Origin of the sequence: Micromonospora sp. NPDC005203 (genome assembly GCF_042872705.1) — a bacterium.
In the GTDB taxonomy this organism is placed as follows: domain Bacteria; phylum Actinomycetota; class Actinomycetes; order Mycobacteriales; family Micromonosporaceae; genus Micromonospora.
In genome coordinates this window covers 122,678-238,020 of record NZ_JBIAKV010000006.1, presented here as the reverse complement: position 1 = coordinate 238,020, position 115,343 = coordinate 122,678, and the positions used below count along the sequence as shown (strand labels likewise).

General features: G+C 73.0%; 98 protein-coding genes and 1 riboswitch (1 of these 99 cut by a window edge). Of the genes, 49 read left to right on the top strand and 49 right to left on the bottom strand.

Translation table 11 applies throughout. The features are described from left to right. Nucleotides 1-1,899: the 3' portion of an FtsX-like permease family protein gene (locus ACFYPM_RS16565; RefSeq protein WP_387197000.1), read on the top strand. 255 nt of this gene lie to the left of the window's left edge; 1,899 of the gene's 2,154 nt are visible here — the last part of the coding sequence; its start codon lies beyond the left edge, outside the window; the stop codon is at nt 1,897-1,899. A gap of 3 nt (nt 1,900-1,902) precedes the next feature. Here ACFYPM_RS16565 and cobA read toward each other — a convergent pair whose 3' ends face one another. The 13 genes from cobA to ACFYPM_RS16500 form a co-directional block, all read right to left on the bottom strand. Further along, entirely contained in the window at nt 1,903-3,612 is a 1,710-nt protein-coding gene (gene cobA, locus ACFYPM_RS16560) for a uroporphyrinogen-III C-methyltransferase (RefSeq protein WP_387196997.1), read from the bottom strand. Continuing rightward, entirely contained in the window at nt 3,609-4,205 is a 597-nt protein-coding gene (locus ACFYPM_RS16555; RefSeq protein ID WP_387196994.1) for a precorrin-8X methylmutase, read from the bottom strand. The genes cobA and ACFYPM_RS16555 overlap by 4 nt, the downstream gene beginning before the upstream one ends. After that, complete coding sequence (locus tag ACFYPM_RS16550) at nt 4,202-4,423, bottom strand: DUF362 domain-containing protein (protein ID WP_387196991.1); 222 nt, start codon at nt 4,421-4,423, stop codon at nt 4,202-4,204. The genes ACFYPM_RS16555 and ACFYPM_RS16550 overlap by 4 nt, the downstream gene beginning before the upstream one ends. Next, nucleotides 4,411-6,174: a precorrin-3B C(17)-methyltransferase gene (gene cobJ, locus ACFYPM_RS16545; RefSeq protein WP_387196988.1), complete on the bottom strand. Its 1,764-nt coding sequence runs from the start codon at nt 6,172-6,174 to the stop codon at nt 4,411-4,413. Before cobJ ends, ACFYPM_RS16550 begins: the two co-directional genes overlap by 13 nt. Continuing rightward, nucleotides 6,171-7,511: a precorrin-6y C5,15-methyltransferase (decarboxylating) subunit CbiE gene (gene cbiE, locus ACFYPM_RS16540; protein ID WP_387196986.1), complete on the bottom strand. Its 1,341-nt coding sequence runs from the start codon at nt 7,509-7,511 to the stop codon at nt 6,171-6,173. The genes cobJ and cbiE overlap by 4 nt, the downstream gene beginning before the upstream one ends. Continuing rightward, a complete protein-coding gene (locus ACFYPM_RS16535) occupies nt 7,508-8,659 on the bottom strand; it encodes a cobalt-precorrin-5B (C(1))-methyltransferase (protein WP_387196983.1) in 1,152 nt (383 codons plus the stop codon). Before ACFYPM_RS16535 ends, cbiE begins: the two co-directional genes overlap by 4 nt. After that, complete coding sequence (cobM, locus tag ACFYPM_RS16530; protein WP_365068170.1) at nt 8,656-9,489, bottom strand: precorrin-4 C(11)-methyltransferase; 834 nt, start codon at nt 9,487-9,489, stop codon at nt 8,656-8,658. Before cobM ends, ACFYPM_RS16535 begins: the two co-directional genes overlap by 4 nt. After that, nucleotides 9,486-10,298 (bottom strand): precorrin-2 C(20)-methyltransferase, encoded by an 813-nt coding sequence (cobI, locus tag ACFYPM_RS16525; protein WP_387196978.1) that lies wholly within the window; start codon nt 10,296-10,298, stop codon nt 9,486-9,488. Before cobI ends, cobM begins: the two co-directional genes overlap by 4 nt. Continuing rightward, a complete protein-coding gene (locus tag ACFYPM_RS16520) occupies nt 10,295-11,656 on the bottom strand; it encodes a cobyrinate a,c-diamide synthase (RefSeq protein ID WP_387196975.1) in 1,362 nt (453 codons plus the stop codon). The genes cobI and ACFYPM_RS16520 overlap by 4 nt, the downstream gene beginning before the upstream one ends. Continuing rightward, nucleotides 11,653-12,264 carry a cob(I)yrinic acid a,c-diamide adenosyltransferase gene (gene cobO / locus ACFYPM_RS16515; RefSeq protein ID WP_387196973.1) on the bottom strand — a complete coding sequence of 204 codons (612 nt, stop codon included), beginning with the start codon at nt 12,262-12,264 and terminating at the stop codon, nt 11,653-11,655. The genes ACFYPM_RS16520 and cobO overlap by 4 nt, the downstream gene beginning before the upstream one ends. Before the next feature lie 72 nt (nt 12,265-12,336). Continuing rightward, nucleotides 12,337-14,649 carry a VWA domain-containing protein gene (locus tag ACFYPM_RS16510; protein ID WP_387196970.1) on the bottom strand — a complete coding sequence of 771 codons (2,313 nt, stop codon included), beginning with the start codon at nt 14,647-14,649 and terminating at the stop codon, nt 12,337-12,339. After that, nucleotides 14,646-18,314: a cobaltochelatase subunit CobN gene (cobN, locus tag ACFYPM_RS16505; RefSeq protein ID WP_387196967.1), complete on the bottom strand. Its 3,669-nt coding sequence runs from the start codon at nt 18,312-18,314 to the stop codon at nt 14,646-14,648. Before cobN ends, ACFYPM_RS16510 begins: the two co-directional genes overlap by 4 nt. 262 nt (nt 18,315-18,576) lie before the next feature. Continuing rightward, nucleotides 18,577-18,706, bottom strand: a riboswitch (cobalamin riboswitch). Nucleotides 18,707-19,334: 628 nt separating this feature from the next. Continuing rightward, nucleotides 19,335-19,670 (bottom strand): hypothetical protein, encoded by a 336-nt coding sequence (locus ACFYPM_RS16500; protein WP_387196964.1) that lies wholly within the window; start codon nt 19,668-19,670, stop codon nt 19,335-19,337. 120 nt (nt 19,671-19,790) lie between these two features. Here ACFYPM_RS16500 and ACFYPM_RS16495 point away from each other — a divergent pair, with 120 nt between their 5' ends. From ACFYPM_RS16495 to ileS, 6 genes are all read left to right on the top strand, one after another. Then, entirely contained in the window at nt 19,791-20,372 is a 582-nt protein-coding gene (locus ACFYPM_RS16495) for an RNA polymerase sigma factor (protein WP_387196961.1), read from the top strand. Continuing rightward, nucleotides 20,365-21,078 (top strand): hypothetical protein, encoded by a 714-nt coding sequence (locus ACFYPM_RS16490; RefSeq protein ID WP_387196958.1) that lies wholly within the window; start codon nt 20,365-20,367, stop codon nt 21,076-21,078. Before ACFYPM_RS16495 ends, ACFYPM_RS16490 begins: the two co-directional genes overlap by 8 nt. Before the next feature lie 226 nt (nt 21,079-21,304). Beyond that, nucleotides 21,305-21,670, top strand: coding sequence for a hypothetical protein (locus ACFYPM_RS16485; RefSeq protein WP_387196955.1), 366 nt, complete (start codon nt 21,305-21,307; stop codon nt 21,668-21,670). A 19-nt stretch (nt 21,671-21,689) separates the two neighbouring features. Next, a complete protein-coding gene (locus tag ACFYPM_RS16480; protein WP_387196952.1) occupies nt 21,690-22,502 on the top strand; it encodes a metallophosphoesterase in 813 nt (270 codons plus the stop codon). A 20-nt stretch (nt 22,503-22,522) separates the two neighbouring features. Then, nucleotides 22,523-23,185, top strand: coding sequence for a hypothetical protein (locus ACFYPM_RS16475; RefSeq protein ID WP_387196950.1), 663 nt, complete (start codon nt 22,523-22,525; stop codon nt 23,183-23,185). 142 nt (nt 23,186-23,327) lie between these two features. Then, nucleotides 23,328-26,474 carry an isoleucine--tRNA ligase gene (gene ileS, locus ACFYPM_RS16470; RefSeq protein WP_387196947.1) on the top strand — a complete coding sequence of 1,049 codons (3,147 nt, stop codon included), beginning with the start codon at nt 23,328-23,330 and terminating at the stop codon, nt 26,472-26,474. A 19-nt stretch (nt 26,475-26,493) separates the two neighbouring features. Here the strand turns inward: ileS and ACFYPM_RS16465 are convergent, their stop codons facing one another. Further along, on the bottom strand, nt 26,494-27,390 hold the full coding sequence (locus ACFYPM_RS16465) for an aldo/keto reductase (protein WP_387196944.1): 897 nt from the start codon (nt 27,388-27,390) through the stop codon (nt 26,494-26,496). A gap of 73 nt (nt 27,391-27,463) precedes the next feature. Next, nucleotides 27,464-28,783 (bottom strand): MFS transporter, encoded by a 1,320-nt coding sequence (locus tag ACFYPM_RS16460; RefSeq protein WP_387196941.1) that lies wholly within the window; start codon nt 28,781-28,783, stop codon nt 27,464-27,466. Between the two features lie 161 nt (nt 28,784-28,944). On the opposite strand from ACFYPM_RS16460, the gene ACFYPM_RS16455 reads away from it, so the two are divergent. Continuing rightward, nucleotides 28,945-29,934: a LacI family DNA-binding transcriptional regulator gene (locus ACFYPM_RS16455; protein WP_387196938.1), complete on the top strand. Its 990-nt coding sequence runs from the start codon at nt 28,945-28,947 to the stop codon at nt 29,932-29,934. 71 nt (nt 29,935-30,005) lie between these two features. Here ACFYPM_RS16455 and ACFYPM_RS16450 read toward each other — a convergent pair whose 3' ends face one another. Then, nucleotides 30,006-31,130: an aromatic acid exporter family protein gene (locus ACFYPM_RS16450; protein WP_387196936.1), complete on the bottom strand. Its 1,125-nt coding sequence runs from the start codon at nt 31,128-31,130 to the stop codon at nt 30,006-30,008. A gap of 201 nt (nt 31,131-31,331) precedes the next feature. Continuing rightward, entirely contained in the window at nt 31,332-31,958 is a 627-nt protein-coding gene (locus ACFYPM_RS16445) for a TetR/AcrR family transcriptional regulator (protein ID WP_387196933.1), read from the bottom strand. Nucleotides 31,959-32,024: 66 nt separating this feature from the next. Here ACFYPM_RS16445 and ACFYPM_RS16440 point away from each other — a divergent pair, with 66 nt between their 5' ends. Further along, entirely contained in the window at nt 32,025-33,188 is a 1,164-nt protein-coding gene (locus ACFYPM_RS16440) for an FAD-dependent oxidoreductase (protein ID WP_387196930.1), read from the top strand. On the opposite strand, the gene ACFYPM_RS16435 is transcribed toward ACFYPM_RS16440, so the two are convergent. Further along, nucleotides 33,185-33,613, bottom strand: coding sequence for an NUDIX domain-containing protein (locus tag ACFYPM_RS16435; RefSeq protein ID WP_387196927.1), 429 nt, complete (start codon nt 33,611-33,613; stop codon nt 33,185-33,187). The two genes, ACFYPM_RS16440 and ACFYPM_RS16435, sit on opposite strands and share 4 nt — an antisense overlap. Nucleotides 33,614-33,622: 9 nt before the next feature. Further along, the gene (locus ACFYPM_RS16430) at nt 33,623-34,603 is read right to left on the bottom strand and encodes an adenosine deaminase family protein (protein WP_387196924.1); all 981 of its coding nucleotides are present in this window, start codon (nt 34,601-34,603) and stop codon (nt 33,623-33,625) included. 205 nt (nt 34,604-34,808) lie between these two features. Here ACFYPM_RS16430 and ACFYPM_RS16425 point away from each other — a divergent pair, with 205 nt between their 5' ends. The 16 genes from ACFYPM_RS16425 to ACFYPM_RS16350 all read left to right on the top strand — a co-directional run bounded on the left by ACFYPM_RS16425 (nt 34,809) and on the right by ACFYPM_RS16350 (nt 49,366). After that, entirely contained in the window at nt 34,809-35,627 is an 819-nt protein-coding gene (locus tag ACFYPM_RS16425) for an LppM family (lipo)protein (RefSeq protein WP_387196921.1), read from the top strand. Between the two features lie 145 nt (nt 35,628-35,772). After that, complete coding sequence (locus ACFYPM_RS16420) at nt 35,773-36,108, top strand: hypothetical protein (RefSeq protein ID WP_357372108.1); 336 nt, start codon at nt 35,773-35,775, stop codon at nt 36,106-36,108. A gap of 13 nt (nt 36,109-36,121) precedes the next feature. Next, a complete protein-coding gene (locus ACFYPM_RS16415; RefSeq protein ID WP_387196918.1) occupies nt 36,122-36,730 on the top strand; it encodes a glycine zipper family protein in 609 nt (202 codons plus the stop codon). Then, nucleotides 36,727-37,425: a carboxypeptidase-like regulatory domain-containing protein gene (locus tag ACFYPM_RS16410; RefSeq protein WP_387196915.1), complete on the top strand. Its 699-nt coding sequence runs from the start codon at nt 36,727-36,729 to the stop codon at nt 37,423-37,425. The genes ACFYPM_RS16415 and ACFYPM_RS16410 overlap by 4 nt, the downstream gene beginning before the upstream one ends. Nucleotides 37,426-37,452: 27 nt before the next feature. Further along, nucleotides 37,453-38,733 carry a phage tail sheath family protein gene (locus tag ACFYPM_RS16405; protein WP_387196912.1) on the top strand — a complete coding sequence of 427 codons (1,281 nt, stop codon included), beginning with the start codon at nt 37,453-37,455 and terminating at the stop codon, nt 38,731-38,733. 1 nt (nt 38,734) lies between these two features. Continuing rightward, complete coding sequence (locus tag ACFYPM_RS16400) at nt 38,735-39,217, top strand: phage tail protein (protein WP_387196909.1); 483 nt, start codon at nt 38,735-38,737, stop codon at nt 39,215-39,217. Further along, on the top strand, nt 39,192-40,703 hold the full coding sequence (locus ACFYPM_RS16395) for a hypothetical protein (protein WP_387196906.1): 1,512 nt from the start codon (nt 39,192-39,194) through the stop codon (nt 40,701-40,703). Before ACFYPM_RS16400 ends, ACFYPM_RS16395 begins: the two co-directional genes overlap by 26 nt. Continuing rightward, nucleotides 40,703-41,569, top strand: coding sequence for a hypothetical protein (locus ACFYPM_RS16390; RefSeq protein ID WP_387196903.1), 867 nt, complete (start codon nt 40,703-40,705; stop codon nt 41,567-41,569). Before ACFYPM_RS16395 ends, ACFYPM_RS16390 begins: the two co-directional genes overlap by 1 nt. Continuing rightward, a complete protein-coding gene (locus ACFYPM_RS16385; RefSeq protein ID WP_387196901.1) occupies nt 41,566-43,158 on the top strand; it encodes a contractile injection system protein, VgrG/Pvc8 family in 1,593 nt (530 codons plus the stop codon). Before ACFYPM_RS16390 ends, ACFYPM_RS16385 begins: the two co-directional genes overlap by 4 nt. Next, complete coding sequence (locus ACFYPM_RS16380) at nt 43,158-43,496, top strand: hypothetical protein (RefSeq protein WP_387196898.1); 339 nt, start codon at nt 43,158-43,160, stop codon at nt 43,494-43,496. The genes ACFYPM_RS16385 and ACFYPM_RS16380 overlap by 1 nt, the downstream gene beginning before the upstream one ends. Further along, the gene (locus tag ACFYPM_RS16375; RefSeq protein ID WP_387196895.1) at nt 43,493-43,927 is read left to right on the top strand and encodes a GPW/gp25 family protein; all 435 of its coding nucleotides are present in this window, start codon (nt 43,493-43,495) and stop codon (nt 43,925-43,927) included. Before ACFYPM_RS16380 ends, ACFYPM_RS16375 begins: the two co-directional genes overlap by 4 nt. Then, the gene (locus tag ACFYPM_RS16370) at nt 43,924-46,572 is read left to right on the top strand and encodes a putative baseplate assembly protein (RefSeq protein WP_387196892.1); all 2,649 of its coding nucleotides are present in this window, start codon (nt 43,924-43,926) and stop codon (nt 46,570-46,572) included. Before ACFYPM_RS16375 ends, ACFYPM_RS16370 begins: the two co-directional genes overlap by 4 nt. Continuing rightward, nucleotides 46,553-47,068: a phage tail protein gene (locus tag ACFYPM_RS16365; protein WP_387196889.1), complete on the top strand. Its 516-nt coding sequence runs from the start codon at nt 46,553-46,555 to the stop codon at nt 47,066-47,068. The genes ACFYPM_RS16370 and ACFYPM_RS16365 overlap by 20 nt, the downstream gene beginning before the upstream one ends. After that, a complete protein-coding gene (locus tag ACFYPM_RS16360) occupies nt 47,065-47,994 on the top strand; it encodes a hypothetical protein (protein ID WP_387196886.1) in 930 nt (309 codons plus the stop codon). Before ACFYPM_RS16365 ends, ACFYPM_RS16360 begins: the two co-directional genes overlap by 4 nt. Beyond that, nucleotides 47,991-48,452, top strand: a complete 462-nt coding sequence (locus ACFYPM_RS16355; protein ID WP_387196883.1) for a hypothetical protein — start codon at nt 47,991-47,993, stop codon at nt 48,450-48,452. The genes ACFYPM_RS16360 and ACFYPM_RS16355 overlap by 4 nt, the downstream gene beginning before the upstream one ends. Nucleotides 48,453-48,598: 146 nt before the next feature. After that, nucleotides 48,599-49,366, top strand: a complete 768-nt coding sequence (locus tag ACFYPM_RS16350) for a hypothetical protein (protein WP_387196880.1) — start codon at nt 48,599-48,601, stop codon at nt 49,364-49,366. A gap of 95 nt (nt 49,367-49,461) precedes the next feature. On the opposite strand, the gene ACFYPM_RS16345 is transcribed toward ACFYPM_RS16350, so the two are convergent. Next, on the bottom strand, nt 49,462-49,836 hold the full coding sequence (locus ACFYPM_RS16345; RefSeq protein ID WP_387196877.1) for a cupin domain-containing protein: 375 nt from the start codon (nt 49,834-49,836) through the stop codon (nt 49,462-49,464). A gap of 226 nt (nt 49,837-50,062) precedes the next feature. Continuing rightward, nucleotides 50,063-51,169, bottom strand: a complete 1,107-nt coding sequence (locus tag ACFYPM_RS16340; RefSeq protein ID WP_387196875.1) for a LacI family DNA-binding transcriptional regulator — start codon at nt 51,167-51,169, stop codon at nt 50,063-50,065. Nucleotides 51,170-51,503: 334 nt separating this feature from the next. Between ACFYPM_RS16340 and uxaC the strand changes: the two genes are divergently transcribed. From uxaC to ACFYPM_RS16315, 5 genes are all read left to right on the top strand, one after another. Continuing rightward, the gene (gene uxaC / locus ACFYPM_RS16335) at nt 51,504-52,940 is read left to right on the top strand and encodes a glucuronate isomerase (RefSeq protein WP_387196872.1); all 1,437 of its coding nucleotides are present in this window, start codon (nt 51,504-51,506) and stop codon (nt 52,938-52,940) included. A 55-nt stretch (nt 52,941-52,995) separates the two neighbouring features. Next, complete coding sequence (locus ACFYPM_RS16330; protein WP_387196868.1) at nt 52,996-54,300, top strand: enolase C-terminal domain-like protein; 1,305 nt, start codon at nt 52,996-52,998, stop codon at nt 54,298-54,300. Next, the gene (locus tag ACFYPM_RS16325; RefSeq protein WP_387196865.1) at nt 54,291-55,781 is read left to right on the top strand and encodes a mannitol dehydrogenase family protein; all 1,491 of its coding nucleotides are present in this window, start codon (nt 54,291-54,293) and stop codon (nt 55,779-55,781) included. The genes ACFYPM_RS16330 and ACFYPM_RS16325 overlap by 10 nt, the downstream gene beginning before the upstream one ends. A 144-nt stretch (nt 55,782-55,925) precedes the next feature. After that, nucleotides 55,926-56,654: an HD domain-containing protein gene (locus ACFYPM_RS16320; protein ID WP_387196862.1), complete on the top strand. Its 729-nt coding sequence runs from the start codon at nt 55,926-55,928 to the stop codon at nt 56,652-56,654. A gap of 149 nt (nt 56,655-56,803) precedes the next feature. Continuing rightward, the gene (locus ACFYPM_RS16315) at nt 56,804-58,294 is read left to right on the top strand and encodes an FAD-binding oxidoreductase (protein WP_387196859.1); all 1,491 of its coding nucleotides are present in this window, start codon (nt 56,804-56,806) and stop codon (nt 58,292-58,294) included. Between the two features lie 220 nt (nt 58,295-58,514). Here the strand turns inward: ACFYPM_RS16315 and ACFYPM_RS16310 are convergent, their stop codons facing one another. The 15 genes from ACFYPM_RS16310 to ACFYPM_RS16240 all read right to left on the bottom strand — a co-directional run bounded on the left by ACFYPM_RS16310 (nt 58,515) and on the right by ACFYPM_RS16240 (nt 76,159). Further along, nucleotides 58,515-59,285 (bottom strand): BTAD domain-containing putative transcriptional regulator, encoded by a 771-nt coding sequence (locus ACFYPM_RS16310; protein WP_387196856.1) that lies wholly within the window; start codon nt 59,283-59,285, stop codon nt 58,515-58,517. Nucleotides 59,286-59,421: 136 nt separating this feature from the next. Beyond that, nucleotides 59,422-60,549 (bottom strand): hypothetical protein, encoded by a 1,128-nt coding sequence (locus ACFYPM_RS16305; protein WP_387196854.1) that lies wholly within the window; start codon nt 60,547-60,549, stop codon nt 59,422-59,424. Between the two features lie 13 nt (nt 60,550-60,562). Continuing rightward, the gene (locus ACFYPM_RS16300) at nt 60,563-62,908 is read right to left on the bottom strand and encodes a hypothetical protein (protein ID WP_387196851.1); all 2,346 of its coding nucleotides are present in this window, start codon (nt 62,906-62,908) and stop codon (nt 60,563-60,565) included. Nucleotides 62,909-62,919: 11 nt separating this feature from the next. Beyond that, on the bottom strand, nt 62,920-64,356 hold the full coding sequence (locus tag ACFYPM_RS16295; RefSeq protein ID WP_387196848.1) for a baseplate J/gp47 family protein: 1,437 nt from the start codon (nt 64,354-64,356) through the stop codon (nt 62,920-62,922). Further along, entirely contained in the window at nt 64,349-64,852 is a 504-nt protein-coding gene (locus ACFYPM_RS16290) for a hypothetical protein (protein ID WP_387196845.1), read from the bottom strand. Before ACFYPM_RS16290 ends, ACFYPM_RS16295 begins: the two co-directional genes overlap by 8 nt. Nucleotide 64,853: 1 nt before the next feature. Further along, complete coding sequence (locus tag ACFYPM_RS16285; protein WP_387196842.1) at nt 64,854-65,177, bottom strand: hypothetical protein; 324 nt, start codon at nt 65,175-65,177, stop codon at nt 64,854-64,856. Nucleotides 65,178-65,187: 10 nt separating this feature from the next. After that, nucleotides 65,188-67,215 carry a hypothetical protein gene (locus ACFYPM_RS16280; protein WP_387196839.1) on the bottom strand — a complete coding sequence of 676 codons (2,028 nt, stop codon included), beginning with the start codon at nt 67,213-67,215 and terminating at the stop codon, nt 65,188-65,190. Then, nucleotides 67,212-67,859 carry a hypothetical protein gene (locus ACFYPM_RS16275; RefSeq protein WP_387196836.1) on the bottom strand — a complete coding sequence of 216 codons (648 nt, stop codon included), beginning with the start codon at nt 67,857-67,859 and terminating at the stop codon, nt 67,212-67,214. The genes ACFYPM_RS16280 and ACFYPM_RS16275 overlap by 4 nt, the downstream gene beginning before the upstream one ends. After that, complete coding sequence (locus ACFYPM_RS16270; RefSeq protein ID WP_357063288.1) at nt 67,859-68,356, bottom strand: hypothetical protein; 498 nt, start codon at nt 68,354-68,356, stop codon at nt 67,859-67,861. The genes ACFYPM_RS16275 and ACFYPM_RS16270 overlap by 1 nt, the downstream gene beginning before the upstream one ends. A gap of 2 nt (nt 68,357-68,358) precedes the next feature. Next, nucleotides 68,359-69,834, bottom strand: a complete 1,476-nt coding sequence (locus ACFYPM_RS16265; protein WP_387196832.1) for a hypothetical protein — start codon at nt 69,832-69,834, stop codon at nt 68,359-68,361. Beyond that, nucleotides 69,831-73,091 (bottom strand): hypothetical protein, encoded by a 3,261-nt coding sequence (locus tag ACFYPM_RS16260; RefSeq protein WP_387196828.1) that lies wholly within the window; start codon nt 73,089-73,091, stop codon nt 69,831-69,833. The genes ACFYPM_RS16265 and ACFYPM_RS16260 overlap by 4 nt, the downstream gene beginning before the upstream one ends. 2 nt (nt 73,092-73,093) lie before the next feature. Beyond that, nucleotides 73,094-73,348 carry a hypothetical protein gene (locus ACFYPM_RS16255; protein ID WP_387196825.1) on the bottom strand — a complete coding sequence of 85 codons (255 nt, stop codon included), beginning with the start codon at nt 73,346-73,348 and terminating at the stop codon, nt 73,094-73,096. A 44-nt stretch (nt 73,349-73,392) separates the two neighbouring features. Continuing rightward, entirely contained in the window at nt 73,393-73,821 is a 429-nt protein-coding gene (locus tag ACFYPM_RS16250; RefSeq protein WP_387196822.1) for a hypothetical protein, read from the bottom strand. Nucleotides 73,822-73,838: 17 nt separating this feature from the next. Beyond that, nucleotides 73,839-75,008: a hypothetical protein gene (locus ACFYPM_RS16245; protein WP_387196819.1), complete on the bottom strand. Its 1,170-nt coding sequence runs from the start codon at nt 75,006-75,008 to the stop codon at nt 73,839-73,841. A gap of 209 nt (nt 75,009-75,217) precedes the next feature. Then, nucleotides 75,218-76,159 carry a hypothetical protein gene (locus ACFYPM_RS16240; RefSeq protein WP_387196816.1) on the bottom strand — a complete coding sequence of 314 codons (942 nt, stop codon included), beginning with the start codon at nt 76,157-76,159 and terminating at the stop codon, nt 75,218-75,220. Nucleotides 76,160-76,529: 370 nt separating this feature from the next. Between ACFYPM_RS16240 and ACFYPM_RS16235 the strand changes: the two genes are divergently transcribed. Beyond that, nucleotides 76,530-77,348 (top strand): hypothetical protein, encoded by an 819-nt coding sequence (locus ACFYPM_RS16235; RefSeq protein WP_387196814.1) that lies wholly within the window; start codon nt 76,530-76,532, stop codon nt 77,346-77,348. Nucleotides 77,349-77,424: 76 nt separating this feature from the next. Here the strand turns inward: ACFYPM_RS16235 and ACFYPM_RS16230 are convergent, their stop codons facing one another. The 4 genes from ACFYPM_RS16230 to ACFYPM_RS16215 form a co-directional block, all read right to left on the bottom strand. Continuing rightward, nucleotides 77,425-78,375, bottom strand: coding sequence for a DUF559 domain-containing protein (locus ACFYPM_RS16230; protein ID WP_387196811.1), 951 nt, complete (start codon nt 78,373-78,375; stop codon nt 77,425-77,427). An 819-nt stretch (nt 78,376-79,194) separates the two neighbouring features. Further along, on the bottom strand, nt 79,195-79,764 hold the full coding sequence (locus ACFYPM_RS16225) for a peroxidase (protein WP_387196808.1): 570 nt from the start codon (nt 79,762-79,764) through the stop codon (nt 79,195-79,197). A 126-nt stretch (nt 79,765-79,890) separates the two neighbouring features. Further along, nucleotides 79,891-80,532 (bottom strand): TMEM175 family protein, encoded by a 642-nt coding sequence (locus ACFYPM_RS16220; RefSeq protein WP_387196805.1) that lies wholly within the window; start codon nt 80,530-80,532, stop codon nt 79,891-79,893. A gap of 46 nt (nt 80,533-80,578) precedes the next feature. Then, entirely contained in the window at nt 80,579-82,357 is a 1,779-nt protein-coding gene (locus ACFYPM_RS16215; protein ID WP_387197382.1) for an ABC transporter ATP-binding protein, read from the bottom strand. Nucleotides 82,358-82,451: 94 nt separating this feature from the next. Between ACFYPM_RS16215 and ACFYPM_RS16210 the strand changes: the two genes are divergently transcribed. Together ACFYPM_RS16210 and ACFYPM_RS16205 are read left to right on the top strand one after the other, a co-directional pair. Further along, nucleotides 82,452-82,883, top strand: a complete 432-nt coding sequence (locus ACFYPM_RS16210) for a MarR family winged helix-turn-helix transcriptional regulator (protein WP_387196803.1) — start codon at nt 82,452-82,454, stop codon at nt 82,881-82,883. 90 nt (nt 82,884-82,973) lie between these two features. Continuing rightward, nucleotides 82,974-84,758 carry an N-acetylglutaminylglutamine amidotransferase gene (locus ACFYPM_RS16205; protein ID WP_387196800.1) on the top strand — a complete coding sequence of 595 codons (1,785 nt, stop codon included), beginning with the start codon at nt 82,974-82,976 and terminating at the stop codon, nt 84,756-84,758. Nucleotides 84,759-84,768: 10 nt separating this feature from the next. On the opposite strand, the gene ACFYPM_RS16200 is transcribed toward ACFYPM_RS16205, so the two are convergent. Together ACFYPM_RS16200 and ACFYPM_RS16195 are read right to left on the bottom strand one after the other, a co-directional pair. Then, nucleotides 84,769-85,902 carry a glutamate--cysteine ligase gene (locus ACFYPM_RS16200; protein WP_387196797.1) on the bottom strand — a complete coding sequence of 378 codons (1,134 nt, stop codon included), beginning with the start codon at nt 85,900-85,902 and terminating at the stop codon, nt 84,769-84,771. Nucleotides 85,903-86,106: 204 nt separating this feature from the next. Continuing rightward, a complete protein-coding gene (locus ACFYPM_RS16195) occupies nt 86,107-86,331 on the bottom strand; it encodes a GntR family transcriptional regulator (protein WP_387196793.1) in 225 nt (74 codons plus the stop codon). Between the two features lie 351 nt (nt 86,332-86,682). Between ACFYPM_RS16195 and ACFYPM_RS16190 the strand changes: the two genes are divergently transcribed. Beyond that, on the top strand, nt 86,683-88,005 hold the full coding sequence (locus tag ACFYPM_RS16190; RefSeq protein WP_387196790.1) for a flavin monoamine oxidase family protein: 1,323 nt from the start codon (nt 86,683-86,685) through the stop codon (nt 88,003-88,005). Between the two features lie 107 nt (nt 88,006-88,112). Here ACFYPM_RS16190 and ACFYPM_RS16185 read toward each other — a convergent pair whose 3' ends face one another. Both ACFYPM_RS16185 and ACFYPM_RS16180 read right to left on the bottom strand, forming a co-directional pair. Continuing rightward, nucleotides 88,113-90,749: a discoidin domain-containing protein gene (locus ACFYPM_RS16185; protein WP_387196787.1), complete on the bottom strand. Its 2,637-nt coding sequence runs from the start codon at nt 90,747-90,749 to the stop codon at nt 88,113-88,115. Nucleotides 90,750-90,976: 227 nt separating this feature from the next. Beyond that, the gene (locus tag ACFYPM_RS16180; RefSeq protein ID WP_357255628.1) at nt 90,977-92,176 is read right to left on the bottom strand and encodes an ROK family transcriptional regulator; all 1,200 of its coding nucleotides are present in this window, start codon (nt 92,174-92,176) and stop codon (nt 90,977-90,979) included. Nucleotides 92,177-92,413: 237 nt separating this feature from the next. On the opposite strand from ACFYPM_RS16180, the gene ACFYPM_RS16175 reads away from it, so the two are divergent. The 4 genes from ACFYPM_RS16175 (at nt 92,414) to ACFYPM_RS16160 (ending at nt 97,013) form a co-directional block, all read left to right on the top strand. Beyond that, the gene (locus ACFYPM_RS16175) at nt 92,414-93,712 is read left to right on the top strand and encodes an ABC transporter substrate-binding protein (protein WP_387196784.1); all 1,299 of its coding nucleotides are present in this window, start codon (nt 92,414-92,416) and stop codon (nt 93,710-93,712) included. A gap of 70 nt (nt 93,713-93,782) precedes the next feature. Beyond that, complete coding sequence (locus ACFYPM_RS16170) at nt 93,783-94,775, top strand: carbohydrate ABC transporter permease (RefSeq protein WP_387196781.1); 993 nt, start codon at nt 93,783-93,785, stop codon at nt 94,773-94,775. Beyond that, the gene (locus ACFYPM_RS16165; protein WP_357555432.1) at nt 94,768-95,607 is read left to right on the top strand and encodes a carbohydrate ABC transporter permease; all 840 of its coding nucleotides are present in this window, start codon (nt 94,768-94,770) and stop codon (nt 95,605-95,607) included. The genes ACFYPM_RS16170 and ACFYPM_RS16165 overlap by 8 nt, the downstream gene beginning before the upstream one ends. Before the next feature lie 29 nt (nt 95,608-95,636). Continuing rightward, entirely contained in the window at nt 95,637-97,013 is a 1,377-nt protein-coding gene (locus ACFYPM_RS16160) for a GH1 family beta-glucosidase (protein WP_387196778.1), read from the top strand. 82 nt (nt 97,014-97,095) lie between these two features. On the opposite strand, the gene ACFYPM_RS16155 is transcribed toward ACFYPM_RS16160, so the two are convergent. Continuing rightward, nucleotides 97,096-97,692, bottom strand: a complete 597-nt coding sequence (locus ACFYPM_RS16155; RefSeq protein WP_387196776.1) for an NTP transferase domain-containing protein — start codon at nt 97,690-97,692, stop codon at nt 97,096-97,098. Between the two features lie 111 nt (nt 97,693-97,803). Here ACFYPM_RS16155 and ACFYPM_RS16150 point away from each other — a divergent pair, with 111 nt between their 5' ends. The 9 genes from ACFYPM_RS16150 to ACFYPM_RS16110 all read left to right on the top strand — a co-directional run bounded on the left by ACFYPM_RS16150 (nt 97,804) and on the right by ACFYPM_RS16110 (nt 105,989). Further along, entirely contained in the window at nt 97,804-98,301 is a 498-nt protein-coding gene (locus ACFYPM_RS16150) for a 2Fe-2S iron-sulfur cluster-binding protein (RefSeq protein ID WP_387197378.1), read from the top strand. Continuing rightward, nucleotides 98,298-99,281: an FAD binding domain-containing protein gene (locus ACFYPM_RS16145; RefSeq protein ID WP_387196774.1), complete on the top strand. Its 984-nt coding sequence runs from the start codon at nt 98,298-98,300 to the stop codon at nt 99,279-99,281. The genes ACFYPM_RS16150 and ACFYPM_RS16145 overlap by 4 nt, the downstream gene beginning before the upstream one ends. Beyond that, entirely contained in the window at nt 99,278-101,368 is a 2,091-nt protein-coding gene (locus ACFYPM_RS16140; RefSeq protein ID WP_387196771.1) for a xanthine dehydrogenase family protein molybdopterin-binding subunit, read from the top strand. Before ACFYPM_RS16145 ends, ACFYPM_RS16140 begins: the two co-directional genes overlap by 4 nt. A 27-nt stretch (nt 101,369-101,395) precedes the next feature. Then, entirely contained in the window at nt 101,396-101,761 is a 366-nt protein-coding gene (locus ACFYPM_RS16135) for an ArsR/SmtB family transcription factor (RefSeq protein ID WP_387196769.1), read from the top strand. Next, complete coding sequence (locus tag ACFYPM_RS16130; protein ID WP_387196766.1) at nt 101,761-102,402, top strand: SRPBCC family protein; 642 nt, start codon at nt 101,761-101,763, stop codon at nt 102,400-102,402. The genes ACFYPM_RS16135 and ACFYPM_RS16130 overlap by 1 nt, the downstream gene beginning before the upstream one ends. 59 nt (nt 102,403-102,461) lie before the next feature. Continuing rightward, nucleotides 102,462-102,971, top strand: coding sequence for an NUDIX domain-containing protein (locus ACFYPM_RS16125; RefSeq protein WP_387196763.1), 510 nt, complete (start codon nt 102,462-102,464; stop codon nt 102,969-102,971). Nucleotides 102,972-103,037: 66 nt separating this feature from the next. Next, nucleotides 103,038-103,475 carry a hypothetical protein gene (locus ACFYPM_RS16120; protein ID WP_387196760.1) on the top strand — a complete coding sequence of 146 codons (438 nt, stop codon included), beginning with the start codon at nt 103,038-103,040 and terminating at the stop codon, nt 103,473-103,475. 110 nt (nt 103,476-103,585) lie between these two features. Beyond that, nucleotides 103,586-104,395, top strand: a complete 810-nt coding sequence (locus ACFYPM_RS16115; RefSeq protein WP_387196757.1) for an SAM-dependent methyltransferase — start codon at nt 103,586-103,588, stop codon at nt 104,393-104,395. A 22-nt stretch (nt 104,396-104,417) separates the two neighbouring features. Then, nucleotides 104,418-105,989 carry a nucleotidyl transferase AbiEii/AbiGii toxin family protein gene (locus ACFYPM_RS16110; protein WP_387196754.1) on the top strand — a complete coding sequence of 524 codons (1,572 nt, stop codon included), beginning with the start codon at nt 104,418-104,420 and terminating at the stop codon, nt 105,987-105,989. Nucleotides 105,990-106,011: 22 nt separating this feature from the next. Here the strand turns inward: ACFYPM_RS16110 and ACFYPM_RS16105 are convergent, their stop codons facing one another. From ACFYPM_RS16105 to ACFYPM_RS16090, 4 genes are all read right to left on the bottom strand, one after another. Continuing rightward, nucleotides 106,012-106,191, bottom strand: a complete 180-nt coding sequence (locus ACFYPM_RS16105) for a hypothetical protein (RefSeq protein ID WP_387196751.1) — start codon at nt 106,189-106,191, stop codon at nt 106,012-106,014. Between the two features lie 279 nt (nt 106,192-106,470). After that, nucleotides 106,471-108,417, bottom strand: a complete 1,947-nt coding sequence (locus ACFYPM_RS16100) for an ABC transporter ATP-binding protein (protein WP_387197375.1) — start codon at nt 108,415-108,417, stop codon at nt 106,471-106,473. A gap of 77 nt (nt 108,418-108,494) precedes the next feature. Continuing rightward, on the bottom strand, nt 108,495-109,952 hold the full coding sequence (locus ACFYPM_RS16095) for an ATP-binding protein (RefSeq protein WP_387196748.1): 1,458 nt from the start codon (nt 109,950-109,952) through the stop codon (nt 108,495-108,497). 160 nt (nt 109,953-110,112) lie between these two features. Next, nucleotides 110,113-111,771, bottom strand: a complete 1,659-nt coding sequence (locus tag ACFYPM_RS16090) for an FAD-dependent oxidoreductase (protein WP_387196744.1) — start codon at nt 111,769-111,771, stop codon at nt 110,113-110,115. Nucleotides 111,772-111,923: 152 nt separating this feature from the next. Between ACFYPM_RS16090 and ACFYPM_RS16085 the strand changes: the two genes are divergently transcribed. Further along, on the top strand, nt 111,924-114,161 hold the full coding sequence (locus ACFYPM_RS16085; protein ID WP_387196741.1) for a hypothetical protein: 2,238 nt from the start codon (nt 111,924-111,926) through the stop codon (nt 114,159-114,161). A 25-nt stretch (nt 114,162-114,186) separates the two neighbouring features. Continuing rightward, nucleotides 114,187-114,678: an SsrA-binding protein SmpB gene (smpB, locus tag ACFYPM_RS16080; RefSeq protein ID WP_387196738.1), complete on the top strand. Its 492-nt coding sequence runs from the start codon at nt 114,187-114,189 to the stop codon at nt 114,676-114,678. Nucleotides 114,679-115,343 lie beyond the last annotated feature (665 nt).

The window sequence follows — 115,343 nt, the reverse complement described above, 5'->3', positions numbered from 1 at the left end:
GCCGCCACCGGCGCGACCGCGCCCACCCCGGTCGGTGTCCCGACCACCCCTGGTGCCGGCGAGTACTACGCCTCGCCCGCGTTGCGCGACCTGCTGGCCGCCCACCCGGCCGACCAACTGGGCGACCGCTACCCCGGGCGGGACCTGGGCACCGTCGGACCCGCCGCGCTGACCTCGCCGGACACCCTGCTCGTCATCGCCGGCGGCACGCCCGACCAGGTCGCCAAGCTGCCCGCCGCGAAGCAGGTCACAAGCGTCGGCGACACCCCCGCCCTCCCCGAGACCACAGTGAACCTCATCCTGGGCGTGATCGCCGGCGGGCTGCTGTTCCCGGTGCTGATCTTCATCGGCACCGCCACCCGGCTCAGCGCCGCCCGCCGGGAGCAGCGCTTCGCCGCGATGCGGCTGGTCGGCGCGACACCCCGCCAGATCGCGATCGTCGCCGCGGTGGAGGCGACCGCCGCGGCCGTCGCCGGAACCGCCGTCGGCTTCGGCCTGTTCTACGCGTTCCGCGGTCCGCTCGCGGGCATCCCGTTCACCGGCATGCCATTCTTGCCCAGCGACATGTCGCTGGGCGTGCTGGACGCCCTGCTGGTGGCGCTCGGCGTCCCGGCCGGCGCCGCGGTGGCGGCCCAGGTCTCGCTGCGCCGCGTACGGATCTCGCCGCTGGGCGTGACCCGCCGGGTCACCCCCCGCGTCCCGCGAGCGTACCGGCTGATCCCGGCCCTGCTCGGTGTCGCCGTGCTGTTCTTCGCCATCGGCTTCAAGCCGGAAACGTCCGACGGCCAGGCCGCGATCTTCCTGCCCGGCCTGCTGCTCATCATGGCCGGCCTGGTCCTCGCCGGCCCGTGGCTCACGATGGTTGGCGCCCGGGTCCTGGCCCGGTACGCCAACCGTCCGGCCACCCTCATCGCCGCGCGACGCCTCGCCGACAACCCGAAGGCCGGCTTCCGGGCGATCAGCGGCATCATGCTCGCGCTCTTCGTGACGAGCGTGGCCGTCGGCGTGATCACCACGATCATCGCCAACCGCGGCCCGGCGCCGGTCGGCTCGACCGAGGCGGGACAGGTGTCGCTCTACCTTCCTGAGGATGCACCGGCGACGCCTGACTCGCTCTTCACCGACCTACGCTCGATCACCGACGTGCGGTCCGTGTTCGCGGTGCGCCAGAACCCGGACTGGATGGGCGCGAGCGAGCCCGGCCTGATCGCGTGCGCCGAGATCCCGAGCGCGTACGGCCGGTGCGCCGAGGGCGCCACCGTCGCCGAGGTGGCGACGGGTCTCATCCCCTTCCGGCAGTCGGCGTCGTCCACCCGGGTCTGGCCCGCCGCGTCGGTCCCGCTCAGCGATCTCCAACGACTGCCGGTGATGTCGATCCTCGTCGACACGGACGGATCGGCAGCCGCCGTCGAACGTTCACGCACCGTCCTCGAGGCCGCCTTCCCGGCCTTCTGGGTGGCGCCGAACGTGCCCGGCGACTTCGAGTCGGACTTCGCCAACACGCTGCGTGGCTGGGAACAGCTGGCCAACGTCGTCATCGTCGCCAGCCTCGCGCTCGGCGGGTGCAGCCTCGCGGTCAGCGTCATCGGCGGTCTCACCGAACGCCGACGCCCGTTCAGCCTGCTGCGCCTCAGCGGCGCTCCGGTGCGCGTCCTGCGACGGGTGGTGGCGCTGGAGAGCGCCGTACCGATGCTCGCCGTCGCCGCCGTCGCCATCGGGATGGGCCTGCTCTCCGCGCACCTGTTCCTGCGGGCACAGATGCACTACTCGCTCGTCGCGCCGGAGCCCCGCTTCTACGTGATCGTGGTGATCGGGTTGGCCGCCTGCCTCGGTGTCATCGCCTCCACCCTGCCGCTGCTGGAACGCCTCACCGGCCCGGAGACCGCCCGCAGCGAGTAGCCGTCAGTCCGTCGGCCCGGTGGTCGTGAGAGCGACCACCGGGCCGAGGACGAAGACGGCCGGCGGACCGATGTCCTCCCGGGCGGCGAGCGCGCCGATCTCGTCCAGCCGGGCCGGCACGGACCGCTGGCCGGGATGCCCGGCGTCCTGCACGGCGAGCACCGGAGTCTCCGGGGGGCGGCCGTGCTCGATCAGCACTGCGGCGATCTTGGCGATGGTGTCGACGGCCATCAGGAGCACGACGGTCCCCCGGGCCCGGGCCAGCGCCGCCCAGTCGACGAGCGAGTCGGGGTGCCCGGGGGGCAGGTGCCCGGAGACCACCGTGACGTCGTGCGCCACTCCCCGGTGGGTGACCGGCACGCCGGCGAGGGCCGGTGCGGCGAGGGCGCTGCTCACCCCGGGGACCACTGTCACCGGCACACCGGCCGCCACGCAGGCCTGCACCTCCTCGTGGCCGCGTCCGAAGACGTACGGGTCGCCGCCCTTGAGCCGGACCACCCGGCGGCCGGCGCGCGCGTGCGTCACCAGGGCCTCGTTGATCGCCTCCTGGGCCATCGACGGGCCACGGGGCACCTTCGCGGCGTCCACCACCAGCACGTCGGGGCGCAGGCCGGCGAGCAACCCCTGCGGGGCGAGCCGGTCGACCACCACCACGTCGGCGGCGTCGAGCAGGGCCTTTCCTCGTACGGTGATCAGGTCGTCGGGTCCCGGCCCTCCGCCGACCACCGCCACCGACCCGTGACCGTGGTGCTGGTCGTGGTCGTGGTGCTGGTCGTGGTGCTGGCCGTGGTCGTGCCCGTGGTGATGGTGGTGACCGACCGGGTCGTCGGGGTGGTCGTGCGGGCGTTGCGGGCGGCCCACCTTGTCGGCGAAGCCGGGCATCAGCACCCGGTACGCGCAGGTGTCGCAGTTCATCCGGATGTCGCCGCCCAGCGCCTCGGCGTAACGCTCCCGCACCAGGTCGGCGAGGGCGTCGCAGTCGCCGATCACCTCGGCGACCCGCACGTCCAGGTCGGGGTGGGCGGCGGCGAACTCCGCCGACTGGGCGACGATCCGGTCGGGCAGCACCCCGGCGAACAGGAAGTACGGCGCCACGACGATCCGCCGCGCGCCGAGGCGGCGCAGCCGCTCCAGCACCGCCGGCACCGATGGTTGCGCCAGGGAGACGAAGCCCGGCTCGACACCGGCGTAGCCGCGCCCCTCCCAGAGCAGCCGGGCCACCTTGGCCACCTCGGCGTTGGCGTCCGGGTCGGTGGAGCCCCGCCCGATCAACGCCACCCACGTGCCGGCCCGGTCGGCCGTGTCCGGCTGAACCGTGCCGGCCAGCGCCGCGTCGGCCCGGTCGGTGCCTGCCAGCGCCGCGTCGATGCGTTCTTCGAGGGCTTCGTGCAGCAGCGGGTGCGGGCCGAGCGGGCGCCCGTAGCGGTAGGTCAGGCCCGGGTGCCGTTCCTGTTCCCGCGCCATCGCGGCGGGGATGTCGCCCTTGCCGTGCCCGGCGGCGGTGAGCACCAGGGGCAGCGCCACAAGGGCCCGGTGCCCGCGCGCGACGAGCGCGCCGACCGCGTCGGTCAGCGGCGGGCGGGACAGCTCGATGAAACCGCCCTCGACGTCGCCGACGTCACCGCGCCGACGGACCCGCTCGACGAGGGCGGCGAACTGGTCGACCCCGGCCGCGCTGCGCGTACCGTGCCCGACGATGACCAACCCGGTCATGACTTCTCCTCGATGTAGAGCAGGGCGTTGAGGGCGGCGGCGGCCACCGCCGAGCCGCCCTTCTCCCCCACGTTCGACACGGCGGGCAGGCCGCTGGCCCGCAGCGCCGCCTTCGACTCGGCGGCCCCCACGAAGCCGACCGGCAGGCCGACGACGAGCGCCGGCGCGGCGTCCAGGGTGAGGAGTTCGACGAGCGCGGTCGGCGCGCAGCCGACCACCCAGACCGCGCCCGGACCGACCCGGTCGAGGGCGATCCGCACGGCCGCCGCCGAACGGGTGATGCCGGCCGCGCGGCCCAGCTCGGCGGCGGCCGGCTCGGCGACCGGGCAGACCAACTCCCGGCCGGCGCGGGTGATGCCGGCGGCGACCATCGCCACGTCGGTGACGACGGGCGCCCCGGCGCGCAACGCGGCCAGCCCCGACCCCAGCGCGGCCTCGTCGCAGACCAGTTCGTCGACGTACGCGAGGTCGGCGCTGGCGTGCACCACCCGCTCGGTCACCGCGCGGCTCAGCGGCGGCAGGTGCGACAGGTCGACGCGTTCGCGCAGGATGCGGTACGACTCGACCTCGATCGGATGCACCACCCGGCTCATCGGGCTCCTCCAGCAGGGTCAGCGACGACGCGAATCGCGTCAGGGTCAGCGACGACGCGAATCGCGTCGACGGGGCAGATCTCCAGGCACTCCAGGCAGCCCGTGCACCGGTCGGCGCGGACCGTCAGGCCGCCGGCGACCGGCCGGATCGCGTGCGTGGGGCAGGTGAGCAGGCACGCGCCGCAGCCCTGGCAGGCGTCGATCGTCACGAGCGCCACCGGTACCCCCGAGGTGTCACCATCCGGCCGGCGACCAGCCTCGTGTCGCTGTTGCCGACCACCACCACGCTGTACATGTCGACGACGGCCGGGTCGAGGGTGGCCAGGGTGGCGAGGTGGACCCGTTCGCCGGGGCGGCTGGCGTTGCGGACCACCCCGACCGGGGTGCCCGGTGGCCGGTGGCCGGCGAGGATGCCGAGCGCCTTGCCGAGCTGCCAGTCCCGGGCGCGGCTGCGCGGGTTGTAGAACAGCGTCACGAAGTCACCCTCGGCCGCCGCGGTCACCCGGCGCTCGATGACCTCCCACGGGGTGTGCAGGTCGGACAGGCTCACGTAGGCGTGATCGTGGCCGAGGGGCGCGCCGAGCAGCGCGCCGGCGGCCAGCGCCGCGGTCACCCCAGGCACGCCCACCACGTCGATGCGCTCGTCGGCGTACTCCAGGGCGGGGCTGGCCATCGCGTACACCCCGGCGTCGCCGGAGCCGATCAGCGCGACCGCCCGACCGGCGACGGCCTCGGCGACAGCGGCGCGGGCCCGCGCCTCCTCCGCGCCCAGCCCGCTGGACAGCACCCGGGTGCCCGGGCGGAGCACGTCGCGGACCTGGTCGAGGTACTGGTCCAGGCCGACCACCACGGCCGCGCGGCGCAGCTCGGCCACCGCGCGAGGGGTGCGCAGGTCGGCCGCACCCGGTCCGAGCCCGACGACGGCGAGCCGGCCGCGTGGCGCGTGCCGGGCCACCGCCACGGTGGCCATCGCCGTCGCGGTCTTGCCCACCAGCAGCGTGGCGTCGTCCGGCCGGCCCGCGGGGCCGAGCAGCGCCGCGGCCTCCGCCACGCTCGGCGTGCCGACGGCGGCGCGGACCACCTCGCTGGGATGCGGCACGTCGACAGTCGCCAGCCGCCCCGCCGGCCAGGTCACCAGGGGTACGCCGAGCGCGTCGACGGTGCTGCGGATGCCCGCCTCGTCGGCCTTGATGTCGGCGGTGGCCACACAGCACAGGCTCGCCGGGTCGAGGCCGGCCTCGGCCAGCACCCGGTGCAGCAGCTCCGCCACCTCGGCCGCCGGTACGCCCCGACTCGCCCCGACGCCGGCGACAAGCGACGGTGGTCGCAGCACGGCGGTCCGCCCGTCCAGCGGCACCACCCGGTCGGTGACCACCAGCCGGTAACCGGCGCCCGCCGCCTCGTCGGTGTCGGCGCTGTCGGCACCGATTCCCGCGCCGACGGGCTGTGGGTGGACGTTCGGCGGCAGGGCGGGCAGCGGCCAGTGGGCGTCGGCGAACAGGTGGACCGGCTCGCCGTCCAGGATGGCCCGGGACACCGCGGCGACCGCACCGTGCACGGGCCAGCCGAGGGTGTCCAGCCCCGGCAGGCCGACCGTGTCGGTGGCGGTGGTGATCACCGGGCGGGCGTCCAGCAGGGCGCCGACCTGCTCGGCGAGGTCGTTGCCGCCGCCGGCGTGCCCGCCCAGCAGCGCCACGGCGTGCCGGGCCGCCTCGTCGACGACCACCACGGCCGGGTCGCGGCGCTTGTCGGTGAGCAGCGGCGCGAGGATCCGCACCACCGCGCCGGTGGCCAGGAACGCGACCACCGCGTCGCACTGCACCCAGGCGGTCCGCAGCGCGTCGGTGACGCTCTGTCCCTGCACCAGTCGTGCGTGTGGCCAGGCGGCGGCGACGGTGTGCGCGTGTCGGCGGCCGGCGGCGGTGGCCGCCACCAGCCCGATGTGGGCGGGCGGGTTCTGGTGGTTCACGGGCGCTCCCCGGTGAGGACGACCACCGGGTTGGTGGCCGCGAGGCGGATCGACCCACCGGGCAGGTCGGCGAGGCGGGCGGCGGAGAGCTGAGCGCCCTCGACCGTGTATCCGGCGGCGCGCAACAGACCCACGGCCGGCGCGACCCGGTCCAGGGCCGCCAGGGTGAGCACCACCCGCTCGGGTCGGCGGGCCACCACGGCGGCGAGGACGTCGACCCCGCCGCCGCCGACGAAGACCGCGTCCGGCTCGGGCAGGCCGACCAGCGCCTGCGGGGCTCGACCGGTGACGATCCGCACGTCGACCGCGTGCGCCGTCGCGTTGGCCCGGATGGTCGCGCCGGCCCCGGCGTCCTGTTCGACGGCGAGCACGGCCGCGCCGAGCAGCGCGCACTCGATGCCGACCGAGCCGCTGCCCGCGCCGATGTCCCAGATCAGCCGGCCCAGTCGGGGGCGGAGCCGGGCGACGACGAGGGCGCGCACCTCCGACTTCGTGATCATGGAGTCGCGGTGGGCGTACCGGCTCTCCGGCAACGCCCAGCCCTCGGCCGGGGCGGCGGCCGGCTGGTTGTCGGCGCGCATTCCATCGAGCACGAGCTGATCGCGGGCGGCGTCAGCCAGGTCGGCTGCGGCGTCGGGCCGGTCGGCTGCGGCGTCGGGGCGGTCGGCCGAGTCGGATGCGGCGAGGCTGAGCAGGACGTGCGGGTCGGCCCAGGTCTCGGCGGCGGCCTGTTGGGGAGTCACCGCGCGGATCCGTTCGGCGTCGGTGCCCAGGTGCTCGGCGACAAGCAGGCGGCGGGACCAGCCGATCAGTCCCTCGGCCAGCTCGCTGGCACCGGCGCCGGGCGCGGTCAGCACCGCGACCAGCGGCAGCGCCCGGCAGGCGTTCAGGGCCGGGCGCGGGTCGCGGCCGTGTGCGGTGACCACGGCGGCGCCGTCCCAGGGCAGGCCGGCGCGGGCGAACGCGGCGGCCACACTGGACACCGCCGGCACCACCCGCAGCGGCAGCCCGGCCGCGCGCAGCCGCCGGACGATGCCGAACAGGCCGGGGTCCCCGCTGGCCAGCACCACGGCGGGCACCCCGGCGGCGACGGCCCCGGCCAACCGGTGCAGGGCGGGGGCGAGTGGCCCGAGGGTGACGGTGTCCGCGCCGGCCGGTACGGGCACGACGGCCAGGTGCCGGGCGGCCCCGATGACCAGCCCGGCGGCGCCCAGCACGGGTCCGAGGGCGGGGTGTGGCGGTGCGCCGGCAGCGTCCAGGCCGACCACGGTCACGGCGTTCGCCGGAGCCGCCGACGCCCCTGGCGTCGCCGAGGCCCCCGCAACCATGCGCGTCATCGCGACCACCGGCCGGACGAGGCGACGACGTGCGCGCCGGCGAAGTCGACCATCGCCACGTCCACGGTGACCGTCGGCCCGGCGAAGCGCCGCAGCACCTGGCGGACCCGCTGGCAGAGCAGGTCGCCGGCCGGGGCGAGCAGCCCGGCGGCCTCCCACAGCTCGTACGCGTGCCGCCCGGTGTTCGCCGCGGTCACGGCGGCGACGAGCGTCGGGTCACCACCGGCCTCGGCGGTCACCGCGCCGAGCAGGGACAGATCCACCTTCGAGCGGGTGTAGTGGGTCATCAGGATGCCCGCCGCGAGTTTGGCCAGCTTGCCGGCCATGCCGACGAAGACCACGCCGGTCATCTCGTCACCCACGGCGGCCGTGACGGCGGCCCCGGTGAAGTCACCGACCTCGACGAAGCACACCTCGGGCAGGTCGGGCAGGAGCGCGCGGGCGGCCCGCTCGGTACGCCCGCCGGTGCAGAGCACCACGGTCCGCTCACCCTGGGCGGCCATCACGTGCACGGCCTGCACGACGCTGGCCCGCCAGGATGCGGTGGAGAACGGGCGCACGATTCCGGTGGTGCCGAGGATCGAGATGCCGCCGAGGATGCCGAGCCGTCGGTTGGTGGTCTTGCGCGCCATGATCTCGCCGCGGGGCACGCTGATCACCACCCGTACGCCGACCTCGCTGAGGTCGACCACCTCGGCCACCGCCTCGCCGATCATCCGGCGGGGGGTGTCGTTGATCGCCGGGCCGCCGACGGCGAGCCCGAGGCCGGGTTTGGTGACCGTGCCGACGCCGGTGCCGCCGGCGAGGCGCAGACCGGGAACATCGGTCCAGTCCACGGTGGCGGTCAGCTCGGCGCCGTGGGTGACGTCCGGGTCGTCGCCGGCGTCCTTGACCACCACCGCCTCGGCGCGAACCGGCGGCGAGCCGGTCAGCGCACAGCGTTCCACTCCGAAGCGCACCCGTTGCCCGGCGGGCAGGCCAATCTCCACATCCGGCTGAATCTCGCCGGTGACCAGCGCGGTGACCGCCGCCTTGGCCGCCGCCGTCGCGCACGCCCCGGTGGTCCAGCCGGTACGCAGGGCGGTGGGCCGGACCTTCGCGGTGCGCGGAAGGTCCGGCTCACGCAGCGGCGGCTCGGCGTACGTCATGGTGTGGCTGTCCCCCCGGTGCGGGCGCTGGCCTGGCGGCGCAGCTCGGCGCGGGCGGCCGGCTCGGCCCGGCGGAAGGTGTGGAAGTGCCCGGGGTGGTACAGGTGCGAGCGGGTGCCCTCGGCGGCGAGTGCCGGCCCGACCAGGAAGAGGGTGTGCTTCCACAGCTTGTGCTGCTTGACCGTCGCCTCCAGGGTGCCGACCGTGCAGCGCACCACCAGCTCGTCGGGCCAGGTCGCCTGGTACGCCACCACGGCCGGGGTGTCCTCCGGGTAGCCGCCGGCCAGCAGCTCGGCCTGCACCTGCCCGGAACGGGCGGCGGAGAGGAACAGCGCCATCGTGGTGCCGTGCCGGGCGAAGTCGCGGACCCGCTCGCCGGGCGGCATCGGGGTCTTGCCACCTTCGAGGCGGGTGAGGATGACCGACTGGGCCACCTCGGGCACGGTCAGCTCCCGCCCGACGATCGCCGCGACAGCGGTGAACGAGGACACCCCGGGCACGATCTCCACGGCCAGGTCGAGTGCCCGGCACACGTCCAGTTGCTCCTGCACCGCGCCCCACAGCGCCGGGTCCCCGGAGTGGATCCGGGCCACGGTCAGCCCCTGCTCGGCGGCCCGCTGGTAGAGCGGCAGCACGCCCTCGATGGGCAGCTGCGACGAGTCGATGATCTCCGCGTCGGGGCGGGCGTGGTCGAGCACGTCGGCGTGCACCAGGCTGGCCGCCCAGATCACGATGTCCGCCTCGGCGATCACCCGGGCGGCCCGCAGGGTCAGCAGGTCCGCCGCCCCCGGACCGGCTCCGACGAACCACACCTTGCCGTCGCTTGTCACAGTTTTCCTCCTCGGTGCTCGCGGCGGGCCGGGACCAGCAGCGTCGACAGGTACGGCAGGTCGTTCGTGGTCTCGTCGACCGGGCCGATGTGTTCACCGGGCAGCCCCAGCCTGCGCCCGAGCACCGCGTCGGAGAGCCGGCCCTGTCGGCGCAGCTCGGCGAGCAACTCCGGGTGCCGCCGCCAGCCCTTGTAGGCGACCACGGTGCCCGGCCCGGCGAGGGCGTCGGCGAACAGCGCCAGGCCGGCGGTGGCCGGCAGCAGGGTGAGCGGTTCGCGTCCCTCGCAGAGCGGGGTGCCGCTGCGCGCGGCCAGCTCCTGCATGGCGGTGACGCCGGGCACGGTCGCCACCCGCACCGCCGGGCGCAGCGCCCGGACGCTCTGCGCCAGGTAGCCGAAGGTGGAGTAGACGTTGGGATCGCCGATGGTGGCGAACGCCAGGGACCGCGCGCCCGCGTCGAGCGCCTCGACCACCACCCGGGCCGCGTCGTCCCAGGCCGCCGCCCGGCGGGCGGTCACCCCACCCCGGTCGTCCAGGGCAAACGGCAACCGGCGCAGCCGGTCCGCCGCGACGTGGGAACGCACGGTCGCCTCGGCCCGCCCGGCGTCCGCACCCGCCGGCGTCGCGGCGTCGGTCGCGGCGGTCGCGATCCGGTCCGCCATCACGGGTACGAAGACCAGGTCGGCCTCGCGCAGCACCCGCACCGCCTTGACGGTGAGCAGTTCCGGGTCACCCGGGCCGACCCCCACCCCGGTAAGCGTGGCGTCACCGGTCCGGCTGTCGTGGGCGCGCTGCGCGTCGGCGCTCATCGGCACGCCTCGACCAGTCGACGGGCCGCCTCCGGGTGACCGGCCCAGTGGGTGTGCAGGTAGGAGGCGTGCACCCGACGGCTCACGAAGCCGTGCTGCGCGTCGTCCCAGCGCCACGCCGGCCGGTCGCCGTGCCCCGGGTCGGTGGTGGTGCGGTGGAACTCGTGGCCGCGTACCGGCTCGCCGGCGCGGGCCACCGGGGAGTCGGTGACGGCCACGGCCTCGCGGTAGCCGAGGGTGAGCCGGCCGGTCATCCGGGCGGTCAGGTCCAGCCGCCCGCACATCGGTACGCCGTCCAGGGACCGCCCGAGGTAGAGCAGTCCGGCGCACTCGGCCACGATCGGCCCGTCGAAGTCGGCCAGCTCGGCGCGGAGCGTGCTGTTGCCGGCCAGCGCCTCCGCGTACGCCTCGGGGAAGCCGCCGCCGATGACCACCGCGCGGGTGTCGGCGGGCAGCATCGGGTCGCGCAGCGGGTCGAGGGTGACCACGTCCGCGCCGGCCGCGGTGAGCAGTTCCGCGGTCTCCGCGTACGAGAAGGTGAAGGCCGGGCCACCGGCGAGCGCGACCCGTGGCCGCCCGACGCCGGCCGGCCCGCCGACGGCGGTGACCGGGTCCCACGCCGGGGCGGTCAGCGGCCCGGCGGTGCGGGCCAGGTCCAGCACGGCGTCGAGGTCCACGGTGGCCTCGACCAGCTCGGCCAGCGCGGTGACGATCGCCAGGGACTCGGGTGCCCGCTCGGCGACCGGGACCAGCCCGAGGTGCCGGGCCGGCGCGGCCACCTCGACGGCGCGGGTGACGGCCCCGAGCACCGGTACGCCCACCTCGGCTAGGGCGTCGCGCAGCAGCGTCTCGTGTCGGGGTGAGCCGACCCGGTTGAGGATCACCCCGCCGATCCGTACGGCCGGGTCGAAGGCGGCCATGCCCAGCGTCAGCGCGGCGGCCGAGCGGCCCTGCGCGGTGGTGTCCAGCACCAGCAGCACGGGCGCGTCGATCAGCCGGGCGACGTGCGCGGTGGAGGCGTAGTCGCGCCGGCCCACGGCACCGTCGTGCAGGCCCATGACGCCCTCGACGACGGCGATGTCGGCAGGTGTCGGGACGCTCGCGCCGTGGCGCAGCAGAGCGGCGATCCGCTCGGCCCCGACCAGGAACGGGTCGAGGTTGCGCCCGGGCCGCCCGGCGGCGAGCGCGTGGTAGCCGGGGTCGATGTAGTCGGGGCCGACCTTGTGCGGGCTGACCGTCAGGCCGCGACGGCGCAGCGCGGCGAGCAGCCCGGTGGCGACAGTCGTCTTGCCGTGGCCGCTGGCCGGCGCGGCGACCACCAGCCGGGGCAGCGGCCACGGGTCTACGGGGGCGGTCACCACTCGATGCCCTTCTGGCCCTTCTGGCCGGCGTCCATCGGGTGCTTGACCTTGGTCAGCTCGGCCACCAGGTCGGCGGCGGCGACCAGGCGCGGGTCGGCGTCCCGACCGGTGATCACGACGTGTTGGAAACCGGGCCGGTCGGCCAGGGTGGCGACCACCTCGTCGACGTCCACCCAGCCCCACTTCATCGGGTAGGTGAACTCGTCCAGCACGTACAGCCCGTAGCGCTCGGCGGCCAGGTCACGCTGGATCTGCCGCCAGCCCTCCAGGGCGTCGGCGGCGTGGTCGGCCTCGCCGCCGCGCTGGATCCACGACCAGCCCTCACCCATCTTGTGCCAGGCCACCGGCGCGCCCTCGCCGGTGCGCTCGTGCACCTCGCCGAGCGCGCGGAAGGCGTTCTCCTCCCCCACCCGCCACTTGGCGCTCTTGACGAACTGGAACACGCCGATCGGCAGACCGGCCGTCCAGGCCCGCAACGCCAACCCGAAGGCGGCGGTCGACTTTCCCTTCATCTGTCCGGTGTGGACGATCAGCAAGGGTCGGTGCCGCCGCTGCCGGGTGGTCAACCCGTCGGCGGGCACGTGACTCGGCTGTCCCTGCGGCATCAGCAGTCTCCCTCGCCCGCGGGCTCCCCCGCGATCTTGCGGTTTCTGTCGGTCATACGTGCTCTTCGTCCGTTATGCCGCGACAGAAAGTGCAAGATCGCGGGGGTGGGTGACGGCGTCGAGGGTGACTTTCTGGGCCGTCAGCTGGGTGGCCAGGCGGGTGGCCAGGTTGAGGCGGACCGGGCCGGACTCGCAGTCGACCACCACGCAGGGGGCGGCCGTCGCGGCCAGCACCTTCGCCGCTGCCGCCGCGCGGTCCAGCGGACGCGGGCCGGCGGTGGCTCGACCGTCGGTGACGATGAGGACCAGCGGGCGACGCTTCGGGTCGCGCAAGCGTTCCAGCCGCAGCAGATCCGCGGCGGCGAGCAGCCCCTCGGCCAGCGGCGTACGCCCGCCGGTGGGCAACTCGGCCAGCCGGGTCGAGGCGGCCAGCACCGACGAGGTCGCCGGCAGCAGGGTCCGCGCGCCGGCCCCCCGAAAGGCGATCACCGCGACCTTGTCCCGCCGCTGGTACGCGTCGGTGAGCAGGGCGAGCACCGCGTCCTTCACGGCGCTCATCCGCTGGCGGGCGCCCATCGAGCCGCTCGCGTCCACCACGAACAGCACGAGGTTGCCCTCGCGCCCCTCCCGGACCGCCTCGCGCACGTCGTCCGGGCGCAGTCGCAGCGGGCCGGTCAGCCGTCCCCGGGATGCCTGGTGTGGCGCGGCGGCCCGGACCGTGGCCGGCAGGTGCAACGCCGCGACCCGGCCCGTCGGCACCCGCGCTCCGGTGGTACGCCCCCGCCCGGTGCGGGCCCGGGAACGCCGGCCGGGCACCCCGTCACCGACGCCGGGCGCGGTGAGCACCTGCGCCCGCAACCCACCCCGGGGTACGGCCACCGACTGGGACTCCCCACCGCGGGTCGGGTCGTCGTCACCGGTCGCCGATCCCCGGCCCCCGCGCGGGCGCGGGTTCTGATCGTCGTCACCCCGGTCGCCCGGTTGGCGCTGCGGCCAGCCGTCGTCGTCACCCCGGTCGCCCGGTTGGCGCTGCGGCCACCCATCGGCACCGTCTTGGCCGTCGGTGCGCCCGTCTGGGCCACTGCCGTCGCGCGCCGCCGAGTGCCCGGCCGACCCGGATGCACCCTGCTCGGCACCGTCGCCGCTGCCGTCGCCCTGCGGGCCGCCGCCGTGCGGGCCGCCGCCGTCCGGACCGCCACCGTTCGGGCCGCCGCCGTTCGGGCCGCCGCCGTTCGGGCCGCCACCGTTCGGGCCGCCATCGTTCGGGCCGCCATCGCCGGCCGGGCCACCGCCCCGGGGACCGGTGTCGTCCGGGCCACGGTCGTCGGGGGCGTCGTCGTCCGGCTCGTCGGGGTGGGCGTCCTGGGCACGCTGCAACGCCTCGTCGAGGCGCTTCTCGTCCAGCCCCGGAGTGTCGAACGGGTCGCGACGGCGACGGTGCGGCAGGGCCAGCCGGGCGGCCACCCGGACGTCGTCCACGGTGACCCGGTCCCGACCGTGCCAGGCGGCGTGCGCGAGAGCGGCACGGGCGGTGACGATGTCGGCACGCATCCCGTCCACGTCGAACGCGGCGCACACCTCGGCGATCTGCCGCAGCGCGGCGTCCGGCAGGCGTACCCCGGGAAGCCGGCGGCGGGCGGCGGCCACCTGGGCGGCGATCTCCGCGTCGGCGTCGGCCCAGCGGGCGGCGAACCCGGCCGGGTCGGCGTCGGCGGCGAGCCGGCGGCGGACCACCTCGACCCGCACCTCCGGGTCCCGGCTGGCGCCCACCTCCACGGTGAGCCCGAACCGGTCGAGCAACTGCGGACGCAGCTCCCCCTCCTCCGGGTTCATCGTGCCGACCAGCAGGAACCGGGCCGCGTGGCTGACCGAGACGCCCTCGCGCTCGACGTGGCTGCGACCCATCGCCGCCGCGTCCAGCAGCAGGTCCACGAGGTGGTCGTGCAGCAGGTTGACCTCGTCGACGTAGAGCACTCCCCGGTGGGCGGCGGCGAGCAGACCCGGCTCGAAGGCGCGCACGCCCTCGCCGAGGGCCTTCTCCAGGTCCAGCGAGCCGACCACCCGGTCCTCGGCGGCGCCCACCGGCAACTCCACCAGCCGGGCCCGACGGGTCTCGGCGGTGGCGTCGGCCGGATGCGGCCCGTCCGGGCAGGCCGGGTCCGGCTCGGCCGGGTCACAGCCGAAGCGGCAGCCGGCGACCCGGCGGACCGGGGGCAGCAGCGCGGCCAGCGCGCGCACGGCGGTGGACTTGGCGGTCCCCTTCTCCCCCCGGACCAGCACCCCGCCGATCGCCGGGGACACCGCGTTGAGCAGCAGCGCCAGCCGCATGTCGGCCATGCCGAGCACCGCGCTGAACGGATAGGTCGCGGTGACGGTCTCGGTCATGCCCGGTCCTCCAGGTCGCCCTCGCTGGCCAGGTACGTGTCGCGCAGCCGGTCCAGGGTGGCCGGCTCGGGTTTGGCCCACAGCCCCCGGTCGGCGGCCTCCAACAGGCGCTCGGTGATGCCGCGCAGCGCCCACGGGTTGGACTGCTCCAGGAACTGCCGGGTGGTATCGTCGAACAGGTACGCGGCGGCCAGGTGCTCGTACATCCAGTCGTCGACCACGCCGGCGGTGGCGTCGTAGCCGAACAGGTAGTCCACGGTGGCGGCCAGCTCGAACGCGCCCTTGTAGCCGTGCCGGCGCATCGCCGCGATCCACTTCGGGTTGACCACCCGGGCGCGGAACACCCGCCGGGTCTCCTCGCCCAGCGTGCGGGTGCGCACGTCGTGCGGCATCGCCGAGTCGCCCACGTACGCCTGCGGTGACGTGCCGGTGAGGTGACGGACCATCGCCACCATCCCGCCGTGGTACTGGAAGTAGTCGTCGGAGTCGACGATGTCGTGCTCGCGGGTGTCCTGGTTCTTCACCGCCACCGCGATCCGGGCGAAGGAGCGTTCCATGTCGGCGCGCGCCTCCCGCCCATCCAGGCCCCGGCCGTACGCGTAGCCACCCCACACCGCGTACACCTCGGCCAGGTCGGCGTCGCTGCGCCAGGTCCGGGCGTCGATCAGGGGCAGCAGGCCCGCGCCGTACGCCCCCGGCTTGGAACCGAAGATCCGCGCGGTGGCCCGCCGCTCGTCACCGTGCTCGGCGAGGTCCGCGGCGACGTGCGCCCGCAGGTAGTTGTCCTCGTCCGGCTCGTCGAGGGCGGCGACCCGCCGCACGGCATCGTCGAGGAGCGCCACCACGTGTGGGAACGCGTCGCGGAAGAACCCGGAGATGCGCACGGTCACGTCGACGCGCGGCCGGCCCAGCTCGGCGGTCGGCACCACCTCGATGCCGGTGACCCGCCGCGACCGGTCGTCCCACACCGGCCGGCAGCCCAGCAGCGCGAGCACCTCGGCGATGTCGTCGCCCTGGGTGCGCATCGCGCTGGTGCCCCACACGGTCAGACCCACCGAGCGGGGGTACGCCCCGGTGTCGGCGAGGTGCCGGGCCAGCAGCGAATCCGCGAGGGCCACCCCGACGTCCCAGGCGTTGCGGCTGGGAATGGCCTTGGGGTCGACGGAGTAGAAGTTGCGGCCGGTGGGCAGCACGTTGACCAGTCCCCGGGTGGGTGAACCGGACGGGCCGGGCGGCACGAACCGGCCGTCGAGCGCCCCGAGGGTGTTGGTCAGCTCGTCGGTGGTCCGGTCCAGCCGGGGCACCAGCTCGGTGGCGGCGAAGTGCAGCACCGCGGCGACGTCCGGGATCGACTGGCCGGTCACCTCGGCGACCACCGCGTCGACGGCCTCGGCGTCCCAGCCGAGCGTCTCCATCCCGATAACCAACCGCCGGGCGAGGGCTTCGATCAGGTCGACGGCGTCGGCGGCGGTGCCGGCCGGCCCGTCCACCACGTCGGTCAGCGCCGTGGGCACCGCCAGTCGTTCGCCCGGTGCCGCGAGCAGTTCCTGCTCGTCGAGGGAGTACGCGACGGCGAGCGCCTGCCGCAGGCCGGGCAGGGCTCGGGCGCCACCCCAGATCTGCGGGGCGCGCAGCACCGCGAGGACCAGGTTGACCCGGGGCTCACCGGTGGGCGCGTCGGCGAGGATGTGCAGCCCGTCGCGGATCTGCACGTCCTTGATTTCGCAGAGGTACCCGTCGAGGTGCAGCACGAAGGTGTCGAAGTCGTCCGCGTCGGGCATCGCCTCGGCGTGCAGGTCGTGGTGCAGCTCCGCCGCGCGGACGAGGTCCCAGATCTGCGCCCGCACGGTGGGCACCTTGGCCGGGTCGAGGGCCTGCACGGTGGCGTACTCGTCGAGCAGTTGCTCCAGTTTGGCCAGGTCGCCGTAGGTTTCGGCGCGGGCCATCGGCGGCACCAGGTGGTCGATGACCACGGCGTGCGCCCGGCGCTTGGCCTGGGTGCCCTCGCCGGGGTCGTTGACGATGAACGGGTAGACCAGCGGCAGGTCACCGAGGACCGCGTCGGGCGCGCAGTCGGCGGCCAGGCCGAGGCCCTTGCCGGGCAGCCACTCCAGGGTGCCGTGCTTGCCCAGGTGCACCACGGCGTCCGCGCCGAAGCCGCCATCCGCGACCGGGGCGGCCAGCCAGCGGTACGCGGCCAGGTAGTGGTGACTCGGCGGCAGGTCCGGGTCGTGGTAGATGGCGATCGGGTTCTCCCCGAAGCCGCGCGGCGGTTGGATCAGCAGCACCACATTGCCGAAGCGCAGCCCGGCGAGCACGATGTCCCCGCCCTCGGTGTAGAGCTGGCCGGGCGGCTCACCCCAGTGTTCCCGGATCCGCTCCCGCAGCTCGGCCGGGACCTGGTCGAACCAGCGCTGGTAGGTCTGCCCCGGTATCCGCGCCTCGGCGGCGGCCAACTGCTCCGGCGTGAGCCACTCCACGTCGTGACCACCGGCGGCGATCAGCGCGTGGATCAGCGCGTCACCGTCGTCGGGCAGCGCCGCGTCACCCAGGTCGTAACCGGCGTCGGCAAGCGCGGCGAACAGCCGGACCGCCGACACCGGGGTGTCCAGCCCGACGGCGTTGCCGACCCGGGAGTGCTTGGTGGGGTACGAACTGAGCACCACGGCGATCCGCTTGTCGGCGTTGGGCACGTACCGCAGCCGGGCGTGGCGCACCGCAATCCCGGCGACCCGGGCCGCCCGGTCGGCGTCGGCCGCGTAGACCGACAGCCCGTCGGCGTCGATCTGCTTGAACGAGAACGGCACGCTGACGATCCGGCCGTCGAACTCGGGGATGGCCACCTGCATCGCCGCGTCCAACGGGGACAGCCCGGCATCGCTGCCGGCCCACTGCTCGCGGGTGCTGGTCAGGCAGAGCGCCTGGATGATCGGCACGTCCAGGGCGGCCAGGGCGCCGACGTCCCAGGCGTCCTCGTCGCCGCCCCCGGAGGCGTCCGCGGCGACCGCGCCACCGGCGGCCAGCACGGTGACCAGCAGCGCGTCGCAGCGGGCGAAGAGCCCGAGCGGGCCCGCGCCCGTGGTCAGCCCTCGCAGCGAGCCGCAGAAGATCGGCAGCGGGTTGCCGCCGGCGTTGTGGACCGCGTCCGCGAGGACGTCGACGAAGTCGGTGTTGCCGGCGAGCGCGTGCGCCCGGTAGAAGACGATCCCCACGGTGGGCCGCCGCGGGTCGTTCGGGTGTTCGCCATGCACGCCGTACGCGGCGGTGGGCGCGGGCGGGGCGAACCCCTCGCCGGTGAGCAGCACCGTGTCGGAAAGGAACCAGGCGAGCTGCCCGAGGTTGTCCGGCCCGCCCTCGACGAGGTACGCCAACGCCTGGGTGACGACCCCGGACGGCACTGTGGAGATGGCCATCAGCTCCGCGTCGGGCAGCGCCTCGCCACCCAGCACGACCGTCGGCACGCCGGTGGCGAGCACCGCGGCGAGGCCGTCCGGCCACGCCTGCCGACCGCCGAGCAGGCGTACGACGACGAGGTCGACCCCGTCGAGCAGGACGGGCACCTCGTCGGCGGCAACCCGCGCGGGGTTGGCGAGCCGGTAGTCGGCGCCGCTGGCGCGGGCGGCCAGCAGGTCGGTGTCGGCGGTGGAGAGCAGCAGGATGCGCACGGCGGGCTCCGGAGAGTGACGCCCGGGCCGCTGAGGGAGGCGACCTGGACGAAGCGGGTGGGTGCGGCGTCAGCCGGTACGACGGCGCGGCCGGACTCACCGACGCGGGCGTCGGGGCCGGTCAGCGCCGGGCGCTCAGGTCAGCGGTACCGGAAGCCAGCGGCCTGGAGCGCAGTGTGACGATGATCGTCGATGAATGAGACGCCGTGCGTCATCGGGTCCTCCTCGGGTGTCCACGCCCTGGGGTACATCCCGACGGCCGAAGTATCCTGGCTTCCGGATCGACGCTCTCCCCCGGCCTTCCAACCGCAGACACACGGTCGTGACTCACGAGGGGGGATCGCTCCCCGGTGACAGTGGCGGGACCGCGTCGGAATCGCACCGACTTCCTTCACTGCCGTCAGGCCGCGAATGCTGCCACACCCCTCCGCCGCCGGTCAACGCCGACCCGACGTCGCCGAGCGGGCGACATCCATCGAAAGTCAGCAATGATTGCGTGCGAAGGAGCCCTGCTTCGCCGGCGTTAGGTCAATGTGTCGCGTCCTTTGCTCTGCTTCAACCGATGCACCAGTAAGTCGTCGCATCGTTGCGCCGGTTGAAGCAGAGCAAGGGACGCGCGCATGTCCCCTGGCCTGCGCCTATCGTTCGGTGGGACGGTGGCATCGGCGCGGTCACCTAGGATCGGTGATCACTGGCTCAACGTCCGCGATCAATCTCGGGGGTCGACCACCATCAGCGCCGCCCGATTCTTCCACCTCGCCGGTCGGGTCTGACTCCGTCCTGGCGGCTCGGACCCGGACGCGGTCCAGGCCGGCGTCGCCGTCGTCGCCGACGAGCGCGGCAGTGTGATGATCGACGCTCGGCAGAGCCCCGGGCACGCCCGGGAGATCCAGGCCACGCTCGTCGCCGCGGGCCTTCCGCGGCCGCGCTGGCTCGTCTCTGGTACGTCTCCAGCCAGGCCGAGCCGATGACACATGAGCAGGCACACTCGGTCGTCGAGGCCACCTGAGCCGACCGGCCTCAGCGGGCGTGGCGTTCCGGATGGGCCCGGCTCCACACCCGCATCCGTTCCGGATAGCCGGTGCGGCCCGCCTCGTACAACGGCACCGCGTGCTTGCGGGCGATGGCCCCCGCGGCGCGGGGCGTGCCGGTGCGGCGGCGGATCCACTCCCCGTCGTGGGCGATCGCCACCACTGTGGTGTCCGTCGCGGTGGTCTCCGGCTCCAGGTAGAACTCCACCCCGTGCCGGCTCGTGACGAACGCCTCCAGCGCGGCGAGGTCGTCCCGGGTCGCCTCCCGGTCCAGCTTCGTCGGGGTCGCCTCGACGCCCCGTGACCGGCGACTGAACCAGCTCATGCCCCACCCCTTCCCTCGACGCCCTCCAGTGCAGCACCGAATCCTGGCAATACGCTGCACGCCGGGTGGGAGACAGCTGACCCGACCGGGGGTTGGAACCCACCGAGCGTGGGCGGTGTCATGAGTGTGACCCGAACGGAGGTTCCCCTGGACGACGACGCGCTCGTCACCCGCGCCCGCTCCGGCGACCTGGCGGCGTACGACCTCCTGGTCGCTCGGCACACCGCGTCCGCGTACCGGACGGCGGCGCTGCTCGGCGCGGGCTCGGACTCCGAGGACGTCATCCAGGAGGCGTTCGTGAAGGCGTACCGCAAATTGTCCCGTTATCGGGGCGAGTCGTCCTTCCGGTCCTGGTTGCTCGCGATCGTCGCCAACGAGACCCGCAACCTGCACCGGTCGCGCGGCCGCCGCGACGGTCTCGTCCTGCGCGCCGCGGCGGCGGACCCGACGGCGGAGACCGCCGAGGACGGCGCGGTGGGTGCGGTCCTCGCCGGGGAGCGCCGCGCCGCGCTGGTGCGGGCCCTGCGGCAACTGCCGGTACGCGACCGCGAGGTGATCGTCTGCCGGTTCTTCCTCGACCTCAGCGAGGAGGAGACGGTGGCGGCACTGGGCTGGCCCCGGGGCACGGTGAAGTCGCGCACGTCCCGGGCCCTGGCGAAGCTTCGCGGCCTGCTCGACCGGGAGGAGGTCCGGCATGGGTGACCTCGAACGGGAACTGCGGGACCTGTCCGCCTGGCTGGAGACGCCCGAGCCGCCCGACGTGCGCGCCGAGGTCCGCGGACGGCTGCACCGGCCGGTGCGGCGGTGGCGTCCGCTCGTCGCGGCGGCGCTGGCCGCCCTGCTGCTGGTGGCGGTGTTGCCGCCGACCCGTGCCGCCGTCGCCGATGCGGTGACCGGGCTGCTGCGCTTCGCCGGTGTCAGCATCGCCGTCGCGCCCGCGCCGACGGTGCCCGGTGGCGTCGCGTCGCCGTTGCCCGGGCAGCGGGTCGCCGGTCTGGACGAGGCACGACGGGCGGTACGGTTCCCGATCCGTCTGCCGGCGAAGCTGGGTCCGCCCGATCGGGTGCTGGTCGCCGACCCCGACCCCGCGGGCACCTGCCGGGTCGCGACGCTGCTCTACGACGGCGGCGCGCTGCGCGTCGACGCGTTCGACGGTCGCCTCAACCTGTCGTTCCACAAGGAGGTCATCCCGCCGGGAGCGGACTGGGTCGAGGTCAACGGTGACTTCGCGGTGTGGGTCGACGGGCCGCACGTGCTGTCGTACGTGGACCGTTCGGGCGTGGTCCGCAAGGAGAGCGCCCGACTTGCCGCCTCGACGCTGATCTGGCAGGACGCCGACGTCAGCTACCGGATCGAGGGCGCCGTCACGAAGACCGAGGCGATCGAGATCGCCCGCTCACTGCGCTAGGAACCGGACGGGCGCGGCCGGTGTCCTGAAGATGAGGTGAGTCGTCGACACGTACCGGAGGGTCGAGATGGTTTCATGGGGCAGGTTGCTGCTGGCGGCTTCGGTGGTTCTGCTGGCGGGGTGCGCCGCCGACGGTGGGTCGGCCGCGCCGACCCGCGCTGCTGCCACCACCGCGAGCGCCGGGAGTACGGCGAGCGCCGCGACGGGCTGCCATTCGCCTGTCGAGATGGAGTCGCTGCCCGACTGGGCGGACGCCGGATTCCACGGGACCAGCCGGGGCCCGCACGTCTTCGGCGCGAAGGGTGACATCGTGGCGGTGCTGTTCGCTCATCCGCTGCGCCTGGTACGCAGCGACGGGTCGAACAACAAGATCCTGTGGGTGGCCCGCGCCGCCACGACGTCAGCCGACCCGACGGCACCGGCGACCCTGGTGATCACCGCGACGCTGGACGGCACCGACACCAGGGTGACCCGAGAGGTCGCCGGCGGGCCGGGTCCGTCGATCATCGACATGCCGCAGGCCGGGTGCTGGCATCTCGACCTGCGCTGGTCCGGGCACACCGACACGATGGACCTGGTCTACGCCCGCTGAGCTACGTACCGTGGCGGCCATGGCGACTCTGCTCGACGGCATGACGCCGCTGTACGTGGCGGCGGACATCCACGGTCACCGGTCGGAGTTCCGGGAGGCACTTCGCGAGGCTGGACTCATCGACCATACCGGCCACTGGACCGGGGGCGGCGCGCGGTTGTGGTTGCTCGGCGACTACGTCGATCGGGGCCCGGACGGTGTCGGCGTCATCGACGACATCCAGCGACTCGCGGTCTCCGCGCGTGCGGCGGGCGGCCACGTCGGGGTGCTGTTGGGTAACCACGAGGCGCAGTTGCTCGCCGCGCACCGGTTCGGCGCCAGGCCCGTCGCCGGGTGGAACGAGCCCGACGGGTTTCGGGGTGGCTGGGCCCGGTTCGGCGGACGTGCCGAGGACCTGCGCCAGCTGACGCCGCAGCATGTCGAGTGGATGACGCGACTGCCCGCCGTCGCGGTCGTCGACGGGTTCCTGCTCGTGCACTCCGACACCGCCCGGTACCTGGAGCTGGGGTCCAGTGTGGCCACCGTGAACGCGGCGGTCAGCGTGGCTCTCGGCTCCGACGACCCCGCGGCCTGGCTGGACTTCTGCGCCCGGATGAGCGACCGGGGCGCATTTCGCGACGCCGTGGCGACCAACCCCGACGACCCGGTGTCGACGATGCTGCGCACGCTCGGGGGCACCGTGCTCGTCCACGGCCACAGCACCCTCACCAAGCACTTCGGTGTGGCGCCGCAGGACGTCGCGGTCGCGCTGCGGTACGCCGACGACAGGGTCGTCGCCATCGACGGCGGCATCTACGAGGGCGGCCGGATCCTGCTCACTCGACTCCGCTGATCCTGGCTAGGCTGCCCGACGTGCTGAACGACGTGCGGACGGCGGCCCGCGACAACGCCGAGTGGTGCGACATCGTCTGCGGCAGCCACGGGCTGGCCGGCCGTGCCGACGCCGACGCCTGGTCGGTCCCCCACCGGTCGCCGCCGTGGTATCCGGACGCGGTCACCCTGCGATCGGGCGTCGACGCCTGCGCCCTGCTGGCCCGCATCGACGTGGGGCCCGGCGCGTCGGTGAAGGACAGCTTCGCCGACCTCGACCTGTCCGGGTACGGGTTCCGAGTGCTCTTCGACGCGCAGTGGATCCACCGGCCACCGGCGGCGCCACCGGCCGACGAACCCCTCACCCCGGTCACCAGCGCCGACGACCTGGCGGTCTGGGCGGCGGCCCAGGGCGGTGGGGAGCTGTTCCGCCCCGCGCTGCTGGCCGACCCCCGGGTGCGGGTGCTCGCCCGCCACGACGACCAGGGTGTGCTCACCGGCGGAGCGGTGCTCAGCGGCGACGGCCCGTACGGCGTCTCCAACCTGTTCACCCGCACCGACAACCCCCGCGACATCTGGCAAGCGGTGTGCGCCACCGTGCCCGACGCGCCGCTGGTCGGCTACGAAACCATCCCCGACCTGGCGGCGGCCCTCGCCGCCGGCTTCACCACCACCGGCCCTCTCCGGGTCTGGCTACGCGCCTAGCGCACCGGCCACTGGCTCCGCGCACGGGCCGCTATGCTGGACGGCATCGGCACCGATCCGGCCATACGCCTGACACTTCGTCCCCGGGTGGGCAGTGAGCTGATGCCCGCGCGAGCGGATGTGGAGTGTAGGGAGAACCTCGGTGCCGGACGGCCCGTTGAAGTCGCCATTCGTCCCACTGTCCACCAAGATCGACCTTGGTGGGATGGAACGTGCGGTCATCGAGTGGTGGCAGACCAACAACATTTTCGACCGGAGCCTGGAGCAGACCGCCGACGGTCCGCCGTGGGTGTTCTACGAGGGGCCGCCGACCGCCAACGGCACGCCGGGCACCCACCACATCGAGGCGAGGGTCTTCAAGGACCTCTTCCCCCGGTACCGGACGATGCGCGGCTTCTCGGTGCCCCGCCGCGCCGGGTGGGACTGCCACGGCCTGCCGGTTGAGCTCGCGGTGGAGAAGGAGCTGGGGCTGGGCGGCAAGCCCGACATCGAGAAGATGGGCATCGCCGAGTTCAACGCCCGGTGTCGCACCTCCGTGCTGCGGCACGTGGGCGAGTTCGTCCAGCTCAGCGAGCGGATGGGGTACTGGATCGACCTGGAGCACCCGTACCAGACGATGTCCCCCGAGTACGTGGACAGTGTCTGGTGGTCGCTGAAGCAGATCCACGACGCCGGGCGGCTGGTGGAGGACTTCCGGGTCGCCCCGTACTGCACCCGCGACGGCACGACCCTGTCCGACCACGAGGTGGCGCAGGGGTACGAGACCGTCACCGACCCGTCCGTGTACGTGCGGTTCCCGGTGCAGGACGCGGTGGCCGGGCACCACGGTGTCGAGCTGCTGATCTGGACCACCACCCCGTGGACCCTGGTGTCCAACACCGCCGTCGCCGTCCATCCCACGGTGACGTACACCCTCGCCCGCACCGGGCAGGGCACCTTCGTCGTCGCCGAACCGCTGACCCGGCGGGTGCTCGGTGACGAGGCGGAGATCCTGGCGACCGTACCGGGGTCGGCCCTGGAGGGATTGCGCTACGAGCGGCCGTTCGACCTGGTGGACATCCCGGACGCCCACCGCGTGGTCCTCGCCGACTACGTCACGACCGAGGACGGCACCGGCCTGGTGCACCAGGCGCCGGCCTTCGGCGCGGACGACCTCGCCGTCTGCCGCGCCTACGGGTTGCCGCTGGTGAACCCGGTCGCCCCGAACGGGCGGTTCGACGACGGCATCGACCTGGTCGGCGGGGTGTTCTTCAAGGACGCCGACGCGCTGCTCATCGACCGTCTCCGGACGTCCGGTCGGCTGTTCCGGCACGAGCCGTTCGAGCACCCCTACCCGCACTGCTGGCGGTGCCACACCCCGCTGATGTACTACGCGCAGCCGTCCTGGTACATCCGGACCACCGAGGTCCGCGACGAGCTGACCCGGGAGAACGAGAGCACCAACTGGTTCCCGGAGCACATCAAACACGGCCGGTACGGCGACTGGCTGAAGAACAACATCGACTGGGCGGTGTCCCGTTCCCGGTACTGGGGCACCCCGCTGCCGCTGTGGCGCTGCCCGGACAACCACGTGACCGCGGTCGGCTCCCGGACCGAACTCGGGGAGCTGGCCGACGCCGACCTGTCCGAGCTGGATCCGCACCGCCCGTACGTCGACGAGATCACCTTCGCCTGTCCGGACTGCGGCCGGACCGCCACCCGGGTGCCCGAGGTGATCGACGCCTGGTACGACTCCGGAGCGATGCCGTTCGCGTCGGTGGGCTACCCCCACCTGCCGGGCAGCAAGGAGATCTTCGAGCGCACCTACCCGGCCCAGTACATCTGCGAGGCGATCGACCAGACCCGGGGATGGTTCTACACGCTGATGGCGGTGGGCACCCTGGTCTTCGACAGGTCCCCGTACGAGAACGTCGTCTGCCTCGGGCACATCCTGGCCGAGGACGGCCGCAAGATGAGCAAGCACCTGGGCAACATCCTGCTGCCGATCCCGTTGATGGACACCCACGGCGCGGACGCGGTGCGCTGGTTCATGGCCTGCTCCGGCTCACCGTGGTCGCCCCGCCGGGTCGGGCCCGGCCCTCTCGACGAGATCGTCCGCAAGGTGTTGATGACGTACTGGAACACCGCGGCGTTCTTCTCCCTCTACGCCGCGAACTCGACGTGGGCACCGGAGCTGGCGCAGCCGGTCGCCCAACGACCGGCGCTGGACCGGTGGATCGTCGGTGAGGTCCACGCCCTCGCCGCCGCCGTGGACGAACGACTGCAGAACTACGACACGGCCCGTGCCGGCCGACTGCTCGCCGACTTCGTCGACGACCTGTCGAACTGGTACGTACGGCGCTCGCGGCAGCGCTTCTGGGAGGGCGACCCGGACGCCCTCACCACCCTGTACGAGTGCCTCGACATCCTCACCCGGCTCCTCGCGCCGTTCATCCCCTTCCTCACGGAGGAGGTGTGGCAGCAGGTCATCCGGCGGGGCGCCGGGTCGGCCCCGGAGTCGGTGCACCTGGCGACCTGGCCCACGCCCGACACCACGGTGATCAGCGCCGAGTTGTCGGCCCAGGTGGCCACGGCGCGGGCGTTGGCCGAGGCGGGCCGGTCCGCGCGTAAGGCGAGCAGCCTGCGGATCCGTCAGCCGTTGAGCCGGGCGCTCGTGGGACTACCGGCCGGCACGGTGCTTGCGCAGGCGTTGCTCGACGACATCGGCGACGAGTTGAACGTCAAGGTCCTCCAGCCGCTCGATGCCCAGAGCGGGGTCATCGACGTGCGGGTCAAGGCGAACTTCCGGACCCTGGGCCGCCGGTTCGGCAACCGCACCCAGCACGTCGCGAAGGCCATCGCCGCCGTGCCCGCGCGAGGGCTGGTCGACGGTGTCCGGGCGAACGGGACGTTCCCGCTGGTGGTCGACGGCGAGCAGGTCGAGGTGGGCCTGGACGACATCCTGATCACGGAGGTGCCGCGCACGGGCTGGGTCGTGGAGTCCCAGCGCGGGGTGACGATCGCGCTGGACACCGAGATCACCCCCGAACTGGCGGCCGAGGGCGTCGCCCGCGACGTCGTCCGTACCGTCCAGCAGGCCCGCCGCGACGCCGACCTGGAGGTCGCCGACCGGATCACGGTGTCGATCGCCGCGCCCGCGCAGGTCGCGGCGGCGATCTCCACGCATCAGCTGCTCATCGCGCACGAGACCCTCGCGCGCACGCTGAGCGTGGTGGACGCGTTGTCGGAGGGTTTCGCCGGCACCGTGGGCGACGGTCAGGAGATCCTGGTGCACGTCCTGCGGGCCTGAACGCTGCCGGGGCGGACGATCACCGCAGACGGGTCAGATCCTCCGGGGTCAGGCGGAGGGCTCCGGCGGCCACGTTCTGCGCCAGGTGCTCCGGGTCCGCGGTGCCGGGGATGGCGAGCACGTGGGACCCCTGGTGCAGGGTCCAGGCCAGGCGTACCTGCTGCGGTGTGACGCCGTGGGCGCGGGCGACGGCCTCGACGGCCGCACTCTGCGTGGCGCTCGCGCCCGCCTCCCGACCGGTGCCGGCCAGCGCGAAGAACGGCACGAAGGCGATCCCCCGCCGACCGCAGAGCTGGACGACCTCGTCCTGGTTCCGGTAGGCGTCCACCCCGTAGTTGTTCTGCACACAGACCACCGGCGCGATATCGGCCACCTCGTCCAGTTGCTCGCGCCGGACGTTGGAGAGCCCGAGGTGCCGGATCAGCCCGGCGGCCCGCAGTTCGGCGAGCGCGCCGAACCGGTCGGCCAGCGGCACCGTGCCGACGCCCCGGCCGAGGCGCAGGTTCACCACGTCGAGCTGGTCGCGGCCGAGCCGACGCAGGTTCTGCTCGACCTGGGCGCGCAACTGCGCCGGGGTGAGCGCCTCGGTGAAGCCCGCCTCCGGGTCGTACCCGAAGCCGACCTTGGTGGCGATCACCAGGTCCTCCGGGTACGGGGCGAGCGCCGCGCGGATCAGCTCGGTGGCGTAGCGGGCCGGGCCGGTGCCGACCCGCAGGACCCCGCCGGGCGAGACGTAGAACGCGGCCGTGTCGATGTGGTTGACCCCCAGCTCCACGGCGCGGCGCAGCAGGGCGACCGCCCGGTGCGGGTCCGGGTTCGCGGTGATCCGCATCGAGCCGAAGCCCATCCGGCGGACGGTGCGGTCGCCCAGGGTCCAGGTGCCCGCCGCGGCGGCGGTGATCTCGTCGGTTGGCATTCGGCGACCCTAACCAGCGCGGGTACGCGGCGCAGTCGGCCGCGCACCCGATACCGCCCGGCGGCGCCGCGGGTTAGTTTTGGTGTGCGGCCGGAGTCGGCTCGACGGTGTGCGGCTCGGCGGTGTGCGGCTCGGCGGTCTGCGGCTCGGCGCTGTGCGGCTCGGCGGTGTGCGGCGGGCGCAGCACCGGCACCAGCAGTAGGGTCGGCAGCAGCAGCAGCGGCACCACCAGCAGGGCGCGCAGCGTGCCGACCTGGTCGCCGAGCAGCCCCAGCAGCGGCGGCCCGCCCAGGAACGCGGTGTAGCCGATCACCGCGACCACGCTCACCCGTACCGGCGCGTGTGCCTCCTCGTCGGCGGCCGCGCTCATCCCGACCGGGAAGCCCAGTGACGCACCGAGGCCCCACAGCGCGACGCCGACGATCGCCAGCGGCCCCGAACCGGCCAGCACGGCCAGGCCGGCGCCGAGCACGGCGAGCCCGATGGTGCCGGATAGCACCGGCACCCGCCCCCACCGGTCCAGCGCGACCGTGCCCGCGGTGCGCCCGGCGGTCATGCCGACGACGAAGACCCCGAAGACCGCCGCGCCGGCTGCCTCGCTCAGGTCCCGTCCGTCGATGAACGCGACGGCCAGCCAGTCGTTGGCGGCACCCTCGGTGAACGCCGCCACCAGCACGAACAGCCCGATCAGCAGGGTCCGCGGCTCCCGCCAGGCGGCGAGCTGCGCACGGCGGCGGGCCGCCGGGGTGGCGTCCGCCGGGTCGCCGGTGTGATCGCCCGCGACGGGCAGGAACGTCCGGGAGGCGAGCACGGTGCCGGCCAACACGACCACCGCCACCGCGACGAGGTGCGCGCCGACCGCCACGTCGAACCGGGCCGCACCGGCGCCGAGCGCCGCTCCGGCCACCGAACCGAGGCTCCACCCCGCGTGGAAACGGGGCATGATCGTACGATTCAGGCGCCGTTCCACAGCGGCGCCCTCGACGTTCATCGCCACGTCGCAGGCGCCGGAGCCGTAGCCGAAGGCGACAAGTCCCAGGGCCACGACGGCGAACGACCCGGTCATCGTGGCGCCCAGCCCCGCCACGGTCAGACCGAGCGCGACAAGCACGGTGGCCAGGGTCACGGTGCGGGCCGCGCCGAGGCGCTGCGCGAGCAGGCCGGAGGTGGGCATGGCGAGCAGCGCGCCGACGCTCATCGCCAGCAGGAGCAACCCGAGGCGACCGGCGGAGAGGTCCAATGCCTCACGGACCGCCGGCACGCGGGAGAACCAACTGCCGACGGCCAGCCCGTTGAGGGTGAAGGTGACAGCGACGCCGTTGCGGGCGAGCAGCACTGCCCGTGCGGGCGGTGCGGTGTCCGGAGTTACGGCTCTGCTGGTGGGGGCGCTCACGGGGTCTTGTCCTCTTTCTCGGGGTGATCTCCTGGCACGATCGCACACCTGAGAGCGCTACCACCACAACCGGCAACCGCCCCTTACCGCCGACGGACCGGCCAGGGCATGATGTGAACAGGCGTTTGTCCGACCGGACGGGCCGCCGCGGGGAGGCGACGATGACGGCAGCGGCACAGCGACCGGCCACTCTCGAGGACGTCGCCCGGATCGCCGGGGTGTCGCGGTCCACCGCGTCGCGGGTGATCGCCGGCACGGGGTTCGCCTCGCCCGCAGCTCGGGAACAGGTCACGGCAGCCGTCGACCACCTCGGCTACGTGCCGAACCCGGCCGCCCGGGCGCTGGTCCGCGGCGGCGGCCTCCGGCTGGTCGTGGCCGCCCAGGGAGTCAGCCCCGCGGTGCTGGACGACCCGTACGTGCACCAGGTGGTCGGCTCGGCCGCCCGGGTGTGCACACCCGCCGGTGTCGGGGTGGCGCTGCACTGGCTGCCGCTGGGCGACCCGCGCGGCCTGCACCAGCTCGCCGGGGACCGCACGGTGTGCGGGCTGATCCTGGTCAACACCACCGAGGACCTGCTGGCGGCGGTGCCTGGGTCGCTGAGCGGCCGGGTGGTCTCGATCGGCGTCGGCTCGGCGACCGTGCCGTCGTTCGACGTCGACAACGCCGCCGGCTCGGACGCCGTGCTGCGCCACCTGTACGCCGCGGGCCGCCGCCGGATCGCCATGGTGACCGGCCCCCGGTGGCTGCCCTGCGCGCAACGCCCCGTGCAGACGTACCGCCGGCTGATGCGCCAGGCCGGCCTGCCGGAGTGGGAGATCACCGGGGACTTCACTGCGGCGCGCGGCCGGGCGGCGGCCGGCGAGGCGCTGCGCCGCTGGGCGGACGTCGACGCGATCTACGCGATCAGCGACGACACCGCGCTCGGAGTGATCGCGGGGCTGCGCGACGCCGGTGTGCGGGTGCCCGGCGACGTCGCGGTGGCCGGCTTCGACGACATTCCGCTGGCCGGGATGACCGCCCCGGCGCTGACCACGGCGAGCCACCCGGTCGGGCGGATCGCTGTCGCCGCGGCCAGCGCCCTGTTGGACAGCCATCCGGCCGCCCGGGTGACCCTCTTCCCGTCCACCCTGGTGGCCCGCGCCAGCGCCTGACGGCGACGAGATCCCCGCCCCGGTCCGCGAATCCGTCACCATCCGGCACACCCCGCGCGCCGGTGGGGACGTCAGACGGCGGGGAGTCCGAGGGCCTCGTCCACGCGGGCGAGGACGGCGGCGTCGTCCTGCGGGTTGACCCCGCGCAGCAGGTCGATGGCCGTGGCCCGGACCTGACCGATGATCATCGCTAGGGGCAGGGTCGGCGTGGCGCCGAAGAGCTGCCCGGCGGTGTGCACGGCGGCCAACGCGGACTCGTCGGCCCGGCCGCCGTGCCGGTCGGCGGTCTCATCCTGGCCGTCGAGGTCGGCGGCGAGGGCGGCACCGGCCTGGCGGACGGCCTCGGCCAGGGATCGCAGCGCGGCGCCCAGCTCGGGTGGCGCCGGGGTGTGCAGCCGGCTGAACGTCACGCCGGCGCGGGCCAGCACCCGGACGTTGCGCACCGCGTAGTCGATCTGTCGGATCGACTCGTCCACCGACCGCAGCCGACCGACGTGCCGACGTCGGCGGACATTGAGCCGCAGCGCCTCACCGGCGGCCAGCACCCCGTCGCGCAGCCCGTCCACCCGGGCGTCCATCCCCCGGGCCTGGGTCAGCGCGGCGACCGCGGCGGCCTCGTCGCCGCCGTCCAACGCGTCGGCGATCCCGCCCAGCAGCCCGGCGAGCTCGTCGAAGGTCCGCCGCACCTCGCCGACCAGCGGCGCGAGAGGGTGCCGGGCGTCGACCAGCAGGCTGGCCGCGAGCGCGACCGCGCCCCCGATCAGCGCGTCGACGAACCGGTTCGGCACCAACGACCCGTCCGGCGGTGCGACCACCACCAGGTAGAGCGCGGAGACCGCGGCCTGCACCAGCGTCACGCCGGTCGCGCCGAAGGCCACCGCGAGGAGAACGGTGAGCAGAATGACGGTGCCGACCGTCCAGGTGCTGCCCGGCCCGAGTGCCTGCACCACCAGGTCCGCGACGAGCACCCCGGCGGCGACCCCGAGCACGACCTCGACGGCACGGCGGATCCGTTGACCGCGCGCCTGACCGAGAACGATCAGCGCCGCGGCCGGCGCGAAGAAGGGCTGCGGGTGCCCGAGCAACCGGGTGGCCAGCAGCCAGGCCACGGTCGCCGCGACAGTCGCCTCCAACACCGGCCGCCAGCCGTGCCGCAGCCGCCCACCGGCCGTCCGCAGGCCGCTGAACCGCACCATCGCCCCCCTCCTCCCCACACTCTCCCCGACCGGGGGGCACCTTGCGGCGATCGTCTCCCATCACGTGGCAGACCTGCTCACCGGGGGATGCCCCGCGCCTCCACCCGGGAAGCCGGACTGCCGCATGCCGCATGCCGGCGGACTGGCGCCTGACCCCCGACGCGCCCGCGTGTCCCCACCCCCGTCGACCGGGACGGCGGTTCAGTTCCCGGTGAGGGCGCGCAGCAGCGTACGGACCGCGGCGCTCAGGTCGGCACGACTGGCCGCGGTTGCGGGCTGCGGGGCACTGAGCGCGCCCGCGCCGACCAACCGGTCGAAGAGCAGCCCGTCCACGAACGCGACGAACTGGTCGCCCTGCCGATCGGGGTCGGCGGCCCCGGCCCGGGTCAACAGGTCCCGGGCCTGCGCCCGCAGGCCGGTGCCGTGTTGCAGGATGCCGCGCAGCTCGGGCCGGTGCACCGCCTCCAGCAGGCAGGCGTATCGGGCCAGGGTCCGGCTGCGCCCGGTGCTCAACCAGCGGTCGAGCACCTCGGCGACGCCGACGGCGAGGTCGTCGAGATCGTTTCCGTCGAGCCGGGGGGCGGCGGTCGGGGGCGGACCGGTCGGCAGGTCGTGGTGCGCCAGGTCGGCCCGGTCCCGTTCGGCGAGCCGTCCCACCACGGCCTCGATCAGCGCCTGCCGGGTGCGCAGGTACGCCGAGGTGGTGCCGGGCGGCATCGCGGCGCGGCCGTCGACCGCCCGGTGGGTCAGCGCTCGCATGCCGCCCTCGGCGATCAACTCGATGGCCGCGTCGGTGAGCGTCGCGATCCGGTTCGCCCGCGCCGTCATGGCACTCCTTCTTCTCGGGGTCCGCAGGTAGTATCACTCTTCTACAGATGTAGAAGGAGGATCGACATGGACGACGCACACGCGGTCGTGGTGGGCGGCGGGATCGGCGGGTTGAGCGCGGCTCTCGCCCTGCACCGGCACGGGTGGCGGGTCACCGTGCTGGAACGCGCCGCCGAGCTGCGCGAGGTCGGCGCCGGCCTGAGCCTGATGGCCAACGCGGTGCGCGGGCTGGACGCGCTCGGCCTCGGCCCGGCCCTGCGCCGGGGCGGCCACGGCGAGGCACCCGGCGGCATCCGCGACCGGCACGGGCGGTGGCTGTCCCGAGTGGACGCCTCGGAGATGATCCGGCAGCTCGGCACCACGGCACTCGGCGTGCACCGGGCCACGCTGCACCGCACCCTACGCGAGGCCCTGCCGGCCTCCTCCCTGCACACCTTCGCCACGGTGGAGCACGTCGAGTCCGGCCCGGACCACGCCGAGGTGCGCTACCAGGGGTCCGACGGCCCGCACACCCTCGACGCCGACCTGGTGGTCGCCGCCGACGGCCTGCGCAGCCGGGTCCGCGCCCAGCTCTGGCCGCACCACCCCGGCCCGGTGTACGGCGGATCGACGACGTGGCGGGCGGCCATCGCGTTCCCGGACCCGATCCCGGCCGCGATCACCTGGGGACCGGGAGCCGAGTTCGGCATGGTGCCGATCGGCGACGGGCAGCTCTACTGGTACGGCGCACTCAACGCCCCGCCCGGCGGCCACGCCCCCGACGAGCTGGCGGTCCTGCGGGAGCACTTCGGCGACTGGCACGACCCCATCCCGGCGCTTCTCGCGGCGACCCCACCCGACGTCGTTCTGCGCAACGACATCCACCACCTGGCCGTCCCGCTGCCCTCGTACGTGCGGGGACGGGTGGCGCTGCTCGGCGACGCCGCCCACCCGATGACGCCCAACCTGGGACAGGGCGCCGGGCAGGCGATCGAGGACGCCGTGGTGCTCGGCGCGGTCTGCGCCTGCGGCGCCGAGGGGGTGCCGGCCGCCCTGGCCGCGTACGACCAGCAGCGTCGACCGCGCAGTCAGTCCGTCGCCCGGGCCTCCCACGTCGCCGGGCGGTTCGGACAGCAGGTGCACAACCCGGTCGCCTTCGCACTGCGCAACACCGCGTTGCGCCTCACCCCGGGCCGGGCCGCCCTGCGGAGCATGGCCCGGTACGCCGACTGGCGACCGCCCGCCGGCTAGGGCGCCTCACCGGTGAACGCGGCGGCGTAGTCGGGCGCGGCGAGGAACGGGGTCAGCACCTCGACGGTGCCCGGCGTCCAGGGACGACCGTTGAGCACCTCGTCGCCGGGCACGAAGACCATCGCCGCGCCCTCACCGAGCACCACGTCCTCCTGCCGGGCCCGGGTGCGGCCGAGGAAGTAGTGCATCTCCCGGCCCAGCTCGGGTCGCGACTGCACGGCGATCAGGCGCAGCGGACCGTCGGCGCGCAGCCCGGTCTCCTCCCACAGCTCCCGCTCGGCGGCCTGCTCCGGGGTCTCCCCCTCCTCCGCGTGGCCGCCGGGCAGCCCCCACACGTCCGGGTGGTGCATCGCGTCGGCGTCGCGCAGTTGCAGCAGCAGCCGCCCGGCGGGATCCACAAGCAGCACACACGCGACGACAATCACCGGCTCAGCTTAGGCGGGTGGGCCACCCTGGTAGGCCTGCTCCCCCACCGCCACCAGTCGCGCGTGGTCGGCGGCGTCGGAGAGCAGGCCGCGCAGGCCCGCGGCGTAGGCGGTCGCGGGGGGCACCCCGAGCTGGGCGGCGAAGGCGTACTCGCCGGCCAGGGTGATGTCGAAGATGGCCGGGTCGTCGGTGGACACCGAGCAGGCGACCCCGGCGTCGGTCAGCACGGTCAACGGATGCGGACGGTCCTCGCGGGCCACGCCGAGGCGCAGGTTGGAGGTGGGCGTCACGTCCAACACGACGCCCCGCTCGGCCAACTCGGCGACCAGCTCCGGGTCCTCCACGGCCCGCACCCCGTGCCGGATCCGGACCGCACCCATCGCCAGCACCTCGCGGACCGCCTCCGGCCCGGCCGCCTCGCCCGCGTGCGGCACGAACGGCAGGCCGCCGTCGCGGGCCAGCTCCACCATCCGACGGTACGGCGTGGTCGGGTGCCGCCCCTCGGCGCCGGACAGCCCGAAGCCGACCACCCCCTGCCCGGCGAACCGGGTGGCGATGCGGGCCGCGCTCTCGGTGAAGTCGACGTCGTGACCCCGGCAGACCTGCGGGGTCAACCCGATCGACACCCCGTACGACTCGCGGGCCTCGGCCGCCGCGTCGACCAGGGCGGCGAGCAGGTCGGCCCAACCGGACAACCCGAGGCGCTGGTCGGCGTCCACGATCGGCTCCAGGTGGACCGCTCCGTCGCGGGCGGCCTCCGCGGCGTACGCCAGCAGTGCCCGCTGGTAGTCCTGCGGCGTCCGCAGCACCGTGGTCATCGCGTTCCAGATGGTGATGAAGTCGTACAGGTCGTCGAACCGTCCGGACGTCTCGGCCGGCACCGGGAGGCGATGGCCGTGGGCCAGCGCGGCGAGCAGCGCCGGACGGACCGTCCCCTCCAGGTGGACGTGCAGTTCGATCTTCGGGTTGTGGCGCTGAGCCGGCGTCATCGCGATCCTCGGGGGTGGCCGAACGGGTGCGCCCAGCCTGCCCCACCCCGACCCGGCTGGCCTCCCCCAGGCGGGGGATCACCACCGGAAACTGTTCTCGGCCCAAAGCTCCAGGGTAGTCAATTCCGCCCCGGTTCACCTCGGTCACATATGACAGTGCGTCGGTACAATCGGCGACTGCCTTGTGACTGATCGCTGACTGCCGATGGTGAAATGGATCACACACACTGAGCCCATGGACAGGAGAGTCAACCGCGGTAAGGCACTCCGCGTCGCGGTGTGTCTCCTTCTGGTGGCGGCGTTGAGTGGCTGCATGCAACTCAACATGGGGCTCACCGTGAACGCCGACGACACGGTCGACGGGCAGTTGCTGCTGACCGCCGAGAAGTCTCTGCTGACCTCGCGAAACAAGAACATCCCGGCAGCCTTCGCGGAGCTGCGGCAGAACATTCCCGCCCTGCCGGCGGGCGAAGAGACCCGATACGAGGACGACAAACTCTTCGGCGCCCAGATCAGTTATCGCAAGGCGCCGCTGGCAGGTTTCGACACGGAGAGCGTAAAACTGGTCCGGGACGGCGACTTGTACCGGTTCACGTTGCCGCTCGATCCGTCGAAATACGGCGGAAAGGTAGCGCAGCAGAATCCGCAGCAACAGCAGGCTTTCCTCAAGCTGATGTCGTTCGAGATCTCGGTGGCATTTCCCGGCCGGGTGATCGACAGCAATGGCACCGTAAACGGCCGCTCGGTCAGCTGGAAGGTCGAACCCAACCAGGACAAGCCGATCGAGCTGCGTGCGGTCGCCGAGGCGCCACCTCGACCGTCCACCTCACCGGTTGCCGCCGGTGACGACGGCGGGATCGGGTGGCCGCTGATCGTCGGCGGCGTACTCCTGCTGCTGCTGCTCGCCGCGGTGGGCGTACTCCTGCTGCGACGCCGGCGCCCGACGGTGCCGGCCGCCCCCGGACCGACCTCGCCCGGACCGCCACCGCCGGGCCCGCCCGCCGGCGCGCCGGGGCCCGGCTGATCCACCCGGTGGCCGGCTCCGCCGGCCACGCCCGGCCCCGGCCGCCCCGAGACGACGGCGACCGGCCCCGGTGCTCCCACTCGGCAGCACCGGACCTCACCACCACCACATCCCGGTCGCACCATCGCAGAAAAGGGGGATCGTCATGAACGATCTCTTCACCTGGGCAGCCCTGGGGAGCATCGCCGGCGCGAGCGCCGCCACCCTGCTGGCCACCAACGTCATCGGCGGGCTGATCGGCCCCAGTGGCGACAAGCTCCGCAAGTGGATCGCCATCGCCATCGCGCTGCTGCTGTCCTACGGGACAGCGGCGTTCGCCGACGAGGCAGGCGGCGAGAAGTGGGTCATCGCGTTCTTCAACGCGCTTGTCATCTTCTCCGCCGCGCTCGGGGTCAACCAGTTCCCGCCCGGCAACCGGCAGGCGACGCCCACCCAGGTCGCGAGCGGTCGCGAGCCCCGAGTCTTCCGTTCCTGGGTCTGAGGGGGGTGACGTCATGGTCTTCGGAGTTCTCAGCGCGGCGGTCCAGGTCATCCTCGGCGCCCTGTTCGGCTTCCTCGCCGGCGGCTCGATCGGGCTCCTGATCGGCGCCGTCGTGGGCCTGCTGGTCGGCGCGGTGTTCGGCTGGGCGGTGGCCTCCGCCGGGGTGTACGCGGCGGACGCCCGCGGCATCTTCCTCTTCGTCGTCGACCACACCTGGAGTCTGCTCAACACGGTCGTCGGCGCCATCTACCTGACCGTGCACCTGGTCTTCGGGCACTCACTGGACCGACCCACCTCGTCGGGCAGCGGCCGGGTCAGCGTGGTGGAGGGGGTCTCGCCCCGCTACGCCACCACGATCGGCACCGTCTGCGCCGGCTCCAGCTCGGGCATCCAACGGCACGAGGACGTGCACATCTTCCAGGGTCGCCTGCTCGGCCCGCTCTACATCCCGCTGGTGCTGGCGAACTACGTGTTGTTCACCATCGCCCCGGTGTGGTTGCTCTACCACGACCACACCAACGCCCCGATCAACCGGTTCACCAGGTACTTCGAGATCGGCGTCTACCCGCACGTGTGGAACGAGGCCATCGCGTACCGGATCCAGGGGACGCCGCCGCGATGACCACCGACGGGCGCGGACCGATCGAGACGGCCACCGCCGAGTTGGCCGCCTGGCTGACCAGCGCCGCGGGGGAACCCGTCCCGGTCGGCCCGCCCCGCACCGGCGGCGACGCCGCCGGGCTCACCCTCTGGCCGCTGGAGCTGCGCCCGGCCCGGCAGACCCGCTCCAGCGGCGTGGTCCGCGAACCGTACCGGTTCACGGTCCGCTACCTGCTCTGCGTGACCGGGCCGGCCGGGTTGCCCCGGCTGGACCGGGTGCTCACCACCGCGACCCGCGAGGGCAGCTACCCGGTCGTCCTGGAGGCCGGCGATCCGCCACTGTGGGCGGCGTTCGGCGCCGCGCCGCGCCCGGCGCTGCTGATCGACGTACCCGCCCAGGTCGACCACCCGACCCCGGCCGCGCCCCCGGTGCGGCAACCGCTGCGGCTGCGACACCTGGAGGTACGCACTCTCACCGGCCGGGTGGTCGGCCCCGAGGACCAACCTCTCGCCGCGATGCGGGTCGAGCTGTCGGCGACCGGGTCCGCCACCCGCACCGACACCGACGGGCGGTTCCACCTCGTCGGCGTCCCACACGACCCCGAGCACCCGAGCCCGGCCCGGCTGCGGCTGACCGGGCGTGGGCTCGTGCTGACCGCCGACGTCGACCCCGGCGAACCCGACCTCGTCATCGTCTGCGCGCCACCGACCCGCTGACGCCCGCCCACCCGCACAGGAGGATCGATGCCCAGCTACTTCTCCCCCGGCATCTATGTCGAGGAGGTCCCCAGCGGCGCCCGACCGATCGGCCCGGCGAGCACCAGCATCGCCGCCTTCGTCGGACTCGCTCCGAACCACGACGCCCACCTGGGTCGAGCGGTGCCGGTCAACAACTGGACGGAGTTCCTGCGGCTCTTCGCCGACGGAGACCGGGTGGAGAGCACCCCGCTGGCCCGAGCGGTCTTCGGCTTCCTGGACAACGGGGGCGCCCGCTGCTGGGTGGTGAACGTCGGCGAGGGCGGCGCGATCACCGGCACCGGGCAGCGGCGCGGTGGCCTGCAACTGCTGGAGGCCATCGACGAGATCTCCATCATCGCCGCACCCGGCTTTTACGACGTGGTGTCGCACGAGGCGCTGCTCAGCATGGCCGAGCGGACCCGCACCATGGTCGCCATCTGCGACCCGGCACCGGACATCGACGACATCGCCGCGTTGACCCGGGTCGCGACACCGTCCACCGGCAAACCCCCCAAACCAGCCGAGGGTACGGGCGGCGGCCCGGCCGGTGCAGGCGGCGGCTCGGGCGGTGCAGGCGGCGGCGCGGCCCAGCCGGGTGGCTCCGGCGGGCACGAGGGGGCGGCGTACCGGCCCCGGCAGTCCGAGTTCGGCGCCTTCTACTACCCGTGGCTGCGCGTGCGCGACCCGATCAGCGGCGAGTTGGAACTGACCCCGCCGAGCGGGCACCTGGCCGGCATCTGGGCCCGCACCGACGCCCTGCGCGGCGTGCACAAGGCGCCGGCCAACGAACCCGTCCGCGGGGCCGTCGACCTGGGTTACCTGGTCACCCGGCCGGAACACGACGTGCTCAACCCCAAGGGCGTCAACGTGATCCGCTACTTCGCCGGTGAGGGCATCCGCGTCTGGGGCGCCCGTACGCTCGCCGCCGAGGCCAGCGAGTGGCGCTACCTCAACGTCCGGCGACTCAGCATCGCCATCGAACAGGCCATCGCCAACGGCACCCGGTGGATGGTCTTCGAACCCAACGACTTCACCCTCTGGCGCTCGATCCGCCGCGACATCGGAGCGTTCCTCACCCGGGTGTGGCGCGACGGCGCACTGCTCGGGCGCAGCCCGGAGGAGGCGTTCTTCGTCAAGTGCGACGAGGAGACCAACCCGGTCGATGTCCGCGACGCGGGCATGGTGATCGCCCACATCGGCATCGCCGTCGTCAAGCCCGCCGAGTTCGTGGTGTTCAAGCTGAGCCAGTGGGCCGGCGGCACCGAGACCGAGACGATCGGAGGCTGACATGCCCACCACAGCCACCCCGCAGCCCGGCGCCCCGGTCGACCCGTACCGGGCGTACAACTTCCGGCTGCTCATCAACGGCGTCACCAACGGCCACTTCACCGAGATGACCGGGCTGGAGGTGAACATCCCCGGGCAGCCGTACCGGGAGCACGGCCTGGGCCGGATGCGGATGGTGCCCGGCCAGGCCGAGTACGAGCCGGTGACGCTGCACTTCGGCCTCACCGGCTCCCGCGAGCTGTGGGACTGGGTGAACGCCACCGCGCAGGGCACCCTCAACCGCCGCAACGTCTCCGTGGTGCTGCTCGACTCGGTAGGGACCGCCGAGGTGCTGCGGTGGAACCTGATCGACGCCTGGCCCACCCGGTGGCGTGGCGCACACCTCAACACGCTCAGCCACGAGATCGCCATCGCCTCGTTGACCCTGCGCTACGAGGGCCTGGAGCTGGAGACCGGCGGTGCCACCGCGCCGACACCCGCGTAGCTGGCTGGCCGGCCGGCTGCGCTCGGCTGCCGGGGCGGTGCAGCGCCTCGCCGGGCGGGTCGAGCCCAGCGAGGACCGGGCACCCACCGGGCACCGGGCACCCACCGAGGACCGGACGCCCGCCGAGCACCGGGCGCCGCAGCCGTCGCCGGAGGCGTCCGAGGCGTCACCGCGCCGCTTCGGGGAACCACCGCAGCACTGGCTGGACCTGGTCGCCGCCCACGCGCCCGGCCTGCTGCACGACCTGGACCTCGACCGGCCCGCCGCCGCACCGTCGAAGGGGCGCGATGATCCGGCTGGCGGCCCCAGCTCCGGCTCCGGCTTCGGGGATCGGATCGATCAGGACGGGCCGGACCGGTGGACCGCGGTGACCCGACCAGCTCGGGCCGCCGAGGAGGGTCCCGGGCTGCCTGCCGACTCGGTGGGTCGTGCCCCCGGCACGGTGGGCCGCCGTACCCCCGGCACGGGTGATGGGTCCAGCCTGAGCGGCCCTGGCTCGGTCGCGCTCTCCTACGGGCGTGACCGCCCGGCGTCCGCCAGACCTGGCACGGTGGGTGACGACGGCACGGTTGGTCACGGCGGCACGGTTGGTCACGGCGGCACGGTTGATCACGGCGGCACGGTGGACGCGGCGTACGGCGTCGACGGGCCGGAGGCCGCGCGCGGGGTCGAAGGGCCGGACGGGGCGCGCTCGACGGGCGCGGCCGGACGGGCGACGCGCGCGTCGAGGGCAGCCGACCGCGCCGGCGGCCCAGCGATGGGCGGCGCCAGCCCACGGGGCGGCAATGACGCCTCCGACATCGGGGGGACCGCCGAGGTGCCCCTCGCCTCGGATGCGGGCCGACGTTCGCCGGGCCGGCTGCTGGACAGTTGGCAGCTACGCGCATCCCGACGGGGCGCGGCGGCAGGACCGGCTCGGGACGACACCCCGGACACCGACACCAACGAGCAGCCCCGAGTCGGGAAGCCGACCGCCCCGGCCAACTCTCCCCTCGGCACCCATCCCGCCGAGATCCTGGAAGATTTCGGCTCCTCCAGGCGCACTTACCTTCCAAGATCTACAACTGACTCGACGTACGTCGGTGGGGTCAGTCCGGGCCGGGCGGCGGCTTCAGACGGGCGGTCAGCCGGTGGCGGGGGCGCGGCTCGCGGCGGGGCGGCGGCTGATGGCGGGACGGCGGCTGGCGGCGATCTCTGGCCGGCCCTGCCGGACGAGCGGCCACGGTCGGGGCAGCAGGTTGGCGAGCGGGTTGGACAGCACGCCGCACCCCGCACCGGTCCGGTCGCGGGGGTGCCCTGGGTCGGTTCGACGCACCGCGATCAGGGCGGCGGGCGGGGGCCGGACGGCACGGCGTACCAGGCCGACGCGACGGCGTTCGACAGGTGGCCGGCGCTGCCCGACGACACCGCGCTGTGGTCGGCCGCCGGTGCGGCGCTGGACAACGCTGCGCTGACCCGGCTGGACCGGGAACAGGCGGGTGGCTGATGGAACGCGTCGCCTTCCTCATCGACTCCTCCGGCGAGCGCGTGGACTGCCTGCTGAATCCGGAGACCGTGCAGGTGACCCGGCTCGCCGGCGTACGCCATCGGGGTGCCGGCGACGGGCAGCTCACCGGGTCCGGGCTGGCCGACGACCCGCTGGTCTTCACCGGCGGCGGCCGGACCGAACTGGTACTCGACCTGCTCTTCGACGTCGACTTCGTCCAGGCGCCGACCCGTCCGGCCGACGTACGGGTGCTCACCCGTCCGCTGTGGATGCTCGCGGAGAACTCGGCCGCCGAGCATGGCTGGCTGCGTCCGCCGCTGGTCCGGCTGGTGTGGGGAAAGACCTGGAACGTGCCCGGTGTGATCATCGCGGTGGCGGAGCGGTTCGACGCGTTCACCGGCACCGGCTCACCCCGGCGTTCCTGGCTGCGGCTGAAGCTGGTCCGCGCCGCCGAGACGGCCGACCAGGCCGAGGCGGGGTTCGCCGAGGAGTTGGCCGCGGCGAGCACCCCGACCGCCGCACCGGGCAGCGCGGTGATCGCCGCCGGCGACGGCGCGGCCGAGCCGGGCCGTTCCGGTGTGCGCTTCGACCTGCTGGCCAACGACGCGCTCGGCTCGCCGCTGCGTTGGCGCCTGCTGGCCGAACACAACCGGATCAGCGACCCCCTCGCCGTGCCGGCCGGCACCACGCTCGCCGTCCCCCCGGCGGCCGGCGCCCGCGCCGGCGGCGTCCCGGCAAGCGGATCGACGGTCGCCGGTGCGCTGGCCGGGATGGCGCAGGCGGTGGCCGGCGCGTTGAGCACCGGCCCCGGCACCACCGCAGCGGTCGTCTCCGGCGGGCGCGGCAACCCCGGGGGTACGCCGTGACGAGCGTCGCGCCCCGGGCCTTGCTCGTCCTGCTCGACGGCGCCGAGCTGACCGGCGCGGTTCGTCAGCGGATCCGCTCGCTGCGGGTGGCGGCACGGCTGGACCAGCCCACACAGGCGGAGCTCGTGCTCGCCACCTCCGTCGGCGTCGGCGCGTTCGACCCGGCGGTGCGCCCGGGCACGGCACTCGACGTCCGACTCGCCGACCACGCCGACGCCCTGTTCAGCGGGGAGGTCACCGCCGTGGAGGTCGAGTACGCCGCCGACGGAGCGGCGGTGCTGCGGCTGCGGGCGTACGACCCGCTGCACCGGCTGCGCAAGCGGCAGGGGTTGCGGGTGTTCACCTCGGTGACCGCCGTCGACCTGGCCCGGGAACTGTGCGGCGCGGTCGGGCTCGAGGTGTCCGCCGAGGTCGACGGGCCCCGGTTGGACCGGCTGTCGCAGCACCGGCACAGCGATCTGGAGTTGCTGTGCGAGGTGGCCGGCCGCGCCGGGCTGCACCTGGCCGCCGACGACGGCACGGTCCGGTTGGTCACCCTCGCGGGCTATGGGGAGCCGGTCGCGCTGACCCTCGGCGCGGGCGTGCACAGCCTGCGCCTGTCCACGAACGCCGACCAGGCCAGCGGTGCCAGCGCCGCGTTGGGCTGGCACCCGCAGCGGGCCGAGGTGATCAGCCAGCAGGCCGACGAGGCGCGGTGTGGCCGACCGGCGTTCGACCGACCGGACCCGGCCGACGTGGGCGCCGACGGGGTCCGCACCGCCGTCGACCAGCCGGGCCGCAGCGACGACGAGTTGGCGGCGCTGGCCCAGGCGCGGCTGGACACCCGCGCGGCCACGCTGGTCACCGCCGAGGGGGTGGCCGAGGGCGATCCGGCGCTGCGTCCGGGCCGACGGATCAACCTGAGCGGTGTGCCCGAGCCCGTCGCCGGGGCGTACGTGCTGACCGAGGTGGTGCACACCGTGGACGGCAACGGACACCTGACCCGGTTCTCCACCGTGCCGCCGGTCGCCCCACCGACCCCGGCCGGCGGTGCGGTGGTCACCCTGGGCACGGTCACCGACGTCGCCGACCCCGACGGGCTGGGCCGGGTCCGCCTGACCCTGCCGGCGTACGGGGACCTGGACGCCGGCTGGCTCGCCGTGCTCTGCCCCGGGGCGGGGCGGGGCAAGGGCCTGGTGGCGCTGCCGGATCCGGACGACAGCGTGCTGGTGGTGCTGCCCGATGGTGAGCCGGCCTCGGGCGTCGTGCTCGGTTCGCTGTTCGGCGCCGTCGAGCCGTACGACGCGGGCATCGACGACGGGAGGGCGCGGCGCTGGACGCTGCGCACCGCCGGTGGGCAGTCGATCGTCGTCGACGACGTGCGGCGCAGCCTGCGGCTGGGCACCGAGGACGGCAGCTATCTGGAACTGACCCCCGACCTGGCCACGCTGCACGCGGCATCCGACCTGGTGATCTCCGCGCCCGGCCGGGCCATGGTGGTCCGCGCCCGCAGCGTGGACTTCCTGCGCGCCGAGTCGACCGAGGACCCGACCACCGCGGCGCGGCAGGCCCGAACGCTTGCCCGCGCCCACCACGAAGGAGGCGGCTGATGCGCTGGATCCACCGTGACTCCGTGATCACCTGTGATCACGACGGCCGGGTCGAGAACCGACCCTCGCAGCAGTGGGTGACCGTCACCGGCGTACCCGTGCTGGTGGACGACGACCCGCAGGGGCGCGACATCACGGCCTGCCCCAACTACGGCCCGACGATCAAGCCGTGCGGCAAGACCCTCAGCGTCCGGGTCGGCTACAGCGACTGGCTGCGGGTCGGCGGGCACCGGGTGGTGCTGTCGCACCTGGAGGGGTTCACCGACGGCACCCCACCGGGGCTGGTCCACCACACGGTGCGTGACCCGGGTCAGGGGTTCCTCGGGGCGGACCGGTGAGGGCCTTCCGCTTCGTCGGGGCCGGCTTCGACGCCGGGCGCGGCGGCGGCCTGGCACTCACCGCGGCCGGCGGCCTGGCGATGACCGAAGGCGACGAGAGCGTACGGCAGGCGCTGTTCCTGCTCCTGTCGACCACGCCGGGCGAGCGGCTGATGCGACCCGGGTACGGGTCCCGGCTGCACCGACTCGTCTTCGCGCCCAACGACGACACCACGGCCGGCCTGGCCATCCACTACGTCCGGCAGGCCATCGCCCGGTGGGAGCCACGGGTCGAGGTGATCGACGTGGACGCCGGGCCGGATCCGGACGACGCGTGGCGGCTGGTGATCCGGCTGGACTACCGGGTGCGCGCCAGCCTGACGCCCGGGCAGCTGGTCCTGTCCGTGGACCTGCTTCCCGCCGACGAACCCGCGCAGGGAGGAGCGTCATGACGTTGCCCGTGCCGCACCTGGACGATCGCGGTTTCCTCGACCTCGTCACCGAGGCCCGGGAACGGATCCGGCAGTCCTGCCCGGCGTGGACCGACCTGTCGGCGCACGACCCCGGGATGGCCCTGGTGGAGGCGTTCGCCCACCTGACCGAGGTGATGATCTACCGGTTGAACCAGTTGCCGGACAAGGCGTACGTCTCGTTTCTGAACCTGCTCGGGGTCACCCGGCACGCACCCACCGCGGCCTGGGCGGACGTCCGGTTCACCCGCAGCGGCAGCGACCGGGCGGCCATCCGGATCCCGGCCGGTCTGCGGGTCGCGGCGGCGCGCGGCGCGGATCCCCGGCCGGTCGTCTTCGTCACCACCGAGCCGACGCTGCTGCCCGCCGACGAGACGTCGGTGACGGTACGGATGCACCACTGCGAACTCATCGAGGCGGAGTTGCTCGGCGTGGGCACCGGCCAGCCGGGGCAGGTGCTGCGGGCCGGCCACGCGCCGTTGGCGCACACCGCCGAGACACTGGACCTGCTGCTCGGCGTGGAGGTGCCGGCCGGCACGGTGGAGTTGGGCGCGGCGGCCCGGGAGCACGACGGCCGTACGTTCGAGATCTGGCGGCCGGTGGACAGTTTCGCCGGGCTCGGCCCGCAGGCCAAGGCGTACCTGGTGGACCGTTGCTCGGGCACCGTCACCTTCGCCCCGGCCCTGGACCTGCGACCGCCGGCCGCGCCCGGCGACCCCGCACCACCCGGCCCCGCGCCGGTGACGGTGGCGGCGGTGCCGCCGGCCGGGCGGCAGGTCCGGCTCTGGTACCGCGCCGGCGGCGGACCCACCGGCAACGTGGCGGCGGGCACGCTGACCAGCCTGCGCGACCCGCTACCCGGGGTACGCGTGGACAACCCCGTCCCGGCGGCCGGCGGCCGGGAGGTGGAGGCGTTGGAGTCGGTGCTGCTGCGCGGCCCGTACGAGTTCTTCGCCCAGCAACGGGCGGTCACCGCCCGCGATTTCGAGGTCCTCGCCACCAGCTCCGGGGCGGTGGCACGGGCGCGGGCGTTCACCCGCGCGGCGGTGTACAGCTTCGCCCGGCCCGGTGAGGTCGAGGTGGTGCTGGTGCCGTACGTACCGCCGACGGCCCGCCCCGGTGGCCGGTTGCCGGTTGCCGTGCTGCGCGAGCACGAGGTGCCCGAGGCACGTCGCCGGGTGGAGGCGGACCTGGAGGAACGCCGGATGGTCGGCATCCGGTCCCGGGCCACCTGGGCCCGGTTCAAGGCGGTGTCGGTCCGGGCCCGGGTGGTGGTCCGCCGGGAGGAGGACGTGGACGCGGTACGCCGCCGGATCCACGACCGGCTGCACCAGACGTTGAGTCCGCTGCCGACCGCGCTCAACCCGACCGGCTGGCCGTTCGGTGAGCCGCTGCGCGCGTCGAACGTGTACCGACTGTTGGAGCACGCCGAGCCCGGCGTGCGCTACGTCGAGTCGGTCCGGTTCGTGGTCGACGAGGCCCCCGACGCGGGGGTACGCGCCCTCGCCGTCGACCAGTACCAGCCGCGCACCTGGTATGCCGGGCGCGGCCCGGTGCTGTTCCGCTCCAGCAACGGCGGCGCGGGGTGGGAGCCGGCCGGCCGGTTCGACGACGAGACGGTGCTGCGGGTGGCGCCCGCTCCCGCGCCGGTGCGGCCGGGCATCGTCGCGCGCCCCGGCTCGGTGGCCGTGGTGACGCTGCGGTCGTCCGGTGGCTCCCGGGTGCACCTGAGCACCGACCTGGGCGAGACCTGGTCGCTGCTCACCGACCTGGACGCGCGGATCTCCGACGTGGCCTGGCTGGACCGCGACGGCGCGGGCGCGCTCCTGGTGGCCACCGACACCGGCCTGTACGAGGTGTCGTTGCTGCCCGGGGCGGTGCCGTTGCAGATCCTGGTCGACCCGTCCGACGCCGACCGGGGGTTCTACGCGGTGCGCGCGTTCGTCTCGGAGCGGGGCGCGCCGGGGGTGGCGGTGGCCGCACAGGCCAGCTTCGGGGTGTATCTGTCGACCGCCGGCGGCCGACCGGGCAGCTTCACGCACGTGGGCCTGGCCAACGTGGACAACCGGGTGCTCGCCGTGCAGTACGACGGCCCGGCGACCCTGCTGTGGAGCGGCGCGGGCGAGCCGGACCCGAAGAAGCCGGGACAGGGTTGCCACCGCACCCGGTTGTTCGAGTCCGACGTGAAGTGGCAGCCGGTGCAGTCCGGCTGGGTCGGCGGCACGTGCCGCGACCTGGCGTTCGCCGGCCAACTCGCGGTGGCGGCGACGCAGAGCGGCGGGGTGCTGCGGCTGGACACCCTGGTCGCGCAGCCGCAGTGGCAGTCGGTGTCGGTCAACTGCGGGTTGCCGCTGCGCGACCGGACCCGGTTCGTGCCGGTGGACGCCATCGCGGTGGGCGGTCCGGCCGGCGGCAGCCCCGCGGGCGGAGGAGCGGGTGGCCCGGCGGAGCGGCTGCTCCTGGCCGGCGGCGAACGCGGCGTGCACCGCAGCGCCAACGCGGTGGACTGGACGCCCAGCGCCAACCAGGCCACCGCCGACGTGGTGACCGTCCCGGATACCTGGCTGCTCTGCTCCGGCGAGCACGACATCGAGGTGGTGCGCCAGGATGCGACGTTCGGCGATTGAACGGCTGCTGCCCGCCGCCTACCAGCGGGCCTGTGTGCCCGGCAGCGTGCTCTGGGCTCTGCTGGACGTGATGGAGGGGCTGCACGCCCCGGACGAGGCGATCCTCGCCGAGGTGGACGCCCTGTTCGACCCGTACCGGGCGCCGGACGGCCTGGTCGTGCGGTTGACCCGCTGGGTGGCGATGGACCACGTGGTGGCCTCGCCCCGGCCGGACGCGCCCCTGCCGCTGCCGGTGGGACGACTGCGCGACCTGGTGGCCAACGCCGCCCTGCTGGCCCGGTGGCGCGGCACCCCGTACGGCATGCGAAGAGCTCTCGAGGTGGCTACCGGGTTGAGTGGTTTCGCTCTGCACGAACCAGCGGAGCAGCCCTTCCACGTCGTGGTGCGGGTCCCGGCCGCCGCCGCCGGCCAACTCGCCGTGATCACCCGCATCGTCGAGGCGGAGAAACCCGCCTCCACCACCGTCGAGATCGTCCTGGAAGAGGAGTCGTCATGACCACCGAATGGGCGGTCGTCGCCGCCGCCGAGCAGTTCACCCTCGACCCGCGCAACAGCGGCGAGCTGACCTTCACCGTCTCCAACCCGGGCGCCGCCCCGGACACGGTGGTGTTCGACGTGGCGCCCGGTGACGGCTCCCAGCGGGCGTGGTTCACCGTCGCCGAGCCGCAGCGTGTGGTGCAGGGGCAGGGCTCGGTGTCGTTCCTGGTCACGCTCGCCGTGCCCGCGGGCACCCCACCTCGGCGCTACGACATGACCGGGTTCGCGTACTCGGCGAACACCGCGCCGGAGGAGAGCTCCCGGTCCAGCGGTCGGGTCACCTACGAGGTACGGGCGGTCGCGCCACCCCGGCGTACCCCGTGGTTGTGGATCGCCGCCGCGGCGGCGTTGGTGCTGGTGGTGGTGGCCGTGGGCGTGGTCCTGCTGACCCGCGACGGCGCGCCCGATCCCGGCGAGCCGCGCGTGGTCACCATCGAGGCGGAGAGCCTGGTGGACGCCGCGGTCATCACGTCGCCACAGAAGAGCAAGGCGGCCGTGGGCGCGCAGCCCAACTGCTGCGCGGTGACCTGGTCCGGTGACAAGCAGCTCTTCTTCACCGGCTTGGCGATCGGCGATCAGATCACCGTGACGGTGCAGATCCCGGCCGACGGCACCTGGCGCTTCGCGGCGGTGCGCACCACCTCGTTCGACTACGCCAACACCGTCTTCACCATCGACGGCAACCAGGTCGGCGGCATGTTCCTCGGCTTCACGCCGACGACGCAGAAGACGGAGTTCCTGGACGTCGGCACCGTCCGGCTCACCAAGGGGGCACACCAGGTCACGCTGCTGGTGGTGGGCAAGACGCAGGGCACCAACCGCTACTTCGCGGGTGTCGACCTGATCCGGTTCAGCGAGGTCGTCGCACCGGCCGCCGCGCGATGAGTGGCCCGCAGAAGGCGCTGCTGGGACTGCTGGCCGTACTGCTGGTGGCGCTGTTCGTGGTCGGGGTGGGCGTGGGCGGCGACGACCGGGGTGATCCGGGTGCCCGGCACGGATTGGTCGACCGGCTGGGTGCGTTGGGCGGCGAGCGCGCGGCGGTGGAGCCGGCCGCGGTCGACGCCGACTGCGCCGACGAGACGGGCCGGTTGACGTTCTCCGGCAGGTGCGTGGTGCGGATCGCCGATCCGGGCGGGCTACGCACCCTGGTGCTGCGCAGCGCGGCGCGGTTCACGGTCGTCGCGCCGGCGCCGGGCGACGCCGACCTCACCATCCGCGACGAGGTCGAGCCGGCGCCCGACGGCACCGGCGCGGTGGCGAAGGTCGCGGTCGACCAGGCCACCGAGGTCGGTCTGATCTGCCCGGGCCTCGGTGGCTGCACGGTCGTCGTGGCCACGTCCTGACCCTGGTCGTCGTGGTCACGTCCTGACCTGATCGTCGTGGTCACGTCCTGACCTGATCGTCGTGGCCACGTCCTGACGAGATCGTCGTGGCCACGTCCTGACCTGATCGTCGCGGTCACGTGTTGAGCTGAGAGGAAGGTGCCGCCGTGGGTGACCTGCGTAAGCCGTTCCTGCTGCTGGCGATGCTCGCCATCGTCCTGGCGATCGGTGTGGAGCTGGGCGCCGGGCTGCTGCTGGGCGGCGCCGACGCCGGTGCGGCCCTCGCGGACAGCGCAGGCGCGCTGGAGGTGGACCTCGACGACGTGTCCGGGGTCAGTGAGCCGTCCGGCCGGGCCACCGGCTACCTGGCGTTGATCGACGCGGTGGCGGTCTGGAGCACCGGGCTGTTCTGTCTGGGCATGCTGCTGCCCGAACGCGTCCAGGGCCGGGTGCAGGGCGTCGCGAGCCTGATCTTCTCGATCATCCTGATCATCGTCGGACTGGTCGCGCTGGTCGTCGCGTTCGTGGAGCTGTCCATCATGGTGTCGCTGTTTCTCGCGGTCCCGTTCGGCACGATCGCGTACCTGGCGCTGTGGGGGTTCTTCCCGGTCGGCGAGGCGGCGCTGCTGCTGGGGCTGGTGCTGCTGCTCAAGTTGGTGTGGGCCGGGCTGTTGGTGCTGGCGCAGCCGCGCTTCCTGCAGAACAAGGGCCTCGTCCTGCTCATCCTCACCACCCTGCTGTGCACCGTGGTCCTGGAGTTCCTGCACCACCTGGTGCCGGTGATCCTGGTCAGCATCGTCGACGACGTGGCGGCACTGGTCTTCGCGGTGATCGCGATCATCTGGGGGCTGGTGCTGCTGATCGGGTCGATCCCGGCGATCGTGAAGGCCATCCGGGTGACGGCCGCCCTGCCGGCCCGACGCCCACCCCGGTGATCCCGACGCCCACCCCGGTGATCATGAGGTTATCGCCATCCACCCCGGCTCGCCGTCCGCCAACTCCATGATCGACGAGGTGGCGCGGCGGCCGGTCACTCCACCTTGGTCAGGAGGGGCTTGCCCTTCTCCACCACGTAGGTCGCCAGCTCCACAGCTATGCCGTCGCCGACGTTGCGGGCCTGGTGGTGGACGCCGTACGGCACGGTCAGCGCGTCACCGGCGTTGCACACCACCGGCGGCTGGCCGTCGAGCGTGTACTCCAGAGACCCCTGAAGAACGCAGATGATCTCCTCGCCCGGATGGAAGTGCTTGAACGGCGGCGAGTCCGGCGTGAACTCCACCCGACTCTGGACGACCTCCCGTCCGGGGATGCTGAGATCGTGTTTCTGCAGATCGACGCGCCACAGTCCGGGCGCCCCCTGCACCGCCGTCGGACTGATGCCCTCCGGTCGATCCGCTCCGCTCATCACGGCCCCCTGTACGCCGTCGTACCGACGGCACCCGCTCCGGTCGGCATGTCGGCTCGAGGATAAGGGGCCGCCGACAGGTCGGGGGCAAGGATGCCGAACGAGGGAGCTTCAGTGCGGTGAGCTGGGGTGATTCGGAACGTCGTGCCCTTCGTGCGGCCGATGCGCGACCAGCACGAGCGCACCGCTGCGTCCGCGCGCTGGCTCGTCGAGTCGACGAACAGGGTCAGCCGGGCGGGATCCGCGGACCTGCGGGGCAGTACGGGTCCGGGCCGTGCGCTACGGCCAGGGAACGTGCCGATCGGTCGTACGGCCCCGGACCGGTCGAGTCGCGGATGACCAGGTCGGTCTGGAGCATGACCCGCGCGGTGGTACGACGGCCGCCGAGCGCCGGGCCGGCACCGGGCCCCCGCGCGCCACGTGGTGACTCGACGTCCTGTTGCAACAGCATGTCGACGGCCGTCCGGCCGGCGGCCCCGGTGGGTGTGGCCACCGTCGTCAGTTTGGGGCGGGTGAGCCGGCTCAGGGTGATGTCGTCCACCCCGACAACACTCACCTCCTGCGGCACCCGGACCCCGAGCGCGTCCAGCCCCTCGATGAGGCCGATCGCCATCAGGTCGTTGTAGGCGAGCACGGCCGACACTCCGCTGCGTCGCACCTGCTCGGCGACGGCGGCGCCGCCGACCTCGGTGGGCGCGTTCGGGCCGAACACGGTCAGCTCCGCGCCGCCGGCTCGGGCGGCCGTGCCGGCGGCACGACGCATCTCCCGGTTGGTCCACGAGTTGCGCGGGCCACCGAGCAGCGCGATGCCGCGGTGCCCCAGGCCGACCAGGTGCTCGATCGCCGAGCGGGCGCCCTGCCCGACGTCCATCAGTACGCAGGGCAGGCCGGTCACCTGGCGGTTCACCACGACCAGCGGCACCTCGCGGCTGAGCTGCTCGATCAGGCTGTTGCTCATCCGCGGGCTGCACAGCAGCACCCCGTCCACCTGCTTGGCCAGCGCGTGGACCAGCTCCTCCTCGGCGGCCGGGTCCTCGTTGGTGTCGGCCACGAAGACGTGGTAGTCGCGGTGTCGGGCCTGACTCTCCGCTGCCTTGATCAGCGGCGGGAAGTACGGGTTCGCGATGTCCGCGATGATCAGCCCGAGGTTGTGCGTCCGCCCGGTGATCAGGGCTCGGGCGGCGCGGTTCGGCCGGTAACCCAGGTCCTCCGCGCAGGTCAGCACGCGGACCCGGGTGTCCGGGTTGACCAGGTGCGGGGCGGAGAAGGTGCGGGACACGGTGGAGATGTGCACACCGGACGCCCGGGCGACGTCCCGGATGGTGACGGGCACGGCTGACCCCTTCGTCCGAGGTGGCGGCGGTGCCGTGGGTGTGGCCATTAATGCAAACGTTTGCAGCATTGTCAACTATCAATAGCCACGCGGTTGTGCAGCACGGACATGCCGATCTGCGATCCGCGGCCGTACGAAATCGGTGATCGCTGCCGGTTGACGCAGTCGCATTGATCGTGATTACTTCATTGCAAACCTTTGCAGGATCACCGGGAGGCGGCCGCCTGCCACCGAGAGCCGGCGGCCGGGTGACTGTCCGTTCGACCACCGCCAACCGGGCCGGCTCGCCGACCTGCCCACCTCCCGCTGACCAGGAGACGAGGAGCCCATCCCCGTGCCGACGTTCGACCACGACGACCTGCTCCTGCCGCCCGAACCGGGCCAGCGCGCGCTGGCCCGGGAGCTGTACGTCCTCGCGGCGGTGCAGCCCATCATCTCGCCGCACGGGCACGTCGACCCGGCCCTGCTCGCCGAGGATCGGCCCTTCCCGGACCCGGCGCAGTTGCTCATCGTGCCCGACCACTACCTGACGAGGATGCTGCTCAGCCAGGGCGTCCCCCCGTCCGACCTGGGTGTGCCCACCCGCGACGGCAGCCCGGTGGAGACCGACGGGCGGGTGATCTGGCGACGCTTCGCCGCGCACTGGCACCTGTTCCGGGGCACCCCGTCGCGGCTCTGGCTGGAGCAGACCTTCCGCACCGTGTTCGGGGTGCACACCGCGTTCGGCCCGGCCACCGCCGACGAGATCTACGACGAGATCGCCGCCCGGCTCGCCGAGCCGGACTTCCGGCCCCGGGCACTGTTCGAGCGGTTCGGCATCGAGGTCCTCGCCACCACCGAGTCGCCACTTGACGACCTGAGCCAGCACGCCACCCTCGCCGCCCACGGCTGGGGCGGGCCGGGCGGCCGGGTGGTCACCACCTTCCGCCCGGACGACGTGGTGGACATGGAGTACGACGGCTGGTCGACGAACGTGGACCGGCTCGGCGAGCGGGCCGGCGAGGACACCGGCACCTACGCCGGCTACCTGGCCGCCCTGCGGACCCGACGGGCCGCGTTCATCGCCGCCGGCGCGACCTCCACCGACCACGGCCACCCCACCGCACGCACCCTGTACCTGACGCCGGCCGAGGCCGAGCGGCTCTACGACCGGGGCCGACGCGGCGAGGCGAACGCCGCCGACGCGGAGGCGTTCCGGGCGCACATGCTGATGGAGTTCGCCCGGATGTCGCTCGACGACGGCCTGGTCATGCAGCTGCATCCCGGCGCGGTGCGCAACCACAACAGGTGGCTGCACGCCCGGCACGGCCGCGACGTGGGCGGCGACATCCCGCAGGCCACCGAGTACGTGCACGCGCTCGCCCCGCTGCTGGAGCGCCACGGCAACGACCCGCGGCTGCGGCTGGTGCTCTACACCCTCGACGAGGACACCTTCACCCGCGAACTGGCGCCCCTCGCGGGCGGGTACGCCGCGCTGCTGCTCGGCGCGCCCTGGTGGTTCCTGGACTCCCCCGAGGTGCTGCGCCGATTCCGGGAGACGGTCACCGAGACCGCCGGCTTCTACAACACCACCGGGTTCGTCGACGACACCCGCGCGTTCTGCTCCATCCCGGTACGCCACGACGTGGCCCGTCGGGTCGACGCCGGCTTCCTGGCCCGGCTGGTCGCCGAGCACCGGCTGCCGATGGACGAGGCCGCCGAGACCATCGTGGACCTGGCGTACCGGCTGCCCAAGCGGGTCTTCAACTTCGGCGGCGACAACCACCGGTGAGCGCGAGCAGTGCGGCGCAGCGCAGCCCCGCAGTCGCGAACGAGAGGCAGGCTCAGTGAGCATCACCATCACCTCCGTCGAGGTGCACGACGTGCGGTTCCCGACCGCGGCGCGGGGCGACGGCTCCGACGCGGTCAACCGGGGCGACTACTCCGCGACGTACGTGGAGCTGGGCACCGACGCCGGCCCGACCGGCGCGGGGTTCACCTTCACCAACGGCCGGGGCAACGAGATCACCTGCGCGGCGGTCCGCGCGCTCGCCCACCACGTCCAGGGCCGCACCATCGAGGAGATCACGGCCGAGCCTGTCGCGTTCTGGCGCTCGCTCAGCGCCGACGTGCAGCTGCGGTGGCTCGGTCCGGAGAAGGGCGTCATCCACATGGCGACCGGCGCGCTTGTCAACGCGGTGTGGGACCTGCGGGCCACCCTGGCCGGCAAGCCGATGTGGCGGTTCCTCGCCGAGTTGCCCACCGACGACCTCGTGGCCAGCGTCGACTTCCGGCACATCACCGACGCGCTCACCCCGGACGAGGCGGCCACCATCCTGGACAGGGGATCTCTCGGAGGGGACGGCCGGCTCGCGGAACTCAAGCAGAGTGGCTTCGCTTCGTACACCACCTCGGTCGGCTGGCTCGGCTACCCGGACGACAAGGTGCGGGCGCTGACCCGGCAGGCGTACGCCGACGGCTGGCGGGCGATGAAGATGAAGGTCGGCGGCCCGCTCACCGACGACCTGCGGCGGGCCCGGATCATCCGGGAGGAGATCGGCCCGGACGCGCTGCTGATGATGGACGCCAACCAGGTCTGGGACGTCGACGAGGCGATCACCGCGATGACCACCCTCGCGGAGGTGGATCCGTACTGGATCGAAGAGCCGACCCACGCCGACGACATTCTCGGTCACGCCCGGATCGCCCGCGCGGTCACCGAGCTGACCGGTGGCCGGTGTCGGGTCGCCACCGGCGAGGTGGCCGCCAACCGGGTGATCTTCAAGCAGTTGCTCCAGGCCGAGGCGATCGGCGTGATGCAGGTCGACGCCTGCCGGGTCGGCGGCGTCAACGAGGTCCTCGCCGAGTTGCTGCTGGCGGCGAAGTTCGGAGTGCCGGTCTGCCCGCACGCCGGTGGCGTCGGCCTCTGCGAGTACGTCCAACACCTGGCGATCTTCGACTACCTGCGGGTGGGCACCGGCCTGGAGGGGCGGATGATCGAGTACGTCGACCACCTGCACGAGCATTTCGTCGACCCGGTCCGCACCCGCGGTGGCCGCTATCTGCTGCCCGAGCGGCCCGGTTACAGCGCCACCATGAAGCCGGCGTCGATCGCCGAGTTCCGCTTCCCGGACGGCCCGGCATGGCGGTGACCGTCGGCGCCCGACTCGGCCTGGGCGTGCTGCGCCGACTGCCCGCCGAGGCCCGTCCCCTCATCCGGCCGGGCACGGTCCCGACCGGCGTCGTACACCTGGGTTTGGGCGCGTTCCACCGGGCGCACCAGGCCGTCTTCACCGAGGCGGCGGTCGGCGCGGCTGGCGGCGACTGGGGCATCGTGGCCGTCGCTCCGCGCAGCACCGCCGTGGTCGAGGCGCTCGCCGCGCAGGACAATCTGTTCAGTGTCAGCACCCTCTCCGCCGCCGGCAGCGGCACCCGGGTGGTGGGCGCCCTCAGCGGCGTACTCCACGCTCCCCGCGACCCGCAGGCGGTGGTCGCGCTGCTCGCCGACCCGGCGGTGCGGGTGGTGACGCTGACCGTCACCGAGAAGGCGTACCAGCTCGACCCGGTGACCGGCCAGCTGTCCCCGGACGCGGCGCTCGCCGCCGACCTGGCCGGCGGCCGTCCACCGACCACCGTGCCGGGGTTGCTGCTGCGCGGGCTGGCCGCGCGGGCCGCCGCGGACGCCGGACCGGTGGCCCTGGTGAGCTGCGACAACCTGCCGGCCAACGGCCGACGCCTGCGCGGCATGCTCGACCAGACGGTCGGCCGTGCCGCCGGGGTGCCCGCCGGGCTGGCCGAGTGGGTGGCCGGCAACGTCACCTGCCCGGGCACCATGGTGGACCGGATCGTGCCGGCCAGCACGCCGGAGACGATCGAGGCGGCCCGCCGGGCGCTCGGCGTGACCGACCTGGCCGCGGTCGCCGCCGAGCCGTACGCGCAGTGGGTGATCGAGGACGACTTCCCCGGCGGTCGGCCGGGCTGGGAGCACGCGGGCGCGGTCCTCACCGACGACGCCGGCTCGTGGGAGCGGCTGAAGCTGCGCACCCTCAACGGCGTGCACTCGGCCATCGCGTACCTGGGTGCGCTGGCCGGGCGGGAGACGATCGCCGACGCGCTGGAGATCCCACACCTGGCCGACGCGCTGCGCCGGCTGATCGCCGAGGACGTCGCGGCCAGCCTCACCCCGCCGGACGGCGTCCGGGTGGTCGACTACGGCGAGCAGGTCCTCGCCCGGTTCGGCAACCCGGCGATCCACCACCGCACCCTCCAGGTCGCGTTGGACGGCTCGCAGAAGCTGCCGCAACGCGTCCTGCACACCATCGCCGACCTGCGCACGGCCGGCCGGTCCGCGCGCTGGGGCGCGCTGGTCGTGGCGTCCTGGTTGCGCTTCGCGCTGGGGTACGCCGACGACGGCCGACCGTTGCCGTTGCAGGACCCGCTCGCCGGGCCGATCCGGGCCGCCCTGGACGCCGGCGCGCACACCCCGGCCGGCGCGGTGGACGCCGTCTTCGCGCTCCGCGAGATCTTCCCGGCGGAGGTGGCCGATGACGACGAGGTCCGCGCCGAGGTGATCGCCTGGCTGACCGCGCTGGGACGCCACGGCGTCGAGGCGACCCTGGCCGGCGCCCGGTGAGGTGGTCGGTCGGCGAGCGGCCCGGCGACAGCGACGCCGGACGGGCAGACGCCCCCGGCCGGCCGTCGCACTGTCGCGGGATGTCGGGTCGGGTCGGCGACGTACGGGCTCATCGACGTGGGGAAGATCGGCTATAAGTGACGCATGGACTTCCCGCCGCACCTGGGCAGCATGCCGATGCACGCGATCACCGAGATCCACGGCGAACCGGGCCTGCTGGAGCGCTTCCGGTTGGAGGTCCAGCAGTTCGACGACGCCGCCCGCGAGCGGTTGACCGCCGCGCTCGACCTCGCCGCCGAGTTGCACCGCGACGACCGGCGCGTCCGGGAGCCGTACCTCAACCACCTGCTGCGGGTGGCGATCCGGTTGATGCACCACTACCAGGTGCGCGACGTGGACGTGATCGTCGCCGGTCTGCTGCACGACGCGGTCGAGGACCATCCGGTCGAGCTGGCCGACGGCGACGCGGGCGCCGACCCGACCGCAGCCGCGCTGGCCGCGCTCGCCGCGCGGTTCGGGACGCGCGTCGCGACGCTCGTCGCCGCCGTCACCAACCCGGTGTACGACCCCGAGCGGGACCGCAACACGCAGTACCGGGAGCACCTGGCGGTCAGCCTGGACCGTGAGCCCTGGGCCCGGGTGATCAAGGTGTCGGACTTCACCGACAACGGCGTCGGGGTGATCCACACGGTCGGGCCGAAGGTCGTGTCGTCGGCCCGGAAGTACCGGCCGCTGGTGCCACTCTTCCGGGACCTGATCGGCCGGCCGGACACACCGTTGTCGGAGGTGGTGAAGAGGCACATCTTCGGCCAGCTCGACCTCGCCGAGGAGCGGTTCAGCGCCATCCTGGACCAGCCCGCGCACCCCAACTGAGCTGCCGCTTCCTCACCCGACCGGGTTCTGTGACAACTTCTCGGATCTTTAGCGCCGCCTGCGGCATTACGGTGGTTTTGCGTCAGCTGGGAGGCGGCAGTCCTCTCGATCGAAGTTCTGGCGCGACCCCGATCGAGAGGACTCGGACCATGCACGACCTGACTCGCCGCGACCTGCTCAAGGCGACGGCCGTCGGCGCCGGAGCGGTCGCCCTCCCGGGCATGATCGCCGGCAGTTCGGCGTTGGCAGCGGACGGCCCGACCCTGGGTGGTGAGAGGTCGCCGACCGCCACGTTGACCGGCCGGATCGTCCGTCCCCAGAGCCCCAACTACGCGCAGGCGAGCCTCGGTTGGGACGAGTTGTTCGTGCGCTACCCGCTGGTGATCGTCTTCGCCCAGGAGACCCAGGACGTCGTCAACGCCCTCACCTGGGCCCGGCAGCACGACGTCGCGCTGCGGGTGCGCAGCGGCCGGCACAGCCTGGAAGGCTGGTCGAACGTCGACAACGGCATCGTGATCGACGTCAGTGAGCTGAAGGACGTCGACATCAACACCGCCAGCCGCACGGCGAAGCTCGGCGCGGGGCTCACCCAGTCCGAGGCGGTCGCCGCACTCGGGGAGTACGACCTCGCGGCGACGACCGGCGGCGAGGGGACCGTCGGCCTGTCCGGTGCGACCCTCGGGGGCGGTCTCGGTTTCCTCACCCGCTACCTCGGTATGGCCTGCGACAACCTGATCGGCGTGGAGATCGTCGTCGCGGCGGGGGCCGACGGCGCCAAGGTGCTCGAGGTGGACCCGTGGAACCACGCGGACCTGCTCTGGGCGCTGCGCGGCGCCGGGAACGGGAACTTCGGGATCGTCACGTCCCTGACCTACCAGGTTGCTCCGCTGGAGCGCGTCGCCTACCTGCAGGTGACCTGGCCGGGCCTCGACAACCTGCACGACGTCTTCGACACCTGGCAGCACACCGGACCGTTCGCCGACCCTCGTCTCGGCACCCAGGTCGAGGTCCACCCGGACGGGATCCTGCTGTTCGCGGTGCTCGCCGAGGGGTCGGAGGCCGAGGCGAGAAGACTGCTCGAGCCGCTCCTCTCGATCGGCAACCCCGAGGTCGTCGTGCGGATCGGCGGCTGGGCCGAGACGTACGCCGGGTTCCAGATCCCGACCGACGAAGATCCGGCGAAGTGGAAGTTCTACTCGCAGTTCACCAGGCAGCCCTTCCCGGCAGAGGCGATCAGCATCGTCCGCCGGTTCATGGCGAAGGCCCCGTCGCCGGACAGCAACTTCTTCGCCCAGGCCTTCGGCCGGGGAGCCCAACGACAGGAGCCCTTCGGCGGCGCGGCGTTCCCGCACCGCGACGCGCTCTTCTACTCCGAGCCCGGCGCGGGCTGGGGCACTCGCGGCGAGCCGGACAGCGACGACGCCGTCACCCCGATCGCCCAGGCCTGGATCGCCGAGTTCAGCCTGGCGTTGCGGCCCTACGTGGACGGCGCCTACGTCAACGTGCCGAACATCGGCATGGCGGAGTGGGAGGAGGCCTACTGGGGTCGCAACTTCCCGCGGCTGCGCAAGATCAAGGCGAAGTACGACCCGCACAACGTCTTCCAGTACGAGCAGAGCATCCCGCCGGCGACCCACTGACCCCGGACGGCTGGCGGCGCGGGTGACCCGACCCGACCCGCGCCGCCGGCCACCTCCAACCGCGCCCACCCCACCCCACCCCTTGCGGGGACCCTTGGCCGTCGCGGGCAGAGTCGGGCAGGACGGGTCGCGCCGCGCAGGCAAGGCGAGGGCCGCGCAGGCAAGGCGAGGGCCGGCGGGACGTGGCGGGGCATCACGTCGGGATGAGCGGTGCCGCCGCTCAGGGATACGGGACTACGGCCCCGGACCTGCCGGCCTGCACCAGGCGCTCCAGCCAGGGCGTCGGTGCGACGCCCAACTCCCGGCCCAGGTCGGCGCGGAACAGCTCGAAACGCCGCACCGCCTCGTTGATGTTGCGCTCGGCCAGGTGCACCGCGATCAACGCGCGGGTGGCGCTCTCCCGCAGCGGCTCCAGGTGCACGGCGGTCAACGCCACCTGCACCGCCTCGCCGTACCGGCCCTGGGTGGTGAGCCGCTCGGCGAGGGCCTCCAGCGCGTACAGCCGGGTCTGGCGCAGCCGTTCCCGCTCGGCCAGGACCCAGTCGTCGTACCAGCCGGGCAGCAGCTCACCTGTCGACAACATAGGCACGGCGCCCACCGGCGAACCGTCGGCCAGCAGGACGGCCGCCGCCGCGCTCAGGGCGGCCACGTCACTTGTCACCACGGCGGCCAGGGCCAGCCGGTCGTCCTCCTCGACGAGGGGCTCCGGCGTCACCCGGTGCAGCCGCCACAGCATCGTGCGCAGGTTGGCCCTCGCCCGGTCCTCGTGGGAGCCGGGCCAGAGCGTCCCGGCGGCCTCCGAGCGGGCACAGCGCTGGCGTACGCCGAGAAAGGCCAGCAGCCGGCGGGTGCCCTGCGGCACCGCCACCACCCGCCCGTCGCGTTCCAGCCCGAACCCGCCGAGCAGCCGCAACGCGTACCGGGACGGCTGCCCCGCCGCGGCCTCGGACACCGCGGAGTGCAGGTCGTGCGTCACCTCGTGAACAACCATGCCCGCGCCCTTCACACCCGATCCCCGTGGCGGCTTCCACGCTCGGGTGTGGACTGTCGGCGCGCCAGCGCAGTGTCGTCACACCGACCCGGCGAACGGTGGAGATCAACCGTTCGCCGGACTCGGCCTAGACCGTTCAGCGCAGCTTGTTCAGCGTCCGGGCGTACCCGGCCCACTCGGCGGCGTCGCCGACCTCGGCGCGGACCCCGGCCTCCTTCATGATGGCGAGCACCTGCTCGGGCTTCGTGTCGGCCAACTTGCCGAGAGTGCTGATCCCGGCGCGGGTCAGCGCCGCCCGGGCCTTGGTCGGCACACCGGCGAGCATGGCGATGTCGGCGTCGGCGACGTTCTCCAGCTCGGCCTCGATGCCCAGCGCCGCGGCGACCGCCGACTGGGCGCCGACGGTGGTCCGGACGATCGCCGCCTCCCGCTCGCTCACCTCGCCGAACATCGCGTCCAGGCTCGGATAGGCGCTGTCCGCCGGCAGCACCTTGAGCACGTCGCGGACCGTCCGGCCGTCGGCCAGTTCGTCCTCCCCGAAGAAACGGATGAACTCGGTCAGCTTCACCTCGCGCGGGAAGCGCTGCCGGATGTCGCCGTTCTCGGCAGCGTGGCGTTCCAGGTAGGCGGCCCCCCGGACCTTCGGGCCGACGACCACGTCCACGCCGAGGGTCTCCACGGCGGGCAGCACGATGGTGCCGGCCTTGGTCTGCCAGATGCTGACCTTCTTGTCCATGAACATCGTGGTGCCCATGTACCTGCCGAAGTCCAGCGTGCCGATGTAGTTGGGGATGTTCTCGAGCTGGTACGGGCCGGGGCTGACCTTGTTCTCGTGCACCGTCGAGTGCAGCCGGTTGATCTCCGCGCGGATCTCGTCGAGCAGCCGCCGCAGACTCACCCGCATCGCCGCCACGCAGGCGAACGCCTTGGCCACGTCGGTGCCGAGGTGGTCCAGGTCGTGTTCGATGCGGTGGAACCGCTCGTTGAAGCCCTGCTCCCCCGGGGTCTGCCCGGCCTGCACCACGTCCTCGCCGTCGACCCAGTCGGTGTGCGCGAAGGTCCGGGCGAACGGTGGCGGCGCGCAGCCCGGCTCCACGGCGGGAAACGACTCGGCGTAGCTGAACACCCGCTTCGCGGTGCCCACGTTCTCGTAGATCCAGGACGAGACAAGCACACTGGCGTCCGAGGCCGGGATGCCGTGCTGGGTGAATGCCTCGTACAGCTCGGTGACTGTCACCCCGTCGTAATTGATCTCGCTCGCCATTGTGGTGTCCCTCTCAGAGCTGGTCGTACACGCCGCGGTGCCGGCGCTGCTGGAAGGTGCGGAAGGTCCGGGCCACCGCCGGTCGCAGCGGCTCGGCGGTGCCGTCGGCGTCGAGGTCGACGTGGTCGCGGCGGATACCGAACGTGTTGATCTCCACGCCGAGCGGGCAGACCCTCATTAGCGCGTTCATCAGCCGCTCGTACTGCTCCAGGGTCACCGTCACCCCGTCGGGCAGCTCCACCCGGAACTCGTACGGGTCGGTCCGGCCGGTACGCACGTAGGAGAGCGCCACCACGGCGACCAGACCGGCGTGGGTGGGCCGCAGCGCGGTCCGCGCGCCGACCGCCTTGATCTCCGCGGTGCCGCCACCGAGCCCCACCGTGTACCAGCGGAACCCGGTGGCCCGGCGCTCGGCCAGGTTCAGCCCGGCCTGCGGCAGGCCGATCACGCTGCACACCAGCAACACCCGGTTGCCCGTCTCGACAAGCGGCAGCGCGGCGGCGAGGTGCTGGTCGCGCAGCAACCCGGCCAGCCGGGCCAGCCGGTCACCGGCCGCCGGCTGGCCGGCGATCAGCGCGGTGGCCAACGCCGCCGGCAGTTCGATGGTCTCCACCAGCTCGTCCGGCAACTGGTTCAGCGCGGCCACCACCGGCGCCGGGTCCCGCACCGCGGGCAGGCCGGCCGCGGCCAGCACCTGGTCCACCGGCTGCCCCGCCGGCCGGGTCGGCACCGCCGCCCACCGGGTCCGGGCCGCCGCGTCGGTCAGCGGTGTCCACGCCGGCTCCCCGGCACCCGTCCACGCGGACGCGGCGGCGACCAACCCGGCCAGCAGCAGCGCGTTGCCGCCCGGGTCGCCCGGCGCGTGGAACCGCGCTTCGACCGTCGCGTCGGCACCGACCGGGGCGCTCAGCGGCGCGGTCACCGCCAACCCCCGGGTGGGCAGGTGGGACAGGTAGATCCTGGTCGTGCTGATCCGGTGCGTGGTGGGCAACCCGCAGACCTGCCACAGCCACGCCAGCTCGCCGTCGGCCGCCACGGTGGGCACACCGCGCGCGCGGGCGGCGGCGATCAGCGCCTCGGCGGTCCGGTCGGCGGTGACCGCCCGCCCGGTGTCCAGCACCCGGTTGCGCAGGTCATTGGCCTGCCCGGGGGTCGGCCAGCTCACGTCCACCCCGAGGCCCAGCTCGTAGCGGCTGCCACCCGCGTCGTCCTGCGCCCGGGTCACCTGCCACACGATCGCCGAGCCGAGCGCCCGGCAGACCCGCCCCGCGCGGTCCAGGGCGGCGGCCAGCGGCGGCGCGACGCCGTGCGCGCTGTCGAAGGCGTACGACTGGCGCAGGCTGGCCCGCAGCGCGGTGACCTCGGCCAGCCGACTGCCCGGCAGTGCCCGGCCGGCGTGCGCCGTGTTGTTCGGCGGGGTGTTCGCCGGCAGCACCAGGCGGTCCCGGCGCAGTTGGGCGAGGAAGTTCGTGCGGTGCTGCGGATCCCCGGCGGCCACCAGCCGGATCGCCACCGCGAACCTGTCGTCCTCCTCGCGGACGGTGAACCGTGCGCCGCCGGGCAGGTCGGCGAAGAGCCCGGCGTTCGGGTCGGCGTCCGCGCCGGGCCCGTTGAGCAGCCGGCGCACCGCACCCGGGGTGGGCAGCAGGAACCGTCGGTAGAGCCCGAGCCGGTGGGCGTACGCGGTGTCCGGCTCGCGGGCCGGCGGGGCCAGCCGGCGGGCGTACACCTCGCCGCTGGCCGGCTCGTGCACCAACTCGTCGACGAAGCGGGCCACCCCGACGTCCGCGCCGATCCGGTCCAGCGCGTCGCGCCGGGCGTGCGCCAGGGTCCGGTACGCGTGCACCTCCCGGGCGGCGCGCCGCAGCCGGTGCTTCTCGTACGACACCAGGTAGAGCAGCCGACCCAGGTTGCCCTCCAGCACCGCCAGCTCGACCAGCCCCGGAAGGGCCGCACCGGTGACCGCCGTGGCGGTGCCTCCGTCGACGGCCCGCTCGACGGTCACGGCGACCGGGAACGACGCGACAAGCGGTTCGTCGGCGGTGTCCGGGGAGTACGCGGGCACCGACGCGCCGGCGGCCGACCAGGGCGCGAAGACCACCGGCGGCAGCACCCGCTCGTCGGCGCCGCCCGGGTCCACCGTGACGGTGACCCGCACGGTCTCCTCGATGAGGTCCCGGCGCAGCACGACGGTGAGCAGCGGATGCCGGCTGGTCCAGTCCACCACGGCCGTACCGGTGCTGGCCAGCGGCACCACCACCCGCCGGACGGCTCCCGGATACGGGCCCTCCAACTGGTCGACGAGGTTGCGTTCGACGGACGGGTCGGCGCCGTCCACCGGCACCCGGATGTCGGTCATCGGTCCCCCGCTCAGACGATCCGGAACGGCCGGGGGTCGTCCCGGTCGACGTAGACGGGCACCTGGTTCGCGGCGAGCACCGCGTTGTCGCCGACCGGCAGGCGCTGCACCCCGTCGCCGGTGGGCGCGCTGCCGGTCACCACCACCGCCGAGTCGGCCGGGAAGCGCACGAGCCGCAGCCCGCGTACGTCGGCGACGCCCGGCTCGTTCATCAGCGTCCAGATCACCTCGGCGGCCCGGACCGGCTCACCGAAGGGCAGCTCGTCGACGTAGCGGCGCAGTCGGGCGTGCAGGCGGGCGCGCAGCTCGGTGGCGGCGGTGGACGCGTTCACCGTCTCCTTCGAGCCGGTGGGCAGGGGCAGGCCCCGGATCACCAGGTCGGCCTCGACGCCGATGCCCACCTCGTCGGCCCGGTCCACCGAGGCGAAGATGCCCACCGGGCGCAGATCCTCGATGACCGACTCGACGGCGGCGTGCAGCCCGTCCGGCCCGTCCCAGATGGCCGCGGCGGTCGGCGCGACGAGCACCGTGACGTAGTACGGGTTGCCCAGGTCGCGTTCGGTGCTGAAGACCCGCTCGATGAAATTGAAGTTGCCGAAGATGGACTGGTTGAGGTCCAACCCGCCCCGGCCGTCGAAGACCTGCACCTGGCGTACGCCGGGCACTGTCGCCACGGCCAGGCCGATCGCCTCGGCGGTCCAGATGGAGCGGGGCGCGGCCAGCAGCAGTTGCCGGTAGCGGGCGTCGGGGACCTGCTGTTCACCACCGGTCAGCGCGACGGTGTGGGTGATCTCCACGAGTTCGGCGCCGGCGGCCTGCTCGGCGTCGTCCAGGTCGGCGAGCAGGGTGTCGGCCCGGTTCCAGCGGTCGATCTTCTGGCTGGGTTGGGCGGGGTCGAGGTTGTGCGCCGGGCCGGGGTAGAACGCGGCGACGGCCGGCGTCCGTTCGCCCACGGCCGCGGAGAGCACCACCGTCTCGTCCAGGGCCACGTGGTGCCCGCCGGGTGTGGACAAACGCGCGCCCCGGGGCAGCGTGAGCTGGGTACGGCCGGTGGGCAGCGCGGCCTTCAGCTTCAGCTTCACCGTCCCCCGCGCCGGCAGGTACGGCCGCCCGATGCCCAGTTCCTCGCCCAGGCGGGTCAACGCGTCGGCGGTGGCCGACACCACGTAGGAGTTGTCGTAGACGGCGCCGAGCGCCGCCCACAGTCGGGCGTCCTCCAGCGCGGCCAGTTCGAGGACCTTGCGCAGCACGGCGCCGCTGGTCAGGTCGATGTCGTCGCCGAAGAGCAGCCGGGCGGTGGCCAGTTTCTCGGCGAGCAGTCGGGCGAAGGACTTCGGCACGAAGCCGCTCTCGACGACGCCGAAGCCGGTCGAGCCGGTGGCCCGCAGCGCGGCGGCGTCGACGGCCAGGACGTCGGCCAGCTCGGCCGGGACTGTGGGATCAGACATGTGGCAGCTCCCCGAGATGCACCGAGAGCCGGTCGTCGGTGATGGTTTCGAACTGGACCTGCACCTGGAGGGTGCGGGAGGACCGCAGCGCGGCTGCCGCCGCGTCGTCGGCACGGCCCGCGCCGAGCCGGCCGTCGTCGAGGTTGACGTCGACGATCTTCCGGACCCGGGGGTCGCGGTCGAGCAGCGTGATGATGCCGATGCGTACCTGCTCACGGATCAGGTTCGGCTCGATCTGCTCGGCGAGGGCGTTGAGCCCGTCGAAGCCGAAGGTGGCGTCGAAGACGTTCGAGCCGCGCAACGTCATCAGCGCCACCGCGAGGCTCTGCGCCACGTTGTCGGTGCCGGCGACGAGGGCCAGCACCCGGCCGTTCGGGCCGTCGTCGAAGACGATGTCGCGGGCCAGGTCCACGCCGGGCATCGTGGGTTCGAAGGCGAGGCCCCAGCCGAGGTAGCGACGCTGGGCGGCCTGGCGTTCCCGCTCGGTCCGGTCCACCTCAGACCGCCTTCAGCTTGCTCTGCCCGGCACTCGCGGACAGGCCGGGCGTGCTGCCGTCGGTGGCGCCGCTGAGTGAGTCCAGGGCCACCCCGGCCCCGCCGACCTTGAGCTTGCTGGCGGCGCCGGACGCCGTGGTCACCGTGCCGCACTGCTTTGTGGAGTTGCTTGTGGTGATGGTGCACCCGGCCACCGATTTGCCGCTGATCCCGTCCGGGCGGGTCACCGCGACATGGTCGACCGTCAGCTTGCTCTGCCCGGCCGGGGTGACCTTGCCTTGGCTGGGGCAGTGCACGTCGCTCGACGTGGTGAGCACGAAGGCCATAGCGTTCTCCTCAGTGGACGTTCATCGCGTTGTCGACCTGCACGTCGACGTCGTCGGCGGCGATGGTGACGGTGCCGCCGCTGATGTTCACCGCGCCGTTGCCCGCGTCCAGGTCGATCCGGGTGCCGGTGATGGTGATCGAGCCGTCCTGCTTCAGCACGATCGACGACCCGCCGGCGGCGTGCTCGATGGTGATGCTGTCGGCCTCGTCGGCGCGGGCCGGGCGCTGGCCCCGCCCCTGGAGTTGGGCCCGGCCCACCCGCACGGTCAGCTCACCCAGCTCGATGACCCGGTTGCCGTCGCCGTCGGTGAGGTCGTGCGCCACCTTGCCGTCGTGGTCGGCGGGCACCACCGTGTCGCCGATCGACGAGCGGCTGTTGGTGGCCACTCCCACCGGCAGGGACAGCCACCAGTCCCCCGGCTGGGACACCGGGGCGTGCCCGGTGGGCCAGAGAGCGCCCACCTCCACCGGATCGTCGGGTGAGCCGTTGCGGTAGGCGAGCGCCACCCGGGTGCCCGGGTAGCGGGGCAGGATCAGCCCGCAGCCACCCCAGGCGAACGGGGTCAGGTAGGTCACCCCGGGCAGCGGCGCGGGCTGCTCCCGGCGTACCGGCAGGCGGCGGGCGGCGTTGGGTCGGCCGTCCGAGCGGGCCAACCCCTCCCACACCGTCTCGGTCTGCGCCGGTGGCTCGACCGCGCCGCTGGCGTTCGTGGCCGCCGCGCGTACCTCGCCGATCTCCAGGCCGCGGGTCTCGCCCCGGGCGGCGCGGGCCGCCCGGCGCACCGCCTCCGCCGCGGCCACGCCGGGAGAGGACGCCGGACCGGCCGGCTCGGCGGTGCCCACGCCGGAGGCGTCGCTCCAACTGTCCCAGGCCTGGGCGCCCGAGGTGACCTCGACGCCCTGCACCACCGTGACGAATCCGGCGGTACGCGAGAGGGTGTGCCGCGCGGCGCTGAGGTAGAGCAGTTTCGCCCCCGCCCCCAACTCCCCTGTCGACGGGGCGAACGGTGCGGCGAACGAGCCGAGCAGCGCCGCGCCGACGCTGCCCAGCGTGGTGGCCTCGTCTGCCGCCGGCGGGTCGAAGCACACCAGGTCACCGGGCTTCAGGTCGGGCCGGCCCTTGAGCGTCAGGGTCCACGCCCGACGGCGCGGCGCGGCGGGGCCGCCGGCCTCGGTGGCCGCGTACGGGTCGGTGTCCTGGGTGCCGTTCTCGGTGCACTCCAGCAGGCCGGTGGCGAGGGTCAGCGGCTTCGGCTCCCCCTCCGGATAGGGGATCGGCCGCTTGCCGACGTGCACGGTGCCGTCTCGGATCAGCAGCATTCCCCGCCCGTACGCGTTGAGCGACTGCTGCAACGCGCCGCCGATCCGTTCCACCGCAGCGCGGTAGAGCAGCCCGGCGCCGAAGGCGACCCGTTCGTCACCGGCCGCCTCGGTGGTGCCCCGGGTCATCGTGCCGTCCGGGTTGGCGCCCCAGGTGGCGATGTCCACTCTGGTCCGCTGCGCGACGGCCCGGATCGCCGCGCTGAAGGAGGCCGCCTCGAACCGTTCGGCGACCCGCTGACCGAGCCGGGCGTACGCCTGCTCGACGAGGGTCAGCTCGGTGTCGTACGTCCGCTCGCCGGTGAGCCGCCGTACCTTCGTCACCCGCAGCACGGCGACGAGCGCCTGGGTCAGTTCGGCCGGGGTCGGGCCGGCGTTGACGCCGACCAGGTTTGTGAAGAACGCGCCGACGGAGGTGTTGGCATCCCGCCAGTACAGGTGCAGTTTCGCCACCAGCGGCGGTTGTCCCTCGGTGGTGCGCAGCGCGGCGAAGTGCTCGTCGATCAGCCCCTGCACGGTGACCGTGTACGCGCCGGGGCCCAGCCCGTCGGGCAGCGCCGCGTCGATGGCCGCGTAGTAGTCGGCGCTGGAGAGGCTGAGCGCCGCGTCGGGGCTCAGCCCGGTCGGGGTCTCCCGGTGGAAGGTCAGGGTCCAACCGGCGTCGTTGCCGACCGCGCCCTGGCGGACCTGACCGGTCTGGAACGGCGTGAGCGTCATCGGAGCACCCTCCGCAGCTTCTTGTCGAGCAGGTAGCGGTAGCGCAGCCGGCCGGGGCCCAACTCGGACTCGACGCGCTGCGCGGGTGGGCGGCGACGCCAGACGAACTCGTTTATCGGCGGCGGCCCGAATTGGTCCACCGCGTGGTCGGCGCGTCGCCAGGCCAGCGCGATGGACGAGCCGTAGTCGCCGGAGCCGCGTACCGTCCCGGCGTGCAGCAGCCAGCCGAGCACCACCACCTCGACGGCGATCGGGGCGGCTCCGGTGGCGACCGCCGGGCCGGCGTCGGGGCAGACCCGGCGCAGCCCGGCGGCGAGCGGCACCGAGCCGAGGATCCGGGTGCCCTGACGGACCACCAGGCGCAGCGGCACCCGGCCGACGAGCGCCGGGGGCGGGGGCGCGGCCGGGGGCGCGGGTCGGGAGGCCAGGTCGTCGGCGGAGGTGCTGACCACGGCGAGGGGGTCGGTGTGCAGCCACTGCCGGGCCAGCCCGGTGGGCAGGATCAGCACCGCGTGCACACCGGCGCCCAACTCGACGCGGTGCGGCAGGCCGGCGGTGAGGCTCTGCCGTACCTCGGTGAACCCGTCGGGCACCTCGACGGGTTTCTCCGGCAGCAGGTAGCGGTCGATCGGAAATTGTGGCATCAGTTGCCCAACCCGTCGGCGAGCGCGCCGACTCCGATGCTGGCCACGTCGAGCAGCTTGCCGAGCAGGCTGGGACGGGGCACGTGGACGAGGGTGATCGTGGTGTCCAGGACGTCGCGGCGGGCGGCGGAGGCGTTGAACGTCAGCGACTGCACCTGCATGTCGGTGCGGATGGTCATCGAGGTGACCAGGATCAGCCCGCCGAACTTCCCCCCGGAGTACGCGGCGAGCGCGGTGCCGCGTTTGCTGGCCTCGGCCATCGTCTCCAGGGCGAACTTCCACGCGTAGCGCTCCGGGCCGACCAGCACCCCGGTCAGGGTGATGGTGTCGTCGTGGGTGGCCACGATGGCCTTGTGCGCGGTGGAGCCGATCGGCGGCAGGTGGTAGGTCTGGGCCAGTGAGATGGCGGTGACGGCCCAGATCGGAATGGGCAGGATCCCGTCGCTGATGATCGCGGACGGCACCGTGCCGTACCGCAGGAAACTGGTGGTGGCCATGCTCAGCGCCCTCCGGTGGGTGGCAGCGGCACCGGCGGACCGGTGGGTTCGACGGCCAGGCCCAGGTCGCGCAGCGCCTGGGTGATCTCGCGGACCTCACCGGCGGCGCTGGTGACCCGCAGCCGCAACCGGCGTTCCGCCAACGCCGCGCTGATCCGCGCCGGCCGGGTGGACGCGGACCCGCGCCTGTTGATCCGGTCGATCTCGGCGGCGGCGTCCTCCATCCGGGAGATCGCGTCGAGGATCCGCGGATCGGCGGTGAAACCGGGATCGTCGCGGCCCAGCCGGGCGATGGCCGCGCGGAAGTCCGCGGCGTCGCGGCGCAGGTTGGTGACGAGGTTGTCGGTGAGCGCGCTGACCCCGCCGACGCTCGGCGCGCGGTGCGACTTGTCGTCGATCAGCCACACCCAGCCGTCGTGGCCGATGCCGACCAGGTCGGTGCCGGCGACCTTGACGTTGGCGTCCGGCCCCTTGAGGAACAGCTCGATGCTGCTCAGCGAGAACGCCGCGCTGTACTCGCCGAGCACGCCCCGGCCGTAGGTGACCATGTCGTGGCGCAGGTAGGCGCGGAAGCCGGGGCCGTCGTCGGCACGGCCGCCCCGGTCCCGGAAGCGCCGCCACAGGGTGGTCAGGGCCTCCGGGTTGTGCAGGGCGAGCTGCTGGGTGAGCCAGACGTCGCCGCCGGCCACCACCGCCCGCAGCTCCGGGTCACCGATGCGGGCCAGCGCCTCGGTGAGCCGGGCCTCGCTCACCTGCAGGCCGCGCGAGCGGGCCCGGCCGAGGTCGTCGACGGCGGCGCGCAGCCGGGTCAGCTCGTCGGGGGTGAGCCGGCCGCCGAGGCGGGTCTCCAGGTCGGCGACCGCGGCCCGCTTGCCGGTCTCGCTCTCGGCGGCCACCGCGCGCCACAGCGCGGCCGGTTCCACCTCGGCGGCGCGGCGCAGCGCGGCCTGCCGGTCCGCCGGCATGGCCCGGAACGCGTCCCCGACGATCGCGGCGGGCTCGGTGTGCCGGCCGGCCGCGCCGCCGCCGTCGAACTCACGCAACAGCGAGTCGGCGTACGCGGCGGAGTCGTCGGCCAGCCGCAGCGGGGCGTCCCCGACGATGCCGTCGCGGGGCCGGCTCAGCTCGCGCATCTCCGTGTTGAGCTGGTCGAAGTACTCGCCGAGGGTGGCCACCCGCACACCGTCGGGCAGGGTGCCGCCCGCCAACACGTGGTCGAGGATGGCGGCGATGTTGTCCCGCAGCACACCGATGCGTTCCAGCCGGTTGAGCGCGTTGCCCAGGTGCAGGTCACCGACGTCGTCGACGATGCGCCGGATGAGGTGTTCCAGCAGCCGCCGGGAGCGCACCTCACCGGCCTCGCTGTGCGCGGCGACGGTCCGCATGAAGCGGCGCAGCCGGGGGTTGGCGTCGGCGGCGGCGTGTACGGCGGCGGCGTCGAGGAACCGGCCGGCGCGGAACCGGCGCGGCCCGGTCACGGCCGCACCACCGGGACGCGCGGGCCGGCGGCGGCGCCACCGGGCGGGGAGTCCAGCACCATGAGGATGAACCGGGCGCCCTCCGGGCCGCCGACCGCGCCGTTGAGCATCGCCTCGCGCTCCACGTAGGCGAGCACCGGCTCCATCAGCTTCTGCACCACCCGTTCCAGCACCTCGTTGAGCAGGATCTCGGTGAGGAAGCCCTGGAGCAGGTCCCGGGACGCGGCTTCGATGATCTGCCGGGTGACCCGACGCACCACGTACCCCCGGGCGGCACGCAGCCCGGCGCGGACGCCGAAGCGCACGGCGACCCGGCCGCCGCGCACGACCGCGCCGCCGATGGTGCCGGCCTCCGGGATCAGCGACAACGCCATCCCGAGGTACGCGGCGAACAGCTCGACCTCGACCTCGGTGCGGGTGAGCACCAGTTCCGGGTCGAGCATCGAGGCGTAGAGGCGCTCGCGCTGGTGGGCGTGTGCCACGTCGACGGCGGCGACGGCCACCCCCACCACGAAGCCCAGCGGCGGGCAGAGCAGCGACAGCGCGATGATCCCGACCATCGTGGCGAACGCGTTGAGCGCCTCCCGGCCCAGCTCGGTGCCGAACAGCTCGTCGATGCCCGTGGCGTAGTAGAGGTTGCCGCCGAAGAACTCCCCGATCTGCTGGTGGGTGACCAGGTGGATGCCCTGCAGGGCGAAGCGTCCACGGGGGATGGTCGCCGACGGGATGTGCTCACTGATCCGACTGGACCGGAACGCGAACCGGGCGTCGGTGCGGGCCCGACCGAGCATCTCGGTGTTGTTGCGCCGCATGTCCTGCAACACCCGCCACAGCTCGTCGCGGATCGCCGAGGCGTCACCGGCGAAGCGGGCCAGCACGTCGGGCACGTCGGTGATCTGCTTGACCAGCGGGTCGATGCCCTCGGCCTCGCCGCGCTGGATGACAAGCGCCTGCTCGATCTCGGCGAGGGTCCAGAGCACCGCGTGCGCGTCGCGGATCCGGGTGGTTCCGTCCCGTTCGACGATCTCGCCGGCCGCGCCGGGGCTGCTGAACGCTGCCTCGGTGGCGAGGAACGCGCTGGAGATCGCGCGGGCGGCCCCGAACCACGCCGTGGACGGGTTGGCCACGCTGACCGTGGCGAGGGTGCCGCCGCCGACGTCGGTGTGCGCGGACACCCACCGGGCCGCCTCGTGTCGGCGCAGCCGCTCGCGCAGCCCCTGCAACTCGGCGTAGTCGGTGAGCTGGGAGACGATCAACCGTTCGAAGATCGGCGCGTACCTGTCGAAGTTGGCGATCCGCGCGTCGATGCCGGTCCGCGAAGTGAGCAGCAGTTGTACGAGCATGGCCTGGTTGCCGACCATGAACAACTGCCCGACGGCGCTCTTGACGGCGGGGCTGAACGCCTGCAGGAAGTGCAGGTTCCAGGACGCGGACGAGTCGATCCAGCCACCCTGGATGCGGGCGAAGTGCTCGGGCTTGCGGTAGCGGTCCATGACCAGTTCGGCCAGGTGGTCCAGGCGCGGCACCACCCCGGCGAGGTGGCGCAGGAACTGCACGGCGGGTGAGGCGACCGGCCGGAAGTCCAGCGGGCCGAGCCCGCCGGCGCCCTGCGGCACGGGCCTGGTGAACGCCTCCCGCTCGGCCCCGCCGACCAGCAGGCTGATCGCCGCGGCCCGGCCGCGCAGCATAGCGGCGGCCTGGAGGCAGAAGTTCGCCGGGTAGCGGCACGGCTCGCCCATCTGCAACCGGAACGCGATGTCGTCCATCAGCCGGCGCAGCTCGTCGCCGTCCGGCCCGAGCGCGGCCAACTCCGGTTCACCGTTGAACGGGGCGCAGGCACGCAGCTCGGAGTGTTCGCCGGTGACGGCCGGGAACCGTCGGCCCTCGACGCCGGGTGGGGTGCTGGGGCTGCTCGGGTCGAAGACGAACCCACCCCGCCGGGCGTCGCCGCTGCCGTCCCCACCCGCGCCACCGGCGGACCCGGTGCCCGTGCCACGACCGGACCTGGTGCCCGTGCCACCGCCGGACCCGGTGCCCGCGCCGCCGCCGGACCCGGTGCCCGCGCCGCCGCCCGGTCCGCTTCCGGTGCCACCGGCCGACCCGCTGCCCGCGCCGGCCCCACTGCCCGTCCCGTCGCCGATGCTGCCGCCGCGTGGGGCGTTCGGGTCCGGTGGGGTCGCCGGGCGCTGCTCGACGCTGATCGGCAGGAGGTTGGCCGTACCCGTCCAGTGCAGGGTGGCGTCGGTCTCCTCGGTGCCCACCAGCAGCAGGGAGACCCCGCCGATGCTGATCGTCACCAGGCTGGTCGGCAACGCACCGCCCACCGAGGTCAGGATCCCGTCGACCCGGCGGGTCACCTCGGCGTCGACGGCCCGCTCGATCTGCGCCTGGTACTCGTCCGCGGTCGTCGTCTCACCGCGCGGCTGGGCGGTCCGCAGCCGCTGCCGGATGTCGGCGCTGAGTTCCTCGTCCACCATGGCCACCAGCCCGGCCCGGTCGGTGACCGGCCGACGCCGCACCGTGCCGGGCTGCGGGCTGGGCACCCGCGCCTCCACCTCGAAGTGCGGCTGCGGGGTGGCCCGGAACACCGTCTCGCCGAACGTGTCGAAGGTCAGGTACGACAGCGGGGTGGTGGTCACCATGACCAGCCACACCTGCCGCCCGGTGGGGTCGATGACCCGGGCGATGACCCCCTGCGGAGTACCCGACGGCAGGCCACCGTGCTGGCGTACCGCCTCGCGGGCCAGCTCCGCGAAGTGACCGACCAGATAGGTGACCGGCCGCAGCAACCACTGGTAGGTGACCGGGGGCGGCTCGTCGCCGTCCACCGGCACCTCGGCGGCGTCCCCACCGTCGTCGTAGGACGGCACCCGGTAGACCGCGAGGAGGTGACGCATCCGGTGCGGGTCGAACACCTCGACCGCCGGCCGACTCAGCGGCACGGCCACCCCGGCGGGCAACCCCGGATCCAGCCGTGCCGAGGCGATCACCTCGTCGATGCGTCGGCGCAACCGGGCCTCGAAGGCTCGCCTGTCGTCCGGGGACACCCGCTCACCGTCCGCGCCGGTCCAGCGGAAGGTCGGCGCTTCGGGGCGTACCTCCAGGTAGCCGCCGCGGGGCGCGACCACCTCGCGGCGGGAGTGCTCCAGCGCGCGGGCCAGGGCCGCGGCGAGCGCCTCGGTCACCGCCTCCGGACGTTCGGTCACCGACCGGGCGTCCAGCCGGACCCGCACCGGCACGTGCACCGAGATGGCCACCGTCAGACCTGCCCGTCCAGGTGCTCGGCGAGGCGGGCCAGCGCGAGGTCGGCGAGCGCGTCGGCGTCGACCGCGCCACCGGCCGCGACCACCTCGATCTCCACCGGGAAGTGGTACGCGATGACCGCGCGATCGTCCTCGGCCACCTGCGCGGCCTCCGCCTCGCTGCCGGCCGCCGGCAGCACCAGCTCACCCGCGTGCACCAGGGCCAGCCCGGTACGGGTGACCCGGGCGGCGCGGCCAGCACCGGTCGCCATCTCCTACCTCCGAATGATCGTTTGCGGGTTGTCGTCCGGCCCGGTCAGGGCAGCACGGACGGGTCGCCGGTCTTCGGGTCGACCGAGGCGGCCAGGCTGAAGCCACTGAAGGTCGCCGCGGGAGCGCCGGAGATGGTGGCGGTGGTGGGCGTGGCGCTGGTGATCATGCAGTCCCGCAGGACGAAGGACGAGAACGCCCAGTCGTCCCCGGTGTGCTCCAGCAGGGCGATGTCGAACAGTTCGCCGTCGAGGGCCAGCTTGGTGAGCCGGCCGGCGACGTCCCCGATCGCCTTGACGGTCATCGTGAAGTTCATCGACACCGGCGCGTGGATGACACCCAGGTGGGTCACCTCGCACGAGTGCAACGCCTCGACGTTTAGCGAGAAGGACGGGCTGAACGAGTCGATGGGGCTGATCAGCACCGTCTCGGTGCCCTTGGTGTACTGCACCGCGAGGCGGGTCTTCCACTCCATGGTCTGGTTCCTCCGGGTCAGAACTTGGCCACGAGCGTGACCAGCAGGCGGCTCACGGCCGGGCCGTACGTGACGGTGACGACCAGGTCGACGGTGCGGTCGGCCCGGGCGGCGGTGACGATCGAGGTGTCGGTGGCGGTACGCGCGACCTCGGGGATGGTGAGGATGTCGAGCACCGGGATCTCGACGCGGTAGTCGTCGATCACCGCCTGCCGCTTGAGGGGGCCGAGGATGCCGTCCACCTGGGTCTTCAGCAGCGTCATCCCCGGCTTGGTGATCCGGGCGTCGCCGACCAGACCGATCAGGCCGGCGCGCAACATGAACTCGATCGCATCGAGGGTGCGCACCAGGTCGACGTGCAGCAGGCTCGCGTCTGAGGTGAAGAGCCGCCCGTCGGCGAAGTGCAGGCTCTCCCCGGTGATCAGTGTCGGGTCGATGATCGGCGTGAGGTTGGCCTCGGAGAGGCCCTTGATCTCCGCCGGGCTGTACTGCTTGGCCACCGGAATGGCCACACCGCGGATCTTCTTGAGCACGATGCTGTGGTGCACCGGCAGCCCGGCCACGGCGGCCATCGCGGCCGTCGCGGCGTCGCCGTCCGCTCCTCGGGCGGCAATCATCACCATCCGGCTGGTGCTGCTCTTGAGCGGGTTCGCGGCGGTGGTGACGTCCGCGACGTAGGTGGGGACCTTCTCGGTGGCCGGATTGACCATCGCGAAGCCGATCCGCCGCTGGCCGGCCGCCGACATCGTCTCCACGTGCGCCTTGAGGGCGTGCAGCCCGGTGGGCGCGCCCGCCCCGGCCGGGTTGCCGACACTCGACTCGTTGGCCAGCGACACCATCGTCACGTCGTCGGCGGCCTCCAGACCACCGAGCGCGGCCGCGTAGTCGTCGCCGGCCACCTTCACCCCGTACACCTTCGCCGGGCGCGGGTCCTGCAGGAACGCCAGCTCCAGCGAGTTGTAGAGGGCGTTGCGGACCACGTTGCCGGCCTGCCGGCGGGCGAAGTTGGTGACCGCGTCGTCCAGGGTCTCGATCCGCACCGGCGTGTTCGCCGGCGCCGAACCGCCGTCGGCCGTGGACGGCGCCTTGCCCACCACGGCGATGACGCCCGGTGAACGCTGGGCCAGCGGCGCCGGTGGCGGCACGATCCGGACCTCGATGAACGGGAATGCTGCTGTCGGTGCCACGGGTCCTCCCGGACGAAGTTGCTGCTGCTGGTCGTTGGGCGGCTCCCGCCGCTGGGTTCGTTGGGCGGCTCCCGCCGCTGCGGTCGTTGGGCGGCTCCCGCCGCTGCGGTCGTTGGGCGGCTTCGGGCCGCTGCGGTCCTTGGCGGCTCCCGCCGCTGGGGTCCTTGCCCGGGTTTCGCCGTTCCGGTCGTCGGCGGCTCCCGGCCGTCTCAGGTCGTCACGGCGGCCAGTCCGATGCCGCTGCGGGCGAGCCACTGGCCGGCCCGCGCGAAGCGGGCCGCCCGCTTCTGCGCGTCGGTGCCGGTGTCGCCGCCGGGCCACCCGTCGTCGTCGAAGGTCTCGACAGGGACCACCCACACGGCGACCACCCGGTGTCGTCGCCGCACGTCGTCCGGTGCCGGCACGTCGAGCCCCAACTCCTCGGCGCGGGCCCGCACCAGGCGGGTCTCGACGAGCAGGTCAGCCAGGGAGAAGCCCTGGTCACGGATCAGCACGGCGGCGGCGAACGGCAGCGGGCGCGGGGTGGGCGGCGCGGCCGGCGGCGGCGCGTAGCGCAACCGCACGGTGGCGCCGGCGGCCTGCCCACGCATCCGCGTCACCAGGTCACCAGCGTTGGCCGCGCCGACGCCCGCGAGCAGCCGGTCCAGGTGCGCGTCGGTGAACGCGGCCGGTTGGTGCAGCCCGGCGCGCAGTCGGGCCACCAGCCGGCTCCGGCGTTCGGTCTCCAGCTGCGTCGGGTCGACCGGCAACGCACCCAGGTCGGTGATGATCTGCGGGTCGACGTCAAAGGCGGGCACCGCCACGTCGAGGTCCTCGACCCGGTCCCGGGCGACACTGGTACGCACCACCAGGCTGCCCCGCCACATCGCGTCGATGCGCAGCGCCGAGCCGCCGAGCCCGTGCAGGCGGATCCGCAGCTCACTGCGGGCCGTACCGCCGGAAGCCAGCCACTCCCCCTCGGCCACGGTGACGGGGGCGGCGGCGAAACCTAGCGTCAGCTCGTCGAAGACCGCCGCGTACGGCGGCGCGACAGGCATCGCCTCGGTGTCGTACGCGGCCTCGACCAGATGCGCCAGCGACGCGTCGTCGAAGAGCGCGGCACGGGTGCCCGGATCGGCCAACCGCACCAGCACCCCGTCGACGAAGTCCACCGCCCGGCCTCCCCGCTGCCCGCGCCGGTGCACCATGCCCGGCTCGGCACGAGGATCGCCAAGTACCCGTCACCCGACCGTCACCACCACCGTCACCGTCAGCGCAGGTGGCCCGGACTGTCGGAAACTGAGCACTCACACAGTCATCGGCCATCCTCCGCGGACCACCCCAGCCCAGCTCGGCGCAGCCCGGACCACCCCAGCCCAGCTCGGCGCAGCCACCTCCTACTTCGTGACCCGAGTGCCCAGCCCCGACCACGCGGTGGCGCGGTGTCGGCGGGGACGATTCGTCCCGCACCGGCGTGGCGGCGGGCATACCGGTCACCGGTTGTTAGCGTGGATCGCGGATCCGTGACCGTGGAGGGGTGCCATGCCGGACGCCCCCGATGGGAGGCCGAGACCCGCGGACCAGTGGCGACACCGGGGCATCCGCGGGCTGACCGTCGCCCGCGACGTGAGTGTCCGCGGGTGGCGGTGGTGGGCGCGGAACTGGGATCGGCTGGTCGCCGCCCTCCAGGACGAGGCACCTGTCGGCTCCGCGGCCGACCCGTCGCCCGCCGGCCCGCTCGTCGAACAACGCGACGCGCCCCGACTGATCACGGTGCCCGCGCGCGGATACGTGTACGCGTTCCACATCCGCGCCACGTTCGCCTGGTCGTCGCCGGTGAGCCTCCGCTCCGAGGTGCTCAGCTGGTACGTGCGGTACTTCCAACCCGCCGTGGTGCAGCGCCTGACCCGCCTCGCCGCCGACGCCGCCCGGGACCTGCCGCCGCACCGGGCCGGTGACCTGGAGGTGGCGTTGCAGCAGACGCTCGCCGACGATCCGGAGTGGACCTACCAGCGCGGTGACGTCGTCATCACCTGCCGGCCAGACGCCGCCGTCCGCCTCGACGAGCGGATCATGCCGGTGCTCCAACCGCACGTGGACCGGATGCTGAAGCTGGAGTACCAGTTCGACGAGCAGCTACGCAGGGCCCGCTACGCCGAGGAACTGAGCCGCCAGTGGACGACAATCCTGAGCGCCCACGGCGAGGACCAGGACATCGCTGACGCCCGCGACCACCTGCTCGACACCCAACGGGAAGCCGCACGATGGATCACCGACCTCCTCCACCACCACGCCGATCCGCCGAGCGCCCCGCTGACCCCACCGCCAACCCCACCCCACCAACGCCCCACCCCCACCTGACTCCCGCCCGTCCATCATGATCACTTAATGCTGAGCAGTTGCGTACAGCTCACAACAACTACTCAGCATTAAGTGATCATGAGTGAAGATGGCGGCTCGCGAGGATGGCGAGGGTTTCCTGGCGGACCTGAGCGGGCTCGGCCAAAAGACGACGGTGACTGAAGCGGACGACGAGGATGCCGACAGTGGCAAGCAGGGCGTCGCGGCGGAGGTCGATCTCGCGTTCGGTCGGGTCGCCGTGGCTGGTCGCGCCGTCCAGTTCGATGTCGACCCGCTCCGCCTCGGCGTACATGTCGAGATAGATCGTCCGAGCACCGACTCGCACCCGCGCCTGCCGGATGAACGTCGGCATGGAGGGGCCGGTGAAAACGTGATCGTGACCCCAGACCTCCAAGGGGCTGCGGCATCCGGCGGTGAGCCGATCCACCAGTGCGCGCATCGTCGTACGGTCGGTCAACCTCGGCACCTCGGCAAGAGCGGCGGTAAGTCGCTGCGGTGTGGTGAGCCGGTCGTTGACCGCACGGATGAGCAGCCCAGGCCGGTCGACCGTCGGCAGCAGCGGCCAGCAGTCCACCAGGGTCCGGTCGAGCCGGGTAACCGGCACCCCTCTCCGGATCACCGCCTGCGGCGGCTCCACCGCGAAACCGGGGCGGCGACGCACCACGAGATGGGGCCAGCCACGCCGGCCCGAACCCACGGGCACGTCGAGATGCACCGGCTCGCCCGGCGGTTGACGGCGTAGACCCCACACGTCCAACGCTGTCAGGCGGCTGAGCGCGCTACGTCCGCCTCCGTAGGCCAGCGCGGCGCGGCGAGCCAACTCCGGCGCGATCCGCGCAAGAATCGGCTGCTCGGCACGAGCATCTCGGATGAGCGCGGCATCGACGTAGACCTCCGGCAGGAGCCGGACCAACCGACCGGCCCGGCACGCGCCCTGGAGGGTCCACGGCGGTGCCACGCGGAGGACGTCCTGTCGGGTGACCAGCCCGGCGTGGCGTACGAGCAAGGATTGCAGGCGGACATCCACCAGCCCACCTTGCCGTCAGACCCCGCCCGCACGGAGTCGCTGTGGACAGCATCGGCGCCTGTGGACAGCCGCCCGAGCCGCACTCGATTGTGGTACAGACCCGTCCGGACCCGCGGCGCCGGATCAACTCCTGACCCACCGACGGCACCCGCATCCAATTGACCGGCCTGATGCTGGCGTAACCAGGGCGGCCAGCACCACGCGCTCAGGCTGCCTCGTACACGGTGTCGAGGTGCCATTCCAGGAATTCGGCACGTGGCCGATCATCGCGGCGCTCCGGCAGAGCTATCTGCTCACCCGCCTTCGCACAGAACTGGTCGCCGTTGCCGAACTCGCTCCGAAGCCGCGGACTGACCAGAAGTCGATGCGCGCGTCAGGGACGCCCACACCTTGTCGACGACCCCGCCCTCATGCTCAACCAGAGCCGGAAGATCGTCAGCAGAATCTCGTCGGGCAGAGCCAACCGGGCACGTTGACGTCATCATCCCCGTCATTACTGCGGGGAACGGAGGGAACGCGTCCGCCATCACCCCCGTACTGCCCGCCGGTTTGCGGCGCCGACTGCCCATAAGATCATCTCGCCAACGTCGGCGAAAGGGCCGCGACTGCCAGCGCCCTCGTTGCTGGCCGGGGTGCCGCTGGCTGCCCGTCAGGCGGGGACGTTGCTCCGTCGGGCGTTGACGACCCAGGCGGCCGGTGGGGCGAACCACTCGTTGTCGTTCACCCTTACAACGTGCCGTGCAGCAGCACCGGCCCGTCCGCCGAGGACAGCGAGGCACGCAGGGCCGGCGCAGTCCGAGCGGCTCGTCTTCGGTGGGTCTAACCTCCGAAGCTCAGCGCCTGCCGCAGATCCACGTCCAGGCTCTCCCTGTACTGCGGATCGGGCTCAGCCCCGGCAGCGCTGAGGACGGTGCTGAAGAAGCACCTGGCGCCAACGGCGAGGATCACGCAAAAAATCTCTGTGTCGTCGAGGCCGTGACCGCGCAGGTCCGCCACGTCGGCCTCGGTGACGGAACTCGCATCGGCCGCGACCTTGCCGGCGAAGTTGACGACTGCGACCTCCTGCGCGGAGAGACCAGCACTACCGTGGTCTGACACGATGGCGGCGACGGTCGGCGCGTCGAAGAACTTGTCGCGTAGGACCTTTCCATGTGCGAGACCGCAGTAGGAGGACTTCAGAGCCCGGGCTGCGGCGAGGGTGGCCAACTCGTAGCGGCGCAGCTCCATCCCGGTCTTCACCGCACCGTTGAGCTGCTGCCAGGCCAGATACACCGCCGGGTTGTGGGCGAACAACCTGGTGTAGTTGGGCAGGTAGCCCATCGCCTTCGTGTCGGTATCGAACATCCGCTCGGTGTCCGGGGACTGCTCTGCCCGCTGCAAGAAACTCATCCGACTCCTCCCATGCCTGACCCGGAAGGTACGCCGTTGGGACTGCCGACGCTGTCGGAAATCGGCCGTAGGCGGGGGGGGTCCCACTGCGGCGAGCAACAGAACGCTGTCCACGTGCTGAGCCTGTCACCCCGCGACCTGGTTGTTCTCGCCGTACTCGCCACGGATGGGTAGGTAGTAGGCGGGGAGGAAGCCGGCGATGATGGCGACGCCCGCGAGCGGCACGAACGCGCCGACGAGGATGCCGGAGCCGATCCAGAGCAGCGCGAGCGCGAATCGGCGGCCGATGGCCCGGACACCGAAGGCGCCGAGGGTGGGGTCGAGCAGTCTGGCGCGGCGGAGGTAGCACCAGATGACGTTGAACAGGGCCGCCGCCATCCACAGTGTGCTGCCGTAGACGAGGACCGCGGTGCGCAGTCCCTGCTCCGCGCGGAGCGCCCCGGCGAGGAGTGAGGTGGAGAACGGCAGGAACGCGATGACCATCAGGAGCAGCGTGTTGAGGAACAGGACTCCTCGGTTGACGTGCCGGACGCGGTCGTACATGACGTGGTGGTTGACCCACACCTGCCCGATGAGCAGGAAGCTCAGCGCGTAGGCCAGGTACGACGACCAGAGCGCCCCGAGGCCGCGCAGGAGGTGCCCGAAGTCCGGCGGCGGTTGGATCTCCAGCACGAGCAGCGTCACGGAGATGGCGAAGACACCGTCGCTGAAGGAAACCAGCCGACCCGGCTGACGGGTCAGTGGCGGCGTACCCTTCTGCGCGTTCACGCAACAATCATGCTATATGCCGCTTTCGTCTGTGGCCGGAGCCGGCTCAGCCGGCCAGGGTGGCGTAGCGGCCGTTGCGGTCCAGCAGGCTGTCGTGGGTGCCGGCCTCGACGATCCGGCCGTGGTCGAGCACCGCGATCTGGTCGGCGTCGCGCACTGTGGACAGCCGGTGGGCGATGGTGATCGTGGTACGCCCCTCGGCGAGCACGTCGAACGCCCGCTGCACGGCCCGCTCGGTCTCGGTGTCCAGCGCGCTGGTGGCCTCGTCGAGGACCAGGATGCGCGGGTCGCGCAGCAGCGTCCGGGCGATGGCGAGCCGCTGCTTCTCGCCTCCGGAGAAGCGGTGGCCGCGGGAGCCGACCATGGTGTCGTACCCGTCGGGCAGCCCGGCGATCAGGTCGTGGATCTGGGCGGCGCGGGCGGCGTCCTCGATCTCGGTGTCGGTGGCTGCCGGCCGGGCGTAACGCAGGTTCTCCCGGACGGTGGTGTGCAGCAGGTACGTCTCCTGGCTGACCACGCCGACGATCGCGGCCAGGTCGGCCAGGCGCAGGTCGCGCAGGTCGACGCCGTCGACGGTGACCCGGCCGGCGGTCGGGTCGTGCAGGCGGCTGACCAGTCCGGCGAGGGTGCTCTTGCCGGAGCCGGTCTCGCCGACCAGGGCGAGGCTGGTGCCGGCGGGCACGTCGAGGGTGATGCCGGCGAGGGCTGCGGTGTCGCTGCCCGGGTAGCCGAAGGTGACGTCGGACAGGCGCAGGTGTCCGCTCACCCGGGCGGGGTCGAGGAGGACCGGCTCGGCGGGGTCGGCCACGTCGACCGGCAGGTCGAGGTACTCGAAGATCCGGGCGAAGAGCGCCAGCGACGCGGTGAGCGAGACGCCCACGTTGAGCAGGCCCATCAGTGGCCGGAACAGGCCGCCCTGCAGCGCGGTGAAGGCGACGAGGGTGCCGATGCTCAGCGTGCCGGCGGTGCCGGGCAGCCCGGCGGCGAGGTAGATGACCGCTGGTACGGCGGCGAAGATGATGCTCATCGAGGCCATCCGCCAGCGGCCGGCCAGCTCGCTGCGCAGTTCCAGGTCGACGAGTCGCTCCGAGGAGGCGGTGAACCTGTCGATCAGCGCGGGGCCGGTGCCGAGGGTCTTGGCGAGTTGCACGCCGCTGATCGACAGACCCTCCTCGACGGTGACGTTGAGGTCGGCGAGTTCGCGTTGCCGCTGGGCGGTGATCTCGCGGCGCATCCGGGCGACCCGGCGGGTCAGCCAGATCGCCGGCGGCAGCACCACGAGCGAGACGAGGGAGAGCTGCCAGGAGAGCGCGACCATGGCCACGGCGGTGGCGACGACAGTGGTGAGGTTGGCGGCGACGGCGGTGGCGGTCGAGGTGACCACCGACTGCATGCCGCCGATGTCGTTGGTGATCCGGGACTGCACCTCGCCGGTGCGGGTGCGGGTGAAGAAGCCCAGCGACTGGCGCTGGAGGTGGCTGAAGACGTCGGTGCGCAGCCGGTGCATCACCCGCTGCCCGACCTGGGTGGAGATCCAGGTCTGCACGACGCCGAGGGCGGAGGTCACGGCCGCGACGGCGACCATGCCGAGGACCAGCCAGACCAGCAGGGTCACGTCACCCTGCGGCAGGGCGCGGTCGATCACGGTACGCAGGAGGAAGGGAGTCGCCATCGCGATGATCGAGGAGAGCACGATGATCACGGTGACCACTGCCAGCGCGGGCCGGTGAGGGGTGAACAGGCGGCCGATGCGGCGTAGGGACACCTGGCGGGCCTGCGTCTTCTCCTCGGCGCTGAGGGTGTGGCGGCCGCGGTCGCGGCCCATGGGGATGGGTTCCAAGGGGCACTGCCTTTCCGTCGGATATGCTGAGGTTACCTCAACATGAGGTAGCAACCGCATTGGCTGCTACGGTATTCCGGTGACCGACGACACCACGGGGACTGGCGACGACGACAGCCTGGCCGAGACGTTCTGGGCCGTGGCGTCCCGTCTGCGGCGACAGACGCGGGAGTCGTTGGCCCCCTGGGACATCACCCCCAGCCAGTCCCGAGCCCTCGGTGTGCTGGGCCGCCACGGTGAGGTCCGCCCCGGCACGCTCGCCGAGCACCTGCGCATCGCGGCCCGCTCGGCCACCGAGGTCGTCGACGACCTGCAGACCCGGGGGCTCGTCGAACGCCGAGGAGACCCGGCCGACCGGCGGGCGACCCTGGTCGCGCTCACCGAGGAGGGCAAGCGCCTCGGCACCGCCATCCGCACCGCCCGCCGGGCCGAGGCCGATCGCTTCTTCGGCCACCTCAACGACACCGACCGCGCCGAGTTGGCCCGCATCCTGCGTACCCTGCGCGCATAACGACCGCCCGCCCGGGTAGCCAGCGGCCCCCGTCTGGTCGGCGGGACCGGCCAGCACGGGCCGGGGCGACGGTGACGGGAGGCCCGGCTGATGTGCGGGATCAGCGGGGAGGCGCGCTTCGACGGCCGGTCGCCCGACGCGGCGGCGGTCACCCGGATGACCGAGGCGATGCGCTCACGCGGCCCGGACGACGAGGGCCTGTTCGCCGACGGCTGGGTGACCCTCGGGCACCGCCGGCTGACCATCATCGACCTGTCCGACGCGGGCGGGCAGCCGATGGTCCGCGACGACCTGGGCCTGGCGCTGGTCTTCAACGGCTGTATCTACAACTACCCCGAGCTGCGCGAGGAGTTGCAGAACGCCGGATATGCCTTCCACTCCACAAGCGACACCGAGGTGATCCTGGTCGCGTACGCGCACTGGGGTGAACGCTTCGTCGACCACCTGGTCGGCATGTTCGCGATCGGGCTTGTCGACCGGGTGCGGCGGCGGCTGGTCCTGGCCCGCGACCGGCTCGGCATCAAACCGCTCTACCTCGCCGAGACCCCCGGGCGACTGCGGTTCGCCTCGACCCTGCCCGCGCTGCTGCGCGCCGGCGACGTCGACACCGGCATCGACCCGGTGGCGCTGCACCACTACCTGTCCTGGCACTCCATCGTCCCCGCGCCGCGCACCGTGTTGCGCGGTGTGCGCAAGCTGCCGCCGGCCACCCTGCGGGTGATCGAGGCGGACGGGCGCAGCCGCGAGGAGGTGTACTGGCGGCCCGACTACGTGCGGGAGCCCGCCGACGCGGGGATGGACGCCGCCGACTGGCGGGCCGCCGTCGGGGACGCGCTGCGCACGGCGGTACGCCGACGGCTGGTCGCCGACGTGCCGGTCGGTGTGCTGCTCTCCGGTGGGCTGGACTCCAGCCTCATCGTGGCGCTGCTCGCCGAGGCCGGCCAGCAGCACCTGCGCACGTTCAGCATCGGCTTCGACAGCCGCGACGGCGAGTCCGGCGACGAGTTCCACTACTCCGACCTGGTGGCCCGCGCGTACGACACCGACCACCACCGGATCCGGCTGGCCGACGACGACCTGGTGCCCGCGGTCCGGCGTGCCGTGCTGGCGATGACCGAGCCCATGGGCAGCCACGACGTGGTCGCCTTCCACCTGCTGTCCGAGCAGGTGGCGCGGCACGTGAAGGTGGCACAGTCCGGGCAGGGCGCCGACGAGGTGTTCGCCGGCTACGGCTACCACCAGCCCCTCACCGAGACACCCCGGCACAGCGCCGCCGAGACGTTCGCCGCCGCGTTCTTCGACCGCGACCACGACGAGTTGCGCGCCATCGTCGGCCCGGCGTACGCGTTGGCGCACGACGCCAGCCGGGCGCTGCTCACCGAGCACCTCGCCGCGCCCGGGGCGCAGACCGCGCTGGACGCCGTGCTGCGCCTGGACACCCACCTGATGCTGCCCGACGACCCGGTCAAGCGGGTGGACAGCATGAGCATGGCGTGGGGCCTGGAGGTGCGCACGCCGTTCCTCGACCAGGACCTGGTCACCCTCGCCGCGCACTGCCCCCCGCAGCACAAGGCCGCCCAGAGCGGCAAGGGCGTGCTCAAGGAGGTCGCCCGGGAGGTGCTGCCCGCCGAGGTGGTCGACCGTCCCAAGGGCTACTTCCCGGTGCCGGCACTGCGCAACGTGGACGGCCCGGTGCGCGAGATGGTCGCCGAGGCGTTGCAGGCGCCGGCCGCGCGCGAGCGGGGGCTGTTCCGCCCGGAGTACGTGGCACGCCTGCTCGCCGAGCCGGACCGGGCCGAGGCGGCGGCCGGCAGCAACAAGCTGTGGCAGCTCGGCCTGCTGGAGCTGTGGCTGCAGACCCACGACATCCGCTGAGCGCCGCCGATCACCCGGCCGCCGTACGGGCGGCCAGGTCGTCGAGGACGGCGCGCACCCCACCGGTACGCTCCAGCACCCGCCGCTGCCGGGCGGCGCCGGTGCCGTCGCGGCGCAGCCGGGCCAGCTGTGCCAGCACGTACCCCAGGTCGCCGTGGCGCAGCAGGGCCGGAGCGATCACCGCCATCAGCTCGTCGACGAGCGCCCAGGCCGGCCGGGTGCCGCCGGCGCGCAGGTCGATCAGCTCGCCGTCGAGGCCGTCGTGGGCGGCCCGCCAGTGCGCGGCGGCCACCAGACAGTCGCGGATGGGCGGCGCGGTCACCCCGGCACGTACGTCGTCGGCGAGGGTGGCGACAAGCGACCGGACCAGAGCGGCGACCAGCACCGCGTCGTCCACCTCGGTGCAGACGTCGCCCACCCGGATCTCGACCGTCGGATACGCCGACGACGGTCGGGCGTACCAGTAGACCATCGCGGCATCGAGCATGATGCCGGCCGCGATCAGCTCGTCGACGGTCCGGTCGTAGTCGGCCGCGGAGTCGAAGTACGGCGTCGGGCCGATGCTGGGCCACCGCTGCAGTTGCATCGAGCGCCAACTGGCGTGGCCGGTGTCGTGACCGTCCTGCAGCGGCGAGTTCGTGGTGATCGCCTGCACCACCGGCAGCCACGCCCGCAGGTGGTTGCAGACCTGCACGGCAAGCTCCCGGTCGGGCAGGCCGACGTGGACGTGGCAGCCGCACACCGCCGGGTCGTGCGCCACCGGGCCGTACCGGCGCGACATCGCGTGGTAGCGCGGCTCGTCGGGGACCATCCGGTGCGGCTCGGCCACCGGCGTGGCACCGATCGCCACGAGCCGCGCCCCGGCCGCCGTGGCGGCCTCGGCGGCGGAGTGGCGCGATGCCACCAGGTGCGCGCGCAGCTCGCCGAGGTCGGCGCAGACCGGGCTGACCATCTCCACCATGCTGTGCCGGAACTCCTGCCGGCTCTGGTCCCGGGCCGGGCCGCGCAGCGCGGCCAGCACCTGGGCGGCCACCGGCAGGTTGCGCCCGCTGTCCGGGTCGAGCAGCAGGAACTCCTCCTCGACGCCCAGCGTGAGGGTGGACAGGTCGGGCACGATGTCGGCGGTCGCCGAACGGTACGCCATGGCGCCTCCCCCACTGCTGCGGCCGGCGCCTCGGTTTCCCGGGCTACCCCGGTGACAAACGCCCGCTCGAGGCCGCCGCGCGGGCGGTGCGGAAGGCCCGTCCGGCCGCGTTGTCCGGCACCGCGAGGGCTGTCCGGTACGCGTCGACGGCCTCCCTCGCCTCGGGTGATCGGGATCAGCAGGTCGGCGCTGAGGCCGCGCTGCTCAGGCCTCAGCGACGTGGACGCCCGACCCCCGTACGCCGACCACGATGCCGCGCGCTTTCAGCGCCGCCACGGCACGCGCCACAGTGCGGCGGGCCGACCCGTACTCGGCCGCCAGTTCGCCGTACGTCGGAAGGCGCTGCCCGCGTGGGAACTCGCTCGAGCCGATGCGCCGTAGGAGATCGGCTTCGATCTCCTGGGCGGTGTGTGGGATCGGCACCTTCACAGGCCGCGCCTTCCCAGTGTCGGGCCTGCTTGCACCCATTGCACACTGGCACTTGTGGCATCACTGTTGATCCGCGCGGCGCGTAGTGGCGGGCGCTGCGCATCGACACAGGTACCACACGCGGCGGTGCGGTCCTTGCCGCCAGGAATCTCGATGGCGGCCCCAACCGGCGTTGGCGCGTCCTTTGCTCTGCTTCACCTGACGCGACGATGAAGGGGATCGAGTGTCGCGCGGGTTGAAGCAGAGCAAAGGACGCGGGACAGGGGCGCGCCCCTGCCCTGCCCAGCGTGATCAGCCGTTCAATCAGCGCCGGGAGTCATGCGCCGGGCGGTTGCGGGTAAACAGCGCGCCGTGACCGACGGCATCCGGGTGGTCGTGGTCGGCGCCGGCTTCTCCGGTCTCGCCGCCGCGCTGGCGCTGAGCCGCGCCGGCGCCCAGGTGCGGGTGCTGGAGGCCCGCGACCGGGTGGGCGGTCGGGTGTTGACCCGCTGGCTGCCCGAGGTCACGCAGCTCGACCTGGGGGCGCAGTGGATCGGCCCGACCCAGGACCGGATGTACGCGCTGGTCGCCGAGCACGGGCTGGCCACCTTCGCGTCGGCGGCCCTCGGCGCGCCCACCCTGCTCTGGGCCGGCCAGCGCCGGGCCGAGCCACCGGCGGACGTCGGCCGGGTGCTCGCCCTGCTCGACGGGTACGCCGCCCGCCTGGACCCGGCCGCGCCCTGGCAGGCGCCGGAGGCCGCGCAGTGGGATCGGACGAATCTCGGCGGCTGGCTGCGCGCGACGGCCGGGGACGACGACACCGCCGACTACCTGGGGCGGCTGCTCGCCGGCGGGCTGCTGGCCACCGGCGCGGACGAGCTGTCCCTGTTGCACCTGCTGTTCTACCTGCGCAGCGCCGGTGGGACGGGGCCGTTGCTGGGGATGGCCGGCGGCGCGCAGCAGGACCGGATCGTGGGTGGGCCGCCGGCGCTCGCCGAACGGATGGCCGCCGCCCTGCCCCCGGGAACGCTGACGTTTGCCACACCGGTGCGGTCGATCGAACAGAGCATCGACGGGGTGACGGTGTGTACCGACACCGGCCGTGTCGCCGGCGATGCCGTGGTGGTCGCGCTGGCCCCGGCACTGGCCGGCCGGATCAGGTACGACCCGCCGCTGCCCGCGCTGCGCGACGGGCTGACCCAGCGGATGCCGATGGGTTCGGCGTTGAAGGTGCACGCGGTCTACGCGGAGCCGTTCTGGCGTGCCGACGGGCTGTCCGGGGTGTCCACCAGCAGCACCGGCCCACTCACCGAGACGGTGGACAACTCCACCCCGACCGCACCGCTCGGCGTGCTGACCGGGTTCAGCTACGCCGCGGACGCCGCCGCGCTGCGGGGCATGTCCCCTGCGCGGCGTCGGCAGTGCCTGCTGGAGGCGTTCGCCAGCGTGGTCGGTCCCCGCGCCGAAGACCCGCTGGACCTCGTCGAGTACGACTGGTCGGCCGACGTGTGGACCCGCGGCTGCTTCTGCGGCGCGCTCACCCCGGGCACCTGGCAGACGTACGGTCCGCACCTGCGGGCGCCGGTGGGGCGGGTGCACTGGGCGGGCACCGAGACGGCGACCCGCTGGACCGGCTACCTGGAAGGCGCGGTGCGGGCTGGTGAGCGGGCGGCGGCGGAGGTGCTGGCGGGTTGAGCGGGAACGACCGAGGCCGACCCGGTCTCGGCGGGACCGGGCCGGCTCGGCCCACGGTGGCGACCCGCGCCAACCCGGCAACCACCGGGCCGGCGCGGGCGCACCGGTCAGGGGTAGGTGGTCAGGTACACCTGCTGGTTGGCCGCGTTCGCGGTGCCACCGGCGTTGTTGATCACCCGGTTGATGGTGCCGACGCCACCGAGCGAGACGGTGACCATGTTGGTGAAGCGCACATTCGGGTTGGTGGGCACCTCGAAGGCCCGTTCCTCCACGACGGCGGGGTTGACGTTGAAGTAGCTGTAGCTGCCCAGCCCGAACGCCTGGTGGCTGGTCACCGAGTCGGCGACCTTGTAGGCGGCGTAGCCCCGGGTCGACCCGTTCATCCAGGCCGCCTGGTTGGGCGGGTCGTACGGCAGTTCGTTCTGGTAGAAGTACGTCCGGCCGCCGTTGCCGTTCCAGATGGTCTGGTACTTCTGGTAGTGCTCGACGAAGAGGCCGTACATGGTGACGTTGTCGCCGTTGACCGTGAGGCCGGTGTCGGCGGTGTTCAACGTCCACCCGGTCGGTACGCCGCTGGCGGCGTGGTCGGCCCGCCACAGCCACATGTGGTCACCGATCACGTTGTCGCTGTTGACGGTCAGCGTATTGGTGGCCTTGCCGACGTGTGGTCCGCCGATGCGGAAGAACACGTCGTGCAACGAGGTCGGGTTGCTGGCGTGGCTCGCCGACGACCCGGACGGCCCCACCTCCATCAGCACCGGCGAGTTGGTCGTGCCGGCCTCGAACATCAGGCCGGCGACCTTGACGCCGTCCACGTCGGCCACCCGCATCCCGACACTGCCGTTGTCGGCCTGGATGGTGGCCAGGCCGAGACCGAGGATCACCGTGTCGGCCCGGTTGACCTGGATCGGCTCGGTGACGTGGTGCACGCCCGGGGTGAAGAGCAGGTGCTTGCCCTGGGCGAGTGCCGCGTTGATGGTGGCGGCGCTGGTGCCGGCCTGGACGACGAAGAACTGCGACAGCGAGATGGACGAGCCGGCCGGGGTCTTGTTGTACCAACTCGTGCCCGTCGAATTGGTGCGCAGCGCCGGCACGAAGACCCGGTACTCACCGGTGCCGTCGACGTAGAGGAACGGCTTCTCGCGGACCTGTGGGGTCTGCGCGATGACGGTGTGCGACGGGTTGGGGAAGCTCGGCGCGGGAGCGCCGGTGACGCCCTGGAAGACCATGTTCCACACCGAGCCGGTCCAGCCGTTGCCGAACTCGCTGTTGCGGGAGTACCACTGTTGCTGCGAGCCGGAGACGACCAGGCCGTCGATGCGGGTGTCGGCCATCAGGCCACCGCTGGACCAGCCGTCGCCGCCGTTCCAGAGTTGGATCTGGTTCTGCGCGCCGCGCAGGTGCATCCGCCGGTACGGCGCGGCCTGGGAGACCGCCCAGCGCTCCACGCTCTGCCCGGCGGGCAGGGTGACCGACAGGTTCTCGGCGGCCCGCCAGAAGTTCTGGGTGGCGTTGCCGCCGAACCAGAACGCCTCGGTGCGGACGTGACCGTTGAGGTTGACGTCGTCCGGGCTCATGCCGAGGCCGGCGACCTGGGTGAAGAAGCCGAGGTTGACGTCGGCCGTGTAGGTGCCGGGCTTGAACAGCACCGCGTAGCGCTGCGGGCCGAACTGGTTGGTCTCCTGCTGGGTGAACAGGGTGTTCAGTCGACTCTGGATGGTCGACGTCGGGGTGCTCGGGTCGAAGACGAACGTGTTCGGTCCGAGGTTCGGGTTGCGCGGGTCGGTCGTGTCGACCGGGGGCTCGCTGGTCCCGCCGCCGGTGGTGTTCACCGCCAACTCCCACAGCGAGTAGCCGTAGGCGGTGCCCCGCGCGGTGCCGTACATCCGCAGGTAGCGGCCGCTTCCGCTGACGGTCAGCGACTGCGTGCCGCCGGTGCCGGTGGTGGTCGAGTAGATCGTGGTCCAGGTGGCACCGTCGGCCGAGGTCTGAAGCTGGAAGGCCCGCGCGTACGCGGCCTCCCAGGTGAGCACCACCCGGCAGATCGTGCGGGTGCCGCCCAGGTCGACGCGCAGCCACTGCGGGTCGCTGGCGGTGCTGGCCCAGCGGGTGCCGGTGTTGCCGTCGACGGCGGCGGACGCCGCGAGGCCGGCGTCCTGGATGGACGAGGCGGTCGCCGGGCTGCCCTGCGCGACGTTGGTGCTGCCGCAGGTGGGCGTGCTGCCGCCGGTCTCGCCGTAGACCTGGAACTCCCAGAGCGAGTAGCCGTAGGCGGTGCCCCGGGCGGTGCCGTTCATCCGGACGTAGCGGCCGGCGCCGGTGACGGTGAGGTTCTGGGTGCCGCCGGTGCCGGTGGTGGTCGAGTAGATCGTGGTCCAGGTGGCACCGTCGTCGGAGGTCTGGAGCTGGAAGGCCCGCCCGTAGGCCCCCTCCCAGAGCAGGTTCACCTGGCTGATGGTGGCCCGGGCACCCAGGTCGACCTGGAGCCACTGCGAGTCGCTGAACGCGCTGGCCCAGCGGGTGCCGGTGTTGCCGTCCACGGCGGCGCTGGCCGGGGTGCCGGCGTTCTCGGTGGACGAGGCGGTGGCGGGGCGGCCCTGCGAGAGCAGGGTGGGCGCGGCCTGCGCGGGGGTGGTGGCACCGGCCGGCGTGAGCGCCGCGACCAGGGCCACGGTCAGCCCGACGAGCAGGTGTCGAACGACCCGTCGGGGACGCGGGCGTACGGATGTTGCACGAGATGTCATGACATCGCCTGTCGATAGGGGGTTACGGATGCCGCGAGGGTGGGATCGGGCTCGCCCCGTGGTGCCGTGGGTGGTGCCGCCGATGCGACGCCGCGGGCCGGAGAGCGCTCTCGTAGGAGTGTTGCGGCGAGATTGCGGCGGCGTCAAGACATCGATCTATAACTTCGTAATTTATCCCGAGGATTCTTTTTGTGTAATTCGACGGGGGGCCCTGCGGTCGTCCCGGCTCAGCGGCGGACGCCGCCCTCGGTGAGGAAGCGGGCGATCGGCAGCGTGGCGGCGCCCAACGCCACCGCGTCCACGCCGAGGCGGCACAGCTCGATCGACGCCTGCTCGAACGGTTGGCGCAGTGCCTGTCGGCCGGCGGCCTCGCGGACGGCCGGCAGCAGGTCGCCCAACGCCATCGCCGCCCAGCCGCCGAGCACCACCCGCTCCGGGTTGAACAGGTTGATCAGGTTGGCCACGCCCGCGCCGAGGTAGCCGGCGGTCTCGTCCAGCACCCGCCGGGCGGTCACCGAGGTGTCGGCGGCGGCGACAAGCGCGGCGAGCTGGGACTCCTCGTCCTCGCCCGGCACCTGTCGACCTCGGCGTGCCTCCCGGTAGCGGTCGATGATCGCCTCCGCACCCACGTACGCCTCCAGGCAGCCGCGCGCGCCGCACCGGCAGGCCCGGCCGCCGTACACCAGCGTGGTGTGCCCCCACTCCCCCGCGCTGCTGGACGCGCCCCGGTAGGTGGCACCGCCGGTCACCACCGACGCGCCCACGCCGGAGCCGACAAGCGCGAAGACGGCGTGCCGGGCGCCCCGGCCGGCGCCGAACCACATCTCGGCCTGGCCGAGGGTCTTCGCGCCGTTGTCGATGTGCAGGGGCAGGTCGGTGCCCGCGCTGATCAGCCGTTCCAGCGGCACCCGGTCCCAGCCGAGGGCCTGGGCGTGCACGACGGCCTCGACGCCCTGCTCGACGACTCCCGAGACGCCGATGCCGACGCCGAGCACGTCGCCGGGGGCCACCTGCGCCTGACCGGTCACCGCGTCGATGCCGGCCAGCACGTGCCCGGCCACCAGGTCAGGCTCGGTGCGGGCCGGGTCGAGCGGGTACTCGACGCTGGCCAACAGGGTCATCGCGAAGTCGAACAGCTCCACCCGGACCCGGGTCTCACCGACGTCCACGCCCACCAGGAACGCGAAGCGAGGCGCGATCCGCAGCAGCATGCTGGGCCGGCCACCGTCGGACTCGGCGGCGCCGGCCTCCGCGACCAGTCCCTCGTCGATCAGGTCGGCCACCACGTTGCTGACCGCCGGCTGACTCAGCCCGGTGCTGCGGACCAGGTCCTGGCGGGTGAGCGGGCCGTCGAGGAAAAGCTTGGTCAGCAGAGCGGACCGGTTGCGCAGCCGCACACTGCGGTTGGTGGCACGCGCCAGCTCCACTCGACACCTCGTTCCCGTTGGCAGTTCGAGGCGACTGTAACCGCCTCGTGCTTGACGACCCACCGACCAGCCACTTTAATGACGACATAATTTAAGCCGTGATGTAACTCCCGGGAAACGCCGACGGACCCCGACGGCGCACCCCCGAACCCTGTCCCGCAGCCGGCCACCCGTCGCCCGACCCCTATCGGCGACGGCGGTCGGCGGACCCCCACCACGCACCGGAAGGGCTGACCCGTGTCGAGACGACACCTCGGGATATTCACCGCCGCCGTACTGGCCGCCGCCTCGCTGACCGCCTGCGGCGGCTCCGGCGACGACTCCGCCGCATCGCCCAAGACGCTGACCTACTGGGCCAGCAACCAGGGCGCCAGCCTGGAGGCCGACAAGGCGACCCTCCAGCCCGAGCTGGACAAGTTCGAGAAGCAGACCGGGATCAAGGTCACCGTCGAGGTGGTCCCCTGGTCGGACCTGCTCAACCGGCTGCTCGCCGCCGCCGCCTCGGGCCAGGGCCCAGACGTGGTCAACATCGGTAACACCTGGTCGGCGTCGTTGCAGGCCACCGGCGCGCTCGTCGAGTTCGACGACGCCACCCTGCAGGCCGTCGGCGGCAAGGACCGGATCGTGCCCGCCGCGCTCGCCGCCGCCGGCGCCCCCGGCAAGCCGCCGGCCGCCGTGCCGCTCTACAGCATGGCGTACAGCCTGTACTACAACAAGAAGTCGTTCGCCGACGCCGGCATCACCGCGCCGCCGACCACCTGGGAGCAGCTCGCCGAGTACGGCAAGAAGCTGAGCACCGGCGGCAAGTGGGGCCTGGCCATCGAGGGCGCCAACCCGTCGGAGAACGCCCACCACGCGTTCACCTTCAGCCAGCAGTACGGCGGTGAGTGGTTCGACTCGGCCGGCAAGCCGACCTTCGACACCCCGCAGAACGTCTCGGCGATCAAGCGGTACATCGACTTCATGGCCGCCGACAAGATCACCAACCCGAGCAACGCCGAGTACGCGCAGAACCAGTCGGTGTCCGACTTCGCCAACGGCAAGGCCGCCATGCTGCTCTGGCAGTCCGCCGGCTCGAACCTGAAGACGCAGAACATGCCCGCCGACGCGTACGGGGTGGCCCCGGTGCCGTTCCTGGCCAACCCGCCGGCCGGCGGCAAGAAGGTCAACAGCATGGTCGCCGGCATCAACATGGCGGTCTTCAAGCACACCAAGAACAAGGACGGCGCGCTGAGCTTCGTCAAGTTCATGACCAGCGACGAGGAGCAGACGATCCTCAACAAGACGTACGGCTCGCTGCCGGCGGTGAAGACCGCGGGCGCCGACCCGGCGTTCAGCGCCACCGAGCAGAAGACCATCCAGGAGACCCTGGTCACCACGGCGGCCCCGCTGCCGCAGGTGCCCGAGGAGAGCACCTTCGAGACCCTGGTCGGCACCGCGATGAAGGAGCTGTTCGCGGACGCGGCCAGCGGCAAGCCGGTCACCGAGGCCTCGGTGAAGGCGAAGCTGACCGACGCGCAGCAGAAGATGCGCTGACCCAGGCGTCACCGGTGGCCGTGGTCAGGCGCTGAGCCTGGCCACGGCCACCGCCTCCGAGAGGACCCCGATGGCAACCAGCACCACCGCGCCGGACGCCGACCGGCGCGAACCCCGGGCCGGGTCACCGGCCCGGGAGCCGGCCCGCCGGCCCCGCGGCCCCCGCCGCTCCCTCCTGCCGTACCTGCTGCTCGCCCCGGCCATCGTGCTGGAACTCGCCATCCACGTGATCCCGATGGTGGTCGGGGTCTGGATGAGCCTGCTGGAGCTGACCCAGTTCCACATTCGCAACTGGTCCACCGCGCCCTTCGTCGGGCTGGAGAACTACCGGGCGACGCTCGACCTGAACAGCGCCGCCGGCAAGGAACTGCTGCACTCGTTCTGGATCACCCTGGCCTACAGCGTGCTCTCGGTCGGGTTCGCCTGGCTGCTCGGCATCTCGGCGGCGGTCGTCCTGCAGAAGCCGTTCCGTGGACGGGCGATCCTGCGGGCGCTCTTCCTCACCCCGTACGCCCTGCCGGTCTACGCCGCGGTGATCACCTGGAGCTTCCTGCTGCAACGCGACACCGGCCTGGTCAACCACGTCCTGGTCGACCAGCTCGGGCTGCTGAACGAGCGGCCGTTCTGGCTGATCGGTGACAACAGCTTCGCCTCGCTGCTGGTGGTGTCGGTGTGGCGCAACTGGCCGTTCGCGTTCCTCTGCCTGATGGCCGGCCTGCAGAACGTGCCGGGCGAACTGTACGAGGCCGCCGCGATCGACGGCGCCGGGTTCTGGCGTCGGCTGCGCTCGGTCACCCTGCCGATGCTGCGGCCGGTGAACCTGGTGCTGCTGCTGGTGCTGTTCCTGTGGACCTTCAACGACTTCAACACCCCGTTCGTGCTCTTCGGCGGCTCCGCCCCCGAGCAGGCCGACCTCATCTCCATCCACATCTACCGCAGTTCCTTCAAGACCTGGGACTTCGGCTCCGGCTCGGCCATGTCGGTGGCGCTGCTGCTGTTCCTGATGATCGTCTCGGCCGCCTACCTGCTGATCACCAACCGTCGGAGGGACGACCATGCGTGAGACCGCCGGCGAGCGCTGGGGTCGGCGCATCGTGCTGACCCTGCTCACCCTCTTCGTCGTCATCCCGCTCTACGTGATGGTCACCAGCGCGGCGAAGCCGTTGCAGGACGTGCAGAACGGCTTCACCTGGTGGCCCAGCCGGCCCACGCTGCAACCGTTCGTGGACATGTGGAGCACCGTGCCACTGGCCCGGTACCTGGTGAACAGCCTGGTGGTGTCGAGCATCGCGGCGGTCTGCTCGGTGGTGGTGGCCATCTTCGCCGCGTTCGCGGTCAGCCGGTACCGGTTCCGCGGCCGGGGCGTCTTCACGGTGACGGTGCTGTCCACCCAGATGTTCCCCGGCATCCTGTTCCTGCTGCCGCTGTTCCTCATCTACGTCAACCTCGGCAACGCCACCGGCATCGAGTTGTACGCCAGCCGTACCGGCCTGGTGATCACGTACCTGACCTTCTCGCTGCCGTTCTCGATCTGGATGCTCGTCGGCTACTTCGACTCGATCCCCCGGGGTCTGGACGAGGCGGCGCAGGTCGACGGGGCCGGGCCGCTGCGGACCCTGTTCCAGGTCATCCTGCCGGCCGCCGTGCCGGGCGTCGTGGCGGTCACCGTGTACGCGTTCATGACCGCCTGGGGCGAGGTGCTCTTCGCGTCGGTGATGACCGACGAGGGCAGCCGCACCCTGGCCGTCGGCCTGCAGGGCTACTCCACCCAGTTCAACGTCTACTGGAACCAGATCATGGCCGCCTCGCTCGTGGTCAGCGTCCCGGTCGTCGTCGGGTTCCTGGCCCTGCAGCGGTACTTCGTCGCCGGCCTCACCGCCGGCGCGGTCAAGTGAGTCAGTCAATCCCAGAGGAGAACCGTCCCGTGCCCGACCTGTCCAAGCTGCCACCCGACTTCCTCTGGGGTGTCGCCACGGCGGCCTACCAGATCGAGGGCGCCGTCGACGTCGACGGCCGGGCGCCGTCCATCTGGGACACCTTCTCGGCGACCCCCGGCAAGGTCGAGAACGGTGACACCGGCGCGGTGGCCTGCGACCACTACCACCGGTGGCCCGAGGACTTCGCGTTGCTGCGTCGGCTCGGCGTGGACGCGTACCGTTTCTCGGTGGCCTGGCCCCGGGTGATGCCCGACGGCGTCGGTCGGGTCAACGCCGCCGGGCTGGACTTCTACGACCGGCTCGTCGACACGCTGCTCAGCGACGGGATCCGGCCGTTCGTCACGCTCTACCACTGGGACCTGCCGCAGGCGTTGCAGGATCGGGGCGGCTGGCCGGAGCGCGCGACCGCCGAGGCGTTCGCCGACTACACGGCGGTGGTCGCCGCCCGCCTCGGTGACCGGGTCGGCGACTGGAACACGGTCAACGAGCCGCTGTGCGTGTGCTGGATCGGGCACCTGGACGGCACCATGGCCCCCGGCGAACGGGACCTCACCCGCGCGGTGCACGCCGCACACCACGTGCTGCTCGGGCACGGCCTGGCCACCCAGGCGATCCGCGCCAACGCCACCCGGCCGGCCTCGGTGGGTCTGGTGCTCAACCTCAGCCCGATCGAGGCGGCCACCGACCGACCCGAGGACGTGGCGGCGGCCCGCCGGGCCGACGGGCACGTCAACAGGTGGTGGCTGGACCCGATCCACGGGCGCGGCTACCCCGCCGACATGATCGCCACCTACGGTGTCGAGCCACCGGTACGCGGTGACGACCTCACGGTGATCGCCACGCCCACCGACTTCCTCGGAGTGAACTACTACTTCCGTCAACTGGTGGTCGACGACCCGACCGGCGCGGCCCCGTACGCCCGGCAGGTGCCGGTGCCCGGCTCGGTGGAGACCGCGATGGGCTGGGAGATGTACCCGGCAGGGCTGGAACGGCTGCTGGTCGACGTGCACGAGGAGTACCGGCCCGGCCGGATCATCGTCACCGAGAGCGGTTCGGCCTGGCCGGACGAGGTCACCGCGGACGGCACGGTGGAGGACAAGGAGCGCACCGACCACCTGGAGCAGCACCTGGCGGCGTGCGCCTCGGCGGTGGCCCGGGGGGTTCCGCTGGACGGCTACTTCGTCTGGTCGCTGCTGGACAACTTCGAGTGGGCGTACGGCTACGACAAGCGCTTCGGGCTGGTGCACGTGGACTACGCCACCCAGCGTCGGACGGTGAAGGCGAGCGGCCTGCGTTACGCCGAGCTGATCCGCGCCCACCAGCGGCTCGCCCGCACGACCGGGACGGCCGCGCCGGTGGCCTGAACGGGGGCGGCGCGAGCGGCTGCCCGGGGTGTCGACCCCGGGCGGCCGTTCCCGTCTCCGTTCGGACGACCCGCCCGCTGGCTCACCCGTCGATGAGGGTGCGCAGCCGCAGCAGGTCGGCCGGGGTGTCCACGTCGGCCGGGGAGCCGACGTCGTCACAGGGCACCTCGACCACCAGGTCCGGCCGGTCGCGCAGCAGGTCGCGGGCGCCCCGGTCGCCGACGGCGTATCCGCCCAGCAGCGACCAGGTTCGTCGAGTCAGCAGGATCGGGTGCCCGGGCCGGCCGGCGTAGGTGGCGACCGCGACGACCGCGCCGTCGGCGTACGCCGTGCGCACCCGGCGCACCGCGACCGGGCTGAGCAGCGGCTGGTCGACGAGGACCACGACGGCGGCCGGCACGGAGGCCGGCAGGGAGGCCAGGCCCCGGCGCAGCGACGAGCCCAGCCCGTCGGACCAGCGGTCGTGCCGGACCGGCACCGCGCCGGGTAAATCGGGCATCTCGTCGGCGCCCGCGCCGAGCACCACGTGCACGGGTGCGCAGCCGCCGTCGCCGAGCAGCCGGATCGCGCGCCGCACCAGCGGCTCGCCGTCCAGCTCGACAAGCGCCTTCGGTCGGCCGTACCGCCGCCCGGCGCCGGCGGCCAGCAGCAGCCCGGCGGTCCCCGATGGGTCCGGCACCCGGTCACCTCCTGTGTTATTCGCCCTTATTTGTACCGCTAAAGCTAGTCTGGGCCGGTGCCGGACCGAGCAGAGAACGCGACGACCACCGACGAGCGCCACTCGTCCCGGGTGACGGTCGAGGTCAACGGCGCGTCCCGTGAGGTGACCCTGGACAACCGCACCACCCTGCTCGACACGCTGCGCGAGCACCTCGACCTGACCGGGGCGAAGAAGGGCTGCGACCACGGCCAGTGCGGCTCCTGCACCGTGCTGCTGGACGGCCGCCGGGTGAAGAGCTGCCTGATCTTCGCGGTCACGCTGGACGGGCGCTCGGTGCTCACCGTCGAAGGGCTGGCCGGTCCGGACGAGCTGTCCCCGTTGCAGGCCGCGTTCATCGCGCACGACGCGTTCCAGTGCGGCTACTGCACCCCCGGGCAGCTCTGCTCCGCCCGGGGCATGCTCGACGAGGTCGCCCGGGGTTGGCCCAGCGCGGTCACCGACGACCTGAGCACGTCCGCCGAGTTGACCGACGCGGAGATCCGCGAGCGGATGGCCGGCAACCTGTGCCGCTGCGCCGCGTACCCGCACATCGTGGCGGCTGTCCACGAGACGGCCGCGACGCGATGAGGGCGTTCCGCTACCACCGGCCGGCCGACGTGGCCGACGCCGTCGCCGTGCTCGGCGCGGAACCGCACGCGGCCTACCTGGGCGGCGGTACCAACCTGGTGGACCTGATGAAACTCGGGGTGCAGCGCCCCGACGTGCTGGTGGACGTGACCGGGCTCCCCCTGGACACCGTCGAGGAGTTGCCCGACGGCGGGCTGCGGATCGGCGCGACCGTGCGCAACAGCGACCTCGCGGCCCACCCCGTCATCCGCCGGGACTACCCGGTGCTGGCCCGCGCCCTGCTCGCCGCCGCCTCCGGACAACTGCGCAACATGGCCACCACCGGCGGCAACCTGTTGCAGCGCACCCGCTGCGTCTACTTCCAGGACACCGGCAAGGCGTGCAACAAGCGGGAGCCGGGCAGCGGGTGCGCCGCCCGGCACGGCCAGAACCGCGACCTGGCGGTGCTGGACTGGTCCGAACAGTGCGTGGCCACCCACCCGTCCGACCTGGCCGTGGCGTTGACCGCCCTCGACGCGGTGGTGCAGGTGCACGAGACCGACGGCCCCCGCGACCTCCCGATCACCGCGCTGTACCGCTCCCCCGGCACACACCCGGAACGGGAGACCACCCTGGCCCGGGGTGCGCTGATCACCGCGGTCCGGTTGCCACCGCTGCCGGCCGCGCGCCGCTCGACGTACCTCAAGGTGCGCGACCGGGCCTCGTTCGCCTTCGCCGCCGGCTCGGTGGCCGCCGTGCTGGACCTCGACGGCGACGTGGTCCGCGACGTCCGCCTGGTGTACGGGGCGGTGGCGCACCGGCCGTGGCGGGCGTACCGGGCCGAGGAGGAGTTGCGGGGTCGACAGTTCAGCCCGGAGCTGGCCGGGCGGGCCGCCGACGCGGAGCTGGCCGAGGCCCGCCCGTTGCGGCACAACGGCTTCAAGGTGCCGCTGACCCGGGCCATCACGGTGCGGGCGCTCAGCGAGCTGGCGGCGTCGTGAGCACCGACGCGGTCGGCCACGCGTACCCCCGGTTGGAGGGCCGCGAGAAGGTCACCGGCACGGCCCGGTACGCGGTGGAGTACCCGGTGGACGGGATCACCTACGGCTGGGCGGTGCCGTCGGCGGTGGTCCGCGGCCGGATCACCCGGATCGACACCACCGAGGCGCTGGCGTCACCGGGCGTGCTGGCCGTGCTGCATCACGGCAACGCGCCCCGGATGGCGCCCGGCCCGCAGCCGGAGCTGTGGCTGTTGCAGGAGCCGGCGGTGCACTACCGGGGGCAGTACGTCGCCGTGGTGGTGGCCACCAGCCTGGAGGCGGCCCGGGAGGCCGCCCGGCTGGTCCGCATCGACTACGACGCCGGCCCGCACAGCACCGTGCTCACCGACGACCACCCCGGCCTGTACCGACCGGACCACGTCAACCCCAGCTACCCGACCGACACCGCCGAGGGCGACTTCGACGCCGGGTACGCGGCGGCACCGGTGCGGGTGGACGCCACGTACCGCACGCCGGCGTACCACAACAACCCGATGGAGCCGCACGCCACGACGGCACAGTGGCGCGACGGCCGGCTGCTGGTGCACGACTCCACCCAGGGCGCGTCACCGGTGCGGGCCACCCTCGCCGAGCTGTTCGAGCTGCCCCCGGAGTCGATCCGGGTGGTCGCCGAGCACGTCGGCGGCGGCTTCGGCAGCAAGGGGTACGCCAAGTCCTCGGTGGTGCTGGCCGCCCTCGCGGCCCGGCACGTGGACCGACCGGTGAAGCTGGCGCTGACCCGCCAGCAACTGTTCGGGCCGGTCGGTTACCGCACCCCCACCATCCAGCGGGTCCGCCTCGCCGCCGACACCGACGGGCGACTCACCGCCATCTGCCACGACGCGATCAGCCAGACCTCGACCATCCGGGAGTTCGCCGAGCAGACCGCCGTCTACACCCGCAGCATGTACGCCGCACCCCACCGCCGTACCACGCACCGGCTGGTTCGCCTCGACGTGCCCACGCCGTTCTGGATGCGCGCCCCCGGCGAGTGCCCCGGCGCGTACGCCCTGGAGTCGGCGATGGACGAGCTGGCCATCGCCGTCGGCGTCGACCCGGTGGAGCTGCGCATCCGCAACGACACGGCGGTCGACCCGGACCAGGGGCGGCCGTTCACCAGCCGCAACCTGGTGGCCTGTCTGCGCGAGGGTGCGCAGCGGTTCGGCTGGACCGGCCGGGACCCGACGCCCCGCGCCCGGCGCGACGGGCGCTGGCTGATCGGCACGGGGGTGGCCGGGTCGAGCTACCCGGCCCGGGCCCGGCCGTCGTCGGCCACGGCCACCGCCCGGCCGGACGGGAGCTTCCTGGTCCGGATCAACGCCACCGACATCGGCACCGGCGCCCGGACGGCGATCTGGCAGGTGGCCGCCGACGCCCTCGGGGTGTCGCCGGAACGGGTGGAGATCCAGATCGGGGACAGCGCCCTGCCGACCGCGCCGCTGGCCGGGGGCTCGATGGGCACCGCCAGTTGGAGTTGGGCGGTGATCCGCGCCGCGCAGGCGCTGCGCGAGAAACTGCGCGACGGCGGGCCACCGACCGGCGAGGTGACCGCCGAGGCGGACACCACCGAGGAGGTGGCCGGGCAGACCGCCCTGCCCCGGTACGCGTACGGGGCGCAGTTCGTCGAGGTGCGGGTCGACGCGGACACCGGCGAGGTACGGCTGAACCGGATGCTCGGCGTGTTCGCGGCCGGTCGGGTGGTGAACCCGACGACGGCCCGCAGCCAGCTCATCGGCGGCATGACGATGGGGCTGTCGATGGCCCTGCACGAGGAGGGCCTGCTCGACGAGCGGTACGGCGACTGGGTCAACCACGACCTGGCCACCTATCACATCACCGGCTGCGCGGACGTCGAGTCCATCGAGGCGTACTGGCTGGACGAGCGCGACGACGAGCTGAACCCCGCCGGGGTGAAGGGCATCGGCGAGATCGGCATCGTCGGCGCGGCGGCGGCGATCGCCAACGCGGTGCACCATGCCACCGGCGTGCGGATCCGGGACCTGCCGATCCGACTGGACAAGCTGATCGGGTTATCACCCTTGGCTTAAATAAGCTGCTGCTGATATAACTGTCGCGTGCACGCCTTCGACGTGCTGGGCGATCCGGTCCGGCGCCGCATCCTGGAGCTGCTCGCCAGCGGCGAGCAGCCCGCCGGCGCGATCAGCGCGGTGATCCGCGACGAGTTCGGCATCTCTCAGCCCGCCGTGTCCCAACACCTCAAGGTGTTACGGGACAACGGTTTCGCCACCGTGCGGCCGGAGGGCACCCGGCGGCTGTACGCGGTCGACCCACGGCCACTGCGTGAGGTCGACGGCTGGCTGGAGCACTTCCGCCGGTTCTGGACCCCGCCCCTGGCGGCACTCGCCACCGAACTGGCCCGGGGCCGACGCGAGCGCCGGCTGCGCGAGGCAGCCGACCCACCCGACGAGAGGAACACCTGATGTTCGACGCCACCGAGCAGATCAACGCCGTGCGACGCACGGTCGGCAGCCGCACCCTGGAGGCCGGTGAGGCTCGGGTGACCACGATCAGCCAGACCTACCAGGCGACTGCCGAGGATCTGTGGGACGCCTGCACCAACGCCGAGCGCATCCCCCGCTGGTTCCTGCCGATCTCCGGCGACCTGCGGCTGCACGGCAAGTACGAGCTGCAGGGCAACGCCCACGGCGTCGTCGAGAGCTGCGAGCCGCCGCACCGCTTCGCCGCCACCTGGGAAATGGGCGGCGACGTGAGCTGGATCGAGGTGCGGATCACCCCGGTCGACGACGAACGGGCACGCCTCGACCTGGACCACATCGCGCACGTCGACCAGGACCGGTGGGCCCAGTTCGGGCCGGGCGCCGTCGGCGTCGGCTGGGACCTCGGGCTCCTCGGCCTCGCCACCCACCTGGCCGGCGACGGCAGCGGGGTCACCCCGGAGCAGAGCGCCGAGTGGACCGTCTCCGCCGAGGGACGGCGGGCCATGGAGCTGAGCAGCCGACTGTGGTGCGAGGCGAGCATCGCCGCCGGCACCGACCCCGACGAGGCGAACGCCGCCGCCGCGCGTACCACCGCCTTCTACACCGGCGCCCCGGAGGCCTGAGCCTGAGCGCGGGCGGCGGCGCGGCAGAGTGGGCGGCGGCGGGGGGTAACGTGCTGCGGATGACCGGCATGCCGTACTCGCACTGCTCCTACTGCGGCGCCGCCTACCCGCCGGCCGCCGGATGGCCGCGGGTCTGCGCGGCCTGCGGCGAGACCGTCTGGCGCAACCCGCTGCCCGTGGCGGTCGCGGTGCTGCCGGTCCGCACGGCCGGCGGCCTGGGTGTCGTGGTGGTCCGCCGGGACATCGAGCCGGCCCGCGGGCTGCTCGCGCTGCCGGGCGGCTTCGTCGAGCACGGCGAGGAGTGGTCCGACGCCCTCGTTCGTGAGCTGCGGGAGGAGACCGGCCTGATCGCGGCCGCCGAGGACGCCCGACTGCTCGCGGTGCACGGCGCCCCGCACGGCGGCACAATGATGATCTTCGGAGTACTGCCCGAGCGAGCGGCCGAGGACCTGCCACCGTCGACGCCGACGGAGGAGGCGACCGAGTGGCTGGTGCTCTCCGACCCGGTCGAGTTGGCGTTCTCCACCCACACGCGGGTCCTGGCCGAGTTCCTGACCGCCACCTCCTGACGTCACCGACGGCACCGTCCGCCGAGTGCGCCGTCGCCCGACACGTTCGTGGGGGATGATGAGGACATGGTGCAGGCGTTCGCAGCCCGCCCGCCCTGCGCGGTGTGCGGCCGACCCGCGACACACGTCGAACTCGTCGCCCCCGGTGCCAAGCCCGCCAACTGGGCCGACCGCTCCCCACAGGAACGCGACGCGTTCGACGCCGCCCGACAGCGTCACGGCGACCAGCAGTGGTGGCTGATCTTCTCCGGCATCGAGGCCGGCAACGGCAACGGCGACCCGGTCGACCTGGCGAGAGCGACGCAAATCGCCGCCGCCTTCACCGAGCCGTACCGGTTCGCCGCCGTGACGACTGCCGACTTCTACGACGACGCTGGCTTCTGCGGCCCCTGCGACGCACCGTACTGCAACCGCCACTGGAACGTCTCCAGCATCGGATACGGCACCTGCCCACACGGCCACGGCAAGAGCCTCGATCCATTCTGGTGGCCCGACGACCTCTGACCGTGGCCTGTGCCGCCATCAAGGGTTTCGTCGATCCGCAGTACCATGCGAGCGCCGCCGCGCCACTAGGCTACGGCCTCGACACCGCATGGCTGGTAAGGGGAGACGACATGTCGCAGGACCACGCTGAGCAGCCGGTGGGAGGTTCGGCCGTCAAGCTGGACACGACGGTGCCGCACTCGGCACGGGTGTGGAACTACTGGCTCGGCGGTAAGGACAACTTCGCCCCGGATCGCGAGGTCGGCCAACAGGTACGGGCGGTCTTCCCGGAAATCGTCGAGGCGGCCCGGTATTCCCGCGCGTTCCTCGGACGAGCGGTGACCTATCTCGCCGCCGAGGCCGGGATCCGCCAGTTCCTCGACGTCGGTACCGGCCTCCCCACAGCCGACAACACCCACCAGGTCGCCCAACGGATCACGCCGCGGGCGCGCGTCGTCTACGTCGACAACGACCCGATGGTTCTCGCGCACGCCCGGGTGCTGCTGACCAGCAGCCAGGAGGGTGCCACCCAGTACGTCGACGCCGACCTGCGCGACCCGGAGAAGATCGTCCAGGACGCCCGCGACACACTGGACTTCGGTGAGCCGATCGCGCTGATGATGCTGGGCGTCATGGGCCACGTCGAGAAGCCCGCCGAGGCGCGGGCCATCGTCAACGCTCTGGTCTCGTCCCTACCGCCGGGCAGCTTCCTGGCGATGTCCGACGGTACGGCTACCAGTGAGCGGGTCATCGAGTCGCACCGGCAGTACAACGAGAGCGGTGCGCTGCCGTACCACCTGCGTGAGGTCGCGGACTTCACGGCGTTCTTCGACGGCCTCGACCTGGTCGAGCCGGGTGTCGTGCCGCTGGGGCAGTGGCGGACCGACAGCAGGCCCCCGGCCCCGGTCGATGGCTACTGCGGCGTCGCCCGCGTGCTCTGACGCCCTGGCATAGACTCCGCCGATGCGTGAGGTGTCGGGGTACTTCGAAATCCACATCACGGTCCGAGATCACGAGGCGGACGCGCTGTCTGCCTTCGCGGCCCGGCACGGGCTGAAGTGCGTGCACATCGTGCTCGACCGGGGCACGTTCGCCTTCCAGCCGATGCTCACCCTGACCGGGCGGGGCACGCTGGACGAGCAGCGGGCCGTGGCGGAGCACTGGCAACGCGAGCTGCGGGCCGCCGGCATGTACGTGACCCGCACGAAGATCGAAGCGGCGCCGTGGTGCGTCGGTGTGCCGCAGTCGGACGAGGAGGCCGCCACGGAGCCGGCAGGTCGGTACTTCGAGCATCACGTCAAGCTGCTGCTGACCGGCCCGGTGGTGGCGCAGGTGTTGGCGCTCACCGATCTGATCGCGCCGCACGGGGCACGACTGTCCCGCAACGCCCGCCGGGAGCGCGCTGGTGGTGCACAGGAACGTTTCGTCAACCAGCGCTGCCACGGCGTTGGGCTCGCCACCGCCAAACAGCGCCTGGACGACCTCGTCGCGACCCTGGTCGCCGCCGGCCACGAGCCCGTCGCCGTCGAGCAGGAGTACGTCGTGTTCGACAACAACGTGGCCCACGACCGCAGCTGGTTGGACGTGCGCGAAGGTCGCGTGGACGAGTGGGAGGTGGAGCGCGAGAACGCCATGAGGTCCGCACCGGAGGGCTCGCCGGACTTCCCGCCGACCTACCGACCACTGCCCGCCGACGCGCCCGTCCGCCAGCGGGCGGCGTTCGACCCGGCACTCAGGCAGTACGCGAACGCGTACCGGGCCGGTGAGCCCGACTTCCTCGTGGCCGCCACCGGTGAACGGTGGACCACCGCCCGGCGCGCCGCGATGCAACAGGTCCTGGCGGTCATCGCGGCGATCCCCGAGAGCCGCCAGCTGGTGCTGCGCGGCAGTTTCCTCATGCCGGCCCAGGTCGGTGACGGCGCCCGCGAGCCGGGCGATCTCGACTTCGTCGTCGTCCCGCACACGATCACCAGCGACAGTGCCGTGGCCCGTGCGCTACTCGACGCCGTCAAGGCCGCCGTCCGGGCCACCCCGGGTGCCGGCCTGCGACCGGAACGGATCAGCGAGGCCGCCATCTGGACGTACGAGCGAGCCGACGGCCGCCGCCTCGTCGTCCCGTTCAGCGCGCCCGGGGCACCGGACGGCCAGGTACAGATCGACATCGTCTTCGGCGAACAGCTTCCCCTCCCACCGGAGAGCGTCATGCTGCGGGGTGTCGCGGAGCCGATGCTTGCCGCACCCGCCGCGTTGGCGCTGGCGTGGAAACTGCTGTGGCTGGCCACCGACTCGTATCCGCAGGGCAAGGATCTCTACGACGCCGTTCTCCTCGCCGAAACCACCACCGTCGACCGGGACCTGGTCCGCCGGCTCATGCGATCGGACCTCGGCGCCGAAGCCGACCGCTTCATCGCCGAGACCGTGCTGACCTGGGGTGCCGACTGGGACAACTTCACCGACGAGTACCCGGGTATCGAGGGCACCGTCGAGCAGTGGACACAGCGGCTGGCGATGGCCCTCGACCGCGCCTGGACCTAGCCGCTCACCGTGCAGCGCGGCGTCAGAGACCCCGGGTCAGGGCGCTGATCTCGTCCAGGGCGTCCCGCCAGTGCAGGGACTCCCGGTCCCGGCCCAGTTGGAGGTGCTCGGGGCAGAACCAGACGGCGTGGTCGGGGTGACCGACCCAGCCCCTCCTGTTGCGTTGGCTCTCTTCCTCGTCTGGGCTCAGCGCGAAGTACACAATCTCCGCATTCTCGAACTCCCTCGAATGGCATACGAAACAGTTCGGCGGCATCACGAGTGGCGCTCCCCGGGTTCAATCGTGGCCGGGCCACCAACTGCGGTGCGGCCGACCGTGGGCGGCTGCCGCTGACGTCCGGTCGGCACCCCGTACGCCATGCGGCGAATCGCTTGAAGGTTAGTGGTTGGCCGCGGGCCATGGCCGGATCCCCAATGGACATCCCGAGGCCGGTTCTTGCACGCCTGCGGGAACGGTCCGACCACTGATCAGCAGATCTGGTCAGCGGGTGTCGGCGGGGCGGCGTTCGTCGGTGCCGGTCAGGTAGCCGCTGGCCTGTAGGTCGAACAGCTCGCGGTAGAGGCCGCCGGCGGACATCAGCTCGTCGTGACTGCCGTGCTGGACGAGTCGACCCCGTTCCAGCACGAAGATCCGGTCGGCGTGCCGGACGTTTGCCAGCCGGTGGGTGATCAGCACGACCGCCCGGTCGGGGCGGCGGCGCAGGTGCTGGAACAGGGCGTGTTCGGCACGCGCGTCCAGGGCGGCCGAGGGTTCGTCACAGATCAGCAGGGCGGCGTCGCGGTAGAGGCCGCGAGCCGCGACGAGCCGCTGCCACTGGCCACCGGACAGTTCGTGGCCGTCCTTGAACTCCCGGTCGAGCAGCGTGTCGTAGCCGCGCGGCAGGCCGACGATCATGTCGTGCGCGGCGGCCGCACGGGCCGCCTCCTGCACACTCGGGCCGGACCGGTCCGGTGGGCGGTCGTGCCGGCCGACGCGGATGTTCTGCCCGGCGGTGAACGGGAACTTCCACCACTCCTGGGTCATCACGGCCACCTCGGCGCCCAGGGCGCGCGGGTCCAACTCCGCCGCGTCGACGCCGTCCCAACGGATCACCCCGCCGGTCGGCTGGTAGAGGCCCGCGATCAGTTTGGCCAGGGTGGTCTTGCCGGAGCCGTTCTCGCCGACAAGCGCGATCACCTCGCCCCGGCGGACGGTCAGGCTGACCCGGTCCACCGCCGGGGCGTCGGTGTCCGGGTAGCGCAGGCTCACGTCGTCCACCTCGATCACGTCGACACCGTCGGTCACCCGGTTGCCCCCGATCGGCACCCGGGCGTGGGCGCGGGCCAGAAAGTCCTGGTAGTCCTGGTAGTAGAGGGCGTCCTCGTACAGCGAGTTGGTGGCGACGACGGCCACGCCCAGGCTGGTCCGCGCGGACTGCAACGCGAGCAGGGCGGTGGCCGCGGCGGCGAGGGCCACCATCCCACTGAGCAGCAGACCGCCGAGGACCGCGTACACGCCGAAGGTGGCCAGCCCCGCCACCGTGGCACCGATGACCCGGGTGCCGGTCTGCGAGCGGACCAGCCGCAGCTCGGCGCGGGTCTCGACCGCCATCACCCCGCGATACTCGGCGAGCAGGAAGTCGCGCATCTGGTACGCGCGTACCTCGGCGGCGGTGTGCCGGTTGGCCATCAGGTGGGCCAGCATCCACATCCGGCGTCGCCTGGTGATCCGGGCCAGCATCGCCAGGTACTCCCGGCGGGCCATCCGCACGGCGGTGACCGCCTGGGGCACCGCGGCCAGCAGCAGGCAGGGCAGCAGCAGCGGTTGGATGACGGTCACCGCGACGGCGGTGGCGAGCATCCCCACCACGCCGGTGACCAGGTTGACGGTGTGGTCGACGATGTACGCGGCCTCCGCCATCCCCCGGTCGCGCGCCCGGTCCATCTCCTCGGCGAAGCCGGCGTCGTCGAACGCGGCGAGGTCCACCGCCGTGGTGGCCTCGAACAGCCGCAGCTCCACCTGATAGTTGATCTGCGGGATCAGCCGGGCCTGTGCCCAACCCGCCGCGATGGTCAGGCCGCCGCGCGCCGACACCGCCGCCGCGGCCACGATCAGCGCCGGCAGGGCCGAGCGGACCCGGTCCGGGGTGGGACCGACGGCGAACAACTCGCGCAGCACGCTTGTCGTGGCGAGCAGGCCGAACGTGGTCATCACCCCGGCGGCGATGTTCAGGCCGATGGAGGCGACCGTGTCCCGGCGGTTGGTGGACCAGGCCAGGCCGACCGCTGCCCGGACCAGCCGGGGCAGTCGGCGGGCCACCGCCCAGAAGCTGGTGTGCGCGAACTCCTGTGCGTGGTGCAGCCACTCACGATCCTCCAGCTCCGGCAACATCGTGTCCGGTGGATCATCCGGCTGGTCGTTCTCCACGGTGGTGCGCTGGCGTGCCATCGACTCCACGGGACCCTCCTCGGGGGCGGGATCACGAAACGCCGCCCGAGACTACTGCCCGCTACCGCCCACTGTCTCTAGGTAGCCGGCGCGTCGCCGGGCACCTCCGGTGCGCCCTCCGTGATCGGCAGCAGCACCCGGAACGTGGTCCGTCCCGGCTCGGTCTCCACCCGGATGTCGCCGTGGTGCTTGTGCACCACGATCCGGTACGAGATGTCCAGCCCCAGGCCGGTGCCCGCGCCGACCGGCTTGGTGGTGAAGAACGGCTCGAAGATGCGTGGACGCACCTCGGGCGGGATACCGGGGCCGGTGTCGGTGACCTCGACCGCCAACTGGTCACCGACGAGGCCGGTGTGGACGGTCAGCACCCCCTTCTCCCCCATCGCGCCCAACGCGTTGTCGATCAGGTTGGTCCACACCTGGTTCAGCTCGGCCGCGTACGCCGGGACCGGCGGGATGCTGCGGTCGTACTCGCGGACCAGCTTCACCTCGGCGGGGATCTTCCCCTTGAACATCACGAGCGTGGCGTCGAGCAGGTCGTGCACGTCCACCACCCGGTGCGGCGCGCGGTCCAACTGCGAGTACTGCTTGGCGGCGTCCACCAGGCCGGAGATCCGGGTGACCGCGTCCCCGATCTCCCGCATCAGCAGCTCGGTGTCGACCGTGTAAGTCAGCCATCGCACCGCCGCCTCCAGGTCCGCGGCGCCGACCGCCGCCTTCACCTGCCTCAGCCAGGGCGCGTCGAGCCCACCACCCACCAGGATCGGCGCCAGGTCCCAGGCGCCGCCGACGCCGTGCTCCTCCAGCCAGTCGGTGAGGATGTCCTCGGCGTCGGCGGTGGCCATCGGGGTCAGCTTCGGCGCGGTGGCAACCCGGGCCACCGCCTCCTCCTGCAACGCGACAAGGCCGTGCAGGGCCGTGCCGTCGAGCCGGCCGTCGGCGACCATCGCGAGCTTGTGCCGCATCCCGGCGACCCGGTCCCGCAGCACCGAGGTGGCCCGCACCGCCGCCGCGGCCGGGTTGTTCAGCTCGTGGGTCAGCCCCGCCGACAGTGAGCCGAGCGCCAACAGCCGCTCCCGTTCGCCGACGATGGCCTGGCTGTTCCGCAGGCCGAGGAACAACCCCTCCAACAGATGCATGGGCATCGGGAACCAGGCCCGCAGGGCGTACGCGAAGTCCTCCGCCGGCAGCACGAAGAAGTCCGAGTCGACAAGCGCCCGCATGCTGTTGCGGTAGATCTGGTCGACCTGGTCACCCAGGTACGCCTGGACCGCCCCGCCGTACACGCCGCGCTGGTCGGTGCGGCTGACCTCGATCTCGTCGCCGCGCACCTGGCGGCTCAACGCCACCGCGCCGCGCACCAGCACGAAGAAGCAGGTCCCGGGCTCCCCCTCGGCGTAGACGAGGGTGCCGCCGGCACGCTGCTCGACCCGGCCGCGTTCGGCCAGCCACTCGAGTTGCCCCTCGTCGAGGGACTCGAACAGGAACAGGGTGCGCAGCTGCGCGGGTGTCAGCCGATCAGACGCGGTGGTCACTGGGTCTCCTTTGTTCGCGACTGCGGGGCTCGCAAACCCGGCTCACTCCTCGCGCTCACTGGGTCTCCTTTGTTCGCGACTGCGGGGCTCGCAAACCCGGCTCACTCCTCGCGCTCACTGGGTCTCCTTTGTTCGCGACTGCGGGGCTCGCAAACCCGGCTCACTGGGCTTCCAAATAGCGGTGCACGAGCGAGACGGCCATCGCGCCCTCGCCGACGGCCGAGGCGACCCGCTTGACCGACTCGGCCCGCACGTCCCCGGCCGCGAACACCCCCGGAACGCTGGTCTCCAGGTGGTACGGGTCGCGCGACAGCGACCAGCCGGACGGCCGGCGTCCACCGGCCAACAGGTCCGGGCCGGTGACGATGAAGCCGCGTCCGTCCCGGACCACCACCCCGTCCAACCAGTCGGTACGGGGCTCCGCACCGATGAAGATGAACAGCCAGGAGGTGTCGACCGAGCGGGCCTCCCCGGTACGGGTGTCGCAGAGGGTGAGCCGTTGCAGGTGGTCCTCACCCGCACCGCCGACCACGGCCGTGTGCGGGTGCACGGTGATCCGGTCGATCCGCGCCAACTGGTCGATCAGGTAACGCGACATCGAGGCGGTCAGGTCCGCGCCCCGGATCAGCAGGTGCACCCTCGACGCGTACCGGGAGAAGTGCACCGCCGCCTGGCCGGCGGAGTTGGCCCCGCCGACGATGTAGACGTCCTGCTCGACGCAGCTCGGCGCCTCGGTCGCGGCGGCGCCGTAGAACACCCCCCGACCGGTGAAGTCGGCCAGCCCGGGAGCGTCGAGCACCCGGTACGACACACCGGTGGCCAGCACCACCGTATGCGCGGCGATTTCGGAGCCGTCGCCGAAGCGCAACAGCCGGGCGCCCCCGGCCTCACTGAGACCGACCACCTCCCGGGCGCTGAGCAGCTCGGCGCCGAACTTGACCGCCTGCCGGCGGGCCCGATCGGTCAACTGCGCGCCGGAGACGCCGTCGGGGAAGCCCAGGTAGTTCTCGATCCGGCTGCTCTGCCCGGCCTGCCCGCCGGTCGCCCGCCGCTCGACGAGCACGGTGCGCAGCCCCTCCGACGCGCCGTAGACCGCCGAGCCGAGGCCGGCCGGGCCAGCGCCGATCACCACCAGGTCGTAGAAGTCACACGCCGGCACGACCGTCAGCCCGGCGAGCGCGGCCAACTCGGCCTCGTTCGGAGCGATCAGCGCCTTACCGTCGGCCGTCACCACCAGCGGTACGTCCGCCTCGGTGGCCCCGGCCGCGTCGAGCAGGCGGGCGCCCTCCGGGTCGTCGGAGAGCATCCACCGGTACGGCACCAGGTTGCGCGCCAGGAAGTCACGGACCTTGAACGACGGCGCCGACCAGCGGTGCCCGACGACCCGGATCTCCGCGCTCGCCGCGTCCGGGGTGACCGACCACGCCTCCAGCAGCCCGTCGACCACCGGGTACAGCTTCTCCTCCGGCGGATGCCAGGGCTTGAGCAGGTAGTGGTCCAGGTCGACGACGTTTATCGCCTCGATCGCGGCGTCGGTGTCGGCGTACGCGGTGAGCAGCACCCGGCGGGCGGCCGGGAAGATGTCCATCGCCGCTTCCAGGAACTCCACTCCCGTCATCTCCGGCATCCGGTGGTCGGCCAGCAGCAGCGCCACCTGTTCGCCGCGCAGTTTGACCTCCCGGAGCGCGTCCAGCGCCTCCGGTCCGGAGGAGGCCCGCAGCACCCGGTAGCGGTCGCCGTAACGCCGGCGGATGTCCCGGGCCACCGCGCGGGACACCACGGGGTCGTCGTCGACGGTCAGGATCACCGGATTCGCCATGGCGCCATGAAATCACCTGTCGCGGGTCGACCGCACCACCGCGTGAGCTCCACCGCACGATTGACCAGCCCGGGACCGGGTAAGCCGGGGAGCCGCGTGGGTGGTCGTACGTCGACGACGTGCCCGGCTGCCACGCACACCTCGGGGGGCCCATGGCGGACGTGTCGCCGACCGGACCGACCACGTCGGGCGGGATCGTGGAACTGCGGGTGCACGGTGTCTCCGGCGCGGGGGCGGATCAGGTGCTGGGCCGGCCGTACGTGCACCAGGTCGCCGGGGACCGCAGCGGCGGCTTCTACCGACCGCGCCCCGGCTACCCGGACTCGACCGGGACGGACGGGGTGACGCTGGAGGCGTACCGGTGGAGTGACCTGCCGTCCGGCACGGCCGTGCGGACGCTGTCGCTGGTGTTCCTGTTGCCCTTCATGCTCTGCAACGTGGCGCTCTGGATGCGCCCGGCGAACACCGCGTCGAAGCGGGGCTTCATGGCGCTGTGCCGGTTGCTCGCCCTCACCCTCACCATGCTCTACGTGCTCTCCATCGTCGGGGTGGCGTTGGACCTGGTCGCCTGGCGCTGCATGGACACCCCGTCGTGCCTGGCCGGGCGGAGCTGGCTGTCCTGGCTCGGCGGACGCCCGCCCGGGCTACGCCTGGGTGTGCTGGCGTTGGTGCCGGTCGCCGCACTCGGGTTGGTCTGGTGGCTGGGCGCCCGCCCGGGCCACTCGTTCGACGCGTTCCGAAGCCCGTCGACCCCGACCTCGAAACACCGGTTGAGCGCGGTCGGCCAGTGGGACGGCGAGCCACTCGTGGGTCGGCTGCGCTCGGTCCACGTCGCGGCGGGATTCGCCACCCTCGACGGCAGCCTGCTGGCCGCCCGCGCCAGCCAACACCGCTCGTGGGTGATGGTGCTCCTGCTGGCGGCCACCGGGGCGGTGCTGCTGGCCTGCCTGGTCCTGCTCACGATGGTACGGAGCATCGACCGGACCGGGCCGGCGCCCCGGGTGGACGCCCTCTTCCGAGGGCTGCGCACGATCGCCTGCGGCCTGACGATGCTGGTGATCGTGCACATCGTCATCAGTCCGGCCCCGTGGCCGCGGGGCGGCGCACTGCCCGGCTACGGAGCGATGGTGGCCTGGCTGTTCGTCAGCCAGATGATGCTGGTGACCGCCCTCGCCGCGCTGGTGATCTGGCGGCGGGGCGGCGGGCAGCGCGGGGCCCCGCTGCGTGCGTTGGGAGCGCCGGTCTTCGTCACGATCGCGGCCGGACTCGCCGTGGCGTTCTCCGCCGAGCTGGTCTACCGGGTGGCGGACCTGCTCGATCGCGAGGGGACGACCGCGGACGGCCTGGAGACCAGCCCGCCCCTGGCGTACAAGTGGGCGATCTTCGGGTTCTTCCTGGCGGTGGTGAGCGCCCTGCTGGTGGCCGCCCTGGTCACCAGGCTGACCCGGCGCGGGCGGCGGCGGGCCGCGCGGGCGATCGTGGCCGCCGACTTCCCGCTCGCGCCCCCGTCGGCGGCGGACCGGCTGCGCCGGGTCGAGCGGGCGATCGCCCGGGCCCGGTTCACCGAGCGGCTGGAACCGCTCTCCGTGGTGTACGCCGGGCTGGCGGCGCTCGGCCTGTCCACCAGCGTGCTCGGCCTGCTCCAGCTCCTGCCGGGCGAGCTGGCGCAGCGCTACGTCGGAGTGCCCGAGAGCATGGTCAACTTCCTGATCGGGTCGGGCAGCTACGCGATCGCCGCGATCCTGCTCGGCCTGGTGGTCGGGGGCCTCTTCGCATACCGTACGGCCGGGTTCCGCCGCTACGTGGGTGTGCTCTGGGACCTGGGCACGTTCTGGCCCCGCGCGGCACACCCGTTCGCGCCGCCCTGCTACGCCGAGCGGGCCGTGCCGGAGTTGGCCAAGCGGATCTCCTACCTGGTGGAACAGGGTCACGGCGTGCTGCTGGCCGGGCACAGCCACGGCTCGGTGCTGCTCGCCGCCACGGTGCTGCAACTGCCCACCCGGATCACCGACCGGGTCGCCCTGCTGACCTACGGATCGCCACTGGGTCGGTTGTACTCGCGGCTGTTCCCGGCCTACGCCGACGAGCTGGCGCTGCGGGAGATCGGCGAGCGGGTCGGCTGGCGCTGGATCAACCTGTGGCGCGACACCGACCCGATCGGCGGTTGGATCTTCGCCTCCCACCGGCCCGGAGAGGCCGAGACGCTGACCGGGCCGGCGGCGATGGTGGACCGCCGGTTGGTCGACCCGCAGGATGTGGTGCCGGCGCCCAGCGACAGCGTTCCCCCGCCGATCCTCGGGCACTGGCCGTGCGAGTCGCAGGACGAGTTCGCCGAGGCGGTACGGGAGCTGATCGGGCGACTGCTCCCTGAACGCCGGACGACCGGCTGAGACAGCGGCCGGATATCGTCGCGGGGTGAGCCCGTCCAAACAGCCCGAACGCCGGTTGATCGCCTCGAACAAGAAGGCCCGGCACGAGTACACCGTGCTGCGCACGTACGAGGCGGGCATCGTGCTGGTCGGGACCGAGGTGAAGTCGCTGCGCGAGGGAAGGGCCTCGCTGGTGGACGCGTTCGCGCACGAGCGCGACGGTGAGATCGTGCTGTACGGCCTGCACATCGCCGAGTACACCTACGGCACGTGGACCAACCACGTCCCGCGCCGCAACCGCAAGCTGCTGCTGCACCGGGCCGAGATCGACCGGATCCTGGACAAGGTCCGCGAGGGCGGGGTGACCATGGTCCCGCTGTCGATGTACTTCGAGAACGGCTATGCCAAGGTCGAGCTGGCCCTGGCCAAGGGCAAGCGCTCCTACGACAAGCGGCAGACGCTCGCCGAGCGCGACGCGAACCGCGAGATCGCCCGCGAGCTGGGACGACACCTCAAGGGCCACCCCCGCCGGCCCTGATCTGCTGCCACTTCCGGTTGCTGTTCGCGGCGCGCCCGCGGGACCGTTGACGTCCTTTCATCGACGTGGTCTGCTCAGTCGACGCCGTTAATGAAAACGGTAATCGTTAGCTGATGCGGAGGAGAGCCATGCCGCTCACCGTCCCGCCCGCCCTGCTCGACGCCGCCGAACGAGGCCCGATCGACGACAATGCCTTCATCGCCCGCGCCCCGCGCCCCGCGCCCTGCGCCCTGCGCCCTGCGCCCTGCGCCCTGCGCCCTGCGCCCTGCGCCCTGCGCCCTGCGCCCTGCGCCCTGCGCCCTGCGCCCTGCGCCCTGCGCCAAGATCGTCACAACCTCCCGGATGTTGCTGCCGCAGAGGCGCGCGAGGTAGCAGCGTCCGGGTAGTTGCGCGGATCTTGATGACCAGCACCGTGCCCAGCCAGGCTTGGGGGCGACTTCCGGTGGCTCGCATCCGTTGGTCACGCTCGATCCTGGAAGTAGTGGCCTCACCAACACACCGATGCCACTACTTCTTGGATCGAGCACGATCTTGCGGCGAGAGACGCCGGGGGCCGAGACGTGCGAGAGGCCGAGACGTGCGAGAGGCCGAGACGTGCGAGAGGCCGAGACGTGCGAGAGGCCGAGACGTGCGAGAGGCCGAGACGTGCGAGAGGCCGAGACGTG

What these genes read in the sequence shown, in the direction of transcription:
- ACFYPM_RS16355 (WP_387196883.1), top strand. Translation starts at nt 47,991, where the DNA reads ATGAGTGGCCCGCAGAAGGCGCTGCTGGGACTGCTGGCCGTACTGCTG.
- ACFYPM_RS16315 (WP_387196859.1), top strand. Translation starts at nt 56,804, where the DNA reads ATGCACGACCTGACTCGCCGCGACCTGCTCAAGGCGACGGCCGTCGGC.
- ACFYPM_RS16390 (WP_387196903.1), top strand. Translation starts at nt 40,703, where the DNA reads ATGGAACGCGTCGCCTTCCTCATCGACTCCTCCGGCGAGCGCGTGGAC.
- ACFYPM_RS16170 (WP_387196781.1), top strand. Translation starts at nt 93,783, where the DNA reads ATGGCAACCAGCACCACCGCGCCGGACGCCGACCGGCGCGAACCCCGG.
- ACFYPM_RS16280 (WP_387196839.1), bottom strand. Translation starts at nt 67,215, where the DNA reads ATGACGCTCACGCCGTTCCAGACCGGTCAGGTCCGCCAGGGCGCGGTC.
- cbiE (WP_387196986.1), bottom strand. Translation starts at nt 7,511, where the DNA reads ATGACGCGCATGGTTGCGGGGGCCTCGGCGACGCCAGGGGCGTCGGCG.
- ACFYPM_RS16440 (WP_387196930.1), top strand. Translation starts at nt 32,025, where the DNA reads ATGGACGACGCACACGCGGTCGTGGTGGGCGGCGGGATCGGCGGGTTG.
- ACFYPM_RS16200 (WP_387196797.1), bottom strand. Translation starts at nt 85,902, where the DNA reads ATGGCGTACCGTTCGGCGACCGCCGACATCGTGCCCGACCTGTCCACC.
- ACFYPM_RS16465 (WP_387196944.1), bottom strand. Translation starts at nt 27,390, where the DNA reads ATGCCAACCGACGAGATCACCGCCGCCGCGGCGGGCACCTGGACCCTG.
- ACFYPM_RS16485 (WP_387196955.1), top strand. Translation starts at nt 21,305, where the DNA reads ATGGAGTCGCTGCCCGACTGGGCGGACGCCGGATTCCACGGGACCAGC.
- ACFYPM_RS16495 (WP_387196961.1), top strand. Translation starts at nt 19,791, where the DNA reads ATGAGTGTGACCCGAACGGAGGTTCCCCTGGACGACGACGCGCTCGTC.
- ACFYPM_RS16415 (WP_387196918.1), top strand. Translation starts at nt 36,122, where the DNA reads ATGGTCTTCGGAGTTCTCAGCGCGGCGGTCCAGGTCATCCTCGGCGCC.
- cobO (WP_387196973.1), bottom strand. Translation starts at nt 12,264, where the DNA reads ATGCCGCAGGGACAGCCGAGTCACGTGCCCGCCGACGGGTTGACCACC.
- ACFYPM_RS16305 (WP_387196854.1), bottom strand. Translation starts at nt 60,549, where the DNA reads ATGGCGAGCGAGATCAATTACGACGGGGTGACAGTCACCGAGCTGTAC.
- ACFYPM_RS16250 (WP_387196822.1), bottom strand. Translation starts at nt 73,821, where the DNA reads ATGGAGTGGAAGACCCGCCTCGCGGTGCAGTACACCAAGGGCACCGAG.
- ACFYPM_RS16430 (WP_387196924.1), bottom strand. Translation starts at nt 34,603, where the DNA reads ATGACGCCGGCTCAGCGCCACAACCCGAAGATCGAACTGCACGTCCAC.
- ACFYPM_RS16325 (WP_387196865.1), top strand. Translation starts at nt 54,291, where the DNA reads ATGGCGGTGACCGTCGGCGCCCGACTCGGCCTGGGCGTGCTGCGCCGA.
- ACFYPM_RS16125 (WP_387196763.1), top strand. Translation starts at nt 102,462, where the DNA reads ATGACCGGCATGCCGTACTCGCACTGCTCCTACTGCGGCGCCGCCTAC.
- ACFYPM_RS16130 (WP_387196766.1), top strand. Translation starts at nt 101,761, where the DNA reads ATGTTCGACGCCACCGAGCAGATCAACGCCGTGCGACGCACGGTCGGC.
- ACFYPM_RS16360 (WP_387196886.1), top strand. Translation starts at nt 47,065, where the DNA reads ATGACCACCGAATGGGCGGTCGTCGCCGCCGCCGAGCAGTTCACCCTC.
- ACFYPM_RS16120 (WP_387196760.1), top strand. Translation starts at nt 103,038, where the DNA reads ATGGTGCAGGCGTTCGCAGCCCGCCCGCCCTGCGCGGTGTGCGGCCGA.
- ACFYPM_RS16425 (WP_387196921.1), top strand. Translation starts at nt 34,809, where the DNA reads ATGGTGAAATGGATCACACACACTGAGCCCATGGACAGGAGAGTCAAC.
- ACFYPM_RS16085 (WP_387196741.1), top strand. Translation starts at nt 111,924, where the DNA reads ATGGCGGACGTGTCGCCGACCGGACCGACCACGTCGGGCGGGATCGTG.
- ACFYPM_RS16320 (WP_387196862.1), top strand. Translation starts at nt 55,926, where the DNA reads ATGGACTTCCCGCCGCACCTGGGCAGCATGCCGATGCACGCGATCACC.
- ACFYPM_RS16450 (WP_387196936.1), bottom strand. Translation starts at nt 31,130, where the DNA reads ATGGTGCGGTTCAGCGGCCTGCGGACGGCCGGTGGGCGGCTGCGGCAC.
- ACFYPM_RS16285 (WP_387196842.1), bottom strand. Translation starts at nt 65,177, where the DNA reads ATGGCCTTCGTGCTCACCACGTCGAGCGACGTGCACTGCCCCAGCCAA.
- ACFYPM_RS16490 (WP_387196958.1), top strand. Translation starts at nt 20,365, where the DNA reads ATGGGTGACCTCGAACGGGAACTGCGGGACCTGTCCGCCTGGCTGGAG.
- ACFYPM_RS16365 (WP_387196889.1), top strand. Translation starts at nt 46,553, where the DNA reads ATGCGACGTTCGGCGATTGAACGGCTGCTGCCCGCCGCCTACCAGCGG.
- ACFYPM_RS16405 (WP_387196912.1), top strand. Translation starts at nt 37,453, where the DNA reads ATGCCCAGCTACTTCTCCCCCGGCATCTATGTCGAGGAGGTCCCCAGC.
- ACFYPM_RS16380 (WP_387196898.1), top strand. Translation starts at nt 43,158, where the DNA reads ATGCGCTGGATCCACCGTGACTCCGTGATCACCTGTGATCACGACGGC.
- ACFYPM_RS16310 (WP_387196856.1), bottom strand. Translation starts at nt 59,285, where the DNA reads ATGGTTGTTCACGAGGTGACGCACGACCTGCACTCCGCGGTGTCCGAG.
- ACFYPM_RS16535 (WP_387196983.1), bottom strand. Translation starts at nt 8,659, where the DNA reads ATGACGTACGCCGAGCCGCCGCTGCGTGAGCCGGACCTTCCGCGCACC.
- ACFYPM_RS16555 (WP_387196994.1), bottom strand. Translation starts at nt 4,205, where the DNA reads ATGAGCCGGGTGGTGCATCCGATCGAGGTCGAGTCGTACCGCATCCTG.
- ACFYPM_RS16235 (WP_387196814.1), top strand. Translation starts at nt 76,530, where the DNA reads ATGCCGGACGCCCCCGATGGGAGGCCGAGACCCGCGGACCAGTGGCGA.
- ACFYPM_RS16185 (WP_387196787.1), bottom strand. Translation starts at nt 90,749, where the DNA reads ATGACATCTCGTGCAACATCCGTACGCCCGCGTCCCCGACGGGTCGTT.
- ACFYPM_RS16420 (WP_357372108.1), top strand. Translation starts at nt 35,773, where the DNA reads ATGAACGATCTCTTCACCTGGGCAGCCCTGGGGAGCATCGCCGGCGCG.
- ACFYPM_RS16370 (WP_387196892.1), top strand. Translation starts at nt 43,924, where the DNA reads ATGACGTTGCCCGTGCCGCACCTGGACGATCGCGGTTTCCTCGACCTC.
- ACFYPM_RS16295 (WP_387196848.1), bottom strand. Translation starts at nt 64,356, where the DNA reads ATGTCTGATCCCACAGTCCCGGCCGAGCTGGCCGACGTCCTGGCCGTC.
- ACFYPM_RS16100 (WP_387197375.1), bottom strand. Translation starts at nt 108,417, where the DNA reads ATGGCACGCCAGCGCACCACCGTGGAGAACGACCAGCCGGATGATCCA.
- ACFYPM_RS16205 (WP_387196800.1), top strand. Translation starts at nt 82,974, where the DNA reads ATGTGCGGGATCAGCGGGGAGGCGCGCTTCGACGGCCGGTCGCCCGAC.
- ACFYPM_RS16455 (WP_387196938.1), top strand. Translation starts at nt 28,945, where the DNA reads ATGACGGCAGCGGCACAGCGACCGGCCACTCTCGAGGACGTCGCCCGG.
- ACFYPM_RS16400 (WP_387196909.1), top strand. Translation starts at nt 38,735, where the DNA reads ATGCCCACCACAGCCACCCCGCAGCCCGGCGCCCCGGTCGACCCGTAC.
- ACFYPM_RS16270 (WP_357063288.1), bottom strand. Translation starts at nt 68,356, where the DNA reads ATGGCCACCACCAGTTTCCTGCGGTACGGCACGGTGCCGTCCGCGATC.
- ACFYPM_RS16480 (WP_387196952.1), top strand. Translation starts at nt 21,690, where the DNA reads ATGGCGACTCTGCTCGACGGCATGACGCCGCTGTACGTGGCGGCGGAC.
- ACFYPM_RS16500 (WP_387196964.1), bottom strand. Translation starts at nt 19,670, where the DNA reads ATGAGCTGGTTCAGTCGCCGGTCACGGGGCGTCGAGGCGACCCCGACG.
- cobI (WP_387196978.1), bottom strand. Translation starts at nt 10,298, where the DNA reads ATGAGCGCCGACGCGCAGCGCGCCCACGACAGCCGGACCGGTGACGCC.
- ACFYPM_RS16090 (WP_387196744.1), bottom strand. Translation starts at nt 111,771, where the DNA reads ATGGCGAATCCGGTGATCCTGACCGTCGACGACGACCCCGTGGTGTCC.
- ACFYPM_RS16145 (WP_387196774.1), top strand. Translation starts at nt 98,298, where the DNA reads ATGAGGGCGTTCCGCTACCACCGGCCGGCCGACGTGGCCGACGCCGTC.
- ACFYPM_RS16510 (WP_387196970.1), bottom strand. Translation starts at nt 14,649, where the DNA reads ATGACCGAGACCGTCACCGCGACCTATCCGTTCAGCGCGGTGCTCGGC.
- ACFYPM_RS16115 (WP_387196757.1), top strand. Translation starts at nt 103,586, where the DNA reads ATGTCGCAGGACCACGCTGAGCAGCCGGTGGGAGGTTCGGCCGTCAAG.
- ACFYPM_RS16110 (WP_387196754.1), top strand. Translation starts at nt 104,418, where the DNA reads ATGCGTGAGGTGTCGGGGTACTTCGAAATCCACATCACGGTCCGAGAT.
- ACFYPM_RS16410 (WP_387196915.1), top strand. Translation starts at nt 36,727, where the DNA reads ATGACCACCGACGGGCGCGGACCGATCGAGACGGCCACCGCCGAGTTG.
- ACFYPM_RS16215 (WP_387197382.1), bottom strand. Translation starts at nt 82,357, where the DNA reads ATGGGCCGCGACCGCGGCCGCCACACCCTCAGCGCCGAGGAGAAGACG.
- ACFYPM_RS16255 (WP_387196825.1), bottom strand. Translation starts at nt 73,348, where the DNA reads ATGGCGACCGGTGCTGGCCGCGCCGCCCGGGTCACCCGTACCGGGCTG.
- ACFYPM_RS16345 (WP_387196877.1), bottom strand. Translation starts at nt 49,836, where the DNA reads ATGAGCGGAGCGGATCGACCGGAGGGCATCAGTCCGACGGCGGTGCAG.
- ACFYPM_RS16300 (WP_387196851.1), bottom strand. Translation starts at nt 62,908, where the DNA reads ATGACCGACATCCGGGTGCCGGTGGACGGCGCCGACCCGTCCGTCGAA.
- ACFYPM_RS16225 (WP_387196808.1), bottom strand. Translation starts at nt 79,764, where the DNA reads ATGAGTTTCTTGCAGCGGGCAGAGCAGTCCCCGGACACCGAGCGGATG.
- ACFYPM_RS16275 (WP_387196836.1), bottom strand. Translation starts at nt 67,859, where the DNA reads ATGCCACAATTTCCGATCGACCGCTACCTGCTGCCGGAGAAACCCGTC.
- ACFYPM_RS16445 (WP_387196933.1), bottom strand. Translation starts at nt 31,958, where the DNA reads ATGACGGCGCGGGCGAACCGGATCGCGACGCTCACCGACGCGGCCATC.
- ACFYPM_RS16165 (WP_357555432.1), top strand. Translation starts at nt 94,768, where the DNA reads ATGCGTGAGACCGCCGGCGAGCGCTGGGGTCGGCGCATCGTGCTGACC.
- cobA (WP_387196997.1), bottom strand. Translation starts at nt 3,612, where the DNA reads ATGACCGGGTTGGTCATCGTCGGGCACGGTACGCGCAGCGCGGCCGGG.